We start from the raw sequence: 115343 nt of genomic DNA, 5'->3' as shown, positions 1-115343 counted from the left end.
TCCCGCCGAACGGCGCCCATCGCCGCGCGCGTGCGGAAGCGCGCTCCTCTCCCGCGAGCGGCGCCGCGACAGCGTGGCGCGCGGCGGCGCACGGGACGCGCCTCTTCCCTTGCCCTCCCCGACGGCCTGTGGTGAAACGCGGCCCGCATGATCCCGGGGCTAGGCAAACAAAGCATCACGATCGGCAGCGCCCCCACCTGCGATGTGGTGCTCGTCGCTCCCGGCGTCCTGCCCGAGCACGCGCGCATCGTCAACCAGGGGGGTGGCAAGCTGCTCTTCTCCTGCGGGCAAGGGCCGGCGTCGGCGAACGGGCGGCCCCTCTCGCCGGGAGAGCAGGTCCCGTTCGACTTCCGCACCCAGTTCGTTGTCGCGCAGACGCCGGTCCCGCTGAACCATCCGGCCATCACGCTGATGCTGGCGTCGCCCGGGAGCCTCGCGCCCGCGCCCGGCCAGGTCGTGATCGGACGAGACCCCGGGCGCGCCTCCCTGGTGCTCCAGCACCCGAGCGTCTCGAGCCAGCACGCGACCGTCACGCTCGATCGCATGATGGTCATCGACCACAACTCGACGAGCGGCACGTACGTGGGCGCGCAGCGCATCGCCGCTGGCTCGCCGACGCCCATCGATCCGCAAGGCGCCATCGCGTTCGGGCCCGTCCCCGTCCAGATCAGCCTGCTCGTCCAGCTCGCGCAGGCCGCCCGGCAGTCCGCGCTGCCGGCCGCCTCCGGCGCCCCGCCCGCGGCGAGCGTCCTGCCGCCGCAGCCTGCCGCTTCCGGCTACGCGCCGCAGCCTGCCGCTTCCGGCTACGCGCCGCAGCAGCAGCCCGGCGCCGGCGGTTACGCGCCGCCAGGCGTCGCCGGCGGTTACGCGCCGCCGCAGCAGCCCGCGCACGCGGCGTCCTCGGTGCCCGCCGCCGGCGCGCCCGGGAGGAAGAACAAGACGGTCCTCGGCCAGCTCGACTTCTCCGGCGGGGGATCGAACGTCAAGAAGATCGGCCGCACGCCCGACAACGACATCGTGCTCGCCCACCCCCAGGTGTCGAGCCACCACGCGCTCCTGCACTCGATCAACGGGCAGCTCTACGTCGAGGATCGCGGCAGCGCGAACGGGACCTACGTCCGCGGCAACCGCATCGCGCCCGGCCAGAAGATCGCCGTGCAGAGCGGCGAGAAGATCTACATCGGGCCCATGCCCCTCCAGATCGAGATGGGGGGCGCGGGCGCCGTCGAGGTCGTCCAGGAGGAGTACTCCGCCGATCGGTGGGCAGGGCGGCCGCTCTACGAGATCGAGGCGTGGAGCCTCGCCCTCCAGGTCCCCGACCGGGACAACCCGAACGAGCAGAAGACCCTGCTCGACAACGTGTCGTTCAAGGCGCTGCCGGGCGACATGATCGCGCTCATGGGGCCGTCGGGCGCCGGCAAGACGACGCTCCTGCTCACGCTGAACGGCTACCTGCCGCCGACGAGCGGCGTCGTCCGCATCAACGGCGAGGACCTCTACAACATCTACGACACGCTCCGCGGCTCCATCGGCTACGTGCCGCAGGACGATCTCGTCCACCCGGAGCTCACCGTCTTCGAGGCCGTCCGCTACAGCGCGAAGTTCCGCCTCCCGCCCGACTACACCGAGGCCGAGATCGACGCCCGCGTCGAGCAGACGATCAAGGATCTCGGCCTCGAGGGCGTCAAGAACCTCCAGATCGGCAAGCCCGAGAACAAGATCCTCTCGGGCGGGCAGCGCAAGCGCGTCAACATCGCGCTCGAGCTCGTCACCGATCCGGTCATCCTCTTCCTCGACGAGCCGACCTCGGGCCTCGCCGCCGACGACACGACCGCGCTGATCAGCCTGCTGCATGACCTCACGAAGGCCACCGGCAAGACGATCATCATGACGATCCACCAGCCGGCGAAGGACGAGTTCGAGAAGTTCAGCCACGCGCTCATCCTGGGCTACGGCGGCATCCCGATGTTCTTCGGGCCGACCCGGCCCGACGCGTACCGCTTCTTCGGCAGCTGGAAGGAGCGGCACGGCCAGCAGAACGACGTCGACAACCCGCGCGACATGTTCGAGATGCTCGCGCTCCGCGAGCGGCCCATCTTCGATCAGCTCCGCGCGCGGAACCCGAACGCGTCGCGCGGCGACGCCAGGAAGCTCGCCGCCATCGAGTGGCGCAAGGAGTTCTTCAGCGACGGCAACCCGACGTACCGCCGGATGTACTCCGGCCGGCGCGAGATCGGCACCGGCCAGGGGCAGCGCGGCATCCCGGCCGGGCGCGCCACGACCAAGGGGCAGCTCGGCCTGCTCCTGTCGCGCTACTTCAAGGTGAAGAAGCGCGACATCGGCGGCACCCTGATCATGCTCCTCCAGGCCCCGATCATCGGCATCCTGCTCGCGATCGTCTTCGGCGGGCAGGAGAAGGCGATCCCGGCGTGGTGCCTCGGCGCGCTCCAGGAGCTCGGCCGCCGCGCCGGCGGCGCGGACCAGAGCACCGACGTCATCAAGGGCATGGAGGTCACCACCGACCACACCGCGGCGATCTTCTTCCTCGTCGTCGCCGCGGTCTGGTTCGGGACCTCGAACGCGGCCCGCGAGATCGTCAGCGAGCGGGCCATCTACCTCCGCGAGCGCATGGTCAACCTGGGGCTCGTCAACTACGTGCTCTCCAAGTACCTGCTGCTCGCCGGCTTCTGCCTCGTCCAGTGCACCGTCCTGCTCGCGATCGTGTTCTTCGCCCTCGGCTTCCACGGCGGCATGCAGGCGTTCGGCATGCAGCTCGCCGCGCTGACCGCCACCTCGCTCAGCGCCGTCGCGATGGGGCTCCTCCTCTCCACGGTGGTCGCCTCGTCCGAGGCGGCCATGGCGCTCACGCCGATCGCGCTCATCCCCCAGGTCGTGCTCGGGGGGCTCATGGTGCCGATGACGACCGTGCCGCACCTCCGGCCGCTCATGTACATCATCCCGGCGCGCTGGGGCTTCGAGGGCGCGATCGCGCCGGAGCGGCTCGCGACCGCGGAGGATCCAGCGTGGGTCATCGATCTGCACCGCACCGACACGAGCGCCGCGGACTTCATCGAGGGCGGCAAGTTCAAGTGCGCCATCGCGCAGATGGCGGCCGACAACTACGCGGGCGCGTGGGGCTTCACCACGTACGATCAGACCTGGATGCCCTATGCGGTGCTCGCCGGGATGACGTTCATCATCCTCGTCACGCTCTGCGCGGTGCTGAAGCGGCGCGACCCGGTGTGACGTCGTGACAACGCAGGAGCCCGCCGCTTCCCTCCGCATCGATGACCGGCGCGCGCGCCGGCGCCCGCGCGCGCGAAGCCACCGCAGGCCGGCCGCCGCGGCGCTCCTCTCGCTGCTCGCCGCCCTCTCCCCCGGCCTGGCGCAGGCGCAGCAGCAAGGCCAGGAGGGGCAGGCGGCGCCGCAGGCGCCCGAGGGCGGGGCGGCCGTGCCCCGAGGCGCGGGCGGCGCGATCGTCACGCCGCCTGCCTCCACGGCCGCGCCGGCGGGGAAGGCGACGCCGCCGCGGGCGCTCAACTACACGCCCCCGGAGTACCCGCCGGAGGCCGAGAAGCAGGGGCGCGAAGCGTCGGTCACCCTGCAGCTCGACATCGACCGCGACGGGCGCGTGAAGCACGCCGTCGTCGTCGAGAGCGCGGGGCACGGGTTCGATGAGTCGGCGCTGGCCGCGGCCCAGAAGCTCGAGTTCGAGCCCGCCCGCCGCGCGGACGGGACCCCCGCCCCGGCCCGCATCCTGTACCGCTACTCGTTCACCCTGAAGACGGCCTCGCCGCCGCCGGCCGCCGGCGAGCCCGCGAGGCCCGCCGAGAGCCTCCGCGGCGCCGTGCTCGCCAGCGGGGGCGACGTCCCGCTCGCCGGCGCCACCGTCTCGGTCGCGCGCGTCGCGGGCGCGGGCGCAGCGACGCCCGCCGCGCCGCCGGAGCTCACGACCGACGAGGGCGGCGCCTTCGCCTTCGCCGCGCTGCCGCCGGGGCGCTACCAGGTCACCATCGCGGCGCCCGGCTTCGAGCCGCTCTCCGTCGAGGAGGCGCTCGCCCCCGGGGAGCAGCTCGAGGTGAAGTACCGGCTCCTGCCGCAAGGAGACGGCCTCGAGGTCACGGTCCGCGGCAAGCGGCCGCCGCGCGAGGTGACGAAGCGCACGATCGAGCAGCGCGAGATCAACCGCATCCCCGGCACGAACGGCGACGCCCTGCGCTCTCTGCAGAACCTGCCGGGCGTCGCCCGCCCGCCCAGCATCGCGGGGCTGCTCATCGTCCGCGGCTCCGGCCCGCAGGACACGCAGACCTTCGTCGACGGCACGCAGGTGCCGCTCATCTACCACTTCGGCGGCCTCTCCTCGGTCGTGCCGACCGAGATGCTGGATCGGATCGACTTCTACCCCGGCAACTTCAGCGCCAAGTACGGCCGGGTGCAGGGCGGCATCGTCGACGTCGCCCTCCGCTCGCCCAAGGAGGACGGCAAGCTCCACGGCCTCGCGCAGATGGACCTCATCGACGCGCGCGTCCTGCTCGAGGGCCCCGTGCCGTTCCTCGAGAACACCCGCTTCATGGTGGCAGGACGGCGGAGCTACATCGGCGAGTCGTTCGGCCCCGTGCTCGAGGCCGCGGGCGCAGGCGTCACGCAGGCGCCGGTCTATTACGACTACCAGGTCCTCCTCGAGACCGAGCCCACGCCCTCCGCGCGGCTCCGCCTCACGTTCTTCGGCTCCGACGACGCCCTCGAGCTGCTGCTCAGCGACCCGGCGCCCAACGAGCCGGCCCTCTCCGGCAACGTCGGGCTGCACACGGCGTTTCAGCGGCTCCAGCTGCGCTACGATCACGAGCTCACCGACAAGGACCGGCTCGACGGCGTGCTCGCGATCGCGCGCGACGACGCCGATTTCGGGATCGGGCCGATCTACTTCCAGCTCGATCTCAAGACGATCTCCGGCCGCCTCGAGTACGCGCGGCGCATCTCGAAGGGCACGGTCTTCAACGCGGGGCTCGACGTCTTCGCCGGCCTCTACGCCGTGAACCTCCGCGCCCCCGGGCCGAACCGCCCCGGCGAGCCGCCGAACCAGCCGTTCTCGACGCGCACCCTCCAGGAGGTCTCGCGCGACGGCGAGTTCTTCTACCCCGCGGCGTACGCCGAGCTCGAGCTCGCCCCGACCCCCCGGGCGAAGATCGTCCCGGGCCTGCGCCTCGACTACCAGGACCTGAACAAGCAGGCCACCGTGAGCCCGCGCGTGAACGGGCGCTTCGACGTCGTCCCCGGGTTCCCGCGGACCACGGTGAAGGGCGGCCTCGGGGTGTTCCATCAGCCGCCGCAGTTCCAGGAGGTGATCCCGCCGCTCGGCAACCCCGGCCTGAAGTCGACCCGAGCGCTGCACTACGCGGCCGGCGTCGAGCAGGAGCTGACCCGGCACATCGAGGCGTCGGCGGAGGGGTTCTACAAGCAGCTCGACGAGCTCGTCGTCGGCGTGAACCGGCCCGGGTCGATCCAGCTCGACTACCAGAACGTCGGCTCGGGCAGGGTCATCGGCGGCGAGTTCCTGCTCAAGTACAAGCCCGACGATCGCTTCTTCGGCTGGGCCGCGTACACGCTGTCCCGCAGCACGCGGGTGCCGGAGCCCGGCGAGCCGGAGCGGCTCGTCCCGTTCGATCAGACCCACATCCTGACGGTGCTCGGCAGCTACCGCCTGGGCGACGGCTGGGAGTTCGGCGCCCGGTTCCGCCTCGTCTCCGGCAACCTTGTCACGCCCAACGTGTGCAACGTCAACGAGCAGAGCTGCGACCCGTACCGCACCAACGCGCTCTTCTACGCGCCCACCGGGACGTATACGCCCATCCCGTTCTCCGGCCCGAGCAGCGAGCGGCTCCCGCCGTTCCACCAGCTCGATCTGCGCCTGGACAAGACCTGGAAGTTCAAGACCTGGCGGCTCTCGGCCTACCTCGACGTGCAGAACGTCTACAACAACGCGAACAGCGAAGCGATTCAGTACAATTACAACTACACAGCCCGACAGTACGTCACCGGGCTGCCCATCCTGCCGAGCTTCGGGATGCGAGGAGAGTTCTGAGATGCGCGGGGCGCAGGCGATGAACGGCGCGGCGAAGCGCGAGCGTCCCGAGCGCCGCGGGCGCCGGTGGCGGCGCGCGGTGCTGGGGACGCTCGCGCTCGCGGCGATCGCGTCGCCGGCGATCGCGTCGGGGTGCGTCGCGGGCTTCGATCCGCCGAGCCTCGTGAGCGGGCTCCGCGTCTTCGCGGTGGTCGCCGACAAACCGTACGCCAACCCCGGCGACCAGGTCACCTTCCGGATCCACTACCAGGACGGGCTGGGCGGCCCCGAGGACGGGTCGCGCCCCGTCTCGGTCTACTGGTTCGGCGGGTGCGAGAACCCCGTCGGGGACGACTACTACGGCTGCTACGCGCAGCTCGAGGGCATCGCCTCCGAGATCGAGGCGTGGGTGGAGCGAGGCGATCCGACGGTCCCGCTGCCCGACCTCAACGGCGTGCGCCCCGGCTTCGGGGACACGTACACGATCACGATCAGCGACGACATCCTCACCGGCCGCAAGCCACCCGCCACCGGGGGTCCGGCCTCCGGGAGCGCGTTCGTCTTCTTCGTCGCCTGCACCGGGGAGCTCGGTCTCGTGGAGGACCAGGGCACCGGCCGCGCCGGGACGTTCCCCGCCGCCTGCTTCAGCGGCGGGCGCCGGCTCGGCCCGGACAGCTTCGTGCCCGGCTACACGCAGATCTACGCCTTCGAGGGGGGTCGCGAGAACGCGAACCCGGAGCTGCAGGGGCTCACGCTCGACGGCGAGCCCCTGCCGGAGGACTTCGCCGGCATCCCCACCGTCCAGCGCTGCCGCGTGAGCGCGGAGGCGCGGCGCGAGGCCGGCTGCAGCGCGGAGGATCCGTTCGTCGAGTGCGACGCCTACGAGCTCGACGCGATCGTCGACCCCGCCACGGTGGCGGAGGGCGATCCCAGCGCGCAGCACCAGGCGCTGAAGGAGATCGTCTGGGTCGACTACTTCGCCGATCTGGGCGATCTCGACGGGAGCATCAAGCTCGTGAGCGACGCGAACGAGGGGTACGTCGGCGATCACGCCGTGAGGTGGATCCCGCCCGCCGAGCCGGGCGTCGCCACGATCACCGCGGTCCTGCGCGACGCGCGCGGCGGCTCGTCCGTGGTGCAGCGCCTCATCCGCGTCACCGAGTGAGGGATCGACCGGATCCTCTTCTTCCGGCGCGCCGCCGCCGGTCGAGACGCCGCTCGACGCCTCGGCGGGCTTCTTCCGGGCGCTCCGGCTCAAGAGCCGCCGCGTCGCGATGGGCGCGAGCCGGGGCGTGTCGGTCTTTCGTCTTCCGTATCCTGTCTGCGTCTCCCTGCCGGGCACGCTCAGCGTGCGTCACATGCCCACAGGTTCCAGGAGTACTCGGGCGACACCACCTGGTGCTCGCTGCGCCTCACGAACGCAGGATGCTCTTCCAGCAGGCGCTCTTCGGTCGGGCAGCAGAGGACCACCAGGACCTGCCGACCCGTCTTGACGCGGAACTGGTGCAGCTTGTCCAGGACGCCGCGAAAAAGGGAACCGCTGAACGGACGGAACATATAGATCAGCAAATTGCTGTCAGGAAACTCGAAATCAAGCGCGTTGGCGTGGCTCACCCGGATGGACCTGCACTTTGTCGCCCTGTCCCCCGCGCGACTCTCCAGATACTGGCCGATATTTCTGTTCGCGATCTCGCAATGGGCCGGGGACACTTCGACCCCGATGATCTCCTTGAAGGGGAACCACGACGCGATAAGGACCGCACGTCCCCAGCCACAACCCAGGTCGACGAACGAGAACTCGCCGGGGTTCAGCTCCTTCGTGACGGTTCGAAGGATGTGCCGCATCACTGGCTCTGGTATGGGCACGTACCTGATCGCGTTCGTCAGGACGTTCTCATCGGTGATGCCCGCGTCCCTCGCCTCCACCGAGCCAGATGTCGTAACTCCATATCTCCGGTCGAAGTCGTCCGTCGCGCCATTTGCCAGGAGATATGCCGTTACGTCTTTGATCGTCTTCCACGCACCGAACATCTTGTAGTTGTTGACGGCGATCTGGAGCTTCGCTCTGGTGTCCGGATTGAAGTTCATGGGATATCCTAAATACCTCTGTGGCGCCGGTCGGAGGTGCGCACCGGTCGAATTGGCCCAGAATGATTCACGGGGAGATGCCTTCGGGGGTTCCTCCCCAGTCACGGCTCAGCCCCACGCACGAAGGCGCTCTTCAATGAGGGGAGGCGGAACACTTGAAATTGAGAATCATTTTCATGAAGGGATGCTGCCACACCGCCGAGGAAATGGGAAGCCCGTCATCCGCAGGCGCTCCCCGCTCAACCCCTGCCCGCGTCTCCGCGTTCCGCTTCAGCGTCCGCACGGCCCTTCGATGAGCGACATCTTCAGCCGCAGCCCGCTTCGATCTGCGCGAGCTGGTCGATGAGCTGCGCGGGGTCGCGCGCGGCACACAGCGCATCGGCGGCCCCGAGCCTGGCGAGCCTGGCCGCCTGGGCGAGCAGCTCGAGGTGCGCGCGGCCCCCCTCGGCGCAGACGAGGACAACGAACAACCGGAGCGGCGCCCCGCCCGGCGTCGGCACCGCGAGCGGCTCGGCCAGCGTCGCGAGCGCGGCCGAAAGGCTCGCGCCGGGGACGATCGCGTGCGGGACCGCGACGCCGTTGCCGAGCGCCGTGGACGACTCGCGCTCGCGCCGCAGGATCTCCTGGGCGAGCGCGCTCGCCGAGATCGGGCCGCCGGGGGGCGCGAGCCGGGACGCCGCGACGTCGATGACGTCCTCGATGTCCGCGCACGAGAGGTGCAGCACGACGCGCTCGGGCGTGAGCAGCTCGCAGAGCCGCCGCGGGGGCCGCCCCCCGAAGGCCGCGCTCGCCGGGAACTCGGCGTCGATGAACGCCTTGATGCGCGCGAGCTGCGGGCCGCTGAGGTTGCGCCGCGCGAGCTCCACGCAGAGCGCCTTCGCCGACGGGACGCGGTCGAGGTAGCGGGAGACGAGCGGCTCGACCTGGTGGCCGAGCTCGAGGAGCACCGCCGGCGGGAGCTCGAGCGCGCCCGCGATCGCCGTGAGCCGGTCGGGCGTGGGGATGGCGTCGTGCCCATGCTCGACGCGGCTCAGGTAGGCGCTGGAGACGCCGATGCGTTGCGCGAGCGTGCGGAGGCTCAGGCCGGCCTCGACGCGGAGGAGCCGCAGCGCGGCACCGAACTCGGCGAGCGAACGCGCGCGCGCGGCGCTCTCGGCGTCGGAGGTAGCCGGCATGGGATCAGGAACGATCGGGCTCGACCGCGAGGGCGGCCGGGAGGACCTTCGGGACGGGCGCCGTGGCCGGGGCGGACACGGCGGCGGGCTCGTGGTGGCGCACGACGAGCAGCGAGGTCGGGCACCCCTGGATGATGTGCTCGGCGCGGATGCCGAACCGACGCTGCGCGAGGCCCCACTCGGGACCGACGCCGACGAGGACGAGATCGTAGCCGCGCTTCGCCTCCTCGAGGGCCGCGTCCGCCGGGGAGTCGTGCTCCACCACCTTGAGAAGCACCTTGGACTTCTGCAGCGCGCCGCCCTCCTCGCCCTCGAACACCTCGTCGACCGTCCGCTGCGCGCCGAGCGTGTCGTCGGACCTGCGCTCCGGCTTGACCACGTGGAGGATGGTGACGTCGGCGCCGACCTGCTGCGCGAGCCGGCGGGCGAGCGAGAGCGCCGCCCTGTCGTGCAACGTGCCGTGGAAGGGCACGAGCAGCTTGCGGACCGCGGCGAGCCCGCGATCGATGAGCACGCCGACGTCGGTGTGGGCGCCGCGCATGACCTCGTAGACGGTGCCGCCGAGCACGGTCTGGCTGAGGAGCGGCTTGTGCCAGCCGACCAGCACGAGGTCGGCCTGCTTCACGTCGGCGACGTTGCAGATGTCGTGGCTCGGCTTGGGCGAGACGAAGGAGAGCGGCCGGACCTCGGCGCCCAGCTCCTTGGCCCGCGACAGGAGCGGCGCGAGCGCGGCCGCCCCGTGCCGCTCGGGCCCCTGGTCGAGGTAGAACGAGCCGCGATCGGTCGGCGGGATGAGGCGCAGCGCGTAGAGGCGCCTCGCGTCGGGGCCCGTGCCGGCGAGGGCGCTCGCGAGCGTCACCATGCCGGGGCCGGAGCGCTCGTAGGAGACGCACATGAGCACGGTGAACACCTCGGCTGCCGTGGGCAGAGGCGTCCGCTCCGGCACGTCGGCGAGCTCCTTGGCGAGCTCCTCCGGCGGGTAGATCCAGCGCAGGAGCGGCGTGGTCATGAAGGTGGTGACCAGCGCCATGAGCACCATCATCGTGAACAGCTTGGGCGAGATGATGCCCAGATCGAGCCCGAGGTTCAGGACGATGAGCTCCATCAGGCCGCGGGTGTTCATGAGGATGCCGAGCGCGCTGGCCTCCCGCCAGCTCTGGCCGGTGAAGCGGGCGGCCACGGCGCTGCCGCCGAACTTGCCGAGGCAGGCGACAAGGATGATGAGGCCGCACATCATCCAGCCGTCGGCCGAGTTGAGCAGCCCGATGTGGGTGCGCAGGCCGCTGTAGGCGAAGAACAGCGGGAGCAGGAAGACCACCGCGAAGTCCTCGAGCTTCTCGGCGAGGCTCTGCGCGAAGCCGGTGCCCTTCGGCATGATCGCGCCGAGCATGAAGGCCCCGAACAGCGGGTGGATGCCGATCATCTCGGTCATCCAGCTCGACACGATGAGCAGGAGGAGCGTGACGGCGACGAGGTCCTGCGAGAGCCCTTCCTTGCTGGAGCCGCGCTCGCCGAGCCGGACGAGGAAGGGCCGGACCACGAGCAGCATGCCGGCGATGTAGGCGACGGCGAAGACGGTGGTCCAGACGGCGCCCACGAGCCCCGTGGCGCGCGCGATCGAGACGACGAACGCGAGGATGCACCAGGCGGTCACGTCGTCGACGGCGGCGCACGTGATGGTGAGGGCGCCGACCTTCGTGCGCAGCAGGCGCCGCTCCGTGAGGATGCGCGCGAGCACCGGGAACGCCGTGATGCTCATGGCCACGCCCATGAACAGCGTGAACGACGAGAACGGGACGGAGCTGTCGGAGAGCCGGGGGTACAGGTAGAGCGCGAGGAGCCCGCCCAGCGCGAACGGCACGACGATGCTCGTGTGGCTGATGATGACCGAGGCGTGGCCGCGCCCGCGCAACAGCTTCGGGTCGAGCTCCAGCCCGATGAGGAACATGAAGACGATGAGGCCGACCTCGCTCACCAGCTTCAGGAGCGGCAGCGACTCGTTTGCGAACAGGAGCGCCGACGTATCGGGGAAGAGCCAGCCGAACAGCGACGGGCCGAGCAGGATGCCCGCCGTCACCTCGGCGATGACCATCGGCTGCTCCATCCGACGGGCCACCAGGCCCACGAGCCGCGCGCAGGCGATGATCAAGAACGCCTGGATGAGGAAGCGGCTCAGCGGGTTGTGGATCAGGATCTCCATGCGGAGCGCTCCCTCCTGGTGGTAAGTGTTAAGTTATCGCTTACCAACGGGCTGTCTCGACTGTCAAGAAAAGGATGCGCAGCGTCAAACGGCCGAGCTCGCCCGTTGATCGCGGCGCATCCGGTGTGCGCCTGCGCGGCATCCTGTGCGTATTCCTGGGTGTTCTGGCCACCCGTTGTGACTCCGGCCGAGCTGCCCCTCGGCGCGGACGTTGAGATCACACGGAAGCGCCCAGGAGCTCGAGGATCCAGAGCACCAGCATGTGCCCTGGATAGAAAATCTGCAGGGCATGCCTGTGCAAAAGACGATGGTCGTTCTTGAGGCGCCGCCCCGCCTGCAGGAGAACCCAAGGCAGGAAAGTGGCAGCGAGGAAATACAGAACGGTGGCTTGCACCGCCCCGCCAGCGCCGTCTTCTCGGATCCTCGCCTCGAGAGGGTAAAGGTTGATCGAGGCCAGCAGGACGAAAAGGAGCGGCCAGGCGCCGCGCTCGCCCTTCAACGCCAGCACGAGGACGGCGGGCAGGCAGACGCCTGCGAGGCCGAATTCAAGCGTCGTGGGCATCCACACCGTGAGGGGAACAAGGGCGACGATCACGTTGCGCCAGACGGGCGCGAGGCGCGGCAGAAAGGTGGCGACGGCGCACCCGGCGGCCAGCGTGAAGACGACATTCACCATGTCATTCTGGTGCCGCGCGACCTGCGAGATCGGCTCCGTGAACGCGGCGAGGAGGAGCAGGCTCCCCGCCTGGCGAAGCCCGTCGCCGCCCGCGCGGATGACCGCGACGGCGGAGGCATAACAGAACAGCGGGAAGGAAGCGCGGCCGATCAGGAACATGACCGTGCTTCCATAATCGAGCAGCAACGTGTTCACATGGTCGACGACCATGCAGAGCGCCGCACAGATCTTGACGAAGTCCAGCGCACGACCGTCGAGGCGCGGCAGACACAACGAAGAGGGCGGTCGCGCTGTCTTCATGTCGCTTCTCCCTGCGCCGGCGACCGCTCCTCGGGCGCCGTCCTCATGCCTGAGCGCGCAGCAGGGACGCCTGTGAGACGACATCCCCGACCGCCACCAGGATCTGGCGGTCTCCCTCGAACGGGCTCCTGGCGTGAGCCACGGCCAGGTTGTCCAGGAGCGCGATATCCCCGAGCCGCCATGTGAAGCGGACCGCGGTCTTCACGGTCACCTTCAGGACCTCGGCGATCATCTCGTCCGGAATAGGGCTGCCGTCGCCGAAGCAGACGTTCCGAGGCAGGTCCCCTGGCGCGAGGACCGCTCGAAGCGCCGAGGCGGTCCTTGCATCGAGGCAGGACACGTGGTGCAGGAGCACCTGATTGCAGAAGCTCCGCTCTCCGGTCGATGGGTGACGTATCGCCGCAGGCGCGCGCGTCGCGATGCCCAGCGTCCCGTCCTTCTTCCACTTCCACTCGACCCCTTGCTCCCTGCATTGCTGTTCGACAGCGGCGCGATCCTCGGTGCGGAAGAAATCCTGCCAGCGCACATCGACGCCCCGGATGAAATTGCGCACGTACAGAAGGCCCTTCCGCTCGAAGAGACGCACGAGGTCGGGATCGAGGGCGCGGTAGACCTTCCGGCTGTCGACGATGGGGGTCTCCCCTCCGGTGAAATCGGCGCGCCCACAGAAGAAGAGCTGCCGCGAGGGCAGCCTCGGGGTGTGCGCGCCCTCGTGATGAAACAGGATCGCTCGGTCCTTCGGGTACACGGTCGCATCGTAGACGAACTCGGCGCTACGGCGCTTCACGAGATCGCCGTAGCGGGGCTCGAGGGCCCCGCAGAGCGCGCCCGCCGCACGCTGGAAGGCCGCCTCGTCGGGTACGCGGAAGCCCCTCAGCAGGACGGCCCCATGCTCCACGAGCGCGCTGTCGACGCTCGCCCGGTGGAGCGCGAGCCAATCGACGAGATCCCCCCCGTCGCGCTCCGGCTGCACGAGGTAGGGAAGCGAAACCCCTGGGCCCGGCGCCACGTGGTTTACCGGGCTCAACGTCCATTCAGGCAATGATGAAACATTCATCGACGCTCATTCTCCCGTAGATTGACTCCGCCCTAGCCGCTCACCGAGCGGCGGACCCCGTCGCGCAGGCGGTCATCGAGGATGATGCTCGCGTGATCCCCCTCGAGCACCACCGACGAAGCCAGACGCAGCTTCGACTCGAGATCGCGCACGTTCACCCCGCTCCCGCGCCGCTCGAGCGACGCGCTCGCCCACCAGACGTGCACATCGGAGGAGATCGGCCTCAGGTGATATCCATCCATCAGCAGCTGAGTACTGGCGGAGTCGAACAGCTCGCGCTCCTCGATGAGATCGAGCTTCTTCTCCGCCAGACCACGCTCGATGAAAGAGCGGAGTATACGCCCGCGGGTCCCCTGGCCCGCGACCTCCCAGAGACGCTCCCACTTCGCCCGCAGGAGCGATCGCTCGATCCAGCCGGACAGGATCTGCTGATGCTCGGAGCCCACGAGGTCCTCCGGAGCGCCGCTCGTCCGGTCGTCCTCATCCAGAAGACCCGTGGGGTCGACCAGGCCGACGAACCCAACGTCGAGGCCTCTCCGCTCGCACACCCGCGCCACCTCGATCGCGATCACCCCACCGAGCGAGTACCCGAGCAGGTTGACGGCGCCGCCGCGCCGGCTCCTCTCGATCTCATCGACGTAGTGCTCCGCCATCGAGCCGATGGAGTCGTCGACCCACCCCTCGAGATAGAACGATCTCGACTGGACTCCGTAGATGGGCCGCTCGCCTTGCAGCTGCAGCGCCAGGGGCCTGTAGTGGAGCACGTGCCCGCCGCCGGCGTGCAAGCAGTACAGCGGGCTCCGGCTCCCGCCACCTCCCATGGCGACCAGCGTGTTCAGCGTGTCTGACCGTTGCTGCCCGGCGAGCGCCTCCGCCAGCTCGGCGACGGTCTGGGACTGGAACGCCAGCGCAAGAGGCACATGACGCTTCAGCGCGCGACCTAGCGCCTGGGTCATGCGCACGGCCGACAGGGAGTGGCCCCCCAGCTCGAAGAAGTTATCATGGATACCCACGCGCGGGACGCCCAGCACGTCGGACCAGATCTCCGCCACCTTCTGCTCGATGTCGTTCCTCGGTCCGACATAGCTCCTCTGAAGCTGCCCCCCCTCGGGCGCCGGCAGCGCCCTGCGATCCACCTTGCCGTTCGCCGACAATGGAAGCGAGCCGAGCAGCATCAACATCGAAGGCACCATGTAGTCCGGAAGCACCGACTTCAGGCCCGCGCGGAGCTCGTCACGGAAGCTCCCCTGCTCCTCGACCCCCGCGGCGTCCAGCCCTTCCCGCGCCGGAACCACGTACGCTACGAGCCGCCTGTCTCCCGGCGCGTCCTCCCGCGCGACCACCACCGCCGCGCTCACCCCCGGCTGCGCCAGCAGCCGCGCCTCGATCTCGCCGAGCTCGATCCGGTAGCCACGAACCTTGACCTGGTGGTCGAGGCGGCCGACGTACTCGATGACTCCATCAGGGCGATATCTCGCCAGATCGCCGGTTCGGTACAGCCGCTCTCCAGGCGCGTCCGCGAACGGGCTCGGGACGTACGCCTCGGCCGTCTTCGCCGGGTCACGGACGTATCCGCGCCCCACGCCGACGCCGCCGACGCAGAGCTCTCCCGTCACGCCCGTCGCCACGAGGTCGAGGTTCTGATCGACGATATAGAGCTGGGTGTTGTCCACGGGCAGGCCGATGGGGACGTAGCCACCCCGCGCGGCGGGCAACTGACGCACGTCGCGCACGGTGTACAGGGAGACATCGTCCGAGCACTCGGCGGGACCGTAGGCGTTGATCAAAGGGACCTGCGGATAGTGCGCCAGCCACCGCTGCGCGACGTCCGCGGGCAGCGCCTCGCCCGTCGGCAGCAGCCAGCGCAGCCGCAGCCGGTCCGCCGGCGGCAGCCTCCCGCTCGCCAGCGCGCTCGACACCAGGCTGGGGACGCTCTCGAGGACCGTGATCCCCCGCTCTGCGGCGTGGTCGAACAGCGCGATCGGATCATGCGCGATCTCGTCGGTAACGATGTCGACCACGGCACCGCAGAGAGGCGCGGTCAGGAGCTGCCACACCGAGATGTCAAAACATTGAGAGGCCGTCTGCGCGATGACGTCGCCCTCCGTCAGCCCCAGGTAGGGCACCTTGCTCAGCTGGTTGTTCAGCATGCCTCGCTGCTCGACCATCACGCCCTTCGGCGTTCCGGTCGACCCCGATGTGTAGATGACGTACGAGAGGTTCCTCGGACCGCCATGGATCCCCGGATTCGTCTCCGGGACCTCGCGCCGCGAGAGCGACTCCACGAGGAGGAGCTCCGCCCGCTCGCCCTCCGGAACCAGCTGCAAGACCCCCTGGAGGAACGGCCGGAGCGACTCCCGGCTGATGATCACGCGCGGCCGGCTCAGCTTCACGATCTCCGCGACGCGCTGCGCTGGGTGCCGCGGGTCCAGCGGGAGATACCCCGCTCCGGCCTTGAACGTCCCGAGCACCATGCCGAGGAGCTCCAGCCCACGCTCGTCCAGGACCGCGACAACGTCATCCAGCCCGACCCCCAGCTCGATCAACGCGTGCCCGACGCGGTTGCTGCGCGCGTTCAGCTCGGCATAGCTCCACGACCGCTGGCCGCACGTCGCCACGATCCGCTCAGGAAACGACCTCACCTGGCGCTCGAAGAGCTCGACGTAGCTCGTCGTCGCCGATCGGTCGGCCCGCGTGCGGTTGATGTTCTCCAGCATCTCCCGCTCCTGCTCGTCGAGGATCGAGATGCTCCCCAGCCGCTTGTCTTCTCCGTGGATCAGCTCCTCGAGCGCCACGCGGAAGTGCCGCAGCAGCATCTCGGCCTCGTCCCTGCCGAAGATCTGGCTGTTGTACGAGAGGTGGAGGCCGAGGCGTTTCCCCGGATACAAGACCACCGTCATCGGGTAGTTGGTGTGCGTCCTGTTGCTGAGGTTCTCCGCTCCGAAGAGCGCCCCCTTCTCGACCACGGCCTCGTCGAACGGCGCGTTCTCGAACACGAACAGGCTGTGAAACAACGACTTTCCACGGACCTCGCTGCACTGACGGATCTCGGTCAACGCCAGGTGCTCGTACTGTCGAATCTGTACGTTCTTCTCGAATATCTCGCGGATCCAGGCGGACGCTCGCTTCGTCCTGTCCACACCGACGCGAAGCGGAATGCTCTGGATGAACAGGCCGAGGATGGACTCGGCGTCCTTGATCTCCACCGGGCGCCCGGCGACCGTCACCCCGAAGACGACGTCATCCAGGCCTGAATGGCGCGCGAGCACGAGCGCCCACGCTGCCTGGGTGATGGTGTTCGGCGTGAGCTCGAGGCGCTTCGCCAGCGCATCGAGCCGACCCGTCGCATCCTCCGACAAATACTCGTAGACGTCATCCACACGATGGTTCGCGAGACCACCGTCGTCCGAGATGGCCGCGGAGCCGATCGGCGTGGGAAACCGGAACCCCTCCAGATCCCTTCTCCAGAACGCGCGCGCCTCGTCGACGCTCTGCCGCGAAAGCCAGGCGACATAGGTCTTGAACGGCGGCACGCCCGGCAGCTCCGGCTCTCGACCGAGGACGAGCGCATGATAATAAGCGAAGAAGTCGCGCAGCACGAGCGAGCCGCACCATGCATCCATCAGGATGTGATGGTAACTGCTCATGAAATAGCTCTCCTCGGCGCTGCATCGGATCAGGCGGGTCGTGAACGACCTGGGCTTCGACAGATCAAAACCTCGTCTCAGCTCTTCCTTCTGCAGGGCGTCGAGCGCCGCCCGCTGCGCCTCCTCCCCGATATCCGTCCAGTCCATGCACTCACAGACGGATCCCGGGTCCTCGTGGACGACCTGGATCGGACCCACGTCGTCGTGGAACAGGAACGCCGTGCGCAAGATCGGGTGCCTCTGGACGACGCGCCTCCACGCCTCCTGAAAGGCCGCTGTGTCGACAGGCTGCTTCACCCGGTACACGTTCTGCATGTGGTAGATGCCGGACCCGGCGCTCAGGATCGAGTGCATCCAGAGCCCCTGCTGCATCGGGGTCATCGGGTAGATGTCCTCTACGTCGCGGTAATCCAGCGCCAGCGAGTCGATGACCTCTTGTGACATCCGCAACAGCGGGAAGTCCGAGGGTGTGGCGCTCCCGACGTCGCCCCTCGAGCAATGCGCTATCACAGCACGCAGGTGGCGCAGGTACGCGTCCAGGAGCGCTCTCGCCTGCGTCTCGTCATGGATCTCCGCGCTGTAGCCGAGGTCGACCTTGAGGCGCCCACCATGGATCAGCGCGTCGACGTCCAGCCACGCGCGCCGGGCGCCGTCGGGCCCGCGCGATGCGCCCGGCGACTCGCTCGCGACCTTGAACAGCCCGCCGTCCGTGAACAGCTGATCGAATTGCCCGAGGTAGTTGAAGGTGATCTGGGGACGGGCGCCCTCCAGCAACGCCTTCCCCTGATCGTTCAGGTAACGGCACACACCGTAGCCCAACCCCTTGTTCGGGATGGCCCTGAGCTGTTCCTTGACCGACTTGATCGACGCGCCAAGATCTCGCCTGTCCGGGGTCAATCTCACCGGGTACAGCGTCGTGAACCAACCGACTGTGCGCGTGACGTCCACGCCCTCGAAGAGGTCCTCCCTGCCGTGCCCTTCCAGCTCGACGAGCGCGCTCTCCCCCTCGGACCATTCGCACAGGGCATGCGCCAGCGCAGTCAGCAGCAGATCGTTGATGTGCGTGCGATAGGCCCTCGGAGCCCTGGACAGCAGCTGAGCTGTCTCGGATTCGGAGAGCTCGGCGCTCATCGACCTCGCCGATGCCACGGTGTTCTTTCCGTGCGGGTTCGCCGCTGGTAGGCTGCGCGCGGGGGCGCAGGCGACGCTCCTCCAGTAGTCGAGCTCTCGCCGGATGGTCTCGCTCTGGGCGTACTCCCGAAGCGCCTCTGACCACTGCTTGAACGAGCTGGTCTTCGAGGGCAAGACGAGCGGCGCGCCGCCCTTCACCTGACGGTACGCCACCAGGAGATCCTCGAGGAGGATGCGCCACGACACCCCGTCGACCACCAGGTGGTGAATCACCAGGAGAAGCCGCCCCGGCCGTTCGCCTCCGAGGTCCATGTAGACGGCCCGCAGGAGAGGACCTGACTCCAGGTTCAGGCTGCGCTGCGCGTCACCCGCGACGCGCGCAATCGCTCCGTGGATGTCCGTCTCCCGGCTCAGATCGACGCGTCGCGCCGCGCTGGGCGTCGCGCCTTCGTGGTATCGCTGCCTCCGTTGCTCTCCGTCCTCCTGGAAGCGGAGCCTCAACGCGTCATGATGCCGCACGACGGCCTGAAGCGCCTTCTCGAGCGCAACCATGTCCAGCCGCTCGGTCAGCTCGAACAGAGCGCACTGGTTCCAGTGGTTCGCGTCCGGAAACCGCTGCTCGAAGAACCACCGCTGGACGGGCGTGAGCGGCACATCCCCCTTCACGAGCTCGGCCGCGGGCTCCCGAGCTGTCACGATGCGCGCCGCGACGCTCGCCATCTCCGCGATCGTCGGGTGGGCGAACATCTGCTTCGGCGTGAGCTTGATGCCGACCTTCCTCGCGCGCGCGACCACCTGCAGCGTGAGGATCGAGTCTCCACCCAGCTTGAAGAAGCTGTCGTGAATTCCGACGCGCTCGACGTTCAACACGTCACGCCAGATCTGGACGAGCTTCTCCTCCACCTCTGTCCGCGGCAGGGCGCCCTCTGCCTTCACCGTCCTCCCCGGCTCCGGAAGCGCCCTGCGGTCGAGCTTGCCGTTCGCCGTCAGCGGGAAGGTCTCGAGCCAGACGAAGTCGGTCGGGACCATGTATTCCGGGAGGCGCCGCCGAAGCCCCGCCTGGATCGCGTCCCCGTCGCGGTATCCATTCTTGCCGATCACGTACGCCACGAGCCGCGCGTTGCCGGCTTGACCCTCGTGCACGAGGACGTGGGCGTCGGCGACGTCGTTCATGCCCATGAGCTCCGCGCGCACCTCGCCCAGCTCGATGCGATAACCACGCACCTTCACCTGCTCGTCGATGCGGCCCAGGAACTCGATGCTCCCGTCTTCCAGATACCGTGCCCGGTCTCCGGTCCGATACAACCTCTCTCCATCGCCGCCATACGGGTCCGGGACGAACCGCTCCGCCGTCAGCTCCGGGCGGTTCAGGTACCCTCGCGCGAGCCCCGCCCCGCCGATGTAGATCTCTCCGATGACCCCGGCAGGCACCAGCGCGAGCTCTCTGTCGAGCACATAGACCCGGCTGTTCGCCAGCGGTCGGCCCAGCGGCAGCGTCGCGCTCTGCGCCGCGCCCTCCGGCCTGTGCTCATGCGTCAGCACCCCGACCGTCGTCTCGGTTGGACCATAGTGGTTGATGAGCCGGCAGCTCCCGTGATGTTGGACCTTCGCCACGAGCTCCCACGAGGTCGCCTCTCCACCCAGGATCAACGCCTGCCTTGGCAATACACGCTCCGGCTGCGCCGCCTGCATCAGCCCCTTCAGATGGCTCGGCACGATCTTCAGCACATCCACTTTGTGCTCGTGCATGTACTCCGCCATCGCGTCCGGATCGAAGATCCGCTCTTCCGAGAGCAGGTGCAGCGCGCGGCCGGAGCACAGCGCCCCGAACAGCACCGTGTTGCCCAGATCCGCGGCGACGGTCGAGACCATCGCCATGGCGGCCTCCTCCGCGAGCCCCAGCCGTTCGAGCAACGCCTGCACGTAGCTCGCCACGCCTCGGTGCGTCACGACGACGCCCTTCGGACGCCCCGTCGAGCCCGACGTGTAGATCACGTAGGCCGCGCCGTCCGGGGACACCGGGGGGCTCTGCGTCGCCTCCGGCGCCCCAGCGACGTCCGGCGCGTCCGGCGCGACGACCTCCACATCCAGCCCTGCGAGCGCCTCTCGACCGGCCGCGTCCGCGAGGACGACCCGCGCTCCGCTGTCCTCGATCATGTCGCGGAGGCGCGCCTGCGGGAGCTTCAGGTCCATCGGCACATACGCCGCGCCGCTCTTCAGCACCCCGACCAGGCCGACCACCAGCGCCGCGCTCCGCGGCAGCAAGACGCCGACACGCGACTCGGGCCCGATACCCCTGGCTCGCAGCCAGCGCGACAACCTGCTGGCTCGCCGATCCAGCTCGCCGTAGGTCAGCGATTCCCGCTCGAACTGGACAGCCAGCGCCAGAGGTCGCCGCTCCGCCTCCCGCGCGATCCGCTCATGGACGCGGGACCATTCGAGCGCGGCGATCGGCGCGCTTCGCACGCTGGCATCAGCGCCGTCCGCGCTCCGCGCTCGTCCGATGGTGACCAGCGGAGCGTCGGCCCGGCTCATCAGCTCTGTCGTCAGACGCTCGAAGAGCCGCAGCATCGACCGCGCGGCCTCGTGCGTCACGCGGTCGCAGTGGTACGAAACCGCGACCTCGATCCGCTCCCCGGGCAGCACCACCAAGGACAGCGGATAGTTGTTCCTGCCTCGGAATGTGATGACATCTCCGTCCAACGACTCTTCCGGGCGACAGACCGACACGCGCACGTCCACGCCTTGCAGGCCGCCGACGACGTTGTCCACCGGGTAGTTCTCGAACACCACGATCGACTCGAACAGCGGATTGTCGCGGCCGAACGCGCCGAGCGCGTTGATCCTGGGCAGGGTCGAGTGCTCGAACTGCCGGAGCTCGCCGCTCTGCGCCTGGAGCCGGCGCACCCAGGCAGCGGCCTGCTCCCTCGGATCGATCCGCACCCTGACGGGCAAGGTGTTGATGAACATCCCGACCATGCCGTCCACACCGACGATCTCCGGGGGTCGCCCTGACACGGCCGCGCCAAAAACGACGTCGTTGCTCCCCGTGTACGCCTTGATGACGAGCGCCCAGACCGCTTGAAAGTACGTGCTCAGCGTCACTTTCCACTCGCGGCTCACGCTCCGCAGCCGTTCAGACACGGCGCGATCGAGGAGCGCTCGCTGTTCGGCGTAGCGAGGCTCGACGTCGTGCCGCGGGCTCCGGCGCCCGGGGAACTCCACGGGACTGTCGTATCCGGCGAGGACGGCGCGCCAGTACCTGACCGCCGCCTCTTGATCTCGCTCCTTCAGCCAGTGAACGTACCTTCGGTACGGAGGTACGTTCGGAAGCGACGCGACCGTCCCCGCAGCTTCCGCCCGGTACTGGGCGAGCACCTCGGCGAGGACGTTGGCCACGCTCCATCCATCCATCGTGATGTGGTGGTGCTCCCATACGAAATAGAAGTCCTCCGGACCGACATCGATCAACGTCAGCCGCAGGTCCGCGGCGCGCGCAACGTCGAACCCTCGCGCGCGTTCTTCGCGCAGAAACGAGGTCAGCCTGCCCTGGATTTCATCCGCGCCGACGCGCCACGAGAGGGTGCGGAGCGTCGGCTGCGACTCCCGGTAGACGATCTGGATCGGCTCCTTCGTCTTCTGCCACTCGATGTCGCTCCTCAGCGCTTCGTGCCGCCGCACCACCTTGGCCCAGGCGCGCACGAACGCGTCCTTGTCCAGGCGCCCCTGCAGCCGAACACAAAGCTGAATCAGATAGGGATCCCCGCCGGCGGGCGCCTCCAATGAATGAAAGAGGAGCCCCTGCTGCAAGGCAGTGAGCGGATAGATCGCTTCTACGTTCTTCTTGTTACGCATGGACCAACCTGCACGTAAGTAATTAGGGCGATGCCGCGATGCCGCGATGCCACCGATGCCGCGGGGCTCAGTCGTCAAAGAGCGAGTTCAGCTCGTCCTGAGCGAGGGCGACCTCCGGGAAGTCCGAGGGAGTGACGCCTCCGGCGTCCTCACTCACGCAATGCCGGATCAGCTCTTGCAGCCAGTGAATGTATCGCTCCGCCAGGAGCTCGATCTGCCTCGTGTCGTGGATGGCCGCGCTGAAGGTCCATTCCAGCAAGAGGCGCCCGCCCGCCACCATGCCGTTGACCTCCAGCCATCGGTCACGGGCATTTCCTCCGCCCCTCGACGTCCCCGTGGACTCCGAGGCCGGTCGAAACATCCCGCCCGCTCCGAGCACCTGATCGAACTGTCCGAGGTAGTTGAAGCTGACCCGCGGCTCGGGACCGGTGGCCAGATCGCTCCCTTTCTCGCTCAGGTAACGCAGCACCCCATACCCGATGCCCTTGTTCGGCACCTGCCGCAGCTGTTCCTTGATGCTCTTGATCGAGGCGTCCAGGCCGCCTCGATCCGGCGTCAGCCGGACCGGATATACCGAGGTGAACCACCCCACGGTCCGCGTGACGTCCAGGCCCTCGAACAGATCCTCCCTCCCGTGCCCTTCGAGCTCGATGAGCACGCTCTCCTCGGCGGACCACTCGCACAGCGTGTACGCCAGCGCGGTCAGCAAGAGGTCGTTCACCTGCGTCCGGTACGCGTGAGGGGCCTGGGTCAAGAGCCGCGCCGTCTCGGCGGCGTCGAGCTCCACGGTCGTCGTGCGAGCCAGGGCCACCAGGTTCTCCCCTCTCGGGTTCATCGCCGGCAGCTCGGCCGGCGCCTGTCCCACCACGCCTCGCCAGTACTCCAGCTCCCGATCGAAGCCGCCGCGCTCCGCGTGCTCCTCCAGCACCCGGGACCAGCGCCGGAACGAGCTGCTCTTGACCGGCAGACGAGCGGGCACGCCGGACAGGAGCCCCTCGTACACCACCTGGAGGTCCTCCAGCAGGATTCTCCATGAAACGCCGTCGACGATCATGTGGTGAATCACCAGGAGCAGGCGTCCCGGGCGCGCAGCTCCGAGATCCATGTACACGGCCCGCAACAGCGGCCCTTCCTCCAGATGGAGGCTGCGCTGCGCTTCATTCGCCGTGCGCGTGATCGCCGCGGCGACGTCCGGCTCGCCGCTCAGGTCCACGCGCCAGCACGTCTCCGGCTGGTTCGATTCGCTGTACCACTGCTTCCAGCGGCCTCCTTCCAGTCGATACCGAAGCCGCAGCGCGTCGTGGTGCTCGACGATCTGGTCGAGCGCTCTTTTCAGCAGGTCGACGTCGAAGCGCCCGTGGATCTCCAGCAGCACCGACTGGTTCCAGTGGTGCATCTCGGCCAGCTGCTGCTCGAAGAACCAGCCTTGGATGGGCGTGAGGCCGACCTCTCCCGACGCGTGATCCTGCTCGACGCTCGCCGGCGCCATCGCCCCCGCTACCGCGGCCAGCGCCTCGAGCGTCTGGTGCTGGAACAGATCCTTCGGCGTGATGCGGATACCGATGTTCCGCGCCTTGCCCACCACCATGAGGGCCACGATCGAGTCGCCGCCGAGCTCGAAGAAGTTGTCGTGGAGGCCAACCCTCTCGATGTGGAGAGCCTCTCGCCAGATCGCCGCGAGCGCCGCCTCGATCTCGCCACGAGCTTCGATATAAGGCTTCTGCACATGGGTCAGATCGGGCGCCGGCAGCGCCTTGCGATCGACCTTGCCGTTCGGTGTCCGCGGGAGCCTCTCCAGCAGGACAAAGAAGCTCGGCACCATGTACTCCGGCACCGCCGCCTTCAGCTGCGCGCGGAGCGCCTCGCGGAGGCGCGCCTCGTCTTCCGTCCCCGGAGACGCGAGGCTCGGCTGCTTCGGGACGACGTACGCCACGAGCCGCTTCTCCGCGGGCGTGTCCTCCCGGAGGACGACCACCGCATCCTCGACCTCATCCGCCTGAAGCAGCCGGGCTTCGATCTCTCCGGGCTCGACGCGGTAGCCTCGGATCTTGACCTGATGATCCTTCCGGCCAACGTACTCGATCACGCCGTCTGGCCTGTAGCGCGCCAGATCCCCGGTTCGGTACATCCGCTGTCCGGGGGTGTCGCTGAAGGGGTTTGCGACGTACGACTCCGCGGTCCGCGCCGCGTCCTGCAGGTAGCCGCGTCCGACGCCGACGCCCGCCACGCAGAGCTCGCCCGTCACGCCCGCCGGCACCAGATCGAGGTGCTGATCGACGATGTACAGCTCGGTGCCGTCCACGGGGAAGCCGACGGCCACATACGGCGTCTTCTCCTCCGGAGCGCCACGCAGGGTATACAGCGCGACGTCATCCGAGCATTCCGCCGGACCGTAGGCGTTGACCAGCGGCACCCCTCGGTACTGGTCGAACCACATCTCGGCCACCTCGACCGGAAGGGCCTCTCCCGTCGGGAGCAGCCAGCGGAGCGGGAGCCGCGCCGCGCTCGGCAGAGATCCGCTGGACAGCGCGCTCCGGATCAGACCCGGGACGCTCTCCAGCACCGTGATTCCGCGCCGGGTCACGTAGTCGAACAACGCCACGCCGTCATGCGCAACGTCGTCAGGCACGATCTCGACGCGCGCGCCGCAGAGCGGCCCCGTGAGGAACTGCCATACAGAGATGTCGAAGCACTGTGACGCCGTCTGCGCGATCACGTCTCGCTCCCCCAGGTCGAGGTACGGGACCTTGCTCAGCTGGTTGTTCAACATGCCGCGCTGCTCCACCATGACGCCCTTGGGCCTCCCGGTGGACCCAGAGGTGTAGATGACATAGGCGAGGTTCGCCGGTCCGCTGTAGATTCCCGGGTCATGCTCGGGCAGCGCCATCCGGCGCATCGACTCCAGGAACATCACCTTGGGGAGGTCGTCCCCTGAGGCGGACGACAATGCTTCTTGCAAGAGGAGCCGGAAGGATTCGGTCGCCAGCACCACGCGCGGGCGGCCGGACTCCAGGATCTGGCGGACGCGCTGAGCTGGATGGCGTGGGTCCAGCGGAAGGTACCCGGCCCCTGCCTTGAGCGTCCCGAGGATCATGCTGAGCAGATCGACGCTCCGGTCGTCCAGGATCGCCACCACGTCGTCCAGGCCCACCCCCTCGCCGATCAGCGCGTGCGCGACGCGGTTGCTGGCGATGTTCAGCTCGGAGAACGTCAGCGCTCGCGCGCCGTCCGCAGCGGCCACCCGGTCAGGGTGCCGAGCGACCCGCTCCTCGAACAGGCTCGCGTAGGACGTCCACGCGCGACGCTCCTGGCGAGCAGCAGCGCCGTCGCGCGTCGCTCTCCCCTTCCGGATCAGCGCCGTACGCTCCGCGTCGCTCAGCAGCGGAAGCCGGCCGATCCTCTCCTCTGGAACGGAGGTGATCGACTCGAGCAGCACCCTCCAGTGCTCCGCCATCCGCTCGATCGTCCCGCGCTCGAACAGGTCCGTGCTGTATGTGAACGACGCGTACAGCCTGTCCCCCTCTTCCGCCGTGTCCAGGGACATGTCGAATTGCGTCGTGCCGCCCTTGAGCTCGAGCGCCTCCATCCTGAGCTCATCCAGCTCACCGAGGGCCTCGTACGATCGCCGCTCGTGATTGTGCATCACCTGGAACAGAGGTGTGCGGCTCAAGCTCCTCTCCGGGTTGAGCGCCTCGACGAGCTTCTCGAACGGCACGTCCTGATGCGCCTGCGCTCCGAGCACAGCGTCCTTCACCCTCTCCAGCGCGTCTTCAAAGCTCAGGCCTGCGTCGAGGTGGGTTCGAAGCACATGCGTATTGACGAAGACCCCGATCAGCGGCTCCACCTCCAGGTGGTTGCGGTTCGCGTTCGGCACGCCGACGCGGATCTCCTCCTCCGCTGAGTACCGATGGAGGAGCACCTTGAACGCCGCGAGGAGCACCATGAACAGCGTGGCGCCCCGCTCCTGCGCCAGCGCCCTCAGCCGTCCGGAGAGCTCGGTGGAGAGCTCGAAGCTGTGCTTCGCGCCGCGGTAGCTCTGCGCCGAGGGCCTCGGGTGATCCGCCGGCAGCGAGAGCACCGGGTGCTCGGTCCCGAGCCGCTCCTTCCAGTACGCGAGCTGCCCTGCGAGCTCCCCTGACTCGAACCGTCGACGCTGCCATGACGCGTAGTCGACATACTGTACCGGCAAGCTCGACAACGCCGGCGACCGGCCCTCGCTGTACGCACGATACAGCGTGACGAAATCCTTGACCAGGATGCTCATCGACCAGCCGTCGGACACGATATGGTGCATCGTCACGAGCAGCACATGCTCGCTGTCCGAGAGCTCCAGCAACGTCACCCGAAGCAGCTCGTCTCGCTCGAGGTCGAACGGCCGAGAGGCCTCCTCTTCGGCCAGCTCGCGCGCGCGCCGCTCGCGCTCTGCGCCCGGGAGCCCGCGGAGGTCCACCCTGGGGATGGCCAGCCGAGCGGCATCGCGGATCACCTGGTAGCCCTGTCCGTCCTCCTGCCCGAACGTCGTGCGCAGCGCCTCGTGACGCTCGACCAGCGCAGCGAAGGTGTCCGCCAGGGCCTCCGGGTTCACCCCTCCCACGAGCTTCACGGCGAACGGCACGTTGTACGCCGCGCTCTCCGGCTCCAGTTGCCACAGGAACCACAGTCGCTGCTGTGCATAAGAGAGCGGCTGGCGCTGCCCTCGGTCCACACGAACGAGGGTCGAGCGAGGGCCCTTCGCGCCGAGAGCGACAGCCTCCTCGACGCGCCCGGCGAACTCGACCAGAGTCCGTCCCTCGAACAGCGCCCGCAGCGGCAGCTCCACCTCGAGGGCGCTCCTGACCCGCGAGATCACCTGAGTCGCCAGCAGCGAATGCCCTCCCAGCTCGAAGAAGTCATCGTGGATGCCCGCGCTCTCCACGCCGAGCACCTCGGACCAGATCTCGGCCAGCTTCCGTTCGAGCTCGCTCCTCGGCGCGACGTAGCTCCTCTGCACCTGGTCCCCTTGAGGCAGGGGCAACGCCGCGCGATCCACCTTCCCGTTCGAGGTCAGCGGTAGCTCATCCAGGAGCACGTACACGGCCGGCACCATGTACTCCGGGAGCGCCGCGAGGAGCGCCGCGCGGAGCCTGTCACGGAAGCCCCGGGCCTCCTCGGCCGCCGCGGACGAGAGGCCAGCCTGCGCCGGGACCACGTACGCCACGAGCCGCTTCTCTCCCCCGTCGCCCTCACGCCCGAGGACAACGGCTCGCTTCACCCCGCTCTGCTCGGCGAGCCGCGCCTCGATCTCCCCGAGCTCGATCCTGTACCCGCGAATCTTGACCTGATGATCGATTCGCCCGATGTACTCGACGGCGCCATCCGCTCGGTACTTCGCCAGATCTCCTGTCCGGTACAGGCGCTCGCCGGGCGCCTCGCAGAACGGGTTCGGCACGAAGCGCTCCGCCGTGAGCTCCGGCCGGTTCAGGTATCCACGCGCCAACCCGGCTCCTCCGACATAGAGCTCACCCACGACGCCGGCCGGGACGGGCTTGAGCTCCGCGTCGAGCAGGTACCAGGTGAGGTCCCCGATCGGCCGGCCGATCGGGCTCACGGAGGCGCCCCGCGCGTCCTGCGCGGTCAAGGGTCGATAGGTCACATGGACCGTCGTCTCGGTGATGCCGTACATGTTGACGAGCTGCGGTGACCGGTCCCCGAAGCGCGCGAACCACGGGCCCAGGCTGCCCACCTCCAGCGCTTCACCGCCGAACACGACGTAGCGCAGCGGCGGTCTCGGCGCGGCGTCCCCCCGCAGCTCCGCCACGTGCATGAGCTGGCGGAACGCCGATGGCGTCTGGTTCAGCACGGTCACGCCTTCCCGACACAACAGCTGATAGAACTCGTCTGCCGAGCGACTCGTGTAATAGGGGACGACGACCAGCTTCCCGCCGTGGAGCAGCGCCCCGAAGATCTCCCACACCGAAAAGTCGAAGGCGTACGAATGAAACAGCGTCCACACGTCGGAGGCGTTGAAGCGGAACGACGCCTCCGTCACCTCGAACAACCGCAGCACGTTGTGGTGGGAGAGCAGCGCCCCCTTCGGCCTGCCGGTGGAGCCCGACGTGTAGATGCAATAGGCGAGGTTCTCCGGGTGGGTCGAGGTCTCCAGATCCTCTCCGCTGTAGCCCTCGATCTCGCGGACGTCGCGGTCCAGGCACCAGACCGCGCTGTCCCCCTCCGGGAGCCTCCCGAGGAGCGCGGCCTGCGTCAGGACCACCCGGGGTCGCGCGTCGCTCACCATGTACGCGAGCCGCTCAGGCGGATAATCCGGATCGAGCGGCAGGTACGCGCCGCCAGCCTTCAGGATCGCCAGCAGGCCGATGACCATCTCGATCGAGCGCTCCACGCAGATGCCCACGAGGACATCCGGCCCCACCCCGAGCTCTCGCAGCTTCCTCGCCAGCCGGTTTGCTCGCGCGTTCAGCTCGGCGTACGTCAGGGCGTCGCCGTCGCACGACACCGCCGTAGCTGCCGGAGTGCGCCCAGCCTGCTCCTCGATCAGCTGGTGCAGGCAGCGCTGGGCTGACATGGGCCGGAGCTCCGCGTCCGCGGCGCCCCTCGCCAGCATGGCTCGGGGCTCTGCCGGGACCTCGAGCGGCGCGCCGTTCCACATCTCGAGCACGTCCGAGCGCTCCGACGCGTCGAGCAGGGGCAGCCGACCGACGCGCGCGTCCGGGTTCGACACGATGGCCCCGAGCAGGTTCATCCAGTGCCGCGCCATCCGGTCGATCGTCGCGCCGTCGAACAGGTCGGTGCTGTACGTCAGCGACGCGTGCAGCCCAGACTCGTCCTCTTCTGTCGCGAGCGTCAGATCGAACTGGGTCGTCCCGCCGCCGAGATCCACGTCCTCGATCCGAAGGCCTGCCGGCGTGTCCAGCGGCGTCCGTCTCGCTCGCTGATGATTGAACATCACCTGGAACAGCGGGTTGTGGCTCATGCTCCGCTGCGGGTTCAGCGCCTCGACCAGGTGCTCGAACGGGAGATCCTGGTTCATCTGAGCCTCGAGCGCCGCCGCCCTCACGGCGTCCAGCATCTCCCCGAAGCTCATGCTCCACCGGACATCCGATCGCAGCACCTGCGTGTTGACGAAGAGGCCGACGACCCGCTCCACCTCCACCGCGGCACGGTTCGCGATGGGCACCCCCACCCGAATCTCGTTCTGTCCGGAGTAACGATACAAGAGCACCTTGAACGCAGCCAGCAGCACCACGAACAAGGTCGCTTGCTTCGCGTGCGCGAGGTCCCTCAAGCGGCGCAGCAAGACCGGATCGACCTCGAACCGACAAGTCGCACCTCGATGGCTCTGGAAGGCCGGTCGCGGGCGATCCGACGGCAGCTCCAGCATCGGATGCTGCGTTCCGAGCTGTGCTTCCCAGTACGCGAGCTGACGCCGGAGCTCTCCCGATTCCAACCACGCTCGCTGCCACACGGCGTAGTCTGCGACCTGGATCGGAAGGCTCGGCAGCTCCGGCTCGACCCCCTCGCTCACGGACCTGTACAGGCGCGCAAACTCCTCCACGAGCACGTTCATCGACCACGCGTCCGACACGATGTGGTGCATCGTCACCACGAGCACGTGCTCCTGATCCGCGAGCCTCAGCACCTTGACGCGCAGGAGGGAGCCGGCGGGGAGATCGAACGGGCGACCGATCTCCTCCTTCGCCTGCTCGCGAGCTCGGTTTTCTCGGTCGCTCTCCGCGACGCCGCGAAGATCGACGACCACCACCTCGACGTCGCCGGCGTCGACGACCTCCTGGTAGCCCTGCCCCGCCTCTTGCTCGAACCTCGTACGGAGCGCCTCGTGCCGCGCGACCAGGGTAGAGAACGTCCTTGTCAGCGCGTCCAGCTTCCAGTCTCCCCGGAGCCGCACGACCCTCGCGATGTTGTACGCCGCGCTCTCCGGCGAAAGCTGCCAGAGGAACCACAGCCGCTGCTGCGCGTAGGAGAGCGGCAACCGTCGATCACGGCCCACGGGGCGGAGCGGCGGCCTCCGGCTCTTCACGCCCTCTCGCTGCGCCTGCTCGACCCGAGCGGCGAGCTCGACGACCGTCCTCGCCTCGAACAGGGCCCGCAGCGGCAACTCCACGTCGAGCTGCTTTCGCACGCGCGACACCACCTGGGCGACCAGGAGCGAGTGGCCCCCGAGCTCGAAGAAGCTGTCGCGGACGCCGATGCGCTCGACGCCGAGCACCTCGGACCAGATCTCGAGGAGGCGCTTTTCCAGCTCGCTCCTCGGCGCAACGTAGTCCTTCTGCACCTGGCTCTCCCTGGGCAGAGGCAGCGCGTTGCGGTTCACCTTGCCGTTCGCCGTCAGCGGGAGCTCCGCCAGCAGCACATAAACGGACGGCACCATGTACTCGGGCAGCGCCGCCTTCAGCGCCTGGTGGAGCTCCTCGCGGAAGCGCCGCGGCGCTTCGCCGGTCTCCGCCTCCAGGCCGGCCAGCGCCGGCACCACATACGCGACAAGCCGCTTCGTTCCGGGTGCGTCCTCGCGCGCGACCGCCACGGCCGCGCGCACCCCGTCCTGCTCCAGGAGCCGTGCCTCGATCTCTCCGAGCTCGATGCGGTGCCCTCGGATCTTGACCTGATGGTCGCACCTGCCGATGTACTCGATGCACCCGTCCGGGCGATACCTCACGAGGTCCCCTGTCCGGTACAACCTCTCGCCGGCCACCCCGCCGAACGGGTTCGGAACGAAGCGCACGGCCGTCAGCTCAGGGTGATGGAGATAGCCTCGAGCCAGCCCATCTCCGCCGATGTAGAGCTCTCCCACCACGCCCACGGGCGCCGGACTCATCCTCTCGTCCAGCACGAACATCGTCGTGTTCCCGATAGGACGCCCGAGGAGCGGCTCGGGGCGATCGCTGTCGAGCGCGTGGCGCGACGACCAGATCGTCGTCTCCGTGGGGCCGTACAGGTTCCAGACGCGGCCCGCGTGCTGGATCAACCTGCCCGCCAGATCCGCCGGCAGAGCCTCTCCTCCGCACAGCACCTTGCATCTCGGCATCGCGCCGAACCCCGGCGATTGGCTCAACATCCGCCACGTCGCGGGCGTCGCCTGCATGACCGTGATGCCCTCCCTCCCCACGTGCTCCAGGAGCGCCTCGGCGTCCGATGCCACCTCTCGCCCGACCAGAACCACGCGCGCTCCCACGAGGAGCGGCAGGTACAGCTCCAGCCCCGCGATGTCGAACGACAGCGAGGTCAGACCCAGGACCCGATCGCTCGCATCGAGACCGGGGCTCTCCATCATCGTGCTCAGGAAGTTGACGACGGAGCGGTGGCAGACGACGACCCCCTTCGGCCTGCCGGTGGAGCCTGAAGTATAGATGCAGTACGCCAGATCTTCCGGGTGTGTCAGGCTCGGCAGGTCGCCCGTCCCGAGGCCATCCGCCTCGATCCAGTCACGGTCGAGGCACCACACCACGCCCTGCGTGCTGGGCGCCCTCTCCAGCAATCGCTCCTGCGTCAAGAGCACCGTCGGCTGCGCGTCGCGCACCATGTAGGCGAGGCGCTCCGCTGGATACTCTGGATCCAGCGGCACATAACCGCCCCCCGCCTTCAAGATCCCGAGAAGCCCGATCATCATCTCGAGGGACCGCTCAACGAACATGCCGACCAGCACGCCCGGCCCGACGCCGAGCGCGCGCAGCCTCCGCGCCACCTGATTGGCCCTCGCGTTCAGCGCCGCGTAGCTCAGGAGCTCGCCCTCGTACGACGCCGCGATGGCCTCTGGCGTGCGCCTCACCTGCTGCTCGATCAGCTCGTGCAGACAACGATCCGATGGATACTCCATTCGCGTCGCGTTGGTCCCCTCGAGGACCTTCCGCTCGACCTCGCTCGCGATCGAGATGTCTTCAACGCGCTTGTCGGAGCCGTCCGCCAGCTGCTCCAGCGCCCCCTGCAGGTGCCGGAGGAGCGCCTCCGCTTCCTCCCCGCCGAGGATCTCACGATGATACGAGAGCCGGATCCGGAAGCGACTGCCCGGGAACACCTCGATCGTCACCGGGTAATTGGTGTGGGTTCGGCTTCTGACGCTCTCCAGCGCGAAGGCGGCCGCCCCCTCGGCGGCCTCCGCGTCGATCGGCGCGTTCTCGAAGACGAGGAGACTGTGAAACAGAGATGTCCCACGCACAGCGCTGCACAACCGGATATCCGTGAGCGGCAGGTACTCGAACGGACGGATCTGCGCGTTCTTCTGAAAGACGTCACGAATCCAGGATGAAATGTCCTTCCTCCGGTCCACCCGGACACGGAGAGGGATACTGTGAATGAATAGCCCGACGATGGCTTCCACCCCGTCCAGATCCGCCGGGCGTCCGGCGACCGTCACGCCGAACACGACGTCATCCAGACCGGAGTGGCGGGAGAGCACAAGCGCCCAGGCGGCCTGAACGAGGGTGTTCGGCGTCAGCCCCCAGCGCTTCGACGACGCCAGGATCCGCGCCGTCGACTCTTCAGTCAAGTGGACGTGACAGTCGCCGACCTGCCGATTCGACAGCTCGCCTTCGTCCGACACGGTGGTGAAGGGGAGCGGCGTGGGGTACTGCAGACCCTCCAGCTCCTGTCTCCAGAACGCGCGCGCTTCGTCGGCGTCCCTTCGCATCAGCCATTCCACGTACGCCCTGAAGCGCGGCACGGACGGCAGCTTCGGCTCTCGTCCCTCGACGATGGCCTGATAACAGGCGGCGAAATCACGCAGCACGAGCGAGCTGCACCACGCATCCACCAGGATGTGATGATAGCTGCTCGTGATGTACATCTCGCTCTCGCTCACGTGGATGAGCCGCATCCTGAACAGCTGTGGCTTCGACAGGTCGAAGCCCAGCCTCAGCTCGTCCTCGAGGATCCTGTCGAGCGCCTCGGCCCGCTCGTCGTCCCCGAGCGTCCTCCAGTCCAAGCACTCGGACCACGCGCTCACGTCTCCGTACACGACCTGAACCGATCCGATGCCTTCATGAAGAACGAACGCCGTGCGCAGGATCGGATGCCGCTGCACGACGCGGCTCCAGGCCTCGACGAACGCGCTCGGGTCGAGCGGCCTCTTGACCCGATAGACGTTCTGCATGTGGTAGACGCCGGACCCGGCGCTCAGCAGGGAGTGCATCATCAGGCCCTGCTGCATGGGCGTCATCGGGTAGATGTCCTCCACGTTCCGGAGATCGATCCCGATGGAATCGATGGCGGCCTGAGGCGCGCGCAGCAGCGGGAAGTCCGATGACGTCGCTCCTCCGAGCTGGACCGTGGCGCAGTGCTCCAGGATCGTCTGCAAGTGATGAAGCCAGAGATCCGCGAGGGACTTCACATGCGCGTCCTCATGAATCGCCGAGCTATAGACGAAGTCGATCCTGAGCTGCCCATCATGGATCAAGGCCTCGACGGCCAGCCACGTGCGCCGCGCGCTCTCGGGGTCCCGGGGCTGGGCGGCGGGCTCCTTCGCTATACGGAACAGCGCGTCGCCTTCAAAGAGGTGTTCGAACCGTCCGAGGTAGTTGAACGTGACCTGCGGGTTGGCTCCCTCCGCGAGCGTCCTTCCGCTGGCGCTCAGGAAGCGCAGCACCCCGTAGCCGAATCCCTTGTTCGGAACGCTCCTCAGCTGCTCCTTGATGCCCTTGATGGACCGGCCGAGATCGCCGCGCTCTGGCGTCAGCCGGACGGGATACAGGGTCGTGAACCAGCCGACGGTGCGGGTGACGTCGATCCCCTCGAAGAGATCCTCTCTGCCGTGGCCCTCCAGCTCGATGAGCACGCTGTCTCGTCGACCCCACTCGCAGAGCGCGTGCGACAGCGCAGTGAGCAGCAGGTCATTGACCTGGGTGCGATAGGCGCGTGTGGCCTCCGAGAGCAGCCGATGCGTGTCGGATTCATCCAGCTCGACGCTGACCATCCTCGCCGAGCCCACGCTGTTAATCCCCCGGGGGTTCGCGGCTGGCAGGCTCGGCTCCGGCCCTTGGACCACGCGCTGCCAGTACGCCAGCTCCTCTCCGATCGTCTCACGCCGGGCGTGCCTGGCCAGCGCCTGCGACCACTGCTTGAACGAGCTGGTCTTCTCGGGCAGCACCACCTCATCGCCGGCCTTCAGCTGCTGGTACGCCGTTCGCAGATCTTCCAGGAGGACTCGCCAGGACACGCCGTCGACCACCAGGTGATGGATGGTCAGCAGCAGTCGGCCCGGCTGCCCTCCGAGATCCATGTACACGGCTCGCAGCAGCGGCCCCTTCGCCAGATCGAGGCTGCGCTGCGCGGCCTCCACCGCGCTTCCGATCGCCGCCGCGACATCGGTTTCGGCGCTCAGATCGACACGACGAGCGAAGACCGGCTGTGCCCCCGTGCCATAGCGCTGCTTCCACTGGCCTCCCTCCCTGCGGTAGCGCAGCCTGAGCGCGTCGTGGTGAACGGCGAGCCGCTGGAGCGCGCTCTCCAGGAGCGCGACATCCAGATCACCCCGCACTTCCAGCAGCAGCGACTGGTTCCAGTGATGCGGCGCCGGGATCTCCTGCTCGAAGAACCACCTCTGGATAGGCGTCAGCTCCACGTCCCCTGCCGCGCTCTCGCCCGAGCCCTCGCGCGCGGCGCGCGCGGTGACGAGAGGCGTCGCGACCCTCGCCGCCTCGGCGACTGTCTGGTGTTCAAACAGCTGCTTCGGCGTGAGCTTGATCCCGACCTTCCTCGCGCGCGAGACGGCCTGCAGCGCCAGGATGGAGTCCCCCCCGAGCTTGAAGAAGCTGTCGTGGATGCCGACGCGCTCGACCTTCAGGAGCTCACGCCAGATCTGGACGAGCTTCTCCTCCAGCTCGTTCCGCGGCAGCACGACCTGCGTCTCCACGTGCCCCGGGGCGGGCAGCGCCCGCTGGTCCAGCTTGCCGTTCGCCGTCAGCGGGAAGCTCTCCAGCCAGACGTACTCGGCAGGCACCATGTGCTCCGGCAGCCGCGCTTCAAGCGCCGCCCGAAGCGCGTCGCTGTCCCGATAGCCATCCTTCCCGATGACGTACGCCACGAGCCGCGCGTTCCCCGCCTGACCTTCGCGCACGAGCACATGCGCGTCCGCCACCGCGGACGACGCCGAGAGCAGCGCGGCGCGCACCTCCCCGAGCTCGACGCGGTAGCCGCGCACCTTCACCTGATTGTCGGCGCGCCCCAGGAACTCGATGCTCCCATCCTCGAGGGTGCGCGCTCGGTCCCCCGTCCGGTACAACCTCTCTCCACGGCTGCCGTACGGGTTCGGCACGAAGCGCTCCGCCGTCAGCTCCGCGCGGTTCAGGTACCCGCGCGCCAGGCCGGCGCCCCCGATGTAGATCTCTCCTATCACGCCCACCGGCACCGGCTGCATGTCGCCGCTGAGCACGTAGACCTGGCTGTTCGCCAGCGGGCGGCCCAGCGGCAGCGTCACGCTCTCCGCCGCTCGCTCCGCCCGGTGCTCGTGCGTCAGCACCCCCACCGTCGTCTCCGTCGGACCGTAGTGATTGACGATACGGCAGCCGCCGCTCTGCTGGATCTTCTCCACCAGCTCCCACGGCGTCGCTTCTCCTCCCAGCACCAGCGTGTGCCGCGGCAGCACGCGCTCCGGCCGCGCCGCGTGCATCAACCCCTTCAGATGGCTCGGCACGATCTTGAGCACATCCACCTCGTGCTCATGCATGTACGCCGCCATCGCGTCCGGATCGAACACCCGCTCTTCCGACAGCAGGTGAAGCGGGCGGCCCGAGCACAGCGCGCCGAACAGCACCGTATTGCCCAGATCTGCCCCCACCGTCGACACCATCGCCATGCTGGCCTCTTCGGGCAGCGACAGCCGCTCCAGCAGCGCCTGCACGTAGCTCGCGACCCCCCGGTGCGTCACCACGACGCCCTTCGGCCGCCCCGTCGACCCCGACGTGTAGATCACGTACGCCGCCTCATCCGGCGACACCTCCGCGCTGAGCGCCTCCTCCGGCCCCAGGGCGACCTCCGCCGCGTCCGGCGACACGACCTCCACGTCCCGCCCCGCGAGCGCCCGCCGGACGCTCTCCTCGCCCAGCACCACGCGCGCTCCGCTGTCCTCCACCATCTCGCGCAGCCGTGCCTCGGGCAGCGTCGGCTCCATCGGCACGTACGCCGCTCCGCTCTTCAGCACCCCGTACAGCCCCACGATCAGCGACGCGCCGCGCGGCAGACACACCCCGACACGCGCCTCGCGCCCTATCCCCCGGGCGCGCAGCCAGTTGCCAAGCCGGTTCGCGCTCCGCTCCAGCTCCCCGTAGCTCAGCGCCCGCCCCTCGACCCGCAGCGCCACCGCTCCCGGGCGCAGCGCCGCCGCGCGACCGATCAGCGCATGAACGCTCTTTTCTTCCCCGGCAAACGGCCCCGGGTTCCAGCGCCCGATCGCCTGCTCCTGCTCCGCGGCGTCCATCCAGCGCAGCACGCCGGTCGGGCGAGTCGGCTTCGCCACGGCGTCGGCGAGCAGCACCCCCAGCGTCTCGCCCATCCGCGCGATCGTCTGCGCCCGGAACAGGTCCGTCCGGTAAACGAAGCGGCACGAAAGCCCCCGCGGCGTCTCCGTCACGTGCAACGTCAGGCCAAACCTTGCGACGTGCTGCTCAGGCCGCTCCCAGCTCACCTCGAGCCCGCGGATCGCGCGGCTGAGCTCGTCGGCCTCTCGATGCCACGAGAACAGGACGTCGAACAGCGGTGAGTTGTCGTTCCGTCGCTCTGGCTGCAGCGCCTCGACGAGCCGCTCGAACGGCAAGTCCTGGTTGGACTGAGCGCCGGCGACCGTCTGACGGACCCGCTCGATGTGCTCGGAGAAGCTCCTCGAGCTGTCAACGAGGGTCCGCAGCACCTGCGCGTTGACGAAGAAGCCGACGACCCCTTCTATCTCCGCCCGATGACGGTTCGCCACCGGCACGCCGACGCGAACGTCCTTCTGCCCGGCGTAACGGGACAAAAAGAGGCTGAACCCGGCCAGCACCGTCATGAACAACGTGGCGTTGTGCTGCTTCGCGAGCGCGGCGAGCGCCTCGGTCAGCTCGCCCCCGAGCTCGAACCAGTGATCCGCGCCTCGATGCCCCGCGATCACCGGCGGCTTCCCGTCGGCCGGCAGCGCGAGCGCGTACTCCTCTGCCCCGAGCTCCGTCCTCCAATAGCTCAGCTGCTTCTCCATCGTCGGCCCGGCCGACAAGCGCCGCTGCCATAGGGCGTAATCGGCATACTGGATCGGCAAGCTGGGCAGCGAGGGACGGCGGCCGCTCTGTATCGCGTCATAGAGCTCCATGAACTCCGCGATCAGAATATTGTTGGACCACTCGTCGGTGATGATGTGATGCATCGTCAGCAGCAGACGATGCTCTCGCCGGGACAGCCGCACGAGCTTCGCTCGCAGGAGCGGGCCCTGCTGCAGCACGAAGGGGAGGCGGGCCTCCTCGTTCGCCAGGTCGCGCGCCCGCGAGGCGCGCTCTGCCTCCGAGAGCTCCGACAGATCGACCTGAGCGAGCGCGACCGCCGCTGTCGGGGAGACCACCTGGACGGGATGCCCGTCCTCCTCCGCGAAGGTCGTGCGCAGCGCCTCGTGCCTCTCGACCAGCTTGCCGATCGCGCCCTCGAGGGCCGCGACGTCGAGCTCACCGCGCAGGGTGAGCACGCTCGGCATGTTGTACAGCGGGGTGCCTGGCTGCAGCTGATCGATGATCCAGAGACGCTGCTGCGCGAACGAGAGGGGCACGCGGGCGGGCCGCTTGTTCACCACGATGGGGAGCCGCGCCGCGTCTATCCCTTGATCGGTCAGCCACTCGACGAACAGCCGCTGCTTGTCCTCCGGCAGCGACGACAGGCGTTCAGCGACCTTCCTCAGCTGCGTCGACTCGGCATTATCGATGTGGCTCATTCTGAAGTCCCCAGCTCGTCCAGCTTCTTGAACATCGCAGCGACGTCGATGTCTGTGACGGATCGGCTCGCATCTCGGCTCACGACACGAGCGAGCTCCTCCACCGACCCAGCCTCGAACAAAGTACGAAGTGACAGGTCCACGGCCAGGTCGCCCCTGATCCGTGAGGCCATCCGGGTCAGCAACAACGAGTGCCCGCCGAGATCGAAGAACCTGTCGTGAACCCCCACGCGCTCGACCCCGAGCACGTCGGACCAGATCTCCGCCAGCTTTCGCTCGATCTCGTTCCTGGGTGCGACATAGCCCGTCTGTACATGGCTCCTCTCGGGCACCGGGAGCGCCTTGCGGTTCACCTTCCCGTTCGCGGTCAGCGGCAAGCCGTCGAGCAGCACGTACACGGCGGGCACCATGTACTCGGGCAGCACCGCCTTCAGGCCGGCGCGGAGCTCGTCGCGGAACCGCCCTGTCTCCTCGCTCCCCGCCGATGTGAGCCCAGCCTGCGCCGGAACGACGTACGCGACGAGCCGCCGTTCCCCGGGCACGTCCTCCCGTGCGACGACCACCGCCTCCCTGACCCTCTGCTCGCGGAGCAGGCTCGCCTCGATCTCGCCGAGCTCGATCCGGTGCCCACGGACCTTCACCTGATGGTCGCTTCGGCCGAGGTACTCGATGTCACCTCCTGCGCGGTACCTCGCCAGATCCCCTGTCCGGTACAGCCTCTCCCCGGACGCGCCGCCGAACGGGCTCGGCACGAAGCGCTCCGCCGTCAGCTCGGGGCGACGATGGTATCCACGTGCCAGCCCATCACCGCCGATGTAGAGATCCCCGGCGACCCCTATCGGGACAGGGTTCAGCGCCTCGTCGAGGACGTAGATCGCCGTGTTGCCGATCGGGCGCCCGAGCAGCGGCTCCGCGCTGTTCGCGCCGAGCGCGTGGCGGGACGACCACACCGTGGTCTCCGTCGGACCGTAGAGGTTCCAGACCTCTTCGAAGCGCTGGAGGAGCTCTCGCGCAAGATCCTCCGGCAACGCCTCCCCACCGCAGAGCACCTTGCACCTGGGCATGGCGCCGAAGGCCCGCGACCGGGTCAGCATTCGCCACGTCGCCGGCGTCGCCTGCACGATCGTGATCCCTTCGCTCGCCACCCTCTCGATCAGCGCCTCTGCGTCCGACGCCGCCGCGCGCTCCACCAGCACCACGCGAGCCCCCACGACCAGCGGCAGGTAGAGCTCCAGCCCTGCGATGTCGAACGACAGCGACGTCAAGCCCAGGACCCGGTCCTCCGGCCCCACCCCGGGGCGCTCCTTCATCGTGCTCAGGAAGTTGACGAGGCTGCGGTGGCAGATCGTCACCCCCTTCGGCTTACCCGTCGATCCTGAGGTGTAGATGCAGTACACGAGGTTCTGCGGCGCCGTGATGCTCGGCAGGTTCTGGGTGTCATAACCCTCCACCTCACCCCAGTCCCGATCCAGGCACCACACCGCGGCTCTCGCGCTCGGCGCCCTCGCCAGCAGCCGCTCCTGCGTCAGCAGCACCTTTGGCTCCGCGTCCTCCACCATGGTGGAGAGCCGCTCCGCCGGGTACTCCGGATCCAGCGGGACGTACCCCCCACCCGCCTTCAGGATCCCGAGGAGCCCGACCATCATCTCCAGAGATCGCTCCACATGGATGCCGACCAGGGAGTCCGCTCCGACCCCGAGCTCGCGCAGCTTCCTCGCCAGCTGGTTGGCTCGCGCATTCAACGCTGCGTAGCTCAAGGCCCGTCCTCCGTACGACACCGCGACCGCCTCCGGCGTCCGGGCGACCTGCTCCTCGATCAGCTCGTGAAGGCAGCGCTCTCTCGGATACGAATGCTGCGTCCGGTTCCACGTCACGAGCGCCTCCGAGCGCTCCGACTCGCCAAGCAGGGTGAGCTCTCCGATCCGCGCGCCGGGGTTCGACAAGACCGCGTCGAGCAGGTTCCTCCAGTGCGACACGAGCCGCTCGATCCCCCCCCGCTCGAAGAGGTCCTTGCTGTAGGTCACGCTCGCGCGCAACGAACGCTCCTGCTCCTCCGTCTCGATCGAGAGATCGAACTGCGTCGCCTCGGGCTCCTGCTCGAGCTTCTTGACCGTGAGCTCAGGCATCTGCTCCAGCGCCTGATGCTCCCGCTTGATGTGGTTGTAGAGCACCTGGAACAAAGGGTTGTGGCTGAGGCTGCGCGGCGGGTTGAGCGCCTCGACGAGCTGCTCGAAAGGCAAGCTCTGGTTCGCCTGCGCTCCACGCACAGCGTCCCTCACCTGAAACAGCAAGTCCTCGAACGTCGTCCTGCCGTTCACCCTCGTGCACAGGACGTGCGTGTTGACGAAGAACCCGATGAGCGGCTCCACCTGCGGATGACTGCGGTTCGCGTGCGGGACCCCGACGCGAATCAGCTCTTGCCCCGAGTACCTGTGCAGCAGCACCTTGAAGGCCGCCAGCAGGACCATGAACAAGGTCGCGCTCTTCTCTCGCGCGAGCGCTCTCAGGCGATCGAGCAGCTCGGCGCCCAGCTCGACGTGGAGCGTCGCCCCTCGGTAGCTCTGCACCGCCGGGCGCGGATGCGCTGCGGCAAGCTCGAGCACCGTATGCTCCGGCCCCAGATGATCCTTCCAGTACTGGAGCTGCCGCTCGAACTCGGCAGATTCGAGCCACCGCTGCTGCCAGACGGCGTAGTCCGCGTACTGTATCGGGAGGCTCGGCAGCTCGACCGCCTTCGCCTCGCGATGCGCGCCGTAGAGCTTCACGAGCTCTTCCACGAGGATGTTCATCGACCATCCGTCCGACACGATATGGTGCATCGTCACGAGCAGAACGTGCTCCTCGGCCGAGAGCTTCAGCAACGCCACCCGCACCGGCCAGCCCCGCTGCAGATCGAACGGGCGGCGCGCCTCCTCTTCCGCCAGAGCCCGCGCTCGCGTCTCGCGCTCGACGCCGGAGAGTCCGCTCAGATCGAGAAGGGGGATCTCGACCGCATGGGCGTCGAGGACGACCTGATACACCTGCCCTTCTTCTTGCTCGAACCTGGTTCGCAGCGTCTCATGCCGGGACACGAGCGCCGTGAACGCGCTCTGAAGCGCCTCGATCTCGAGGTCGCCCAGCAGCTTGACGGCGATCGGCACATTGTAGGCCGCGCTCTCCGGCGACAGCTGCCACAAGAACCAGAGACGCCGCTGCCCGAACGAGGTGGGCAGCCGCCCGCCTCGCGCGACGGCCTCGATGTCGCCTCCTCCACGCCCGCCGTCGCCGGCTTCGTCCGTGTCGAGCGACGCCGATAGCTCGGCGATGCTGTGACGGTCGAACAGGTCCTGTATATCGAGCATGACGCCCGATTTCCTGGCCAGCGCGATCATCTGAAACCCGAGCAGCGAGTCTCCGCCGAGCTTGAAGAAGCTGTCGTGGATGCCGACGCGCTCGACCTTCAGGAGCTCACGCCAGATCTGGACGAGCTTCTCCTCCAGCTCGTTCCGCGGCAGCACGACCTGCGTCTCCACGTGCCCCGGGGCGGGCAGCGCCCGCTGGTCCAGCTTGCCGTTCGCCGTCAGCGGGAAGCTCTCCAGCCAGACGTACTCGGCAGGCACCATGTGCTCCGGCAGCCGCGCTTCAAGCGCCGCCCGAAGCGCGTCGCTGTCCCGATAGCCATCCTTCCCGATGACGTACGCCACGAGCCGCGCGTTCCCCGCCTGACCTTCGCGCACGAGCACATGCGCGTCCGCCACCGCGGACGACGCCGAGAGCAGCGCGGCGCGCACCTCCCCGAGCTCGACGCGGTAGCCGCGCACCTTCACCTGATTGTCGGCGCGCCCCAGGAACTCGATGCTCCCATCCTCGAGGGTGCGCGCTCGGTCCCCCGTCCGGTACAACCTCTCTCCACGGCTGCCGTACGGGTTCGGCACGAAGCGCTCCGCCGTCAGCTCCGCGCGGTTCAGGTACCCGCGCGCCAGGCCGGCGCCCCCGATGTAGATCTCTCCTATCACGCCCACCGGCACCGGCTGCATGTCGCCGCTGAGCACGTAGACCTGGCTGTTCGCCAGCGGGCGGCCCAGCGGCAGCGTCACGCTCTCCGCCGCTCGCTCCGCCCGGTGCTCGTGCGTCAGCACCCCCACCGTCGTCTCCGTCGGACCGTAGTGATTGACGATACGGCAGCCGCCGCTCTGCTGGATCTTCTCCACCAGCTCCCACGGCGTCGCTTCTCCTCCCAGCACCAGCGTGTGCCGCGGCAGCACGCGCTCCGGCCGCGCCGCGTGCATCAACCCCTTCAGATGGCTCGGCACGATCTTGAGCACATCCACCCCGTGCTCATGCATGTACGCCGCCATCGCGTCCGGATCGAACACCCGCTCTTCCGACAGCAGGTGAAGCGGGCGGCCCGAGCACAGCGCGCCGAACAGCACCGTATTGCCCAGATCTGCCCCCACCGTCGACACCATCGCCATGCTGGCCTCTTCGGGCAGCGACAGCCGCTCCAGCAGCGCCTGCACGTAGCTCGCGACCCCCCGGTGCGTCACCACGACGCCCTTCGGCCGCCCCGTCGACCCCGACGTGTAGATCACGTACGCCGCCTCATCCGGCGACACCTCCGCGCTGAGCGCCTCCTCCGGCCCCAGGGCGACCTCCGCCGCGTCCGGCGACACGACCTCCACGTCCCGCCCCGCGAGCGCCCGCCGGACGCTCTCCTCGCCCAGCACCACGCGCGCTCCGCTGTCCTCCACCATCTCGCGCAGCCGTGCCTCGGGCAGCGTCGGCTCCATCGGCACGTACGCCGCTCCGCTCTTCAGCACCCCGTACAGCCCCACGATCAGCGACGCGCCGCGCGGCAGACACACCCCGACACGCGCCTCGCGCCCTATCCCCCGGGCGCGCAGCCAGTTGCCAAGCCGGTTCGCGCTCCGCTCCAGCTCCCCATAGCTCAGCGCCCGCCCCTCGACCCGCAGCGCCACCGCTCCAGGGCGCAGCGCCGCCGCGCGACCGATCAGCTCATGAACGCCCTTCTCTTCCCCTGCAAACGGCCCGGCGCTCCAGCGCCCGACCGCCTGCTCCTGCTCCGCGGCGTCCATCCAGCGCAGCACGCCGATCGGGCGAGTCGGCTTCTCCACGACGTCGGCGAGCAGCACCTTGAGCCGCTGGATCATCCGCTGGATCGTCTGCTCCTTGAAGAGATCCGTCCGGTAGATGAACTGGCCGACGAGCCCGCGAGGCGTCTCCGTCATGTGCAACGTCAGATCGAACTTCGCGAGGCTCTCGACCGACGGCTCATGCATCAGCTCCAGATTGTGGTCGATCTGAAGATGCCCAGCGACCTCCCGATGCCAAGACAGCATGACCTGGAAGAGCGGGTCGTGAGAGAGCCGGCGTTGCGGCTGCAAGGCTTCGACCAGCTGCTCGAAAGGCACGTCCTGGTTGCTCTGGGCCTCGGCGACCATGCTGCGGATCGAGGCCAGATAGTCATCGAAGCACGATGAGCCGACCACCGTGCTTCGAAGCACCTGCGTGTTGACGAAGAACCCGACGAGCCCCTCGGTCTCCGACCGATTGCGGTTCGCGGTGGGTACGCCCACCCGGATGTCGCTCTGCCCCGAGGTTCGATGCAGGAGCACGTGAAACGCAGCGAGCACCGTCATGAAGACGGTCGCGCCGCGCTGCTTGCTGAAGCTGAACAGTCGTCCGGTGAGCGCGCTCCCAACGTCGAACGTGATGTTTGCGCCCCGGTGGCTCGGTATCGCTGGACGGGGAAAGTCCGTCGGCAGGAGCAAGGCGTACTCGTCGGTGCCGAGCTGCTTCTTCCAGTAGTCGAGCTGCTTGCCCAGCACGGCGCCCTCCAGCCAGCGCCGTTGCCACAACGCGTAGTCGGCGTACTGAATCGAGAGCTCCGGCAGCTCGGCGTCCTTCCCGCGCACGAAGGCCCGATATGCATGGGCGAGCTCGGACGCCAGCACCCCGTTCGACCATTCGTCGGACACGATATGATGCATCGTGACGACCAGCCAGTGCTCGCCAGGCGACAAGCAGAGGAGCTTCGTCCTGAACAGCGGGCCCCGCTGCAGGTCGAACGGGACCGCCGCCGCCTCGTCCGCCAGCGCGCGCGCTCGCGAGAGCCGCTCCTCCGCCGGCAATCCGGACAGGTCGATCCGGGGCACGTCGATCGAAGCGCCCGCCGCGATGACCTGCGCCGGCTCCCCGTCCACCTCGTCGAAGGTCGTCCTCAACACGTCGTGACGCTCGACGACGGCGCCGATGGCTCGGGTCAGCGTCGCCACGTCGAGCTCGCCACGCAGCACGAGCACGGAGGAGAGATTGTAGAGCGCGGTGCCTGGTCTCCACCGATCGATCAGCCACAGGCGCCGCTGGGCGTACGAGAGCGGAAGGATCGCAGGCCTGCCCGCGGCGACGATCGGCAGCTTGGTGATCTCGATGCCCCTCTCCTCGAGGCGCATCAGAAACAGATCCTGCTTATCGGGCGCGAGAGACGAAAGGCGCAGGGCGATCTCTCTCATCTGTCGGGTCTTGCTGCTCGCGACTTCGGTCATTGGGCCTGCTCCAGCTCCTCCAAGAGCTCCGACATCACAGCCATCTCCGCGGCTGCGTCGGAGTCGTCATATTCCCGCTCCATGATCTCGGCGAACGACGCGATCGATGTCGCCTTGAACAGCGTGCTCAAGGGGAGCTCGATGGCGAGGCGCTGGCGGACACGCGACGCGATCTGGACGGCCAGGAGCGAGTGGCCTCCCAGCTCGAAGAAGTCGTCGTGGACACCGACGCGCTCGACCCCGAGCACCTCGGACCAGATCTCCGAGAGCCTCCGCTCCAGATCGTTCCTCGGCGCCACGTAGCGCTTCTGCGTGTCCTGCGTGTCAGGCGCGGGCAGCGCCTTGCGGTTCACCTTCCCATTCGCGTTCAGCGGAAGCTGATCCAGGAGCACGTACACCGGCGGAACCATGTACTCCGGCAACACGCCTTTCAGCCATGTGCGCAGCTGCTCCCGGAACGCGTGCGCCTCCGGCTCCGCGGTCTCCGCGCGGACGAGATACCCCACGAGCCGCTTCTCCCCGGGCGCGTCCTCGCGCACCAGCACAGCGGCTTGTCGGACTCCGTCGTGCTCGACGAGCCGCGCCTCGATCTCGCCGAGCTCGATCCGATGACCGCGGATCTTCACCTGCTGATCGACGCGGCCCACGTACTCGAGGAGGCCGTCTGGGCGATAGCGCGCGAGATCGCCGGTCCGGTACAGCCGCTCTCCTGCGTCCTCCGCGTACGGATCGGGCACGAAGACCTCGGCGGTCTGCGCGGGATCTCCGAGATAGCCACGACCGACCCCGACGCCGGCGACGCACAGCTCCCCCGTCACGCCGACAGGGACCGGTCGCAGCGCGGCGTCCACCACGTAAAGGCGGGTGTTGTCCGTCGGGCGACCGATCGGCAAGCGGAGCGTGTCGGCCGGCGGAGGTCCGTCGATTCGATGCAGCGCGACGTCATCGGCGCACTCCGCGGGGCCGTAGGCGTTCACCAGGGGGATATCCGGGTACCGCTCGAACCAGAGGCGAGCCAGCTCCGGGGGCATCGCCTCACCGGTCGGAAGCATCCAGCGCAGCCGGGGCAAGGCCACGGGCGGCTGAAGGAGCATGCCCTCGATCAGCGACGGCACGCTCTCGAGCACGGTGATCCCCGTCTTCTGCACATGCTCCAGGAGCGCGACGGGATCGCGCGCGATGTCGTCCGGCACGATCTCCACGCGTCCCCCGAACAAGAGCGCCGCCAGGAACTGCCAGACCGAGATGTCGAAGCTCTGCGAGGCGGTCTGCGCGATGACGTCGTCCTCGGACAGATCGAGGAACGGGATCTTGCTCAGCTGGTTGTTGAGCATGCCCTGGCTCGTCACCATCGCGCCCTTCGGAGCTCCCGTGGAACCGGAGGTGAAGATCACGTAGGCGAGCTGATCTCGAGGGACAGCGCCCGCCGCCGCCGCTCGCTCGGGGAGGTCCGCCGACGAGGCGGACTCCAGGCGGAGGATCGACGGTCGTGGCGGCGACAGACGCGCTACCGTCGCCTCGATCGCCGTGGCGTGCGGCGCGTCGCTGAGGACCACCGAGGCTCCGGCGAGCCTCAGGATCTGTGCTGTCCGTTCGGCAGGATGCTTGTCGTCCAGCGCCAGATACGCTGCGCCTGCCTTGAAGACCCCGAGGATCATGCAGAGCATCTCGAGCCCGCGCCCGGCGAGCACCGCGACGAGCTCGCCGGGCTTGACCCCGGCTCGCCTGAGCGCATGCCCGATGCGGCTGGCGCGCCTGTCGAGCTCGCCGTAGCTCAGCGCCTCGCCCTCGCAGGCCGCCGCTGTCCGGTCCGGAGACCGCGCGACCTGCTCCTCGAAGAGACCGATGAAGCCGCGCTCGAGGCGGTGGTCACGCCGCGTGTCGTTCCACGCCTTCAGGAGGCGCGCCTCCTCGGGCGCGGCGGTCGGCAGCTTGCCCAGCTCCGCGTCCGGGTTGCGCGCCATGGTCATCAGCAAGCGCTGAAAGTGCGCCAGCATGCGGGCGACGTCATCCGCGTCGAACATCCTCTGGTCGTACGAGATCTGCAGGCGCAGCCGTCGACCCGGGACGACGACGACGGTGATCGGGTAGTTCGTGTGCGTCCGGTTGCCGCTGAAGTCGGTCCTCCGCTCGATCAGGGAATGGTCCAGCGGCGCGTTCTCGAAGACGAACAGGCTCTGAAAGAGCGCATGCCCGTAGGGCACGACGCTGCACGCCTGGATATCCAGGAGCGGCAGATGCTCGTACTGTCGCATCGCGACGTTCTGGTCCTGCAAGCGCCGCAGCCAATCCGCCACCGGGACCTTGTCGGAGAGCGGCGGCACCCGGACCCTGAGCGGGATCGTGTTGATGAACAGCCCGATCGTGTCCTGGATGTTGGCTATCTCGGCCGGGCGTCCTGCGACCGTCACGCCGAACAAGACGTCGCGGAGACCGCTATACTGGGACAGCAGCATCGCCCAGGCGCCTTGCGCGAACGAGTTCACCGTCAGCTGACGCTTGCGCGAGAGCGCGCGGAGAAGCGCGGTCTCCTCCTCGGTGAGGTCCACGAAGCGATCGGCGATCTGTGAGAAGCCCTGTCCGTCCCGGACCGGCCTGTCGATCGCGAGCGGCGTCGCCGCTTCGAAGCCCTCCAGCGCCTCGCGCCAGTACCGCCGCGCCGCGTCGACGTCCTGGCGCTGCAGCCAGCCGATGAAATCCCGGAACCGCGGGGGTCGGGGCAGGGCCGCGCGGCGCCCCTCCAGCGACGCCTGATACAGCGTGAAGAAGTTCATGAACAGGAGCGAGCGACACCAATCGTCGATCAGGATATGGTGGTAGCTGTTCACGAAATTGTAGGTCGTCTCCCCGGTGCGAATCAGCCGGATGCAGAGGAGCGGCGCCCTGCTCAGGTCGAACCCTCGCCGGCGCTCCTCCTGCAAGAGCTCGTGCAAGCGTCGCTCCTGCTCCTCGCCGCTCAGCTCGCGCCAGTCCAGATACAGGACGGGAGAAGTGACAGCGCGATGGATGATCTGCAGCATCTTGCCTTCGAACTGCCAGACAAAGGAGGCGCGCAGCGCCGGATGGCGCTCGATCACACGCTCCCAGGCGGCGATGAACGCCTCGGGGTCGATGCCGCTGCTCAGCCGGTAATGATCCTGCATCAGGTAGATGCCGGATCCAGGCTCGAGCAACGTGTGCAGCAGGAGCCCCTGCTGCATGGGGCTCAACGGGAAGATATCCTCGACATCCCGGGCCGGCACCGGCAGGGCGTCGATCTCTTGCTGCGTCAGCCCCGCGAGCGGAAAATCAGACGGCGTGAGCCGGTCCGCGACGCTCCGCTCGCCGTCCGAGCTCGGGTCACCACCTGCGGTGTCAGGCAGAGCCGTCGAGGGCTCGCCGACGCGCGCCGCCGAGGCCAGCGACTCCAGCGTCTGGTGCTGAAAAACATCCTGCGGAGTAAGCTGGATACCGGCGCTCCTCGCCTTCCCCACCACCTGGAGGGCGATGATCGAGTCGCCTCCCAGCTCGAAGAAATTGTCATGAACGCCGATCCGCTCGACGCGCAGCACCTGCCCCCAGATCTCCGAGAGGCTTCGCTCCAGCGCGCTCCTCGGCGCGACGTAGTCCCGCTGCGCCTGGCTCGCGTCCGGCGCGGGCAGCCGCTTCCGGTCGAGCTTGCCGTTCGCCGTCAGCGGCAGCGCCTCGAGCAGCACGATCACCGGCGGGACCATGTACTCCGGCAACACCGCCCTCAGCGCGGCGCGGAGCTGCTCGCGAAACCGGTCCTGCTCCGCGCTCCCCGCCGACTCGAACCCGGGCTCCGCCGCGACCACGTAGGCCACGAGCCGCTTCTGACCAGGCACGTCCTCACGCGCCACGACCCCCGCCGCCGCGACCCCCGCCTGGTCCAGGAGCCGCGCCTCGATCTCTCCGAGCTCGATCCGGTACCCGCGGATCTTCACCTGGTGATCGCTCCTGCCGACGTACTCGATCACGCCGTCCGCCCGGTACCGCGCCAGGTCTCCTGTACGATACAACCTGTCGCCGGGTCCCCTGCCAAACGGGCTCGGCACGAAGCGATCCGCCGTCAGCTCCGGGCGATTCAGGTACCCACGCGCCAGCCCGTCCCCTCCGATGTACAGGTCCCCGATCACGCCGACGGGCGCTGGATTCATCACCTCATCCAGGACGAACATCTCTGTATTGCCGATCGGCCGGCCCAGCAGCGGCTCCGGACGCTCCAGGTCGAGCATGTGGCGCGACGACCAGATGGTCGTCTCCGTCGGACCGTACACATTCCAGACACGCCCCGCCTTTCGCACGAGCGTATCGGCGAGATCCGCCGGCAGCGCCTCTCCGCCGCACAGCACCTTGCACGGGGGCAATGCGCCGAACCTCGGCGCCTGGCTCAGCATCCGCCATGTCGCCGGCGTCGCCTGCACGACCGTGACCGCGTCGCGCTCCATCCGCTCGAGGAGCGCTTCCGCGTCCGACGCCACCGCTCTATCCACGAGCACGACCCTCGCGCCCACGATGAGCGGCAGGTACAGCTCCAGCCCGGCGATATCGAACGACAGCGAGGTCAAGCCGAGGCACCGGTCGTCCGGCTGCATGCCAGGGCTCTCCTTCATCGTGCTCAGGAAGTTGACCAACGCACGATGGCAGATCGTCACTCCCTTCGGCTTGCCCGTCGAGCCTGACGTGTAGATGCAGTACGCCAGGTGCCCCGGATCCGCGAGGTTCGTCAGGTCGCCGGCGTCGTACGCGTCCACCTCGCCCCAGTCCCGATCCAGGCACCAGACCCGAGCCTCGGTGCGCGGCCCTCTCCCGGCCAATCGGTCCTGCGTCAGCAGGACCTTCGGCCGCGCGTCCTCGACCATGTACGAAATCCGGTCCGCCGGGTACTCAGGGTCGAGCGGCACGTACGCCCCGCCTGCCTTCAAGATCCCGAGCAGGCCCACCACCATCTCCAGCGAGCGCTCGACGTGGACGCCCACCATCACGTCGGGCCCGACCCCGAGCTCTCTCAGCCTTCTCGCCAGCCGATTGGCTCGCGCGTTCAGCTCCGCGTAGGTCAACGCTCTGTCCTCGTGCGACACAGCGATCGCGTGCGGCGTGCGCCCCACCTGCGCCTCGATGAGCTCATGGAGGCAACGCTCTCCAGGGTACGCGCGCTGCGTCTCGTTCCACGTCACGAGCGCGTTCGAGCGCTCCACCGCATCGAGCAGCGGGAGCTGCCCCACAGGCACGCTGGGGCCCGAGACGATCCCCTGAAGGAGGTTTCGGAAGTGGCGCGCCATCCGCTCGATGGTCGACCCATCGAACAGATCCGTGCTGTACGTCAGCGCGACGTTCAGGCCGCGTCCTTCCTCCGTTGTGTCGAGCGACAGATCGAACTGCGTCGAGGAGCTGGGGCGCGCCAGCTTCTCGACCCGAAGCCCGGAGATGCTCTCGAATCCCCCGTGCTCGTGCTTCTGGTGGTTGTACAGGACCTGAAACAGCGGGTTGTGGCTCAGGCTGCGCTCCGGGTTCAGTACGTCCACCAGCCGCTCGAACGGGACGTCCTGGTTCGCCTGCGCGCCGAGCGTCGCCTCCTTCCCCCGCTCGAGCAGCTCCTCGAAGCTCGCCGCTCGGTCAACCCGCATCTGAAATACATGGGTGTTGACGAAGAGCCCGATCAACGGCTCGACCTCGACGCGATTCCGGTTGGCGCTGGGAACACCGACGCGGACCTCCTTCTGCCCGGAGTAGCGGCACAGCAGCACGCTGAAGGCGGAGAGCAGCACCATGAACAGCGTTGCCCCCCGCTCCTGCGCGAGGTCTCTGAGCCGAGCGCACAGCGCCTCGTCGATCTCGCAACGGAACGTGGCGCCTCGGTAGCTCTGTATCGCGGGTCGCGGGCGGTCCGTCGGCAGCGCGAGCAGCGGGTGCTCCTCCCCGAGCTGTCCCTTCCAGTACACGAGCTGCCGCTCGAGCTCCCCCGACTCCAGCCACCGCCGTTGCCAGATCGCGTAATCCACATACTGGATCGGAAGGCTCGGCAGGTCCGGCTCGACGTTCCTGCTGTACGCGCCGTACAGGCGCGAGAACTCCGCCAGCAGCACGTTCATCGACCAGCCGTCTGAAGCGATGTGGTGTACCGTGACGGCGAGCACGTGCTGCCGCTCCGCGAGCCGGAGCACCTTGACTCGCAACAGGGAGTCACACGTCAAATCGAACGGCTTCTCGCCGTCCTCTTCCACGAGCCGTCGCGCTCGCTCCTCACGCTCGCCCTCCGGGAGAGCGCTCAGGTCGACCACGGGGATCTGGACGGAGGACGCCTCGCCGATCACCTGGTAGCCCTGTCCCTCCTCCTCCTCGAACCTGGTGCGCAGCGCCTCGTGCCGCGCCACAAGCGCCGTGAACGTACTCTCCAGCGCCTCGAGGTTCAGCGCGCCCGTCAGCCTGACGGCCGCCGAGATGTTGTACGCGCCGCTCTGCGGCGACAGCCGCCACAGGAACCACAGGCGCTGCTGCGCGTACGACATCGGCAGACGCTGCCCGCGATCCACGAGCGCCAGCGGCGGTTGCCTGCTCGTCGCTCCTCCCGAGGCCGCCTGCTCGAACCGCGCGACGAAGGCAGCGAGCGTCCTCGCCTCGAACAAGGCGCGCACCGGCAGCTCGACGTCGAAGCGCTTCTTGACCCTCGAGGTCACCTGCGTGGCGAGCAAGGAATGACCTCCCAGCTCGAAGAAGTCGTCGGACATGCCGACTCGCTCGACACCGAGCATCTCCGCCCAGAGCTCCGCCAGAGCGCGCTCGATCTCGCGCTCCGGCGCGATGAAGCTCCTCTGTCCCACGCTCGCGGTCGGGGCCGGAAGCGCCTTCCGATCGAGCTTGCCGTTCGCGGTCAGCGGCAGCTTGTCCAGGATGACGTACTGATGAGGAACCATGTACTCCGGCAGCTCGGCCTGGAGCCGATCACGGAGCTGCGCCTCCAGCGGCCCCCGGCCCTCGGTCGAGTCGACAAGCCCAGGACCGGGCACGACGTACGCCACGAGCCGCTTGACCCCCGGTGCGTCCTCCCGCGCGAGCACCGCCGCCTCCTCGACGGCCTCATGCGCGGCCAGCCGCGCCTCGATTTCGCCGAGCTCGATGCGGTAGCCGCGGATCTTCACCTGATGGTCGCACCTGCCGACGTACTCGATGACACCGTCCTCTCGGTACCGCGCCAGATCGCCGGTTCGATAAAGCCGCTCTCCCGCCGCGCTGCCGAGCGGATTCGGCACGAAGCGCTCCGCCGTGAGGTCCGGGCGGTTCAGATAGCCGCGGGCGAGCCCGTCTCCTCCGATGTAGAGCTCTCCGACCACGCCGACCGGCACCGGGCCCATCATCTCGTTCAGCAAGAAGATCGTCGTGTTTCCGACGGGCCGTCCGACGAGCGGCTCTGCGTCCTCCCCGTCGAGCTCGTGACGCGACGACCAGATCGTCGTCTCCGTCGGACCGTACAGGTTCCAGATGCGATCCGCCTTTCGCGTGAGCTCCTTCGCCAGATCCGGTGGCAAGGCTTCCCCTCCGCACAGCACCTTGCACCTCGGCATCGCCGCGAATCCAGGTGACTGGCTCAGCATCCGCCACGTCGCCGGCGTCGCCTGCATGACCGTGACGGCCTGCCGCTGCACGCGATCGAGCAGCGCTTCGGCGTCCGACGCGACAGCGCGCCCCACCAGCGCGATCCGCGCGCCCACGAGGAGCGGCAGGTAAAGCTCCAGCCCCGCGATGTCGAACGACAGCGAGGTCAGCCCGAGGACGCAGTCGCTCGAGCCGATACCGGGGCTCTCCTTCATCGTGCTCAGGAAGTTGACGACCCCGCGGTGACATACGGCCACGCCCTTCGGCTTGCCCGTCGAGCCCGACGTGTAGATGCAATAGGCCAGGTTCTCCGGGTGCGTGACGCTCGCGAGGTTCTCCGCGCCGTAGCCCGCCACCTCGCGAAAGTCCCGGTCGACGCACCACGCGAGCGCTCCAGAGGTCGGCACCTCTCCGAGGAGTCGCTCCTGCGTCAGAACCACCTTCGGTCGCGCCTCCTTCACCATGTACGCGAGCCGGTCCGCCGGGTACTCGGGGTCCAGCGGCACATACGCTCCGCCCGCCTTCAAGATCCCGAGCAGGCCGACCACGAGGTCGAGCGACCGCTCCATGTGGATGCCCACCAGCGAGTCCGGGCCCACGCCGAGCTCGCGCAGCTTCCTCGCCAGCTGATTCGCTCGCGCGTTCAGCTCCGTATAGCTCAAGACGTCGTCTTCGTACGACACCGCCACCGCCCTCGGACTGCGCCCGGCCTGCTCCTCGATGAGCTCGTGAAGGCAGCGGTCCCTCGGGTATTCCAGCCGTGTCGCGTTCCACTTCACGAGGACGTCCGAGCGCTCCGATTCGCCCAGCATCGAGAGCTGCCCGACGCGCGCGGCAGGGTCCTCCCCGATCGCCTGGAGCAGGTGCATCCAGCGTTGCACCATCCGCGCGACCTCGTCGTGGTGGAATAGATCCGTGCTGTACGTCACGGTTCCCTTCAGTCGATCGCCCTCTTCCAACGTGTCGAGCGACAGGTCGAACTGCGTCGCCGTATCGGGGCGCTCCAGCCTCTCGATGCGAAGCCCGGCGAGCTCCCCCAGCGCGGCGTCGTCGAGCCTCTGGTGATTGAACATCACCTGGAACAGGGGGTTATGGCTCAGGCTGCGCTCCGGATTCAACGCTTCCACGAGCTTCTCGAAGGGCACGTCCTGATGCGCCTCCGCGCCCAGCCAGGCCTCCTTCACCTGCTCCAAGAGGAGGTCGAAGCGCACGCCGCCATGCACATGGGTCCGGAGCACGTGGGTGTTGACGAAGAACCCGATGAGCCGCTCCGTCTCCAGGCGGCTCCGGTTGGCGCTCGGGACCCCGACGCGAACCTCGGTCTGCCCGGAGTGCCGCGCGAGCAGCACCTTGAACGCCGAGAGCAACACCATGAAGAGCGTCGCGTTCCGCGCGAGCGCGAGCTCCCTGAGGCGAGCGGCCACCCTCGCGTCGATCTCGAAGCGGATCGTCGCGCCCCGATGGCTCAGCGCCGGAGGCCGGGGGCGAGGCGAGAGCTCCAGCACCGGATGCTCGTCGCCGAGCCGCCTCTTCCAGTAGGCGAGCTGGCGTTCGAGCTCTCCGGACTCCAGCCATGTTCGCTGCCAGACGGCATAATCGGCGTACTGGACCGACAGGCTCGGCAGCTCCGGCTCACGGCGGCTCTGGTACGCGCCGTACAGGTCCACGAACTCCCGTGCCAGCACGTTCATCGACCATCCGTCGGACACGATGTGGTGAACGACCGTGAGGAGCACGTGCTCGCGCTCCGTCAGCCGCAGCAGCTTCACCCGCACGAGCGGCCCCCGCTCCAGATCGAAGCCGTCCTCGAGCTCTCGCGTCAGGAGCGCGCGCGCGAGCGCCGCCCGCTCGCCCGCCGGCTCGTGCTGGAGATCCACCACGGGGACGTCGAGCTCCGCGGCGTCGCCGATCACGCGGTAGGCTCGCCCTTCGTCTTGCCGGAACGTCGTCCTCAACGTCTCATGGCGGGCGACGATGGTTTGAAACGCCCGCTTGACGAAGTGGACGTCGAGCTCCCCGGAGAGCCTCAGCGCCCCGGCGACGGTGTATGCGGTGCTCTTGGGATCGAGCTGCCATAAAAACCAGAGGCGCCGCTCCCCGTGGGACAGCGGCATCCGGCCGTCGCGCTCCACGCGCGGGATCGGCTCGGGTCCGCTCTGCCGTCCCTCTGCCCGATATCGCTCGATGACCCGCGCGAGCGCCTTGAGCGACGGCGCCTCGAACAACGCCCGCAGCGCCACCTGGACGCCGAACGCCTCGTTGATGCGCGCGAGCATCTGCGCGGCAGACAGGGAGTTGCCTCCCAGCGAGAAGAGCGTGTCGTCGCTCCGGACGACCGGCGCCTTGAGGACGTCGCGCCAGATGTCCGACAGGCGCCGCTCCGTCTCGGACTGCACGTCGGCTGTCCCGGCGACGACCTCGCCCGCGCCGCCGGTCATTCCCCGCACGCTCCCGCGCTCGTACACCGCGAACGCGTCCAGCGAGCTCTTCTCCCACCCTGCGCGGCACGCCGCTCGCCGGAGCTTGCCGCTCGACGTGATCGGCAAGCTCCCTGGGTTCAACAGCAGGACGACGCTGACCGCCTCGCCGTGCTCCTGCGCCACCGCCTCGTTGATGGCGCGGCACACCGCCTCCGGCTGGATCAGCTTCTGAGCACGGCGGCTCACCTCGGCTGCGATGCCGATTCCCTCTTGCCCGTCGACCTCGACGGAGAACGCGGCGACCCGCCCTGCGCGCACCACCTCCACCTGATCCTCGACGGTCCTCTCGAGGTCCTGGGGGTAGAGGTTGTGTCCGCGCACGATGATGAGGTCCTTCAACCGACCCGTGATGAAGAGGCTGCCCTCGTGCTGGAAGCCGAGATCTCCGGTGCGCAGGTAGACGCGGCCCTCCCTGCTCGTGAAGGTCCGCTGCGTGGCGTCGGCGTTCTGCCAGTAGCCGTGCGCCACGCTCGGGCCGGATACCTGGATCTCGCCGATGCGCCCGGGCTCGAGGGCGCGGCCTGTGTCAGGCTCGACGATGACGATCTCGTGCAGCGACTGCGCCTTGCCGCAGGCGACGATTTCGCGCTCGCCGTCCGCCGGGATCGCGACGTCCTTCGCGAGCCCACGCGCGTCGAACGACGTCGACGTCACGCCGTCGCCGCGCCGTACCCCCGCGACGATGAGCGTCGCCTCCGCCAGTCCGTAACACGGGTACAGCGCCCGCGCGTCGAACCCCACGCCCGCGAACCTCTCGGAGAACGCCCGCAGCGTGCTGGCTCGCACCGGCTCGGCCCCCGAGAACGCGAGCCGCCATGACCGCAAATCCAGCCCATCGAGCATGCCGGGCTTTATCCGCTCGACGCACAGCCGGTACGCGAAGTCCGGCCCGCCGCTGACGCTGCCGCCGTACGTCGAGATCGCCTGCAACCAGCGGATGGGCCGCTCGATGAAGCGTTGCGGCGCCATCAGCACCATCGACAGCCCGCTGAACAGCGGTTGCAGCAGCGTGCCGATCAGGCCCATGTCGTGGAACAGCGGCAGCCAGCTCACGACGACGTCGCTGTCGTCCATCATGAACGCCTCGCGGATCGAGCGCTCGTTGGCGATCAGGTTGTCGTGCCCCACCATGACGCCCTTCGGCGCGGAGGTGGATCCGGACGTGTACTGCAGGAAGGCGATGCTCCCCTCGCGCAAGGACGGCATGCGCCACGCCGTTGCGTCGGACGTCGGGATGTCATCCGTCGAGACGAGCTCGATCGACGACGCGCGGGGCACGTGCTGACCCAGCGACCGCAGGGGCTCCAGCAGGCCACGCTCGGTCAGGATGAAGCGCGGCGCGGCGTCGCGGATGACCGCCATCAGCCGGGCGAGCTGCTGCTGCTGCATCGACTCCGGCGGGTACGCCGGCACCGCGATCATCCCCGCATAGAGGCAGCCGAGGAACGCCGTGACGTAGTCCGCGCTGCTCGGATACAGGAGCAGCGCGCGTTCCCCGGCCGGCGCCAGCGACTGAAGACGAGCCGCGATGGCGCAGGCCCGCTCGTGGAGCTCCTTGTAGGTGAGCACCTCGCTCGCGCTCTCCCCGTCGGTGAGGAAGCGCAGCGCGACCCGCTCCGGGTGGACGCTCGCCCGCTCGGCGAGCAGCTCGACGAAATTTTCAGCACGCGTACAAGCATCCATAGACATTTTCCCCGGCGCCACGTCTTCTCTCAACCCCGGTCTTCCGAGTACCCCTGGGCCATCGCTGCGATCACCCTGCGCGCCCCCTTGAACGGGTTGCGCGCGTGCGCGGCGAGCATGTTGTCGAGCATCATGATATCCCCCGTCTCCCACGGGAAGGCGACCTGCAGCTCACCCAGCACACCGCGGACCTCGTCCAGAATGGAGTCTTCGATCGGCTCTCCATCTCCGTAATACACGTTGCGTGGGAGCTCGTCCTCGCCGACGGCGTCGAGGAGCGCCTCACGCACCTCGGGCTCCAGACCGGAGATATGAAACAGGTGGGCTTGATTGAACCACACCATGTCTCCGGTCCCAGGATGGCGAGCGACGGCCTGGCATATCTGTCGTGTCCGAAGCTCGCCGTCGTCCTTCCACTCACAGGCGATCCCATGACGGCGGCAGAACTCGTCCACCGCATCGCGGCTGTCCGTGTTGAACACCTGCGGCCAGGGCACATCGAGGCCGTTGCCGAAGTTCCGCACGTACATGAGCCCATGCTCCACGAAGCGCTCGCGAATGCGTCGATCCACGCGCCGGTACACCTCGCGGCTGTCCGCGATGGGCGTCTCTCCGCCTTCACCGGGCGCCACGGCACAATAGAACCAGATCTTCAGCGGCCACTCACGGCTATACGACTGCTCATTGTGCAGTGGGATGTGCTGGTGTGCAGGGTACTCCGTCGACGAGTAGACGCCCTCCGTGATCTTCGTGCGCGGCGTCGATCCGAACTCATAGCCAAGCAGCGGATGCCCGAAGGCCGCGCAGAACTCGCGGAAGCCAGCGACGTCATCGACCTGGAAGCCTCGGAAGAGGATACCCCCGTGCTCGGGCAAGCTCCGCTCGACCTGCTCCCGAAGCGCCGGGAAGACCTTCATGATGCCCTCACCGCCGCGAGCCGGCGACACCACGAGCGGCAGTCGACCATACGGTGTCGACGACCGTATCCTGAGCGACTCGCCGGTGAGATCTTCCGCCTGAACCGTGTTCATCACAAGCTCCTCGCGCGACCGCCGCGCATCAAGAACACTCCGCGCAGCCCCGCGAGCAACGCGCTCCAGCGCCTGCGCACACCACGACCACCGCGCGACGAGCACGAGCGCGCGCGATCCATCGAGATACCTAACAGACGCGGAGATTCGGTCTCGTCTCCGCGCCGTTCAAGAGCCTCGTTCAAGCCGATCTGGGCCGCGGGTCCGACGCGTGCAGCCGGCGGACCCACGAGCCGCTCGCCGCACTACTGCTGCGCTCGATCCATGTGCTTGCGCAGGCTGAGAGGTCGCATGTCCGTCCAGTGCTCCTTGACGTACTCCAGGCACTCCTGCTTCTTCCCGGTCTTGCCCACCTCCGTCCAACCCTTCGGAACGTCGAGGTAATCTGGCCAGATCGAGTACTGCTCCTCGTGATTGACGACCACCTTGAAAATCGTATCTTCGCTATCCCAGCTCATCGCCATCCCTCTTCTTAGGTGTCGCGTCAGGCGCTCATGAAGGCTCGCGCCCGTTCGCCGGCGTGCAGCGTGTCTCCGTCGGCGCGCGGGACGAGCCTGCCGAACTCCAGCTTGATGCAGCGGTCAGCCAGGTGAAAGTAGCGATCGTCGTGGGTGATCGCGATCACGGTCTTTCCCCTGGCTTTCAGCTCGGGCAAAAGTCGTTTGTAGAATACCTCCTTGTAGGCCGGGTCCTGATCGGCCGCCCATTCGTCGAACACATAGAAGGGACGGTCCTCCAGGTAGGAGATCAGGAGCGCCAGACGCTTCCGTTGGCCCTGCGACAGCTTCGTCGTGGAGACGACGCCATCGACGACCTTCACCTTGTGGTCGAGCTCCAGCTCGACGAGGAGCGCTCGGGCGCGCTCGTCGAGCTGAGCCCGCTCCAGGCCGATCAGGCTCTCGAACAGGTAGAAGTCCGAGAAGACCGCGGAGAAGTGCTGCCGGTACGCGTCGCGCGTCTCCTCGGTGACCGGCTCACCGTTCAACAGGATCTCCCCGCCCTCCGGGGCATAGAGGCCGACGAGGAGCTTCGCGAGCGTCGTCTTGCCGCTCCCGTTGCCGCCGATGAGGAAGACAATCTCCCCGGGGCGGAGCTCGATGTCGATCGGCCCCAGCAAGAACGACCGGTCCTCCCTCTCCACGTAGTAGCTGTGCGTGACCCGGCGCAGGCACAATCTCTCGACCGGACGCGGCGGAGGGGCGTGCGCCGGCGTCTTCCCGTCAGGCAGGCTTCCGGTGAGCTGATGAACGCGCTCGAGCGCGATGTGAGCCCTGCTGAGGTTCGGGATCGCCTGGAGCACGGCCTCCATGGGCAGCATCATGTACAGGAACACGAGGGCATAGCCGGACATCACGTGGGCATCGACCGCGAAGAGGCGGCCAAGGATGAATAGAACCGCGCCGATGAAGACGAAGAACAGAGAGCTGCCCCAGCTCTCCGCGGCGACGTAGATCGTCATCCCTCTGGCGCGCTGCGCGCGCACCCGCTCGATGCTGTCGTTCAGCAGCTCGGAGAGGAAGGCCTGCTTTCGCGGCCTGTGGAGCTTGAGCTCCTTGGCCCCGTCGAACAGGGCCCGGAAGTGATGAAAGAGCTCGTCCTCGTGCTTGCGTGAGGCGCGCAGATGGCCGATGGCCCTCGTGTGCGCGAGGTGGTACCCGAGCGAGCCCAGGAACACCATGGTCGCCGCGAAGAGGAACACCTGCCATGAGAGGACGCACAGGTAGACCAGAGAGCCGAGCACGACGGCGCCATGCATGACCAGGTTGGGGATGGTCACGAAGAACTGAGAGAGGGTGCCGATGTCCTCCGTGAGGATCGCCAGGATGCGCGCTGCCCCCTGGACCTCGAGATCCCGGAAGGGGGCGTCGGCGACCTGGCGGCTGACGTACGCGCGCATCCGGGCGAGCGTCCCCTGGCTCAGGTGCACGAACAGGGATTGAGAGAGCCAGCGCAAGATCAGCACGAGCAGGCTGAGCCAGGCGAACCTCGACCCCAGCGCAGGCATCGCGCCGGCGTTTGCGGCCAGCGCTTCATTGATGACGGCGACCACCGCTGCGCCGCAGAAGCCGCTGGCCAGGCTGGTGATCAAGGCCGCCAGGATCAGCCAGCGCGACGACTGAAACAGGAAGGCAAACAGCGCCGCGCCTCGCCACATGTCCCGTCGTCTCGGCGTTGTTCCGCCGGGCTTCGCCTGTGCTTCCAACGCCATCTCCATGCGCTCGCTGCGCCGGGTCGTGACCACGCCTACACGAACCGGCATTCCCTTCGACCACGGCGAGGTGTCGCCTCGGACGCGGCGCAGCATGTGCGCCGGCATGCTCTATTACACAAGCCGAATGAACTTGAATATTACTTTCAACTTCAACTCAGCGGCGTGTATCACATTCTCTGGACGCTTGTCAAGTTTTTGGTGACGCGCTGCATGTCTCGTGGGTGTACCGCGGTGGTCTGGCCCACGCGCTGCCCGGCCTGGCGCCGTGCTGGCCGCGCTTGACGGCGGCCGCGAGGGTTCGTCGGTCGCCGGGCCAACGAGGGTGGGTGCGTCGCGGCGCGGGCCACGAGGGTGGGCGCGTCGCGGCGCGGGCTACGGGGGTGGGTGCGGCGCGGCGCGGGCCGGTCCTGCGGCGCGCCTGTCGGGTAACCGCTGCGCGAACGACGTCTCGCGCCGAGGCCACCGCGTGCGCGCGGCAGCGGCGTAGGTCGCGCCGGCGGCCGCGCCACGGCCGCCCCCCCGCCCGCGCGCGCGGTAGCGGCTACCAGTCGGTCGGCGTGTAGTCTTTGAAGAACTGCCCGTACGCGTGCTGGCCGCTGAGCAGCCCGGAGAAGATGGGGTCGCAGATGCGGGCGGCGCCGTCGACGATGTCGAGCGGCGGGTGGAAGCCGTGCTCTTCCAGCTTGCGGGCGGCGAGCGCCGCGGGGTCCTCGTCGGTGACCCACCCGGTATCGACGCTGTTCATGAAGATGCCGTCCTTCGCGTAGTCGGGCGCGGACGTGCGCGTCATCATGTTGAGCGCGGCTTTCGCCATGTTGGTGTGAGGGTGCCTGTCCGTCTTGTAACGGCGGTAGAACTGCCCCTCCATCGCCGAGACGTTGACGATGTGCCTGTCGAACGTGGGCCGTCGCATCATGAGCGGCTTCAGCCGGGAGTTCAGGACGAAGGGGGCGACCGCGTTGACGAGCTGCACCTCGAGCATCTCGACGGTCGGGACCTCGGCGAGGGTGAGCCGCCAGCTGTTCAGCGTCCGGAGATCGACCTGCTGGAGATCGGCGTCGTAACGCCCCTGGGGGAAGAGCAGCTCGTCGATGCGCTCATCGCCCGGAGCCGGGATCTGGGAGAGCAACGCGGGCTCGCGCAGGCCCGCGGTGGGGTCGGCGCCGGCGACGAGGGGGAGCGTGCCGCACGCGCGGAGCGCGTCGTACTCGCGGAGCGGGGGTTGAGCGCCCTGCGGGAGGGAGCGGACGGGCGCGGTCTCGCCCTCGATGAGGTGGCCGTAGAAGCCCGGCGGTCGCCGCACGGTCTGGCAGGCGTTGTTGATGATGAAATCGAGCCGGTCGAGCGTGTGGAGGAGGTGGCGCGTGAAGAGCTCGACGCTCGGCGTGTGCCGGAGATCGAGGCCGTAGATCGCGACCCGTGATCCCCAGGCGTCGAAGTCGCGCTCTGCCGAGAAGCGGCGCGCGGCGTCGTGCGGGAAGCGGGTCGTGACGATGACCCGCGCGCCGGCGCGGAGGAGCATGATGGCCGCCTGATAACCGATCTTGACGCGCGCGCCCGTGACGAGCGCGACGCGGCCGTCGAGCGGCGCGGTCTGGCTGCGTTTGCGGTAGTTGAAGTCGCCGCACGCGGCGCACATCGCGTCGTAGAAGAAGTGGACTTTGCGGAACTCGGCCTTGCAGACGTAACACTTGCGCGGCCGCGCGAGCTCCGGAGCGCCCGGCTCGGCCGGCGGCCCGGGCTCCTCGGCGGCCTCGGGCGGCGACGCGGGCTCCTCGGCGGGGTCGGCCCACGACAGCGGGGGCGCGGCCGGGGCGAGCGCGTCCGGCGTGCGGAACACCGGCTCTCGACGGGCGACGCGGATGCCGACCGCATCGAGCAGGGCGGCGTCGGCGGACTTCTGCGCGTGCCGGTCGCGCTTGCGGAACGCCCGGGCGAGCTCTCGCTGCTCGGCGCGCTCGGGACGCGAGACGCGGCCGGCGGCCAGGAGGAGCCGGCGGCGGTCCTCGGCGCTGATGGAGGCGAGCTGCGCGCGATCGAGGGCCAAGGCCTCCAGCACCTTGAGGCAAGCGTCGAGATCGGCGGCAGTGAACGGCCGGCCTGCGCCGGCGGCTTCGCGGTCGGGACTCATCGAAGCGTGCGTGCATAGCACGCGGAAGACCGCGCGCGAACCGCGGCGGCGCCTCGGGTCCTGCCGGCACGCTTCGAACCGCGCCGCATCGCGCCGCTCCGCATCGCGCCGCTCCGCATCGCGCCGCATCGCGCCGCTCCGCTCTGCTCTGCTCTGCTCCGCGCCCAGAGCCCCGCGGACGAGCCGCGCAAGCCGCGTCCTGTTCGCCGGCTGACGATTGTACACTACGCCCGCACATCCCCCTGAGCCCTCGGAAACTTCAGCAGAGGATCTTATGCTCGAGTCGCCACACAGTCTGTTCGCGACGGAATTCATGCCCCATGGCCATTGCTACTTCTGGCAGCCGGGCATGGTCTGGCTGCAGGTCGTCACCAACCTGGCGATCGGCTTCGCCTATCTCTCGATCTCCCTGACCCTCGCCCATCTGGTCCGGCGCATCCGGGACATCCCCTTCCAGTGGGTGTACCTCGCGTTCGGCACCTTCATCGTTGCCTGTGGGTTCACGCACTTCATGGATGTGTGGGTCATCTGGCAGCCGTTGTACTGGCTGGATGGGGCCCTCCGGGCCATCACGGCGATCGCCTCGGTCGGCACCGCGATCCTGCTCTTTCCGCTGCTCCCCAAGGTGGTCGCGCTGGCGGGCGCGGCGCGCGTCACGCGCGAGCACGAGCTCCGCACGGAGGAGCTGAACCGCCAGCTCTCGGCGCTCTACGAGAACACGCGGGAGACGCTCGCGGAGGCCATCCCGCAGCTCGTATGGACCGCGACGCCGGACGGGGAGTTCGACTACTTCAACCGGCGCTTCACGGAGTACGTCGGCGAGCGTCTGCCCAGCGGCGCGGCCTGGACGGCCGCCATCCACCCCGAGGACGCGGATCGGGTCGTGGCGCGCTGGAAGGAGAGCTTCGCCAGCGGAGACGCCTACGAGATCGAGTACCGGATCCGGCGCAGCGACGGGGTCTACCGCTGGTTCCTCGTGCGCGGGTTGCCCCTGCACGACACGACCCGGCGGATCGTGAAGTGGTTCGGCACCTGCACCGACATCCAGGAGCAGAAGATCGCGGCCGAGGAGCGCGAGGTGATGCTCCAGCAGGCGCGAGAGGCGGTGAGGGCGCGAGAGATCTTCCTCGCCGTCGCGGCCCATGAGCTCAAGACGCCGATCACGCCGCTGCGCGCCGAGGTGGAGAGCGTGCTGCGCGCGGCGCGCGCCGCGCGCGCAGACCGCCTCACGCCCGAGCGCCTTGTCATCAAGCTATCGGTCGTGGAGCGGCAGATCGATCGCCTGGAACGGCTCGTCTCCGACCTGCTCGACGTCTCGCGCATCGCCGCTGGACGGATCGAGCTTCAGATACAGGAGGTCGACCTCGCGGAGGTCGTGTGCGAGGTGGTCGATCAGCACAAATACGACCTCGCCAGGAACTCGATGTCGCTCCAGCTCGCCGCCGACGCCACGGGAGGCTGGGATCGCAGGCGCCTCGACCAGGTGGTGAACAACCTCCTCACCAATGCGCTCAAGTACGGCCGCGGGCGTCCGATCACGATCACCGTGTGGTCAAGCGATGTCCGCGCGTGGCTCACGATCACGGACCAGGGCATCGGCATCGCGCCCGAGCAGCAGGCCATGATCTTCAACCAGTTCGAGCGCGCGGTCTCGGAGCGGCACTACGGCGGGCTCGGGCTCGGGCTGTGGATCGTGCGGCAGGTCGTCGGGGCCATGGGTGGGACGGTGTCCGTCGCGAGTGAACCTGACGTCGGGTCGACCTTTACCGTGGAGTTGCCTCGACAACGTGGGAACCTCGATGACACCGAGACCAAATCTCCTTAAGCTGACACGATGAAGCACATCCTGTTGGTGGAGGACAACGAGGATATTCAGATCTCGCTCCGCGATGCGCTGGAGGAAGACGGTGCTTACAGCGTCATGACGGCTGGAAACGGCGCGGAGGCGCTCGCGCTGCTCGAGCGCGGCGAGCGGCCGAATATGATGCTCGTCGACCTGTTGATGCCCGTCATGGACGGTGTGGAGTTGATCGACCGGATGCGGCGCGACGCGCGGTTCGCGGGCATCCCGGTCGTGGTCCTGTCGGCCGCGTCGATCACGTCCCCGCCGCCCGGAACACCGTTGCTCAGGAAGCCGATCCGCTACGAGGCGCTCCTTGGAGCGGTCCAGAAGGCGTGCGGGTGTTGAGAGCGGTGCGCTCGCGCACAGAGGACGCTACTTGCCGGCGGGCGCGTAGGGGCAGGGAGCGCCGCCTTCTCCGGTCTCGGTGAGGGCGCCCGTCGCAGGATCGAGGGTGAGCGTGGTCGGGAACGGGTGAGCGCCCGGACCCTGCGACCCTTCGGAGACCGAGAGCAGGAGCGTCCTGTCGGCGCGCTTGAACGCCCCCTTGCGATGGACGATGCCCGACCAGACACACGCCACGTTCGGCGGGCAGGGAGAGACGCGATCCTCGGCGACGAAGCTGCCGTCTTTCGCGAGGGAGAGCCGGCGCTCGTACTTGCGCGGACCGCACGCTGCGGAGCTCCACGTGCCGAACAGCGCTTCCTCGCCGGGCGCGGTGGTCGCGCTCCGCGCCGTCGTGGCCGGCGCCTGGGGCGTCGCGGTGACCGTGGCAGAAGCCTGCGGCGCGGGCGCGCCCGGCGCCGCGGTGGACAGCGGCTCCTGAGGCTCCACGGGTGATGACGGCTCGGGCGCCGGCTCGCGCGGGCCGTTGACGGTGCACGCAGCGAGCGGCGCCAGCAGCGCGGCGAGGGGGAGGATGAACGTTCGCATCACACCCGCTCATCCCATGGCGGCTCAACCCGCGCAACGCGTGCACCGCCGGAGGCCGCGGCGATGCGCCCGCCCCGCGAGCGACGACACGACGGGGAGCGCCGCGCGGAAGGCCGCGATCGGCGTGCGCTACCCCAGCAGCGCGAGCAGATCCTCCCGCGTCAGCGAGGCCGCCCTGTCCGCCTCGCCCAGCGCGGCGCCCGCGATCGCGCGCTTCCGCTCCTGCAGCGCGAGGATCCCCTCCTCCACCGTGTCCTTGGCGACGAGCCGGTGGACCATCACAGGCCGGTGCTGTCCGATGCGGTGGGCCCGATCGGCCGCCTGATCTTCGACCGCCGGGTTCCACCAGGGATCGAGCAGGAAGACGTGATCCGCCGCGGTCAGGTTCAGGCCGGTGCCGCCCGCCTTGAGCGAGATGAGCATCACCGGCGGGCCGCCCGGCGACTGGAACTCGTTGACCACCCCGGCGCGATCGCGCGTCCCGCCGTCGAGGCGGCTCCACGGGATCCCCGCCGCGTTGAGGTGCGGCTCGACGAGGTCGAGCAGCGAGGTCCACTGCGAGAACACGAGCGCCTTGTGGCCGTCCGCGACGCACTCCTCGAGCGCCTCGATCAGCCGCGTCACCTTGGAGGAGGGCGCGCTCCGCGCCGCCGGCGCCGCGCCGCCGGCGCTCGATCCAGGGATCAGCGCCGGATGGCAGGCCGCCTGGCGCAGGCGGAGCAGCGCCTCCAGCGCCGCCATGACGCTCGCCCCCTCCGCGAGCTTCTCCACCACGTCCTTGCGGGTGGCCGCGCGCACCGCGTCGTAGAGCTCGCGCTCTGCCTCCTCGAGCTCGCAGTAGAGCACCATCTCCGATCGCGGCGGCAGCTCCGGCGCGACCTCGCCCTTCAGCCGCCGCAGCACGAAGGGGCGGATCTTCTGCCGCAGCTCGGCCGCGGCGCCCTGCACGCCCTCGGCGATCGGCCGGCCGTAGCGCTCCTGGAAGGCGCTCCGCCCGCCGAGGAGGCCGCGGTTCGTGAAGTGGAGCAGGCTCCAGAGCTCCTCGAGCCGGTTCTCGACCGGCGTGCCGCTCAGCGCCACGCGCAGCTCGGCGCGGAGCGCGAACGCCGCCCGCGCCGCCTGGCTGTCCGGGTTCTTGATCGCCTGCGCCTCGTCGAGCACCACGGCCTCCCAGGCCTGCGCCGCGAGCAGCTCGGCGTCGTTGCGGAGCACGGCGTAGGTCGTCAGCGTGACGTCGGCCGCAGGATCGAGGGCGCGCCGCGTGCCGTGGTAGATTGCGAACCGGAGGCCCGGGCGGAAGCGCCGGATCTCGTCGGCCCAGTTGTGGACGACGCTGCGCGGGCACACGACGAGCGTCCGCCCGCGCAGCGAGCAGAGCGTCTGCAGCGTCTTGCCGAGCCCCATGTCGTCGGCGAGCACCGCGCCGAGGCCGGCGTCGCGCAGGAACGACAGCCAGTCGACGCCGCGCCGCTGGTAGGGGCGCAGCGTCGCGGTCAGGTCGGAGGGCAGCGGCGCCTCCGGGAGCGACGCGAAGCCGTCGAGCAGCGGCATGAGCTTGTCGAAGCCCGACGGGCGCGGGTACTCGATCTCGTCGCACAGCGCGGCCAGCGCCGGGAGCGCCGCGGGCGGCACCTCCTTGTCTTCGCGCCGCGCCGCGAGCAGATCGGCGACGCGCGCGCCGTACTTGTCGAGCCACTCCGAGGGCAGCGGCGCCCACCCGCCGCCGAGGAGCGGCACGAGCGGCAGGCCGTCCTGCCACGCGCGGATCACGGCCGTCGCGTCCGCGCGCTTCGGGGGCGCGCCGGCGCCGTCGCCTTCGTCGCCCGCGCCGTCGTCGCGCCCCGCCGAGAGCTCGAACTCGACGTCGAAGGCCCGATCCTGGATGACGAAGCGCGGCACGAGCGCGGCCTTGCCGAAGATCTCGCCGCGCGCGTCGGCGAAGGCGCGGGCGTCCCACGACTCGAGGCGCGAGGCGAAGCGGATCGCCTCGACGCCGTCGAAGTCGACCCGGCGGCCCGGGATGAGGTGGAGCTCGTCGCGCAGCCGGATCAGCAACATGCGCTCCGCGGGCTCATCGCGGACGGGCACGGCGCCGGACAGGTGCACGAGCCGGCCGTTCTCGATGCGCGCCTCCGGCGGATCGCCGTACACGAGGCTGGGCACGACGGAGAGCGTGTGCTCCTTCTGGCTGAGCTCCAGGAGGATCCGCGGCCGGGACGCGCCGCCCGCGCGCGGCAAGCGCTGGCTCTGGATCGTGACCGGGACGCGCTTGGTCAGCTCCGGCAGGACGTCGGTCACCAGCTTGCCGAGGTCCCCCCGCGGGAACACCCGACGGAGCGGCAGCCGCTCGAGCTTCGGCCCCGTGAGGTCCATCTCCCGGAGCAGGTGCAGCGTGCCGCCGCACCGCACGACGCCCGACGCGATCACCTCGTCGACGCGCGGGTCCCGCTCCACGACGAGCGCCGCGCCATCGTCGTGATCGCGCACCGCCGCGCGAGGGCCGATGGCCTCGCTGGAGACGCGCACGGGCGCGCCGTCGAGCTCCACGTCGGCGACGCCCGAAAGCGCCGCGAAGAGCTCGGGCTGGCGATCCGAGGGGAAGTAGCCGTGCTGCTTCGTGCCCACGAGGCGGTCGATCGCCAGGTCCTCGTGCGTCGGGTAGAGCTCGGGCAGCCTCGGCCCCGGCCGCTCCGGGCTCGCTGGGGCCCGCACGGCGCGGCCAGCGAGGCTGGCGAGCGAGATCCGGAGCGGCTCCTCGGCGCCGCTCGCGTGCACGATCATCCGCTCGAGCGCGAGCACGAGCCCCTTGCGCCGGAGCCGGTACCGCAGCCGCGCCGGCGGCGTAGCCGCGGCGGTCGCGCCGCCTTGCGCGGCCGGCTGCCCTTGCGCCGCCGGCTGGCCCTGCGCCGCCGGCTGGCCCTGCGCGGCCGGCTGGCCCTGCGCGACCGGTTGCGAGAGCGACAGCGTCGCCGCGACAGCGTGCGCGCAGGGGTCGATTTTTCCACCGCAGTCGCACGTCCACTCGGCGTCCGCTGGGTAGAGGGTGACGGTTGGTGCAACGGGCTGCCCGGCCGCCTTGACGCGGACCACGATGGCATCGCCGCGATCCTCCCGTCCGAAGGCAGCGCCCTCACGGGCGAGCTTGACGCCCTGGGACCAGAGGCCTGGAAGACAGGCTTTCCTGATGGCTTCGAGAAGACCCTGCACTGAGACTCCAGACACCGACGGCTGGCCGCGGGAGCTCGCGCGCTCTCCCGGGACCAGCGCGACTTCTTGGGATGTTCACAGAAAGACGAAGATGACGGAAAGGGGTTCAGCCGTCTTCTTCGTCTTCTTCCGCTTCTTCTGCTGCCTCGCCTTCCAGGTTCCGGGAGCTTGCCCGGCATGAGCGGGGCGCTGCTGTAGCAGGTATCCGCGCGGCATCACGTCGCGAGCTTCACCGACGCGTCAGGTGCTCACGGTAGCGCGTCGTGAGCTCCATCCAGCGCAACGTGAGGATCGGCTCGCGCTCGAGCCGATCCTGCCAGCTGCGATCGACGGCCTTCCACAGGTCGCGGTCGGCGATGCCGTGGCGCAGGAGCGCCTGGTCGAACGACGAGGCCGCCCCGATCGACGACTCGGCGCAGAGGACCGCGTACTGCTGAAGGCTGAGCGAGGGCAGCGCGCTCCGCGCGCCCGGAAGGTCGCTCCGCGCGGCGGGCGCAGGGGCCGCACCGCTCGGCGTCGCCAGCGCCGGCACGGCAGGCGCGGCGCCGCTCGCGTCGAGATCGCCGGGAGATCGCCGGAGGGTGACCCCCGACCGCGCGTTGCCGCCATCGAGCTCCAGCGGCTCGGCCTCCGGCGGGAGCTTGATCGAGGGCAGCGGCAGGGCCCGCGGCACCTCGACGGTCTCGTCGGCCTCGCCCTCCGAGGGGGGGCGTTTTCCGCTCGACGTGGGGACGATCACGGACTGCGGCGGCGAGGCCGCGCGCCGCGGCGGCGCGGAGGAGGCGCTCCCCCGGCCGCCTCGCCGTGAGCCGGCGCGCTCGCCGTCGGGCGCCGCGAACGACAGCACCGGACCGGCGTCGGTGATGTCCATCTGCAGGATGATCTCACCCGTCCTTCCGCGGACGACGAGCCGATCGCCCGCCGGCGTCACCTCCATCTCGTAGCGCCGCCCGGAGGAGAGCGAGACGGTCGCCGAGGGGACCGGCTCGCCGCTCGCCGCCCCCCGCGAGCCCATCTCATCCTGAGGACGGAGCCCGGCCTGATGCAGCCCGCGCTCGCTATCGGGTGGATCCCCACTCATCAGGATCGAAGCCTAACGCAGCAAGCGCACGCCCCGCGAGCGCTTTCGACGCGTGCGTCGCAGGCGTCGCCTGTGACGCGTGCGACGCGTGCGACGCGTGCGACGCGTGCGACGCGTGATTCAAGCGTCTGAGCCCGGTCCCAGCACGCCGCCTGGGGCCACGCGGCTCGCTTTCCTGCGATCGGGCGCGGCGCATCCGAGCCCGACCGACCCCCTCCGACGCGGTGCGCCCGGTCGCCTTGGCTCGCGCCTGAGCGCCGCGGCCTGCGCTCGGTCGCGCAGGGTTGCGCAGGAGCGCGCTCGGTCACCCAGGAGTTGGGTCGAGGGTGCACCCCGACACCGAGCGCTTACGTGGCCCAGCGTGTCTTCATTTCACGAGGTGCCTCGCTGCTATCAAGCCCGGGCTCCGCCGACAAAAATCGCCGCCGTTGGCGTTTTCTTGGAATTTCTCGGCGCTGATCGCAATGCGTCGAGAGAGGGTCATTCCTGGCGCAACCCCGCCCATCTTCGCTTGAAACGGGCGCGTCTGTAGTAAAGCGGGCTGCGAACTCTTCCCGACAGGAGGTCTATGAAGACTACCTCTCTCGCCCTTGCGCTGCTGTTCACCGCGTGCACCCCAATCTACACCGAAATAACTTACGAGACATGCGACACCGAGTGTGAGAACGTGCTCAACCAGGACGCATGTCTAGCGGAATGCGGGACGTGCGTGGATCAATGTGAAAGAGAGCCCTACGGGCCCGAACGCTGGGATTGCATAGCGGAATGTCGAATGTGCGCGAAAGTGTGTAGAAACCAGCCTGACCGCGACGCGTGCACCTTGGCATGCGACGACACGTGCAGCGGCGACCAGTGTGGCGAGCCGGCTCCGGAGGGCTTCTATGGCCCGGCGCTGCTCTGGGTCGGCAGAACCGTGGACGAGCCGAACTGCCCCGGCAGCGCCCCGACCAAGGTGTACAGGGGGTACGAGACCGCTGACTTCCCCTTCGGGTGCAGCCCATGTCGGTGCGGCGAGCCAGCCTGCGCCTTGCCCGCCGATCTCAGGACGGCCGCCTCGCTGAAGTGCGATGGCTCGCCGGTCTCGGTGCATGAGCCCCGGGACATGCTGAACGGCACCTGCGTCGTGCCCAGCGGCGCCCTGGCGAACGATCATCAATCGATCGTCCTCGGCGCGACCCGGGTGACGCCTTGCGAGGCCAGCGTCGAGCCCCCCCCGGTGCCACAGTTCAACTTGCGGTGGTATCGCTCCGGCGTGGCGTGCGGAGGCACCCCCAAGGAACCCACGTGCGCGCCTCCGTCGACGACGTGCGAGTCGCCCGATCAGGAAGACGCCTTCGCTCGGTGCATCATGTACCTCGGCGAGGGCGAGGTGACCTGCCCGGAAGATTATCCGGAGGACGTCGTCCTCTACGACGGCATGAGGGACGAACGCCACTGCACGCCGTGCGAGTGCGGTCCTCCGACAGGCAGCGAGTGTTCCCTGGCGCTCCTTTCCTTCCGGGACGGCGCGTGCGGCGAGCTGATCACCGCCGGTACCTCTTCGAGCGATGCCCCGGGCTGCGTCGCCGCCAAGCCCGGGAAAACGCCCAAGAGCATGATGGCTGTCTGGCAGGTCAACCAGCCCGGAAGCTGCGAGCCGAGCGGCGGAGAGCTGCGAGGCGAGATCGCCCTCACCGGTCCGAGCACGTTTTGCTGCCAAACACGTCCAGGCGAGAACGGGTGACGGCCACGCGCCGCGATGGGCGGCGCAGCGCCGCCCGAGCCACACGATTCGGGCTTCTCCTGAACCACGGTCGGGCTTGACCAGAACCTGTGATGTCGGGCAAAGGCGCCAAGTAGATGGATCCGTGGGCATGACGGAAAAATCTCTCGGTAGGGAGAAATCGACGAGCCAAAATGCAATGCGACCCGCGCGCTCGAGAGCGCACACAAAAGCCTTTACGTGCGCTCCAAAGTCAGTATCTACAGGATCACGACGTGGGAGCGGCGACGTCGAGCCGGCCTCCGTCACGCGGCAGAGGTGCACTGTCCTACGGGCGCCGGAGACGTTGAAGAGGGGGGCCACATGGCGGGGTGTTGCGGCCGGACGGGAGACAGCGGCGTGCATCGGGTCGAGGTGTCCACTCCGCTCCGTACCGCACCGATCCCGCCCTAGCCGGGACGCCGATGCGACGCGCCGGTTGTGCCGCCGTGCTCGTTGTCTTGATGGCGACGACCCCGGTGCACGCGGATACGCCTCGGTCTGAATCGGGACGGGAGACTCAGGAGGACGACCACATGTTCCGCGGCGAGATCTCCGCGTCACCGCTGCTCGCGGTGGGCCTCCTGCCCGCGCTCGGCGGAGGGGCGTCTTTCGCCACGGCGTTCCGCTGGCCCAGCCTGTCGATCGGCGTCGAGGCGCGGATGTTCACCTCCCTGGCGGACACCTTCGCGGACGGCGTCCTTGTCCATGCGAGCCTCGCGATGCCGACGCTCGACATCTGCGGTCATCGCGGGGTGCTGTCGGTGTGCGCCGTCTTCGACGCCGGCGAGCTGCGGATCACGAGCGACCCCGGCGTCAGCATTCGAGCGCGCCAGCCGTGGGTCAGCTCGGTCGGCCTGCGGGTCGCGGGCGACTGGCGCTTCTCCGAGCAGCTGTTCCTGCGCGGGTTCGCCGAGCTGCACACGAACCACAGCCGTCCGTCCCTCTGGGTGAACAACAGAGAGGTATGGCGGGTCCCTCCGCTCTCCGGCGTGGTCGGCGTGGGGCTCGTGCTCCCCGTGGATGCCTTCTGAGCGGTCACCCTGGCCGCTCCCTGGACGGGAACGCGGCCGATGACACCTGGCCTGAACAAGCGGTCACCACGCCGCGATGAGCACCATGTCAGCAGCATCAGCAAGAGACACCGGGGCTGACGCGGCAACGCAGGACCGACCCGGCTCCGCGCGCCGGCGATCCCTGGTCGGACTTCGGGCGGGCGGAACCAGCGTCCGAGCGCCGTTGTGGCTCGTCGCCGCGGCCGCGGCCCTGCTGTCGCCCTGGCGCGCCGGCGCCGCGCCGCCCCGCGCCGCGGTGCAGCTCGAGTACCGGCGCGCGCCGGGGGCCGAGCGCTGCCCGGGCGAGGGGCTCCTGCGCGAGGAGATGGCCAGGCAGCTCGGCTATGACCCGGTGGAGCCCGAGGCGGCCGCGCAGGCCAAAGCCCTTGTCTTCCGCGGTCCAGGGAGGGAGATACACGCCACCATGGATCTCTACGACGCGGATGGATCCATCGCATGGTCTCGGCACCTGGTCGTCTATCACGACGACTGCAAAGAGCTTGTCATGAACATGGCGCTCTCGCTCCGCGTCGCGCTCGATCCGAGCCTCCACGTGCCGCCCGCCCCGCCCGCCCCTCCCCCCCCGCCGCCCTCCCCTGCCCCGCCCCCGCCCGACGCCCTTGCCGCCGCGCCCGCGCGGCGGGCGTGGCCCGACGTCAGGGTCGGCCTTGCGGGGTCCGCTGTGTTCGGAACCCTGCAGGAGACGACCGCCGGGACGGCGCTCCACGTCGCGCTCCGTTATCCATCCTTCACCCTCGGCGTGGAAGGCCACGTTCAATTGCCGGTCACGGTTCAGCTCGACGAGGCGACGAGCATCTCGACCTGGCTCGCGGCGGCGAACGTGATGCCGTGTTCGCAGCGCCGTCACCTCTTCGCTTGTGCCGTCGCGTCGGTCGGGATCGTGACCACCTCCAGCACCGGCGCCAGGATCATCGACACCTCGTCGCTCTGGCTCGCCACAGGGCCGCGCGCGGGCGTCGAGATCCCGATCACCGATCGGATCGCCATCCAGTTCTATGGCGACATCGTGCTGCGCCTCTCGGAGTTCCGCGTCGAGAGCCAGGAAGGTGTGCTCTGGACCCCGCCGGCCTACGGCGGGCTCGTGGGCTTCCGTCTGGACGTGCATCTCGATCCGCGGAGCGAGGCGCCCGCGCGTCGCGCTGCCCTCCCTCGGGGTGCCGAGGCAGCGCATTGACAAGCTTCGCGACGACGCCGTCGCCACGCTCGAGGGGGGAACAGAGATGGGGTCACCGTCACGCAAAAACACATCCGCAGAGCCTTCCCACGCCCGCATGGCGGAGATCGCCGACGAGCACTTCTCGTTCATCGCCCGCTACCTCGCCCGCCTCGGGGTCCGCGCGCAGGACATCGAGGACGTCGCCCAGGAGGTCCTCGCCGGCGCCTACCGTGCGCTGCCGCGGTTCGATCCCAGCCGGGGCACCGTGCGATCGTGGCTCATGGGCATCGCGACCCACCAGGCGTCGAACCATTTCCGACGGGCCCACCGCCGCCACGAGCGCCTCCGGCCGTTCGACGATCTCGCGGCGCTGCCTGACGTCACCCCCGACTCCGAGCAGCACGCCATCGCGAGGGACCGGCGCTGCGTGCTCGACAAGCTGCTCCAGGAGATGCCCATGGAGCGCCGCTGCGTGTTCATCGCCCATGAGCTCGAGGAGATCGACATGGCCGAGATCGCCCAGCAGCTGTCGATCCCCCTGAGCACCGCGTGGAGCCGGCACCGGCTCGCCTGGGTCGACATCGAGGCGGCGATGCGTCGTTGGCAGGCGCGGCAGCGCGGCCGCGGGCTCGCGCTCATCCCCTTCAGCGCCGGCGCGCTCGTCCAGGAGGCGCGCACGGGAGGCGAGGGCGCGCCGACGTGGCTCACGCGGCTGTACCGCAGCGTCCGCGGGGCGTTCTCTCCGGGGCCATGGAAGCTCCCGATCGAGGGCGGCGCGCCGACGCGGGCAGGCTCGCTCCATCTCGCCGCGAGCATCGCAGTCCCGCTGGCGAGCGCCGCCGCCGTCATCGCGCTCACGCTCGGCGCGCTGCGCGCCGCCTCGACGCCGGCCGCCGCCGGAACGCGCGCCGCGACCGGGCTCGCCATGGCGGCCATGCGGACGCCGCCGCCCCCGCCCGCGCCGCCGCCGCCGTCCCCCGCCGCGCCACCGCTGCCTTCCCCGGCCGCGCTGCCGCGGTCCCCGGCCGTGCTGCCGCCGCCGCCCGGCGCAGCTGCAGCGGCGGACGATCCGCAGGGCGGCCGGATCGCGGCCGCCGGGAACCCGCGAGCGACCGGCGCGGCGCCGCCCGCGCAGAAGGCCGCGCCCCGTCCGTCGGGCGGAGCGACCTTGCCCTCCGCGGGACCGTCTGGGGCGTCGAACGATCAGGAGATCGCCGCCGAGCGCACCCTCATCGACGGCGCGATCACGGCGCTGTCGCGCGGTCGTTATGCGGAGGCGAAGCGCCGGCTGATCGAGCACCGGATGAGGTTCCCGGCTGGCCGCCTCACCGCCGAGAGGAACGCGGCGCTGCGCGCGCTCCGCGCGAGGACGGCAGCCGCCGGGCCCCGCCCGCTGCTCTAGAGCACTGCTCGGATGACAAGGCGTTGAACCGCCGAGGACACCAAGAGAGTGGAGCGCTGGCTCCTATCGACCTCTCGTCCGCCTCTCCTCTCCGAGCCGCCGCAGCACGCGCAGCCGAGAGCTCGGTCGAGGGCGATTCCCCCGTTCAGTTCCCGACGACTTCAGTGCTGCTCTCCTGCACAGGATACCTTCACCAGCCCAGCCGCCGCAGAGCCCTGCTCTTCCCGTCCTTGGCGCTTGGGGGCGAGACGCGGGGGATCGCGCGCGCACAGAAGATCATTTTTCAGAGCTGATGGCTTTTTTTTGAGATGGGAGATCAGCTCCTCCTAATTAAGCGAGCATGGGACAACCGCATCGCACTCTCGCACCGTCGATGCCGCTGGATAGACAGCGGGCCTTCGTCCGGCTCTTTCGGGGGAAGACCTACGACTCCGTATGGAATTGGCTTAGGCGGCTCGGGGTCCCACGCCGTGATCGGCGAGACATCCTCCAGGATGTGTTCCTCGCCGGATACCAGAGCTTCCCGTCCTACGACCCGCTCCGCGCCCGACCGGAGCGGTGGCTCAACAGGATCACGGTCCACGTGGCCGCCCACTACCGCGACCGCGCGCACCACCGGCGCGAAGAGCTGTCCTCCGGCCACGCCCCGCGCCGCGTCGCCGACGAGCGCCCGAACGCCGAGGAGCAGATCGACGCAGAGCAGACGCGCTCCCTCATCCTCTCGCGGCTCAGGTCGCTGCAGGCCGAGGAGCAGCAGATCCTCATCGCGCACGACCTCGAGGGCGTGCCGATGGCGACGGTCGCCGAACAACACGGGATCCCGCTGTCGACGGCGTACAAGTGGCGCACGCGCGCGCTCGCGTCCCTGCGCGCGCTGCTCGAGGAGCCCCGCGCAGAGCGAAGGCAGCAACGACCGCCGCGACCGACGACCGCGAGCGACGTCACCGAGGCGGCGCGCTCGGCGAGCGCCGCACGCTCGGCGAACACCCCACGCCGGACGGCGCTGGCAGAGCGACCCGCCCGCTCGCCCACGGCGGGCACGAAGCGGCCGGCGGCGCCCTGCCGCACGCAGCCGAAGGGCGCCCCGTTCCTGCGGCGACCGGGCGGGGAGCGGGCGCACTCGCCAGCGCGCATATGACCGGCGGAGACCGCCGGCGCGGTCGGGCCAGCGCTCGCGCGAGCGCCAGCGTGAAGCCCGGATCCGGCGCCCCCCCATGGCCCGATAGCCCGCCCGCGCCAGCGAGACAAATCTTCAGGCCGATCGCAAGACGTACGGGATACGGGATACGGGATACGGGAGTACAGGGCGCCGTGCGACGACCAGAAAGCGCCTCCGGCCCACGCGCGGGTAGTCGGGGCGTATGTCGTCGCGCTATGCTGGAGCCTCAACGATGTACTACTCGACCGACGACCTTCGTATTGCAGGGCTCAGGCCCTTGATCCCCCCCGCGATCCTTATCGAAGAGATCCCCGTCAGCCCCGCGGCCTCCGAGACCGTGGCCTTCACGCGCAAGGCCGCCGAGCGCGTGATCTCGGGCGACGACGACCGGATCATCGTGGTGGTGGGCCCCTGCTCCATCCACGACCCCAAGGCCGCCCTGGAGTACGCCGCGCAGCTCCGGGAGGCGCGCGACCGGCTGAGCGACGATCTGCTCGTGATCATGCGCGTGTACTTCGAGAAGCCGCGCACCACGGTCGGCTGGAAGGGGCTGATCAACGATCCCGACCTCGACGGGAGCTTCTCGATCAACAAGGGGCTCCGCGTCGCCCGCGGGCTGCTCCGCGACATCGCCGAGCTCGGCCTCGCGAGCGCGAGCGAGTTCCTGGACACGATCTCGCCGCAGTTCATCGCCGATTTCATCTCCTGGGGCGCGATCGGCGCGCGCACGACCGAGAGCCAGATCCACCGCGAGCTCGCCTCCGGGCTCTCGTGCCCCGTGGGCTTCAAGAACAGCACCGAGGGCGACGTCCAGATCGCCGTCGACGCCGTGCGGGCCGCGCGCGAGGCGCACCATTTCCTCTCCGTGACGAAGCAGGGGATCTCGGCGATCGTGGCGACGCGCGGCAACGCGTCGTGTCACGTGATCCTGCGCGGCTCGCAGCGCGGGCCCAACTACGCGGCCGAGCACGTCCGCGAGGCGGCCGACCGCCTGACCAAGGCGGGCCTGCCGCGCCGGCTGATGGTCGACTGCAGCCACGGCAACAGCCAGAAGGATCCTGCGCGCCAGAGGATCGTGGCCGAGAGCCTGGCCGACCAGCTGCGCTCGGGCTCGCGGGACATCCTCGGCGTGATGATCGAGAGCCACCTCGTGGGAGGCCGACAGGATCTCGCGCCGGGCAAGCCCCCCACCTACGGCCAGAGCATCACCGACGCCTGCCTCGGCTGGAGCGACACCGTTCCGGTGCTCGAGCTGCTCGCGCAGGCGGTGCGGGACCGGCGCGCCAGCAAGGCGGCGTGAGCCCTCCGCGCAGCGCCCGCGGCCGTGCGTGACGCCTGCCGCCGTGCGTGACGGCGCGGCTGGCGGCGCGACCCACCGCTGCGCGCGGCCGTTCCCTTCAGAAAATTTCACCATGAGCACAATCCGCGGCCCGCGGCACGCTGCAGCCACGGCCGCCTGGGTTTCATGCGCCGCGGGTCCGGCGCCGCTGCCGTCCGGGCGAGCGACACGCTATGCCTGCACCCGGGAACGCCGCGGAGGGAGCCGCCATTCTCTCGGAAATCCTCATCATCCTGGCCCTCGTACTCGTGAATGGCGTCTTCTCGGGCGCCGAGATCGCGATCGTCACGGTCCGCAAGACGCGGCTCGACCAGCTCGTCCAGTCGGGGAGCCGCCGGGCGTGGGCGGTGAAGCGCTTGCGGGGCAACCCGGAGCGCTTCCTCGCCACCGTGCAGATCGGCATCACCGTCGTCGGCGCGACCGCGAGCGCCTTCGGCGGGTCGACCCTCGCGAAGGACCTCGCGCCGGTCCTCCGCGCTGTGCCGTGGGTCGGGGACGCGGCGGACGAGCTCGCGTTCGCCGCGGTGGTCGCGCTCGTCTCCTTCCTGTCGCTCGTCCTCGGCGAGCTCGTCCCGAAGTCGCTCGCGCTCCGCGCCTCCGAGCGGTACGCGATGCTCGTCGGCCCGCCGCTCCGCGAGCTCTCGTCGCTCGCCCGCCCGCTCGTCTGGCTGCTCACCGAGAGCTCCAACCTGGTGCTGAGGCTCTTCGGCGACCGCACGAACTTCGTCGAGGCGCGCCTCTCCCCCGAGGAGATCCAGCAGATCGTCGACGAGGCCGCCGAGGCGGGCTCGGTCGACAGGCGCGCCGGCGAGATCGCGTCCCGCGCCATCGATTTCGCCTGGCTCACCGCGCTCCAGGTGATGCTCCCCCGCGGCCGCGTCGTGGCGCTCCCGCGCGACGCGGCCGCCCCGGAGGTGCAGCGCGCCGTGCTGGAGCACGGCCACACGCGGATGCCGGTCTACGAGGGGTCGAACGACAACGTGATCGGCTACGTCACGATGCCCGAGGTGCTCGCGCTCCTGTGGGGCGACGGGCAGTTCTCGCTGGAGAGCATCCTGCGGCCGGCGTACTTCGTCGTCGGGTCGATGCCGGCCGTCGATCTCCTCGCCGAGCTGAAGCGGCGCCGGCTCCAGCTCGCCGTCGTCGTGGACGAGCAGGGCGGCATGATCGGCATCATCACGATGGAGGACCTCGTCGAGGAGCTCGTCGGCGAGATCTTCGCCGAGAACGAGGCGCACCCGCCCCACGCAGAGACGATCCGGCGCGAGCCGGACGGGTCGGCGCTCGTGCCCGGCGACATGCCGGTCCACGAGGTCAGCCGGCAGCTCGCGATCACGCTGCCGGACGACGTCCGCTGGTCGACGGTCGCGGGGCTCTGCCTGGGGCTCGCCCGGCGCATCCCCGCGCCCGGCGACGTCGTGACGACCCCGGACGGGGCGGAGCTCCACATCGTCGACGCGAGCCCGCGGCAGATCCGCACGGTGCGGGTCCGCATCCCGCCCGCGCATGCGAGCGAGCCCGAGGACGAGGAGCGGCGCGGCGAGGGCTGAACCGGCGCGACGCGTCAGGACGCCGGGACGGACGCGCCCGGGGGCCTCCGCTGGAAGCGGTCGACCACCACGCAGCGCCGGGCGAGGAGGACGAAGACGACGGCCGCGATCAGGAGGAGCGCCGCGAAGAGAAGAGGTATTGAAGCGCGCCCGTGAGCACGTTGAGCGCGGCGACGCCGGCGGTGATCGGGTTGCCCGTGATCGCCGTGCCGGCCGAGCGCCGCGCGGTGCACGCCGCGCACGGGTGGTAATTGGCCTTCGCCGCGTGCTCGTGGATCAACATGGTGTTGATCATGAAGAACGTTGAGATGTTCTTCATCCCACCCTGTGGTCAAGGTGTGCGACGGTGGCAAAACGGCGCGCGCGCCGGCGCAGGCGACGATCGACGATCTGCGCGCGGGATTCAGGCTGCAAGGATTGACATCCTGGAAGGCCATCGTCGTATCCTCCCGGTAGCTCCGCGTTACGACCCCCGTCGTCGGCGACTCTGCCGAGGGAAGGTTCATGGAAAAGCTCAAATCGCGCTTCAGGCTCGCGCCGACGTATACCCTGCTCTGGCTCGCTGCGGCGGCGCTCGCCGCCGTGGCATCGTGTTCGGACGGCGGCCCCAGCACGAGCGCGTGCGTCGCGCCGGAGACGGAGTGCGACGGCATCTGTATCAACACGGGCACGAGCACGAGCCACTGCGGCGCGTGCGGCGTGGCGTGCGGCAGCGACCAGACCTGCCGCGACGGCGCGTGCGTGGACGTGGCCGCGTGCGACGACGGCCTCGCGTCGTGCGGCGACAGCTGCGTCGACACCCAGAGCGACGAGGCGAACTGCGGCCGCTGTAACAACGCCTGCGAGGAGGGGCAGACCTGCGAGGCCGGCGAGTGCCAGGACGAGGGCGGCTGCCCCGGCGGGCGCACCGACTGCGGCGGCACGTGCGTCGACGTCGCGTCCGACCCGAGCAACTGCGGCGAGTGCGGCGCCGCGTGCGTGGACGGCCAGACCTGCGAGTCCGGCGAGTGCCAGGACGGCGAGTGCTCGGAGGGGCTCACCGACTGCGACGGCGCCTGCGTCAACCTCCAGAACGACGCCGGGCATTGCGGCGCGTGCGGCACCGCGTGCACGGACGACCAGACGTGCGTCGCCGGCGAATGCGAGGACGGCTGCGGCTCCGGGCTCACGGCCTGCAACGGCGTCGAGGTCTGCGTCGACCTCCAGACCAACGCCGATCACTGCGGCGAGTGCGGCGCCGCGTGCAACGACTCGCAGGTCTGCCAGTCCGGGGCGTGCGCGTGCACGGTGAGCCCGGGCAACGATCTCGGCAGCGCCGTGCCGCAGATCGTCAACGGCACGACCGCGGGCCAGGCGAACACGTATTCCCCGACGTGCTCCGCCACGAGCGCGGGCGAGCGCATCTACTCGTTCACCGCCGCGACCGCGGGCGTCTACTCGTTCGACAGCACGAACTCCGGCTACAGCGTCGTCCTCGCCCTCCTCGACGCGACGGGGTGCTCCGAGATCGCGTGCAGCGCCGACCCGAGCGCGGTCATCACGGCCGACCTGGCCACGGGCCAGACCGTCTACATCGTGGTCGACGGCGCGGAGGGCGAGGCGGGCACCTTCGAGCTGAGCGTGACGCGGGCGAGCGCGCCGAGCTGCCCTGCGGGCACCCTCGCCTCGTCGGTGCCGCAGACGATCACCGGCAGCACGATCGGCCGACCCAACAGCGTGCGGCCGACCGTGACGACGGCCTGCCGCGACTCGAGCAGCCCCGACGCGGGATACGCGTTCACGGCGCCGGTCGCCGGCGACTACACCTTCGATACGTTCGGATCGGCGTTCGACACGATGCTCCACGTGCACGACGCGACCTGCAGGGGGGCTCAGCTCGCGTGCAACGACGACACGACCGTCGAGCAGTCGGAGGTCACGGTGACGCTCGCGGCGGGTCAGACCGTCGTGGTCGTGGTGGACGGCTCGACCGACACCAGCGACGGCGCGTTCACGCTCAACGTGAAGCGGGCCGTCCCGCCGCCGGTATGCGACGGCTCGGGCACCTGCGGCGACGGCAGCTCGGGGTGCATCCAGTGCGCGTTCGACACCAGCTGCGAGGACGAGCTCTCGGCGTGCACGGAGAGCACCGCGTGCATGGAGTACGTGAGCTGCTTCCGCACGTGCGACACGGACGCCTGCAAGGCGGCCTGCAGGACGGCAGACCCGGCCAGCGCGGCCCTCTACGACGCGATGCTCCAGTGCGCCCTCTGCGACGTGTGCCGGAACGATTGCAGCGGCTCGTCGGAGGTCGTGTGTCGCTGAGCGAGCGGGTGAAATAGAAACGCTGCGTCACCCGTGTTACGAACGGGATGATGCAGCGCATCCTCCACGGCCACTTCTGGACGGTCGCTCCCTGGCTCAAGCATCAGATTCACGCCCCGCGGCTCGCTCCGTCTTCCCCCTTCTCGGTCCACGTCGATGAGACTCCTGCCGGGCCCGTCCGGCTGCTCGGCAGGATCCGCCACCGAGAAGACGCGGGCTCGCTCCTCGTCGTCGTCCACGGGCTCGGCGGTACGAGCGAGAGTTATTATGTGGTCGAGGCCGCCCAGAGGGCCGAGCGCGCGGGGCTCGCCTGCCTGCGCATCAACCTGCGCGGCGCCGGGGGCGACGGAGACGACATCTACCACGCTGGCCTGTTCTCCGATCTCCACGCCGCCATCACCTCCCCCGAGCTCGACCGGTACGAGCGCGTGCTCGTCCTCGGCTACTCGCTGGGCGGGCATATCGCCCTCCGTTACGCGGCGTCGGGCGCGCTCGACGGGCGCGTCCACGCCGTGGCGGCCGTCTGCCCGCCGCTCGACCTGGAGCGGGCCGTCGCCGCCATCGATCAGCCCGAGCGGTGGGTTTACCGCAGGCACGTGATGTCCGGGCTGAAGGAGATGTACACCGCCGTCGCCTCGCGCCGCGCCGTGCCCGTGCCCCTCCAGGAGGCGCTCGCCATTCGCACGATCCGCGAGTGGGACCGGCGCATCATGACGCGACGCTTCGGCTACCAGAGCGCGGAGGCCTACTACGCGAGCGAGAGCGCCGCGCCGCGCCTCCGCGACATCGCCGTCCCGTCGCTGATCGTCGCGGCGGAGGCCGACCCGATGGTGCCGCTCGACACGGTGCGGCCGGCGATCGAGGCCCACCCGCGCTCGCCGCTGCTCGACGTGCAGTGGCTCCGGCACGGCGGGCACGTGGGCTTCCCGCGGACGCTGAGCCTCGGGTTCGGGGCGGCGCCGGGCCTCGAGTCCCAGGTCATCCACTGGCTCACGAGGCATTGACCCGCGGGCGCAGGCCCGCCCGTGCCCGCGGCGCTCTGGCCCGGGCTCCCCGGGGCGCAGGAGCGCGATCGGATCACCGCGCGGCCGCGGCGCGGCGGCGTCACCCGCGCGGCGCGGCGGGCGTCAGCGCATAGACGTCGACGTCCACGCCCGGGCTATAGAGCACGTGCGGCGCCCCCGCCGGGGCGGGCAGGCCGGCCGCGGCGACGACGCTCTCCTCGACGTGGGTCACCTCGGCCCGGTGGAGCGGATAGGGCGCGTGGTGCACCTGCCCGATCCTGAGCGCGCCGCCGCTCGCGGCGAACAGCAGGTAACGCTCGGCCAGGAAGTGCTCGAAGGTCCCCGGCGCCGCGGCGCCGCCGTCGATCGCCGCGCCGACGCGATAGCGCGCCTCGAAGCGCGCAGGCACGGGGCCCGGCCAGCGCCGCTCGCTGCGGTAACGGACCTCCCCGTCCCTCGACTCGAGATCCATCGAGGCGTGGTGATAGGGCAGGTGCCAGCCGACCCGGGCCGCGACGACCGCGATCGCCTTGGCCGCGTCCAGGCTGAAGAACCAGACGCCCGGCGCGCGCCCCTCGTGGTGGACGTAGGTGCGGACGTTGAGCTCGTGGAAGTTCGAGATCCCGGGCACGCTCGGCGACCACCAGGGGCTGACGTCGCGCATGGTGAAGGCGACGACGCCGACGTACGCCCTGCCCTCGAAGGTGTCGAGTTCGAGCGCGGGCGGCACGACGGCGCGCAGCGCGGCGATCGGCGTCTCCCAGTGCAGGAAGAGCAGCTCTCTCCAGCGCTGGAAGCCCGCCGGGCGGCCAGGGGGGCGGAGCGTGGGGGCGATTCGATCCACGGCGACCTCAGCATAGGACGGCGCGTTCAAAAGATCTCCTCTCGCGGCGGGCAATGGCATGGGGATATCCTGCGCGCGGGCCGAACGGGCACGGAGCGGAGGCAGGATGAAGAAGCTCATCAATGCGCCGGACGATCTCGTCGATGAGGCGCTCGAGGGGATGGCGCTCGCGCACGCCGAGCTCCTCCGGGTGAACGCCGCGCCGCGCTTCGTCACGCGCGCGGAGGCGAAGGGCAAGGGCAAGGTCGCGCTGCTCTCCGGCGGCGGCAGCGGGCACGAGCCGCTGCACGCCGGGTTCGTCGGGCGCGGCATGCTCGACGCCGCCTGCCCCGGCGCCGTGTTCACGAGCCCGACGCCCGACCAGATCTTCGAAGCCACGCGGGCAGTCGACGGCGACGCCGGCGTGCTCCACATCATCAAGAACTACACCGGTGACGTGATGAACTTCGAGATGGCCGCCGAGCTCGCGCGCGAGGCGGGAATCCCGGTGGAGGGCGTGCTCGTGAACGACGACGTGGCGGTCGAGGACAGCCTGTACACGGCCGGACGGCGCGGCGTGGGGACGACCGTCCTCGTCGAGAAGATCTGCGGCGGCGCCGCCGAGGCGGGCCGCCCGCTCGAGGAGGTGGCGGCGCTCGGCCGGCGGGTCAACGCGCATGGCCGCAGCATGGGGGTCGCGCTCTCCGCCTGCACGGTGCCGCACGCCGGCAAGCCGTCGTTCGAGCTCGGCCTGGGCGAGATGGAGGTCGGCATCGGCATCCACGGCGAGCCCGGCCGGCGGCGGGCCAAGCTGGAGCCGGCCGACCGGGTGGCCGAGATCCTGATGCAGCCGATCCTCGACGACCTGCCGTTCGAGCCGGGCGACGACGTGCTGCTGTTCGTCAACGGCATGGGCGGGACGCCGCTCCTCGAGCTCTACGTCGTGTACCGCAAGGCGCGCGCGATCGCGCAGGGGCGCGGCCTCAAGGTCGCGCGCAGCCTCGTGGGGTCGTACATCACGTCGCTCGAGATGGCCGGCGCGTCGGCGACCCTGCTCAAGCTCGACGACGAGATGCTCCGCTGGTGGGACGCGCCGGTGCACACGCCGGCGCTGCGCTGGGGGACCTGAGCCATGGACGCCTTGAACGGCGCGCACATCGCGGCGTGGATCGAGCGCGCGGCCGACGTCATGGAGCGCGAGAAGGCGCTCCTGACCGAGCTCGACGCGGCGATCGGCGACAGCGACCACGGCGTCAACATGGCGCGCGGCTTCACGGCGGCGCGCGCCCGGCTCGGCGACCTCGATCACGGCGACGTCGGCGCGCTGCTGAAGGGCGTCGGGATGATCTTGCTGTCGACCGTCGGCGGGGCGAGCGGCCCGCTCTACGGCACGCTGTTCCGCGACGCGGGCCAGCGGGCGGCCGGCGCCGCGGCGCTCGATCTCGCGGCCCTGGCCGGGTGCCTCGAGGCGGGCCTCGACGGCGTGAAGCGGCGAGGCAAGGCGTCGCCCGGCGACAAGACGATGGTCGACGCGCTCTCCCCCGCGGTCGACGCGCTCAAGGCCGCGCTGAGCGCGCCGGCGCCCACGGGCGACCCGGCGCGCTCCCCGCTCATGGACGGGCTCGCCCGCGCCGCCGAGGCGGCGCAGGCCGGCGCGCTCGCGACCGTGCCGCTCATCGCTCGCAAGGGCCGGGCGAGCTACCTCGGTGAGCGCAGCGCTGGGCACCAGGACCCCGGCGCCACGTCGTGTTCGCTCTTGCTGCGGAGCCTGGCCGCGACGGCAGGCGTATGAGCGGAGCGGCGGGCCGCGTCGGGCTCGTCCTGGTCTCGCACAGCCGGCAGCTGGCCGAGGCCACCGAGGCGCTGGCCCGCCAGATGACCGGCGAGGCGGTCGCCATCGCATGCGCGGCGGGCGCGGGCGACGGCGGCGCGGAGCTCGGCACCGACGCGACCGCGATCGCCGCGGCGATCGAGCGCGTCTGCGGGCCGGCCGGCGCAGTCGTGCTGATGGACATCGGCGGCGCGATCCTGAGCGCCGAGACGGCGCTCGAGCTCATCGATCCGGCCATCGCCGCGCGCACGCGCCTCACCGGCGGGCCGATCGTGGAAGGGGCGATCGCGGCCGCCGTGCGGGCTGCGGCGGGTGGCACGCTCGATCAGGTCGCCGCGGAGGCGCGGCAGGCGCTCGTTCCGAAGGCCGAGCAGCTCGGCGAGGCGGAGCGCCCCGCGTCGGCGGCGGTGGCCGCGACCGACGCGGGCGCGCCGGCCGCGACGGTCGAGCTCGCGATCGCCGATCCGGGCGGCCTGCACGCCCGCCCCGCCGCGCGGCTCATCACGCGCGCGGTGGCCTTCGACGCGGCGATCACCCTGGAGAACGTGACGGCCGCGCGCGGTCCGGTGCCGGCCTCGAGCCTGATCGCGCTCGCGTCCCTCGGGGCGCGCCGGGGCGACGTGCTGCGCTTGCGCGCGACCGGGCGGCAGGCGGCCGAGGCGGTCGAGGCGCTCGCCGCGCTCCTGCAGCGCGACGCGCCACCGGCCGCGCCCACGGCGCCCCTCGCGTCGTGCCACGCCATCCCCGTCGCGCCCGGCGTCGCCCTCGGCCCCATGGTCCGGCTCGTGCGGTCGACGCCGGAGGTCCCCGAGACCACGGTCGACGATCCTGCGGCCGAGTCCGAGCGGCTGCGGCGGGCGCTCGATCTGGCAGCGCAGGACCTCGGCAGCGCGCTGCGCGGCACCGACATCCTCGACGCCCACCAGGCGCTGCTCTGCGACCCGGCGCTCGTCGACGAGGCGATCTCGCGCATCGAGCGGGAGCGCTGCAACGCCGCCTGGGCCTTCCGCCAGGCGATCGACGCCGCGGCCGCGATTTACCGGCAGCTCGACGACCCGTACCTGCGGGCGCGCGAGGCCGACGTTCACGACGTGGGCGACGCCGTGGTGCGCGCCCTGCTCGGCGGCGCCGCGGCGGTGCTGCCCGACGGGCCGCCGGCCGTCGTCGTGGCCGAGGACCTCGCGCCGTCGGAGGCCGCGCGGCTCGATGCGGGGCGGGTGCTCGGCGTCATCGACCGGCGCGGCGGTCCCACCTCGCACGCGGCCATCCTGCTGCGGAGCGCCGGCATCCCCGCGGTCGCCGGGGCCGCGGCGCTGGTGCCTGACGCTGGAGGCGCGCGCGCCGGCCTCGACGGCGCGACAGGCGAGGTGTGGCTCGACCCGGATCCCGAGACAACGATCGAGCTCCAGCGGCGGCAGGCGGCCCTCCGCGCGTCACGGCGGCCGCCAGGCGCCCGGGACGGCCGGTTGCGCCTCGCCTGCGGCCGCGAGGTCGAGCTCTGGGCGAACGTGGCTGGCCCCGCGGACGCGCGCGCCGCGCGCGAGGCGGGCGCCCTCGGGATCGGGCTCCTGCGCACCGAGATGCTGTTCCTGGACCGCGTGGACGAGCCTGGCGAGGACGAGCAGGCGGAGCTGCTCGCGGAGATCTTCGCGGCGTTCGCCGGCGCTCCGATCGTGGTCCGCACGCTCGACGCCGGCGGGGACAAGGCGCTGCCGTACCTCGAGCTCGACGCCGAGGCGAACCCCAGCCTGGGCGTCCGCGGCGTCCGCCTCTCCCTCGCGCGGCCGGCGCTGCTCGAGGCGCAGCTCCGCGCGATCCTGGTCGCGGGGCGCGGCCATGACATCCGGGTGCTGGTCCCGATGGTCTCGATCGCCGCGGAGGTGAGCGCCGTGCGCGCCGCGCTGGAGCGCGCGCACGAGGCGCTCGCGGCGACGGGCGCGGCGCACCGCTGGCCCGTGGCCACGGGCATCATGGTCGAGGTGCCGTCGGCGGCGCTCATGGCGGAGCGCCTCGCGCGCCAGGCGGACTTCTTCAGCATCGGGACCAACGATCTGACGCAGCACACGCTGGCGGCCGAGCGTGGTCACCCGCGGCTGCACGCGCTCGCGGATCCGGCGCACCCGGCCGTGCTGCGGCTCGTGCGCGGGGTGGTGGAGGCGGGGCACGCCGCGAAGCGGCCGGTCTCGGTGTGCGGCGAGGCCGCCGGCGATCCCGGCGTCGCGCCGCTCCTCGTCGGGCTCGGGATCACGCGCCTCAGCATGGGCGCCTCCGCGTTCGACGCGGTGGAGGACGCGCTCGCCGGCGCCTCGTTCGCCGATCTCGCCGCCATCGCCGAGGCGGCGCTCGCGGTCGACGACGCGGCGGCGGCCCGCGCAGCCCGCGCGGCGGCGCGGCGTCCGGGCTGACGTCGGTGCCGTGACGGAGCGGCCGGACGCCTGGCCAGGGACCGCCAGACGTCTGGCCAGTCCGGCGCCCGACCTCCCGAGCGATCCGGCCCGCGACCGCCGATCGCCGCTCGCTACAGCGCCCCCGCCGGCGCGGCGCCCTCGTGCGCGGAGCGCGCGGTGGTGTCGCCCGAGGGCTGATTTGCCCGCGCCGGGCGTCCCAGCAGGCACGCGCCCTCGCCGGGCAGCTCCGTCGCGGCGTCGCACGCCGCGAGCTCCCAGCCGGTCGCCTGTTCGGCGTCGGTCCCGGTGAGGTCGGCACCTCGGAGGTTGGCGGCGGTCAGATCGGCGGCCGCGAAGGTCGACTCCATCAGCGCGGCGCCCGAGAGGTCCGCCCCGGCGAGGCGCGTGTTCCGGAAGCTGCTCTGGCCGAGATCGGCTCGGGAGAGATCGAGCCCCGACAGATCCAGCCCCTCGAAGCTGCGGTGACCGCTCCGCGCGAGGAGGCGTACCGCGGTGGACCGTTGCGCGGCGTCGCCCGAGGCGAGCGTGGCGCGCAGCCGGAAGACCGCGAGGCGCGACGGATCGAGGCCGTAGACGAGCGTCGCGGCGAACGCGGCGAGCACGAGGCGGGCGCCCAGGGAGCGCGCGGCGTTGCGTTCGGCGCCGACGAGAGGCAGCGCGAAGGTCAAGAGCGCCGCGCCCAGCGCGCTGCCGGCGTGCGCTGCCAGGAGGAGGCCGCGCGGAGGGATCTTCGTCAGGGCGACGGCGGCCGCGAGGACGAGGAGCAATGCGCCGCCGGCGAGCGCGAGGCGCAGCTCGGTCGACCGCGCGAGCTCGGGCGCGCCCGGCGCCCTCCGAGGGCCACCGGGCACGGCGGCGCGGCGGACCGCCGGAGGCTCGCGCTCACCGGCAGCGCGGCGCGGGGCGCTGATCGCCATGCCCTGGCGAGGAACGTCGGTCGCGGGGGGCATCCGCTGCGACTCGGGTACCCGCTGCGACTCGGGCGGCGCCGAGATCCGCTGCGATGACCACGCCGCCTCCATCCGCCGCGAGTCCGGCGCCGCCTCCATCCTCCGCGAGTCTGGCGCCGCCTCCATCCTCCGCGAGTCTGGCGCCGCCTCCATCCTCCGCGAGTCCGGCGCCGCGGGGCGACGGCTCCGCGCTGCGCTCTCGGGGACCGCGTCGGCGCTCGCGAGGGCGTCGCGCAGCGGCGAAGGGAACGACGCGATGTCGTCGAACGACGCGCCCGCGCTCGCCAGCGCCAGGATGGCCTCCTCGTCGAAGCCAGAGCGCGCGCACGCCGACGGATCGACGCGCGCGCCCACGAGCGAGCCCGCCGAGGAGAACGAGCGCGGGAGCTTGGCCCCGCGCAGATCCGCGGCCGCGAGCAGCGCCCCGCCGAGCAGCGCCCCCGAGAGATCGGCCCAGCGCAGGTCGGCCCCGGTGAGGTCGGCGTTGACGAGCGACGCGGCGTCGAGCCGCGCCCCCCCGAGGTTCGCGCCGGTGAGCTTGGCGCCGTCGAGGCGCGCGCCCGCGAGGTTCGCGCCCTGGAGGTCGGCGCAGCGCAGGTGCGCGGCCGCGAGGTCCGCGCCCGGGAGCTCGATGGCGGTGCTCTCGCCGCCGCGGCGCGACGAGAGGGCACCGAAGAGCGTGTGGAGAGCTGCGGTGTCCATGGCGGCGCCGCCTACTCGTCCGGGTCGATGGTGCCGATCGTGCTCGCGAACACCACCTGCCCGTCCTTCATGTAGCCGTCCAGCGCGAACCACGCGTGCGTATTGTCCCCGTCGAGGTCGCCTCGCGCATAGGCGGCCCACCTGCGATCCACCGGCACGTCCTCCGGGAAATGGTTGACGGAGACAGGCATGGGAGAGCCACCGAGTCGATATCGATACTGGTACGACTGAGGGTGGCTGACCGAGAACGCAAGGCACTTCCAGCCAACGGTCGGACTCCCGGTGTTGTAGTCCACCCCCGGGCTGGGATCGGGCTGATATTTCTGCCCCTGGACACGATAGAACGCGTTGGGCACGGTGACCGCATCGCTGCACAGCGGCTGGACCGGCGCGGTGCCCGACATCGCCTGGAGGCGCTCGGCCGAACCGACGACGGCCCTGGCGATGCCGCCGACCGTCTGCTTGGCCTCGGCCGATTTGGCGAGCACGAGGTACCTGGACACCCCCTGGGTCCCCAGGGCGGCCAGGATCGCCACGACCCCGCCCGCGACCATCACCTCGACGAGCGAGAAACCTCGTTGACCTCGCCCTCGCGCCGCCCACTCCACGCCAGGTCGAAAATTTCTTGCCACGATACAACTATATACCGGGGCTGTTCATCGATAAACAAGCACAACCCAGGGCGCTCCGGGCCATGGAGCGCTGTTTGGTCGGGGGTTGTGGGGAGTGTGGTCGAGCGGCCGGCGCGACGCCCACGTAGGCCACGGAAGAAGCGATGGGGCGGCGCGGTGAGCGAGGGTGGGCGGTGAGCTCAGGCGCGGGGGCCAGCGGTCTTGGGCGGCGGATCCCCCGCGAGGAACGCTTCGAGCGCGTCGGCGATGCGCTCGCCGGTCTTGCCGTCCCATCCCTCGGGCACGGAGCCTCGCTTGGCGCGGCCGTCGAGGATGGCGTCGACCTCGCGCGCGATGAGCGCGGCGTCGAGCCCGACGACGATGTTCGTGCCCTGCGTCACGGTGATGGGCCGCTCGGTGCCCTGACGCATCGTGAGGCACGGGATCCCGAGCGCGGTCGTCTCTTCCTGGATGCCGCCGGAGTCGGTCGCGACGAGCAGCGCATTGCCCATCACGGTCACGAAATCGTCGTATCCGAGCGGCTCCATGATCCGGAGCCCCTTCGTCTCGCGGAGGCGCGCCGACAGCCCGAAGGACTCGGCGCGGGCGACGGTGCGCGGGTGGACGGGGAACACGGTCGGCAGGCGCTGCGCGATCGCCTCGAGCGCGTCGAGCGTCTCGGCGAGCCGCTCGGCGCTGTCGACGTTGGCCGGGCGGTGAAGCGTCGCGATCGCGTACTTCTTCGGCTCGAGCCCGAAGCGCGAGAGCGCGTCCGTCTGGCGCTTGAGGGCGTAGTGGACCGAGTCGATCATCACGTTGCCGACGAACCGGATTCGCTCGGGCGGGATGCCCTCCGCGAGCAGGTTGGGGTGGGCGTCGTGAGAGGGGGTGAGCAGGAGATCGGAGAGCTGGTCGGTGAGGACGCGGTTGATCTCCTCGGGCATCGTCCAGTCGCGCGAGCGCAGCCCGGACTCCACGTGGACGACGGGAATTCCGAGCTTGGACGCCGCGAGCGCGCCTGCGAGCGTGCTGGTGACGTCCCCGACGACGACAACGACCTTGGGCCGGTGCTCGATCATGTCGGCCTCGGCGCCGACGAGGACCGCCGCCGTTTGCTGGGCGTGCGAGCCGCCGCCTGCCTTGAGCGTGTGATCCGGCGTCGGCAGGCCGAGATCCCGGAAGAACACATCGCTCATCGTCGTGTCGAAGTGCTGCCCCGTGTGGAGCAGCCGCATCGGCAGGCGGCGCGCCTTGAGGGCGCGGCAGATGGGGGCGAGCTTCATGAAGTTCGGGCGCGTCGCGGCGACGAGGTAGATCATCTCGACCGAGGATGATGCCGTGGTACCCGGCGCAGCACCAGCGTTTTGACGGAGCCGCGGGCGCGGCCGGCGCGCGATATCGTCGCTGCCGTCGCTGTTACCGCTGTCACCGCTGTCACCGCTGTCACCCACGATTCCACGACACCTACGCGCCGCGGTTCGCCATCGCGCTCGCGACGCCGCCCACGTCGGACGGGTCGGACCTGCGCTCGCGCTCCGCCGAGCGCCGCGCCCGGCGTGTGCGCCACCACCGCTCGGCGGTCATCACGGGCAAGATCGACATCGCCACCAGCGTCGACTTCACCCACGCGTCGAGCGAGAGCGGCGCCGAGCCGAACAGCGTGTGCATGAACGGCGCATAGACGAAGCAGAGCTGCAGCGCGAGCAGCGCGCCGATCCCGACGTAGACCCAGGGATTCGAGAAGAGCCCGATCTTCAGCATCGAATCGCGCAGCGACCGGCAGTTGAGCACGTAGAAGATCTGGAACAGCACGACCGTCGTGACCGCCGCGGTCTGGGCCTCGCGGTAGGCGAGCTCCGAGACGACGCCGCCGCGCACCTCCGTGATGTACTCGTAAAAGAACAGCCCGATCGCCCCGGCCGTCATGAGGACCGCGACGATCGCCGTACGCACGAGCACGAACCGGCTCAGGATCGGCTCGCCCGGATCCCGGGGCGGGCGGCTCATCACGTCCTTCTCCATCGCCTCGAACGCGAGCGGCAGGGAGAGCGCCACCGTGGCGACCAGGTTGACCCAGAGGATCTGGACGGCCGTGATCGGCATGAGCGGCGCGCCCCCGACGATCGGGAAGGTCATCACCGCCACGAGCAGGATCAGCGCCTCGCCCAGGTTCGTCGGCAGCACGAACGCGAGCGCCTTGACCAGGTTGTCATAGACGCGGCGCCCTTCCTCGACCGCCGCCCGGATGCTCGCGAAGTTGTCGTCCGTCAGCACGACGTCGGCGGACTCCTTCGACACCGCGGTCCCCGTGATCCCCATGGCCACGCCGATGTCCGCCTGCTTGAGCGCCGGCGCGTCGTTCACGCCGTCGCCGGTCATCGCGACGACCTTCCCCTCGGCCTGCAGCGCCTTCACCAGGCGGAGCTTGTGCTCCGGCGCGACGCGCGCGAACACGTGCGTGGACGTCGCCGCCGCGCGCAGCTCGGCCTCCGAGAGCCGCGAGAGCTCCGTGCCGTTCATCGCGCGCGCACCGTCGGGCACGAGCCCGAGCTGCCCGCCGATCGCCCGCGCGGTCGCCAGGTGGTCGCCCGTGATCATCTTCACGGTGATCCCGGCCGCGTGGCACGCCTTGATCGCGTCGATCGCCTCGGGCCGCGGCGGGTCGATCATCCCCTCCAGGCCGAGGAGCTCGAACCCCTCCGGGAGGTGCTCCTCGTCGAGCGAGGCCACGTCGCGGCCCGCCGGCCGCGAGGCCACGGCGAGCACGCGCATGCCCTGCGCCGCCATCTGCTCGACCTGCGCCATCACCTGGGCCCGCCCCGCCTCGCCGATCGCGGCGCGGCCGAGCACCGCCTCGGGCGCCCCCTTCATGAAGATCACCCGGTCTCCGCCGGGGGCCTCGTGGAGCGTCGCCATGAGCTGCCGCTCCGACGAGAACGGGACGACATCGACGCGCCGGTGCTCCCGCCGCGTCCCCTCGACGTCCACGCCGAGCTTCTGAGCCGCGACGACGAGCGCCCCCTCGGTCGGGTCGCCCTCGATGCCGCAGGCGTCCCCCTCGCGCTTCATGCGGGCGTCGTTGCAGAGCAGGCCCGCGCGGAGCAGCGCGCGCACCGCCTCGGGCACCTCGCCGACAGGCGCGCCGTCGCGGCGGAGCTCGCCTTCGGGCGCGTAGCCGACGCCGGTCACCTCGAGCGCGGCGCCGGCCTGCTCGAGCGCCGCCTCCCCTTGCGCGCCGGCGGCGGGCGTCCACAGGGCCCGGACCGTCATCTCGTTCCGCGTCAGCGTCCCGGTCTTGTCCGAGCAGATGACGCCCGTGCTGCCCAGCGTCTCGACCGCGGGCAGCTTCCGGATCACCGCGCGGCGCCGCGCCATCCGCTGCACGCCGATGGCGAGCGAGATGGTGATGATCGCGGGCAGCCCCTCCGGGATCGCGGCGACCGCGAGCGAGATGCCCGCGAGCATCGCGTCGACCGGCGGGTAGCCCCGGAGGAGCGCGACCCCGACGATGAGCAGCGCGACCCCGACGATCGCGATGGTCAGCACGCGGCCGACCTTGGCCATCGAGCGCGTGAGCGGCGTCTCGATCTCGGTCGCCTCGTGGAGCATCGAGGAGATGCGGCCGAGCTCTGTCGCGGCGCCCGTGGCGACGACCACCGCGGTGGCCGTGCCGCTGGTCACGAGCGTCCCGCCGAAGGCGAGGTTCTTGCGATCGCCGACGCCGGCGTCCTCGGGGACCGCCGCGACGTGTTTGTCCGACGGCACCGACTCCCCGGTGAGCGCCGACTCGTCCACGTGAAGGTTCTTCACCGAGAGCAGCCGGGCGTCAGCCGGGACCTTGTCGCCGGCGTCGAGCACCACCACGTCGCCGGGGACCACGTCGGCGGCGGGGATCACGCTCCGCTGGCCGCCGCGCACGACCGTGGCCGTCTGGGGCACCATGTCGACGAGCGCCTCGATCGCCTTGCCCGCGCGGAGCTCCTGGACGAAGCCGATCGCCGTGTTGAGCACCACGACCGCCAGCACGACCGCGCCGTCGATCGCCTCGCCCATGGCCATCGCGAGGGCCGCCGACGCGAGCAGCACGTAGATGAGCGGGTCGTTGATCTGACGGAAGAGCAGCTTGAGCGGGCCGTCTCCCTTCGCGCGCTGGATCACGTTGGGCCCGACGTCCTTGAGCCGCCGGGCGGCCTCGTCGTCCGCGAGGCCGGCCTCGGCACTCTCGATCCTGGAGAGCACATCGGGGGCAGACAGGCTGTGCCAGGCGATCGCGGCCGATGGGGGGAGGACGCGTTGGGACATGGAGTCATCTCCTGCGGCGGCAGCCGCGCCGTGCGCGCTGAACCGACCGGCTGTCGCTGCTCATCACGTGGTCTTCACGTGCTGGCGCGTGGTTTCCCCCGTCGTTCGGCACGTCTCATGCCAGACCGCGCCACAGCGGAACCGGGCTGTTCAGCACCCTGGGCGGCTCGCGCACAGGTGTTCGGCGGGACCTTTTCACCCCGGCGGGGAATTTTGCCCCGCGACGCTCGCCCCGCCCGTCCGGCGACACGTCAGAGAGGGGTGCGGGCTCGCGGCGCTCGGGGCCCAGCCTAGCCGCGCGCGTACGCGAAGGTGCCGTCGATGTTGAACAGCCGCGTCGCCTGGACGAGCTCGGCCACGGTCACGCCGAAGCGCCGCACGAGCCGGTCGGCGACGTCGCGCCGGAGGATGTCCCTGCGAAAGACGTGCAGCGTGCGGGGGGCGAAATACCCCTCGAGCTCCGCGAACGTGAGGCGCTGGTAGTCGGCGGTGCCGGGGACGGGCCGCCGCGACACGACATCGTAAAAGAAGAAGATGCCGCCCGGCCGGAGCAGACGGAGCGCCTTGTCCATGAGGCCTCGCTTGAGCTCGGCGTTGGTCACCGACGACAGGACCGCGAACATCATCACCACATCGAACGGGCCCCCGACGTCGGCCGTCAGGAAGTCGCCCGCGACGAAGCGGACGCCGGCGAAGCGCGAGCGCGCGAGCTCGGTGCGCTGCGCGACGAGATCGATGCCTGTGAGGCGCGCCGGATCCGCGCCGAGCTCGACCAGCCAGGCCAGGTTGGACCCCGACCCGCAGCCCACGTCGAGCACCGACATCTCGCGCAGCGCCTCGGGCGTGCGCACGCCGCACGCGACGAGCGCCTCGCGCACGCGGCGCTGCCGCTGCCGCGCGACGAGGTACGGGTGGGCGTTGAGCAGGCTCGCCCAGGGGTTCCCGGGCAGGAAGCGCTCGGTGTAGTGCCGCTTGATCGCCTCGAGATCCCGCTCGAAGCCGCCCTCTTCAGCCATCGGTCCGCCTCCCTCCCCCGCGCGCCCCGCCGGCCCGCTCCATCAAGGCTGCCCCACGGCCCACGCCGGCAGGCGCTGGACCCCCCAGCGCACTGCCTTGAGCAGCCCGAGCGCCACCGTTTGCTCCACCGTGAGCCGGCGATGCGGCTTCCGCCGCGCGAGGTACGCGTCGAGGTAGCGCAGGAACTCGGGGTCCGGCTCCATGCCGCCCACCTCGCGCCGGATGCGCCGGTACTTGCGCGTCTTCCAGATGAAGTTCTCCCAGCTGTCGAAGTAGTCGTGCCGCATCAGGAGGTCGGGCACGTAGACGACCCGCAGATCAGGGAAGTCCTTCGCGATCCGGTAGACGAGGTAGACCCCCTCGGCGCCGTAGAACTGATCGGGAAAGCCCCCGGTCGAGAGGTAGACGCCGCGCCGGATCGCCATGTGCCCCTCGGTCGCGAGGACGTCGTCGACGACGTCGTCGCCGCGGTCGTAGTGCCCCGCGAGCGTGCAGAAATAGGGGTGGTCCTTGGGGATGATCCGGCCGCGCATGGCCGCGATGCGGGGGTCCTGGAAGACGCGGCAGACGACCTCGACGAACGTCGGCGCGATCAGCCCGTCGTCGTCGATGAAGGCGACGTACTCGCCCCGCGCCCAGGCGATGGCGGCGTTGCGCGCGGCGTTCAGCGGGATGCCGTCGGTGAGGCGCAGCTCGACGTCGACGAGCGGGGCCGAGCGCGGCCGCAGGTGCTCGATGCCGCCGCTGTCCGCGAGCAGGATCTCGAACGGCACGTCGAGCGCAGCCGTCTGGCCGCGCGCGTGCTGGAGGCACTCGATCAGGTAGTCCTTCGCCTTGTAGGAGATGACGATCAGCGTGAGCTTCGGCGACGGGACCTCGCGCCGCACGATGAGGTCCTTCACCTCGGGCGCGTATTTCGCGCGCCACGCCGCCTGAAGGGCGCGCTCGGCCTCGGGGAGCCCCGCTCGATCCTGGAGAAGATGGTCAGGCATGGCGGGCTCGCATGCCACGGGGGCCGCCGCGCAGGCAAGGATGTCGAGCGGGCGCCGCCGCGCAGGCAAGGATGTCGAGCGGGCGCCGCCCGGAGAGCGGCGCCGGCGCGCGCGCTCGGCGCGGAGAGCGCCGCGTCAGGCGCGCGCGCTCGGCGCGGAGAGCGCGGCGTCAGCCCCTCGGGCCCGCCGCGACGTCCTCGAAGAGGCGGGCCAGCGCCCCGGCGCTGGCGCGCGCGCTCAGCGCGGAGAGCGCCGCGTGATCGGGCTCGACGAGCGGCCGACCGGCCGCGCGCGCGTCGAGCGCGTCCTCGATGCGGCGCTCGATCGCGGCGGCGTCGCCGGCCGCGTGCGTCCAGCCGAGGCGGGTCGCCTCGAGGATGCGCTCGACCTCGGGGGACGCGAAGGCCGCGAGCACGGGCGCGCGCGCGAGGAGGTAGTCGTAGAGCTTGCCAGGCAGGAAGTACGGCTCCTCGCCGCAGCCGGCGAGCAGCGCGAGATCGGCGCCCGCGACGAGGCCGAGCCCCTCGGCGTACGGCAGCACCGTGCGGTACTCGAAGAGCCGCGACACGCCGAGCTCCTCGGCGAGGCGGAGGTCGCTCCCCGCGACCCGCCCCAGGTTGAGCAGCCGGATCGCGCCCGGGCCGAGCGATCTCCGGCGCGCGACGGCCGCGAGCGCGCGGACGAACGGCGCGAGCGTGCGCTCGCTGTAGCAGTTGCCGAAGTGCACGAGCGTCACCGCCTCGCCGCGCTGCGGGGCGGCCGCCGCGTCCGGATCGAAGCCCGTCCGGATGCACGCGACGCGGCGCGCGATACCCCGCTCGACGTAGGCGTCGCGGGTCATCTCGGACGTCACCGTGAAGGCCGCGGCGGCGCCCACAACGGCCCGCTCGACGAGCGCCGCTGCCGCGCGGCTCCACGCGGGCCGCGTCGCCATCACCGGGCCGAACGACCACGGATCGCGGAAGTCGACGACGACCGGCCTGCCGATGGCCCTGCCGGCCAGCACGCCCGCGAGCACGGCCTCCCACGGCGGCCCGCTCGCGAAGATCACCTCGGCGCCGACCTCGCGAGCGAGGCGCGCGATGCGGGCCGCGAGGGTCGGGACGCGGCCTGCATCCGGGCCGATCACCGGGACGTAGCGGATCTCGGCGGCGACGCGCGCGAAGCCCTTGCGCCGCGCGACCGGCACCGGCGCCTCGGTCGGCGCCTCCAGGGTGCCGTCGGAGCCGAGCGCGCGGCGCGGCATGCGCGCGAGCTCGGCGTCCGTGAGGTAGTCGCGGCGCACATCGCACGCGGGCAGGTCGGCGTCGGTGAACGATGGATCCACCCGCTCGCCGGGAGGCGGCTTGGCCGCGAGCACCGTCGTCTCCCAGCCGTGCTCCGGCAGAAATTTCGCGAAGCGGTACGCGCGCTTACCGCCGATGCTGAACCGCGGGGGGAAGTAGTAGCTCACGAGGAGCGCGCGCTTCATCGCGGGACCTATATCACGGGCTAGCCGGGCGCCGCGCGCGCGCGCCTCGGGAGGCCGCTCCCGCCCGCGCATGTGCTACCGAGCCGCCATGCAGGACGAGCAGCCCGCCCCGGTCGAGCCGAGCGCGCCCTCGCGGGCCCCGGAGGTCGCGCGGGCTGCCAAGGCGGCGCCGGGCCCCGGCGAGGCGCAGGGCACGTCGCTGGCCGACCGGATCGGGATGATCGTCGGCGGGCAGGTCGTCAACACGCTGATCGTCCTCGTGCAGGGCATCGTCGTGGTGCGGCTGCTCGGCAAGGCCGAGTACGGCGTGCTCGCGTTCGCGACGATGCTGTTCGTGACGGGGCGCGATTTCGCGCTGCTCTACCTCCCGGAGTCGTTCCTCTATTTCGCGCCCAAGGTGACCCGCGCCGAGCTCCGCGGGCTGGTGCGGCAGAGCATGCTGCTCCTGGTCGGCCTCGGGGCGCTGTCCGCGCTGGCCTTCTCGGTGTTCGCGCTGGTCCCCAGCGTCTTCCTCGACGGCCGCGAGGGCGTCACGCAGCTCCTCCTGCTCATCGGCCTCATGAGCGTGATCGCCTACCCGGCGAGCGTGTTCAGCCCGCTCTTCATCGCCACGAACAACCACCGCAAGTCGGCGGGGCTCGCGCTGGTCGTCACGCTCTCGAACGCCGCAAGCGCGATCGTCCCCGCGGCGCTCGGGTGCTCGATCGCCTGGATCGTGGCCGCGCAGTGCGCCGCGCAGGCCCTCCGGCTCTGGCTCTCGTACCGGCTCTACGCGCGGCTGTTCCACGACATCGCCCCGGCCCCGTTCCCTGGCGGCGTCCGGGCGCAGCTCGCCTACGCGCTCCCGCTCTCGGTCACGCGCTTCGCCGGCCTCTTCAACCAGAAGCTCGACAAGTTCGTCATCGGCCTCTTCTTCAGCGCGGGCCTGTACGCCGAGTTCTCCGTCGGCTCGCAGGAGCTCCCGCTCGTCGGCGTCCTCGCCTACTCCGTCGCCTCGACGATGCTCCCCGACCTCGTCGCCCGCGTCGAGGGCGGCCGGACGCCGGCGGAGGGCGCGAGGGCGGCGATCGACCTGTGGCACTCGGGCGTCCGCAAGACGACGCTGATCATGCTCCCGATCGCGGTGTTCCTCCTCCTCTTCGCCGAGCCGCTCATGCGCGCCATCTACGGCGACGCCTACGCCGGCGCCGCCGTCCCGTTTCGCATCTACTCCGCGCTCCTGCCGCTGCGCGTGACGGCGTACGCGATCCCGCTGATGGCGTTCGGGAAGACGCCGATGATCCTGCGGATCCAGGTGCTCTCGATGGTGTTCAACGCCGCGGCGAACCTGGTCCTCCTGCCGACGGTCGGCATGGTCGGCGCGCCGCTCTCGGCGGTGCTGACCCAGGTGCTCGTGATCGCCTTGACGGTGGCCTGCATCGCGCGCTTCTCCGGCGTCGGCCTCCGCGGCGTCTTCCCGTGGGGCCATTACGGGCGCGTCGCGGCCACCGCGATCGTGGCCGCGGCGCCGCTCGCCGCGCTCCTGCTCACGGGCGCGACCGACAGGCGCCCCGCGCTCTGCCTCGCGCTCTGCGCCCCGCTCTACGCGGGACTCTACCTCGCGGCCGCGCGGGTCACCGGCGCGCTCGCCCCCGAGGACCGGGCGTTCGTGGCGCGCTGGCTGCGCCTCGAACCGCTGCGGAGTCGCCACGGCTGACGCATCCGCGCGCGTCGCACCGTCGCTGTCTCGGGCGGCGAACGAGGGCTGCCGGCGTGAAATCCGCGCAGGCTGCTTCAACGCGCCCTCGCCTGGAAGGCGGAAAAGATTGACAGTCGTCCGGTCGTCTCTCACGCGTCCCGCGCGGCGCCCGCCTTCGGGTGGATTTCCCGCCGATCGGTGTTCTAGGCTTACTTGCCGGCCTCATCGGCGCCTTGTGCGATGGAGACGACCATGAGCGAAGACCAGGAAGCAGGGCTCGTCCTCCGGGTCATCTCGGGCCCCCTGGCCGGGCAGACGGCGCGTATCCCTGGCGACCGTCCGCTGCTCGTCGGCCGCGCGCCTGAGTCGGATCTCTCGATCACGAGCGACGGTGAGCTCTCTGCCCTGCATTTCTCGGTGGAGCAGATCGACGGCAGCTACCTCCTCCGCGACCTGGGGAGCCGCAACGGGACGCAGGTCAACCGGGAGCGGGCGCGCGAGGTGTCGCTCCGGGACGGCGACGAGATCCGCGCGGGGGGGACCGTCTTCGCGGTGGTGCGCCGCGAGGTGAACCGCCGCTACGCGCCGACCGAGCCCGCGCCGCCCTCGCGCCGCGCGCGCAGGCCCGCGGCGCTCGCGACCGGGGCGCCGTTCGCCGCGTCGGCGCGGGCGCGGCTCCGGCAGGAGCGCTCGCCCCTCTTCGCGGTGGTCGACGCCGCCCGCGACCCGCGCATCCGGCTGCTGCTCGGCGAGGCGGGCGAGCAGACCGCCTCGCTCTACACCGGCTTTCAGGGCGAGATCCTCGCGGACGTCGGCCCCACGCTCGTGCACCTCCCGCACGGATCCAGGCTGCTCGACGCGCTGGTCGACGGAGGCTGGGGCGACTGCTGGGGCGTCTTCCTGACGAGCGACCGCCCGTTCGGCGACGTGCGGAAGCACCTCCGCCGATTCCTCCTCGTCGAGAACGGGACGGGCAAGCAGCAGTATTTCCGGTTCTACGACCCGCGCGTGCTCCGCGGCTTCCTGCCCACGTGCGGTCCTCGAAAGCTCGAGGCGCTGTTCGAGGAGGTCGAGGCCTTCGCCATGGAGGCCGAGGATCCGGGGAAGCTGCTCCGCTTCACCGCCCGGGGCGGCAAGGCGCTGCGCGAGGAGTCGGCGCTGGAACGCGAAGGCTGAAGGCGCGCGCCGGCCCCGCGGGCCGGCGTGGGCCGGCGTGGATCAGCGCGGCGGCGCGCCCGCGGCGCTGCCTGGGTCCTGGGCGGGCAGGTCCCAGGCGACGAGGCGCAGGAGCTCTGCCACGCTGAAGGCCTGCGCGAAGCTGCCACCAGGGTGGTGCGGCGGCTCGCCGGAGGCGACCTCGGGCACCTGGCCGAGCGCGATCTCGTTCGCGGCCGCGGAGGCCGCGAGCCGGTGCAGCAGCGGGATCACGTGTTCGCCGAGCGTGGAGAAGCGCCGGGCGGCGCGCGCGTAGAACCCGAGCAGGAACGGCCAGGCCGTACCCTGGTGGTAGGCGCTGTCGCGCGCCTCGGGGCCTCCCTGGTACCGGGGCGCGTAGGCCGGATCGGACGGTGAGAGCGTGCGCACGCCGGCGGGGGTCACGAGCTCCAGGCGGACCCGCTCGAGCAGCGACGCGGCCCGCTCCGGCGTGAAGCAGGCGGGATCGACGGCGACGGCGATCAGCGCGTTGGGGCGGATCGACGCGTCGCGGAACGCGCCCTCCCCGTCCGCGCGCTCCGAGATGACGTCGTACGGGTAGCCGGTCTCCTCGCACCAGAAGCGGGCGGCGAAGCCCCGGCGCGCCGCGCTCGCGGCCGCCTCCGCCCGCCCCGCGAGGCGGGCGTCGCCGGCGGCCCGCGCGAGGCGCGCGAGCGTCTCCGACCCCCTCGCCCACAGCGCCGTGAGCTCGACCGGGCAACCGGCGCGCGGGGTCACCGCGCGGCCCGCCACGCGCGCGTCCATCCACGTGAGCCCGTCGACGGCGCCCTCGCCGAGGCGCCCGGCGGCGAAGAGGCCGTCGGCGGTGACGTGGATCCCGTTCCGGGTCCCGCGCACGGCGGCCTCGAAGGCGTCGCGGAGCGCGCCGAGCAGCTCGCCCGCCACGAACGGGTGCGTGTCGCCGACCGCGTCCGCGAGCAGGCGAGCCGCCTCGAACAGCCAGAGGGTCGCGTCGGCCGCGTGGAAGTCCGCCGGCTCGCCCGCGTCGGGGAGCCGGTTCGGCACGAGGCCGTCCTGCATCGCGTCGATCATCGCGCGGAGGACGCGGATCGCCGCCTCGGTCTTGCGCGGCACGAGGTAGAGGCCGGGCAGGGAGATGAGCGCGTCGCGGCCCCACACCTCGAACCAGGGGTAGCCCGCGATGACGCTGGGCCGCGCCGCCGCGTCGGCGCGGAACGCCTCGGCCGCGATGGAGAGCTTCCGCTCCAGGAGCGGGCGCCGGGGCCCCGGGTCCTCGGCGCGGATCGCCGCGCTCGCCGCCGCGAGGAGGTTCTCCGGCTCGTCGTCGGGCAGCGCGCCCACCGCCACGAGCAGGTGCACGGGCTCGGCGCCGATCACCGTCTCGAAATGGCCCGGCGTCCAGAGATCCTCGAGGAAGTCGAGGCCCCGATCCTGCTCGCCGAGGTACTCGAAGCGTCGCCACCAGTCCTGCGAGCCGACGAACGTGCCCTGGTAGCGGAAGCAGATCCGCGGCAGCGCGCGGTTCGGCTGCACCCGGACCTCGCCCATCACGGGGCGGTCGCGCCCCGAGCCGGGCTCGCCGCGCGCCGCCCCTGCGCGCAGCTCGACCTTCTGCGAGATCCCGCCGTTCTCGCGGAGCAGCTGGTGGATATGGCGGGCGGCGAGGAGCGGGCGCAGCGTCAGCATCACCGGATCCGCCCCGCTCCAGGCATAACGGAGGACGGCGGCGTTCTCGCCGCGCACGAGGCCGAGCGTCACCTCGAGCTCGCCTCCCGGGACGGCGTACGCCCAGCGCGGGAGCGGATCCTGATCGAAGCGCTCGAGGTAGAACGAGCTGCTCTCCGGATCGATGCCCGGGAACTGGTGCTTGGCGAGGTCCCACCGCGGCCACGAGGCGCGGCGCTCGGACGGCGCGCCCTGCTGCCGGACCGGGCGGACGCAGACGTCGACGTGCGAGAGCATGACGTGCCGGCGCCGCGGAGGGTCCAGGGCCGCGACGAGCAGGCCGTGGTAACGGCGGGTGTGCATGCCGGCGATCGTCGAGCTCGCGTAGGCCCCCGCGCCGTTCGTGTGCAGCCACTCCTTCCGCGCGATCGAGAACTGGCCCCGCACCTCGACGTGCGGCCACGGCGAGGCGTGCTCGAGCGCGGCGCCCTGGCCGCGGTGCGCCGCGGGCGTGGACGACAGCGCGTCGTGGGTCGGAAAATTCCGCCGGGATCCGTCCGAGCTCATCGACCGCCGGTTGCCTTCCTGAGCGAGTCCTCGGCTGCGGCGCGCATCACCTCGACCGGCGCCGGGAGGCCGGTCCAGAGCGTGAAGGACTGCGCCGCCTGGCCGACCAGCATCCCGAGCCCGCCTTCGGCGCGGAGCCCTCGCTCGCGCGCCGTCCGGAGGAAGGGCGTCACCGGGGGGTTGTAGACGAGATCGTAGAGGCACACGCCCGGCGAGAGCGCGTCCCACGGGATGATGCCCGTGACCTCCTCCCCGGGCGGCCCCCCGAGCATGCCGGCGCTCGTGGCCTGGATGATCAGGTCGGCGGCGACGGTGAACTCGCTCCAGTTGAGCCGCAGCGCCACGGAGGACTTGCTGCTGATCGACCTGTCGGTCGGGATCGGCCAGGGCGCGGTGAGCGCGCCGAGCTCGGACGCGCGCTGCCCCGCGGGCGACTCGAGCATCGCCTCGGTGCTGGTCCACGAGCGGGTGGTCACGCTGATGAGGTGATAGCCGAGCAGCTTGCACGCGGCGATCGCCGCGAACGCCGCGCCGCCCGCGCCGATGATCACCGCGCGCTGGCGAGGGCTCGAGCGCGCGCCGTACGGCCCCTCCGGATCGTCCCCGCGGGGCGGGGCGGATCCCAGGAGCAGCGCGAGCTCGTCGCGGAGCGCGACCACGTCGGTGTTGTACGCGGTCACGCGCCGCGCCTCCGACGCGCAGAGGACGTTCGCGGCGCCGACGTCGGCCGCGCTCGCGTCCACGTCGTCGACCATCGACATGATCGCGCGCTTGTGCGGGATCGTGACGTTCGCGCCGGAGATAAGGCCGCTCCGGATGTCGCTGACGAAGCGCGCGAGCTCCGCGCCGGTGGGCACGTCGAACGCGCTGTAGATGTGCGGCAGGTGGTGCGCCCGAAACGCGGCCGAGTGCATCGCCGGCGAGACCGAGTGGCCCACCGGGTGCCCCACGAGACCGAACATTCGCCGCTCAGCGTTCGACATGGTGCCTCTCCTCAGGGCCGGCCTCCGCGCCGCCCTGCCCCACCGAGACCTGGCCGGCGGCGCCCGCGCGACCGAGGGTCGGGGCGTGCTCCTCGGCCGCGAAGCCGAGCCCGAGCTGCTCGCACGCGGGCGCGCCGGGCTGCGTCCTCTTGCGCCTCGGCGCGCGGCCGGACGCGGCGCGCGGGCCGCCGCCCTGGCGCGCAGGCGGCGCGGGCGCCGCCGCGGCCGCCGCGGCCGACGCTGCCGGCGCGGGCGCGTGGCCCTCGACGAGCGGCTCGTCCGGACCTGCGGTGACGACGACCCGCGCGAGCAGCGCGCCGTGGTGCACGCGCACCGCGATCGGATCGCCCGGCGCGACCTCGCGGTGATCGCGCACCGCGCGCCCCGACGCGTCCGTCGCGATGGCGTAGCCGCGCGCGAGCACGCGGAGCGGCGACATCGCCTCGAGCCGGGCCACGTCGCCCGCGAAGCCCTCCCGCAGGAGGGCGACGTGGCGGTGCGCGGCGGCGGCGAGGCGCACCGACAGCGGCCTGAGCGCCCCGCGGGCGCCCGCGAGCACCGCGCGCGGGTGGCGCGCGGCGAGCCTCCGATCGAGGCGCTGGAGCGCGGCGCCGTCCTCGACGAGGATGCGTTCCATGCGGCGCCGGAGCCTCGCCATGGCGTCGTCGATGCGCTGCTGGGGCTCCGCCAGGATCTGCGCGGGCGAGCCGAGCCGGGCGCGCTGCCGGTCGAGATCGGCCCGAGCGCCCCGGAGCCGGTGGGCGATCGCGCGGCGCATGCGGGCCTCGAGGTGCTCCAGCGCCGCGCGCCGCGCGGCCGCGTCCGCGACGAGCATCTCTGCTGCCTGCGAGGGCGTGGCGGCGCGCGCGTCGGCGGCGAGGTCGGTCAGCGCGACGTCGATCTCGTGCCCCACGGCGCTCACGATCGGCACGCGCGCGGCCGCGACCTTCCGGACGACGATCTCCTCGTTGAACGCGCTGAGGTCGTCGGCCGAGCCGCCCCCGCGCCCCACGATGATCACCTCGATGCCCGGGAACTCCTCGAGCAGCGCGATCGCGCGCACGATCCGCTGCCCTGCGCCGGCGCCCTGCACCGGCGTGCGCGCCAGGATCAGCCGCGCGCCGCCGCGGCGGAACGCGACGGTCACGATGTCGTGGATCGCCGCGCCGTCGCCGCTCGTGACGACGCCGATGATCCGTGGATCGACGGGCAGCTTGCGCTTGCGCTCCGGCGCGAAGAGCCCCTCGGCGGCGAGCTTCTCCTTGAGGCGGAAGAGCGCCTCCAGGAGCGCGCCGCGGCCGGCGAGGCGCGCGTCGTCCGCGGAGAACTGGAGCCGGCCCCGAGGCACGTAGACCGTGGCGCGGCCGGTGAGCACGACGCGCGCGCCGTCGGCGAGCAGCTTCCGCGCGCGCGGCGCCGCGGTCCTGTACATCACGCAGTCGATGGCCGCCTCTTCGCTCTCGTCCTTGAGCGTGAAGTAGGCGTGGCCGCTGCCCACGACGCGCAGGCCCGAGATCTCGCCCTCGACGCGTACGTCCGCGGTCGACCCCTCGAGGATCCGCTTCAGCCGGCGATCCAGCTCCGCGACCGAGACCACCTCCGGCTCGGCGCCCCGCTGGCGGCGCGAGGGCGGCGGGCCCGTGAGCTCGCGAGGCTCGGCGACGGGAAGGGCCGCGAACGAGAGCTCGGGCGGGATATCGCGGCGCTGCACAGGGCAGACGTACCCTTTTGCTCGGCCTGTGGAAAGACTCTCGCGGGCCTGATCCCGCGTCAGGCGAGCCCGCCGTCGGGCGCGCGGCGAGGCTCGGCGCGGAGCGGCGGAGCGACGGGCCGCTCGCGGAGGCGATTTCGTGTGAGAGGGCCGGCTCGTGATCCGCAAGGTCCTCCTCCCCGACCGCGGTGAGATCGCCGCGCGAGTCCTCCGATCGCTGCATGAGGCCGGCCTCCAGGGCATCGTTGTCTGCAGCGACGCAGGCGGCGATCACCGCCATGTCCGCCTCGCGAGCGCGTCGTACGCCATCGGCCCCGCGCCTGCGGTCGAGAGCTACCTCCGCTTCGACCGGATCTGCCGCGTCACCAGGCGTTCCGGGGCAGGCGCCATCCATCTCGGGCACGGAAAACCGCGAGTTCGAGGAAGCATGCGAGCGGACCTCGTCGCCGAAGGGGGATCGCAACGCCGCGTGACACGTCGCAGCGCACGCCATCCGCGACCCGCCAGGGACGTCCTCGCAGGTCGTAACCGGTCGTAACCGGTCGTAACCGGTCGTAACCGAGCGGGTCATCGACAACGCGCAGCACCCTACGCAGCGCGTTGTCCCAAAGTCCCCTCGCTCCGGCCTCGGTCAATGCTATTCTACCGCCAACTTTCGGCCGGGGTGGAGGTGCGATGGGACGCGAGGCGAAGGGCCAGAAGGACCCGCTTGGGTCCGTCGCGATGCTCCCGTCGATCGAGGTCCGAGCCCACGAGCCTCCCTCTGCGACAGGCAGGCCGGCGACGCAGCGCGCGGGCGAGCGGGCGAGCGACGCCGCCGTGACGCCTTTCCCCCGGGCCCGGTGGTTCGACGCGACCGCTCCCGACGTGAGGCCGACGGGGGGCACGGACACCCGGCGGCGCTGGGCGATCCCGCTCTTCCTGGCCGCGCTCGTGCTGGTCGTGACCGCGCGCGGCCTGATATTCCGTGCGCTGTTGCCGGTCGCCCTCGTGACGGCGGCGGTCGCGCTGCTCGCGCGGGGACGGCGGCAGCTCGTGCCCCCTCCGCAGGTGAGCCGGCGCGGGCTGAGCCTCGAGGGCGATCAGCTGCTCCTTCGAAGCCAGAGCAGCGCCGCGCAGCACGTGCTGCTCACCACCCGCGAGCGGTTCGGCGTCACGCTCCTCGCGACGCCGCGCCGGGATCGCATCGTCGCCCTGCTCAGCTCCAGCGCCGGGATGTCCTCCATCGGGGCCGGCTTCGACGGCCCCTCGCGGCGCACCTTCGCCGCGCTGCTCGACCACGCGTCCGTCGTGGGCTCCGACGAGGTCGGGCTCGAGGCGATCGGCCCGGACGGCGAGCCGATCTCGCTCAGCCCCGCGGCGCTCGCCGCGCTCCTCGAGGAGCTCACGCTGCGCTCTCCTGGGTGCCTCGAGCGCTTCCTCCTGACCGACGCGCGCGGCGCCGCCCTCGGCCTCGACAGCCGCGAGCTCCGCGCCGGCGGCCGCGTCTTCGATCTGACGGCGCCGCTCGAGTGGCGCGCGTTCGTGTTCCAGGAGGCGCTCGGGCAGGCGATCGCGGTGTACCAGGGAACGTGGGTGCGCCAGGGTACCAGCGAGATCTCCCTCGTCTGTCTGCTGCCCGCGATGACGCCGCCGCTCGACGGGCTGGGGACATCGCTCGGCCCGCTCGATCGCGGCGCGCTCCGTGACCTCCGGCTGATGCAAGGCATACCGGAGAGCCCGCCGCCCGCCGATCAGCGCGTCGCCATCGATCGCCTGCTGATGGTCCCGATCCGATCCGCGCTGGACAAGGCGCCCCGGCCCGCCGCGCAGGCGCCGCGCGCGCGCGCATGACGCATCCACCGTGAAGAACCCAGCGCCAGGGTTGTCCTGATGGGCCGACGAGACGGCGCGCCAGGGCTGCCCTGACGGAGCGAAGAGACAGCGCGCGGGCGTCGTGCTTCGCTTGACTCCCGCGCGCGGGCACGGGTAAACCGCGCTCGGTATCCAGGCGATTTCGAGTCACCACGTCCCACACGACATCCGGAGGCGATCCATGGCCGTCGATATCCAGAAACTGTTCAACGAGGAGCTGCCCGCTGCGCTTGTGAAGCATTCGGACGCGGCCAAGCAGATCGGCGGGAAGTACCAGATCAACGTGACGGGCGAGGGCGGCGGCGAGTGGCTGATCGACCTGTCCGACAGCGGGCCCAAGCTCTCCTCGGGCAACCCTGGCAACGCGGATGTCACGATCTCGCTCAGCAGCGAGGATTTCCAGAAGCTGCACGAGAACCCGCAGGCGAACTCGATGCAGCTCTTCTTCGCGGGCAAGCTGAAGGTCACGGGCAACCAGATGCTCGCGATGAAGCTCCCGAAGCTGTTCCAGCTCAACGCGGGCTGATCCGGGCGCCGGCCGAGATAGGGCGAGCCCACCTGCGCCGCCGTGCGCCCTCTCATCGACACGCGCGTCCTCGATCTTTCGAGGCTGTTGCCAGGCCCCTTCGCGACCCTCGTGCTCGCGGATCTCGGCGCGACGGTGGACAAGGTCGAGGACGTCGCCGGCGGGGACTTCCTGCGCCAGCTCCCCCCGCAGATCGCCGGAGAATCCGCGGCGTTCCAGCTCTTGAACCGCGGCAAGCGCAGCGCCCTGCTCGACCTGAAGACGCCCGAGGGGCGCGACGCCTTCCGCCGGCTCGTCGCCGGCTACGACGTGCTCTTCGACCAGTTCCGCCCGGGGGTGCTCGATCGGCTCGGGCTCGGTCACGCGGCGCTGCGCGCGGACAACCCGCGGCTCATCGTCTGCGCGCTGACCGGCTACGGCCAGACGGGCGCCCTGGCGGCGCGCGCGGGGCACGATCTGAACTACATCGCGCGCGCGGGGGTCCTCGGCGCGCAGGGGCCCGCCGAGGGGCCGCCGCAGGTGCCGGGCTTCCAGGTCGCCGACATGAGCGGCGGGATGTGGTGCGTGATCGCCATCCTCGCCGCGCTGCGCGAGCGCGAGCGGACCGGGCAGGGCGCGGTGCTCGACATCGCCATGACCGACGGCGTGCTCGGCTTCGCCCTTCCCACGCTCGCCGCCGCGCTCGCGAGCGGGGGAGAAGCGGTCGGGGAGACGGCGCGCGCGGGCGCCGCGCCGCTCACCGGCGGGCTCGCGCCGTACAACACCTACCTCTCGAACGACGGGCACGCGATGGCCCTCGCCGCGCTGGAGCCGAAGTTCTGGGCCTCGTTCTGCGAGGGCGCCGGGCTCGATCCCGACCCGAGCGCGCTCGTCCCCGGGCCGCACCAGGCCGAGCTCAAGCGCAAGCTGGCCGCCGTCGTTCGGGAGAGGACGCGCGCCGAGTGGGAGACCGTCGCCGCCGAGCGCGACTGCTGCCTCGAGCCGGTCCTCGATCCGCGGAGCGCCGCGGCGGATCCCCACCTCGCCTCGCGCGATCTCCTGTTCGAGATCGCCTCGCCGCGCGGACGGATCCCCCAGCTGAGGACGCCGGTCACGCCGGCGGGCGCCGCGTTCGCGCCGGCGCCTCGAGCCGGCGAGCACACGCGCGCCGTGCTCCGCGACGCGGGCTTCTCGGAAGAGGACATCGACGCGCTGATCCGCGCTGGCGCGGCGCGGGAGGCGCGCTGACGGCCGTCGCTCGCGAGCGCGCCGCGCGCCGAGCGCCACGCCGAAGACGCGCGCGGCGCGCCGGCAGCGGCGACCGAGCCCGTGCTTCGCGTCAGATCTTCTTCAGCTCGTCGACGAACTCCCAGTCGGCGATGAGGTGCTTCTTGAGCATCAGCGACAGGAGCGCGGCGAACATCGCCTCCCAGCGCACGTTGTTGCCGAGGATCTCGCTCGCGTCGGCGCCGTGCGACACCGCGCGCAGCGCGGAGACCAGATCGCGCGCGGTGAGGCCCGAGTCGTCCGCCGTAGGAGGAGGCGGCGGCTCGGACTGCGCGGTGGCGCGGGGGGACGGGGCTTCTTTTCGCTGCTGCTGCGGCTGCTGCTGGGATTTGGACCCGCGCGCGGGGAGCGTGATCGTCGTCCCGTCGAGCAGGGTGAGCGAGACCATCCGCCGGCGACCGCGGCCTTGCGGCGCGGGGATGTTGCGCACCTCGCGCTCGCTCGGGGGCTCGTCGCCGTAGTCGGGCACGCTCTCCGGGACGGGGCGCGCCGCAGCGCTGGCGCGTCCGAGCACCGCGCCGAGGAGGACCGCGGCTGGCGTGCTCGACGTCGGCGCCCCGTCCAGGCTCGGCGCCCCGTCGCCGGCGGAGGCCGAGACGGGCCCCGGCGCGGAGCTCGGGCGCATCGTCTTCCGGCGCTCCGGCTGCGCTGCCTGCGCCTGCGCCTGCGTGGACTGCGCCTGGGCCGCCTGCGTGAACTGCGCCTGCGCTGGCTGCGCAGACTGCGCGGATCGTGCCGCCTGCGCCGCCGCGAGCAGCTCGGGCGTCGGCGCGACCTTCAACGTCGGCCGCGAGCGCTCGTCCGGCCGGCCGCGGATCTGCCGCTCCTCCGGGGAGCTGCGGACTTCCCTGGCCGCGGGGCGAGGCGCTTCCCACGCCAGCTCGTCCTCCATGACGCCCACGTCGGAGGGGTCGACGTCGGAGGTCTCGATCGCCGGCCCCGCGTCCTCCATCAGCCGCGCCCCGGATCGCGAGACGGGCCTGGTGAGCAGCAAGGGCTCCGGCGTCGATGGCGTCAGCGGCGTGTCCTCCGCGTGGCGCGCGGTCTCGGGCGCTCCGGAGAGCTCGGACGAAGGCGGCGGGTCGGCGGGGCGCGCCCGCGACTGCGGCTCGCTCGCCTGGGCCTGCTTCGCGGGCGCGGGCGGCGGCGCCGAGCGGGCGCGCGCTCCGTAATAGACGCGGATGGCGTTCCGGATGTCGCTCGGCGGAGCGATCATCGCGCGCACGGGCAGGCCGGAGAACGCCATGCACTCCTTCATGCCGTCCTCGTTCGTCGGATCGTCCATCGCGACGTACAGCGTCTCGCCCTGGTTGCGGACGTGGCGAACGTAGATCGGGACGAGGCAGTAGCGCTCGGCCACGTCGTGCGGGACGAGGTTGAGCAGCTGCCGCGAGAACTCGATGTGCAGGAGCGACACCCAGGGGACGGCGAGCTGGTGCGACAGGATCTGCGTCAGCTGGGTTTCGTTGATGAGCCCTTGCTCGACAAGGAGCGTCCCCAGCCGCCGGCCATCCGTGCGCTGCTGCTCCAGGGTCCTCTCGAGGGCGTCCTGGGTGATCATCCGCGCGTCGACCAGGAGCTGACCGAGACGTAGGCGAGGCGTAACCATCGCGCCCGAGGTTACCCCAAGAAGGATCCAGGACCTAACAGACGGCTGGACGAGCCTCCCCGCCCCCTCCAGACGGCGCCCCCGCGGGCCGAGGGAGACCTCGACTCCAATCGTTATCCCGAACGTGGTAAGGTCCCGCGCGTGTCCACAGTGGTCTGCCCGCAATGCGCGAATCCGTGCGAGCAGGCGCACAAATTCTGCCCGGTGTGCGGCTTCCCGATCTCGGAGTTCAACCGGACGTCCGACGATCCGCTGATCGGGACGACGCTCCCTGGCAACTACGTGATCCTGGAGCTCGTCGGGGTGGGCGGCATGGGCCGCGTGTACAGGGCCGAGCAGAAGGCCCTGGGGCGCACCGTGGCCGTCAAGATCATCCATCCCCACCTGCTCGGCGACGAGAGCGCGTCGGTCCGGTTCATCACCGAGGCGCGCGCCGCGAGCCGCCTCAACCACCCGAACTCGGTCGGGGTCATCGACTTCGGTAAGAACGGCGGGCAGCTCTACCTCGTCATGGAGTTCCTGCGCGGGCGCGACCTCGCCCGCGTCGTCTACGAGGACGGCCCGCTCCCGTTCCGCCGCATCGTCGACATCCTCTGTCAGGTGCTCGCGGCGCTCGCCGAGGCGCACCACCTCGGCATCATCCACCGCGATCTCAAGCCCGAGAACATCGTGCTCGAGCCGATGCGCTCGGGCGGCGACTTCGTGAAGGTCGTCGACTTCGGCCTCGCGAAGCTGAAGGGGGAGGTCGCGACGACGAACATCACGAGCCCCGGCATCGTCTGCGGGACCCCGGACTACATGGCCCCGGAGCAGGGGCGCGGCGATCCGATCGACGCGCGGAGCGACCTCTACGCGTGCGGCGTCATCCTGTTCCAGCTGCTGACCGGCCGGCTCCCGTTCGAGGCGGAATCGCCGACGCAGGTGGTGCTGATGCACCTCTCGTTGCCGCCGCCCGATCCCGCCCTGCTCGCGCCGGAGCGCGAGATCCCCGAGCCGCTCGTCGAGGTCACGCTGCGGGCGCTCGAGAAGGACGCCGCGCGGCGCTACCAGTCGGCGGACGAGTTCGCGGCGGCGCTGCGCGCGGCGCTCGGGACGTTCGACACCCCCTCGGGGCGCTTCTCGTTCTCCGACGCGACGGTCATCTGCGGCTCGTGCCGGGCCATCGTGCCGCGCGGCCAGAAGTTCTGCGGCGAGTGCGGCGCCAGGATCGCGCAGGCCCACTCGCCCGCCCCTGCGCCGCGCGCGGCGCCCCAGGCCGCCCGGCGCGATCGCGCCCCCTCGGCCCCCACGCTCCCGCTCCCGTTCGCGGCGCGCGAGGACGACCTCGCGTGGCTCGACACCTGCCTCGCCGACGTCGAGGGCTCGGTCGTCGCCGCGCGCATCGTCGGCGAGCACGGCGTCGGCAAGACCCGGCTCCTCCGCGAGTTCCTCGACGTCGCCGCGAGCCGGGGCGACATCGTCATCCAGTCCGGCCCGGACCCATGGGGCGCGGAGGTCGGTTACTACGCGCTCCGCTGGGCGATCGCCGGGCTCGCCGAGCTCCCGCCCGACGGCGGCAACGCGTCGAACTGGAGCGGCGCGACGCCAGAGGCGCGGCGCGGGCTGCTCGAGATCTTCGGCAAGGGCGATCGCGGGACCGACGTGCGCAGGCACGCCTGGAACAAGCCGACGGCGGGGGGCCTCTCGCCCGACGATCGCCGCTTCATCGCCGCGGAGGCCCTGCGCTGGGCGCTCTCTCGCGCGCAGCAGACCGCCTTCCCGCACCGGGTCCTGCTCGCGATCGACGACCTGCACGCCGTCGACGGCGCGAGCCGGAACGCGTTCGCCGACGTGATCGCGGAGCCGCCGCTCGCGGCGCTGCTCATCGTCGCCAGCCACACGCCGGGCTTCGAGCCCGAGTGGGGCGGCGCCGTGCGCGCGCTCGGCGGCCTCCCGAAGGACATCGCGCTCTCGCTCCTCCGCAGCAGCGTGGGCCTGGACCACCGCGCCGCCCGCAAGACGCCGCCGAGCATGGGCGGCCTGCGGCTGTCGCCGCGGCGCGACCCGCCGGACGGCGCCGCCGATCAAACCCCGCTGGCCCTGCCGCCGAGCGCGGCGAGCCCGGCCGTCCTCGGCGGCGAGGCCGCGACGGTGCCGCCGCTCTACATCGACCAGCTGGTCCGCTACACGCTCGAGGGGGGCAGCGATCCTCCCGCGCGGATGGCCGACCTCGTCGCCGCGCGGATCGAGCGGCTGCCGCAGGACGCGCGCCGCACGCTGCAGGCGCTCGCCGTCATCGGCGACGCGGCGGACCGGGCCACGCTGCAGCGCCTGCTCCCGGACATCCGCGCCTTCGACGACCTGCTCGGCAAGCTCGCGTCGGCGGGCATGATCGAGGAGCACTCGAGCGGCATCCGCACGGCGCACCCGCTGCTCCGCGACGTGACGCTCGCGACGATCCCGGCCGGCGTCCGGCGCGATCTGCACGCCAAGGCGACGTTCGACAGCGCGGGCGACCCGCTCGCGCTGCCGCTCGAGGTGCAGGCGATCCACGCCTACCACGCGCAGAACGCGTTCGTCGCGCTGATGCTCCTCGAGCAGGCGGCGGACCGCTCCGCCGCGCGCGGGGACAGCGCCGGCAGCGTGCTCGCGCTGCGCCGCGGCCTCGATCTGGCGCGGCGGGAGATCTTCCGGGGCGAGCTCGACGATCCGGTGCGCGCCGTCCTCATCTTCAGCCGGAAGCTCGGCGAGGCGCTCGCGCGCGCCGGTGATCTGACCGACGCCGACGGCGTGCTGCGCGAGGCGCTCGACCTCGCCGGCCCAGGCGGGCCTGATCGCGCGCTCGTCCTGGGCGCGCTGGCGCACGTGGCGCACCAGCGCGAGCGCACGGGCGAGGCGTCGATGTACCTCCGCGAGGCGATGGACCTCGCCCGGCAGGGCGCCGACAGCGACGTGGTGCAGTCGCTCGACAAGATGCGGCGCGAGTGGATGTCGCGCTGAGCGAGAGACGGTGAACGACGAGGAACGATCGCGAGGGCCCGGATCGCCGGCGAACGCAGCGGCATCGCCGCCGCGCGCGCCGTTCATCGCGCGGTGGGACCTCGACAAGACCTACCTCCGGACCGACTTCGACACGCTGCGCGACCTCGTGCGGACCGCGATCGAGCGGCCGGATCAGAAGCGCACCGTGCCGGGCGCGGGGTCGCTCCTGCGCGAGCTCGGCCGCGCGGGCGTCGAGACCCACATCCTCTCGGGCAGCCCGGAGCAGCTCCGCTCCCGCATCGAGCAGAAGCTGCGGCTCGACGGCGCGCGCTGGGCGTCGCTCACGCTGAAGCCCAACCTGCAGAACATCCTCCGGCTGCGCTTCCGCGCGCTGCGCGGGCAGCTCGGCTACAAGCTGCCCGCGCTGCTCCAGCGGCGCTGCGAGCTCGCGGATCAGCGCGACCCGAGCGGCGCGCTCATCCGCGAGGTGCTGCTCGGTGACGACGCGGAGGCCGACGCGTTCGTCTACTCGCTGTACGCGGACGTCTGCGAGGGCCGGGTCACCCCGCTGGAGCTCGGCGAGGTGATGCGGCTCGGGCACGCGTACGACGACACCATCGTCGATGCGATCCGGTTCGCGAGCTACGTCGAGAAGGGCCCCGTCGTCGAGCGCATCCTGATCCACCTCGACCGCCAGTCCTCGCCCTCGGATTTCCGGATCTTCGGCGACCGGGTCGTCCCCTTCTACAACTACCTGCAGGCGGCGTTCGTCCTCCACGAGGACGGCCGGATCGCGGCGCACGCCGTGCTCCGCGTCGCGCAGTCGCTGGTCGTCGCCCACAACTTCGACAGCGTCGCGCTCGCGCGGAGCTACGTCGATCTGTCGCGCCGCGGGCACGTCTCCGGCAAGGGCATCGCGTCCCTCGCGGCCGCTTACGGCGAGCTCGCGCAGCGCAGGGCCGCGGGCGCGAGCGATCTCGGCGCGATGGTCGCGGAGCTCACGCGGCTCTGCAGCGATCTGCGCCCCGCCGTGAGCCGGCCGCACGCGGACATCGACTACCGCGCGCTCGCCGCCGGCCACAACCGCCGCTCGAAGCGCGGCCGCTGACAGCGGGCGTGCGAGGCGGCTGCGCCGGCGCGGCGCCGCCGCGGCGACGCCCTCGCGCTCACAGCCAGGCGTTGTTGAGGATCTCGCCGACGCCGCCGGCGCCCGGGACGATGTACTGGATGCTGTTCAGGCCGCGCTCCTCGTCCCAGTGCGTGCCCGGCTCGGTCTTGAGCACGCGCGCCGGCGAGAGGCCGCGATCGAGCCGGAGCGCGTAGATGATGGCGTCCGGGTGCGCCTCGGTGACGCGGCGGATGTACTCGGGCGTCACGATGAGGTGCATGGCGATGCACTTGGCCGGCCGCCCCTCGAGCGCGGTCTTGTAGTACGTCATGGCGCTGACCATGGACGAGCCGGTGGCGCCCATCGGGTCGGGGAAGAGCACGTGGCGCCCCTCGACGTCGCGGCCGATCTTGGCGTCGTGCCAGGTCGCGCCGACGACCTCGCCCTGCTCGTTCGTCTGCCGGCTCATGAACAGGTGATCCTGCCGGACCAGCGCGGGATCGAGGACCTCGTTCAAGAGCTCGTAGACGACCTGGGAGGGCATCGTCCCGGCGCGCGCGATGCCCACGGTGACGGCCTTGGTCGCGCGCGACAGCGCGGCGCCGCGATACACGGCCTCCGGGTGGGAGGAGATCATCCGGGTCGGGATGTCGACGCGCGCACGCCCCAGCTCGGCGGCGAGGACGGCGCGCGCCAGGTTCTGGTAGAGAACCCCGACGAGACGCCCGACGTCGGGCTGGACCGTCTCCGGGGAGCAGGCTCGAGCCAGCAGAGTCCATGCGAGCGGGTCATCGAGCAGGTGCACGCACGGACCGTACCGGTGGGCGATTTCGGGGGGCCGGAATCGACTCTCAGCGTACGCAACGTCGACCATCGTTTTTCTGTTACACTACCTGGCCCGGCGCGGGGTATTCCTCCGGGTGCGCGCCGGTGCTCTCCCCGGGAGCGGAGTGGTTTCGAAGCGATGAGGGCGCCCGCCCAGCGGGCTGTCCCGGTGGACTTGCAAAGGAAGGGATGTTCGGTGGATAGCGACCTTGCCGAGTCGGTTACGGCGCTCAAGGATGCCTTTGTCCGAAGAGGCATCCCTGCGAGGTTCGGAAAGGCGGCTCCAGCGGCGGTGGAAGAGCTGCGCAAGACGCTGCGGGTGCCCGCGAGGTACCGCGCTTTCCTGCAGGAGGCCGACCCGCTCGACGTCGAGACGGTGACCCCGGTCGAGCGTGTACGCCTCATCCCCTCCGAGAAGCTCGCGGCCGAGCAGCAGGCGAACGGCGGCGACAGCTCCCTCGCAGGCTGGCGCAAGAGCTGGATCCTCATCGCTCGCAGCGCCCTGCTGGGAGATCCCTATTTCCTCGACATCTCGAAGCTCGACGCCGAGGGGGACTGCCCCGTGTTCACCTGCATGACGGGGACCGAGTCGCTCAAGCCGGAGCTCTGCGCGTCGAGCTTCCAGCAGTTCCTGCGCATCCTCGCTACCTCGATGGAGGTCGCGTCCGGCTTCGGAGAGAGCGGCCTCGACGACGACGACGAGGCCATCTTCCGCGAGGCGCTCGCGCCGAAGATCAAGACCATCGACTCCGCGGCGC

The 115343-nt window shown here is 70.5% G+C and carries 55 protein-coding genes and 1 pseudogene (1 of these 56 running past the window's edge); 26 read left to right on the top strand and 30 right to left on the bottom strand.

The genetic code is table 11. The features are described from left to right. Positions 1–147: 147 nt before the first annotated feature. From WMF22_RS13825 to WMF22_RS13815, 3 genes are read left to right on the top strand one after another with little or no spacing between them, the layout of a single operon-like run. Positions 148–3246 (top strand): FHA domain-containing protein, encoded by a 3099-nt coding sequence (locus tag WMF22_RS13825; RefSeq protein ID WP_438036038.1) that lies wholly within the window; start codon positions 148–150, stop codon positions 3244–3246. Positions 3247–3250: 4 nt separating this feature from the next. Further along, a complete protein-coding gene (locus WMF22_RS13820) occupies positions 3251–6082 on the top strand; it encodes a TonB-dependent receptor domain-containing protein (RefSeq protein WP_437299554.1) in 2832 nt (943 codons plus the stop codon). Position 6083: 1 nt separating this feature from the next. Further along, the gene (locus WMF22_RS13815; protein ID WP_438036037.1) at positions 6084–7226 is read left to right on the top strand and encodes a hypothetical protein; all 1143 of its coding nucleotides are present in this window, start codon (positions 6084–6086) and stop codon (positions 7224–7226) included. Between the two features lie 179 nt (positions 7227–7405). On the opposite strand, the gene WMF22_RS13810 is transcribed toward WMF22_RS13815, so the two are convergent. The 13 genes and pseudogenes from WMF22_RS13810 to WMF22_RS13750 form a co-directional block, all read right to left on the bottom strand. Continuing rightward, positions 7406–8149, bottom strand: a complete 744-nt coding sequence (locus tag WMF22_RS13810) for an SAM-dependent methyltransferase (protein ID WP_438036036.1) — start codon at positions 8147–8149, stop codon at positions 7406–7408. 305 nt (positions 8150–8454) lie between these two features. Beyond that, positions 8455–9324 (bottom strand): PTS sugar transporter subunit IIA, encoded by an 870-nt coding sequence (locus tag WMF22_RS13805; protein WP_437299551.1) that lies wholly within the window; start codon positions 9322–9324, stop codon positions 8455–8457. Positions 9325–9328: 4 nt separating this feature from the next. Next, entirely contained in the window at positions 9329–11524 is a 2196-nt protein-coding gene (locus WMF22_RS13800) for a cation:proton antiporter domain-containing protein (protein ID WP_438036035.1), read from the bottom strand. A 217-nt stretch (positions 11525–11741) separates the two neighbouring features. Continuing rightward, entirely contained in the window at positions 11742–12500 is a 759-nt protein-coding gene (locus tag WMF22_RS13795; RefSeq protein WP_438036034.1) for a TraX family protein, read from the bottom strand. 43 nt (positions 12501–12543) lie between these two features. Further along, complete coding sequence (locus WMF22_RS13790) at positions 12544–13527, bottom strand: TauD/TfdA family dioxygenase (RefSeq protein ID WP_438036033.1); 984 nt, start codon at positions 13525–13527, stop codon at positions 12544–12546. Positions 13528–13589: 62 nt separating this feature from the next. Further along, positions 13590–22190, bottom strand: coding sequence for an amino acid adenylation domain-containing protein (locus tag WMF22_RS13785; protein ID WP_438036032.1), 8601 nt, complete (start codon positions 22188–22190; stop codon positions 13590–13592). 67 nt (positions 22191–22257) lie between these two features. After that, positions 22258–38082, bottom strand: a complete 15825-nt coding sequence (locus WMF22_RS13780; protein ID WP_438036031.1) for a non-ribosomal peptide synthase/polyketide synthase — start codon at positions 38080–38082, stop codon at positions 22258–22260. Next, positions 38079–44534: an amino acid adenylation domain-containing protein gene (locus WMF22_RS13775; protein ID WP_438036030.1), complete on the bottom strand. Its 6456-nt coding sequence runs from the start codon at positions 44532–44534 to the stop codon at positions 38079–38081. The genes WMF22_RS13780 and WMF22_RS13775 overlap by 4 nt, the downstream gene beginning before the upstream one ends. An 89-nt stretch (positions 44535–44623) precedes the next feature. Continuing rightward, positions 44624–56371 (bottom strand): annotated as a pseudogene (locus WMF22_RS13770) (non-ribosomal peptide synthase/polyketide synthase); the annotation flags it as partial. Between the two features lie 41 nt (positions 56372–56412). After that, positions 56413–57519 carry a TauD/TfdA family dioxygenase gene (locus tag WMF22_RS13765; RefSeq protein ID WP_438036029.1) on the bottom strand — a complete coding sequence of 369 codons (1107 nt, stop codon included), beginning with the start codon at positions 57517–57519 and terminating at the stop codon, positions 56413–56415. 140 nt (positions 57520–57659) lie between these two features. Next, positions 57660–57872: an MbtH family protein gene (locus WMF22_RS13760; RefSeq protein ID WP_437299543.1), complete on the bottom strand. Its 213-nt coding sequence runs from the start codon at positions 57870–57872 to the stop codon at positions 57660–57662. Between the two features lie 26 nt (positions 57873–57898). Beyond that, positions 57899–59569, bottom strand: a complete 1671-nt coding sequence (locus WMF22_RS13755) for a cyclic peptide export ABC transporter (protein ID WP_437299542.1) — start codon at positions 59567–59569, stop codon at positions 57899–57901. A gap of 598 nt (positions 59570–60167) precedes the next feature. Further along, a complete protein-coding gene (locus WMF22_RS13750) occupies positions 60168–61757 on the bottom strand; it encodes an SDR family NAD(P)-dependent oxidoreductase (protein ID WP_437299541.1) in 1590 nt (529 codons plus the stop codon). Positions 61758–62070: 313 nt separating this feature from the next. On the opposite strand from WMF22_RS13750, the gene WMF22_RS13745 reads away from it, so the two are divergent. Together WMF22_RS13745 and WMF22_RS13740 are read left to right on the top strand one after the other, a co-directional pair. Beyond that, the gene (locus WMF22_RS13745) at positions 62071–63582 is read left to right on the top strand and encodes a PAS domain-containing sensor histidine kinase (RefSeq protein ID WP_438036028.1); all 1512 of its coding nucleotides are present in this window, start codon (positions 62071–62073) and stop codon (positions 63580–63582) included. Positions 63583–63591: 9 nt separating this feature from the next. Further along, the gene (locus tag WMF22_RS13740) at positions 63592–63945 is read left to right on the top strand and encodes a response regulator (RefSeq protein WP_012235137.1); all 354 of its coding nucleotides are present in this window, start codon (positions 63592–63594) and stop codon (positions 63943–63945) included. Positions 63946–63972: 27 nt separating this feature from the next. Here the strand turns inward: WMF22_RS13740 and WMF22_RS13735 are convergent, their stop codons facing one another. The 3 genes from WMF22_RS13735 to WMF22_RS13725 all read right to left on the bottom strand — a co-directional run bounded on the left by WMF22_RS13735 (position 63973) and on the right by WMF22_RS13725 (position 68752). Next, positions 63973–64530 (bottom strand): hypothetical protein, encoded by a 558-nt coding sequence (locus WMF22_RS13735; protein WP_438036027.1) that lies wholly within the window; start codon positions 64528–64530, stop codon positions 63973–63975. Between the two features lie 129 nt (positions 64531–64659). Beyond that, positions 64660–67737, bottom strand: coding sequence for a DEAD/DEAH box helicase (locus tag WMF22_RS13730; protein ID WP_437299538.1), 3078 nt, complete (start codon positions 67735–67737; stop codon positions 64660–64662). Positions 67738–67966: 229 nt separating this feature from the next. Then, entirely contained in the window at positions 67967–68752 is a 786-nt protein-coding gene (locus WMF22_RS13725) for a hypothetical protein (protein ID WP_438036026.1), read from the bottom strand. 886 nt (positions 68753–69638) lie between these two features. On the opposite strand from WMF22_RS13725, the gene WMF22_RS13720 reads away from it, so the two are divergent. From WMF22_RS13720 to WMF22_RS13690, 7 genes are all read left to right on the top strand, one after another. Continuing rightward, positions 69639–70541 carry a hypothetical protein gene (locus WMF22_RS13720; protein WP_438036025.1) on the top strand — a complete coding sequence of 301 codons (903 nt, stop codon included), beginning with the start codon at positions 69639–69641 and terminating at the stop codon, positions 70539–70541. A 554-nt stretch (positions 70542–71095) separates the two neighbouring features. Next, positions 71096–71593: a hypothetical protein gene (locus tag WMF22_RS13715; protein ID WP_438036024.1), complete on the top strand. Its 498-nt coding sequence runs from the start codon at positions 71096–71098 to the stop codon at positions 71591–71593. 205 nt (positions 71594–71798) lie between these two features. Next, the gene (locus WMF22_RS13710; RefSeq protein WP_438036023.1) at positions 71799–72809 is read left to right on the top strand and encodes a hypothetical protein; all 1011 of its coding nucleotides are present in this window, start codon (positions 71799–71801) and stop codon (positions 72807–72809) included. 97 nt (positions 72810–72906) lie between these two features. After that, the gene (locus tag WMF22_RS13705; RefSeq protein ID WP_438036022.1) at positions 72907–74193 is read left to right on the top strand and encodes an RNA polymerase sigma factor; all 1287 of its coding nucleotides are present in this window, start codon (positions 72907–72909) and stop codon (positions 74191–74193) included. A 340-nt stretch (positions 74194–74533) separates the two neighbouring features. Then, on the top strand, positions 74534–75331 hold the full coding sequence (locus WMF22_RS13700) for an RNA polymerase sigma factor (protein WP_437299532.1): 798 nt from the start codon (positions 74534–74536) through the stop codon (positions 75329–75331). Positions 75332–75584: 253 nt separating this feature from the next. Further along, entirely contained in the window at positions 75585–76652 is a 1068-nt protein-coding gene (locus WMF22_RS13695) for a 3-deoxy-7-phosphoheptulonate synthase (protein ID WP_437299531.1), read from the top strand. Positions 76653–76864: 212 nt separating this feature from the next. Beyond that, on the top strand, positions 76865–78241 hold the full coding sequence (locus WMF22_RS13690) for a hemolysin family protein (protein WP_438036021.1): 1377 nt from the start codon (positions 76865–76867) through the stop codon (positions 78239–78241). A 109-nt stretch (positions 78242–78350) separates the two neighbouring features. Here the strand turns inward: WMF22_RS13690 and WMF22_RS13685 are convergent, their stop codons facing one another. Then, positions 78351–78560, bottom strand: coding sequence for a hypothetical protein (locus tag WMF22_RS13685; RefSeq protein WP_438036020.1), 210 nt, complete (start codon positions 78558–78560; stop codon positions 78351–78353). Between the two features lie 185 nt (positions 78561–78745). On the opposite strand from WMF22_RS13685, the gene WMF22_RS13680 reads away from it, so the two are divergent. After that, on the top strand, positions 78746–80545 hold the full coding sequence (locus WMF22_RS13680) for an MXAN_6577-like cysteine-rich protein (protein WP_438036019.1): 1800 nt from the start codon (positions 78746–78748) through the stop codon (positions 80543–80545). 47 nt (positions 80546–80592) lie between these two features. Then, complete coding sequence (locus WMF22_RS13675; RefSeq protein ID WP_437299527.1) at positions 80593–81549, top strand: YheT family hydrolase; 957 nt, start codon at positions 80593–80595, stop codon at positions 81547–81549. 100 nt (positions 81550–81649) lie between these two features. On the opposite strand, the gene WMF22_RS13670 is transcribed toward WMF22_RS13675, so the two are convergent. After that, positions 81650–82393: a YqjF family protein gene (locus WMF22_RS13670; RefSeq protein ID WP_437299526.1), complete on the bottom strand. Its 744-nt coding sequence runs from the start codon at positions 82391–82393 to the stop codon at positions 81650–81652. Positions 82394–82499: 106 nt separating this feature from the next. Between WMF22_RS13670 and dhaK the strand changes: the two genes are divergently transcribed. From dhaK to ptsP, 3 genes are read left to right on the top strand one after another with little or no spacing between them, the layout of a single operon-like run. Then, positions 82500–83501 carry a dihydroxyacetone kinase subunit DhaK gene (gene dhaK, locus WMF22_RS13665; RefSeq protein WP_438036018.1) on the top strand — a complete coding sequence of 334 codons (1002 nt, stop codon included), beginning with the start codon at positions 82500–82502 and terminating at the stop codon, positions 83499–83501. A 3-nt stretch (positions 83502–83504) separates the two neighbouring features. Continuing rightward, on the top strand, positions 83505–84164 hold the full coding sequence (gene dhaL / locus WMF22_RS13660) for a dihydroxyacetone kinase subunit DhaL (protein WP_437299524.1): 660 nt from the start codon (positions 83505–83507) through the stop codon (positions 84162–84164). Continuing rightward, the gene (gene ptsP, locus WMF22_RS13655; protein WP_438036017.1) at positions 84161–86608 is read left to right on the top strand and encodes a phosphoenolpyruvate--protein phosphotransferase; all 2448 of its coding nucleotides are present in this window, start codon (positions 84161–84163) and stop codon (positions 86606–86608) included. The genes dhaL and ptsP overlap by 4 nt, the downstream gene beginning before the upstream one ends. A 113-nt stretch (positions 86609–86721) precedes the next feature. Here ptsP and WMF22_RS13650 read toward each other — a convergent pair whose 3' ends face one another. From WMF22_RS13650 to WMF22_RS13620, 7 genes are all read right to left on the bottom strand, one after another. After that, positions 86722–88263, bottom strand: coding sequence for a pentapeptide repeat-containing protein (locus WMF22_RS13650; protein ID WP_438036016.1), 1542 nt, complete (start codon positions 88261–88263; stop codon positions 86722–86724). Positions 88264–88274: 11 nt separating this feature from the next. Then, complete coding sequence (locus tag WMF22_RS13645) at positions 88275–88895, bottom strand: pilin (protein ID WP_438036015.1); 621 nt, start codon at positions 88893–88895, stop codon at positions 88275–88277. A gap of 179 nt (positions 88896–89074) precedes the next feature. Continuing rightward, positions 89075–90193, bottom strand: a complete 1119-nt coding sequence (wecB, locus tag WMF22_RS13640) for a non-hydrolyzing UDP-N-acetylglucosamine 2-epimerase (RefSeq protein WP_012235118.1) — start codon at positions 90191–90193, stop codon at positions 89075–89077. Between the two features lie 145 nt (positions 90194–90338). Beyond that, a complete protein-coding gene (locus WMF22_RS13635; protein ID WP_438036014.1) occupies positions 90339–93176 on the bottom strand; it encodes a cation-translocating P-type ATPase in 2838 nt (945 codons plus the stop codon). A 290-nt stretch (positions 93177–93466) separates the two neighbouring features. Next, positions 93467–94192 carry a class I SAM-dependent methyltransferase gene (locus tag WMF22_RS13630; protein ID WP_437299519.1) on the bottom strand — a complete coding sequence of 242 codons (726 nt, stop codon included), beginning with the start codon at positions 94190–94192 and terminating at the stop codon, positions 93467–93469. Between the two features lie 42 nt (positions 94193–94234). Further along, positions 94235–95185 carry a glycosyltransferase family 2 protein gene (locus WMF22_RS13625; protein WP_437299518.1) on the bottom strand — a complete coding sequence of 317 codons (951 nt, stop codon included), beginning with the start codon at positions 95183–95185 and terminating at the stop codon, positions 94235–94237. Between the two features lie 169 nt (positions 95186–95354). Beyond that, complete coding sequence (locus tag WMF22_RS13620) at positions 95355–96656, bottom strand: glycosyltransferase (protein ID WP_437299517.1); 1302 nt, start codon at positions 96654–96656, stop codon at positions 95355–95357. 88 nt (positions 96657–96744) lie between these two features. Here WMF22_RS13620 and WMF22_RS13615 point away from each other — a divergent pair, with 88 nt between their 5' ends. Together WMF22_RS13615 and WMF22_RS13610 are read left to right on the top strand one after the other, a co-directional pair. Beyond that, positions 96745–98352: an oligosaccharide flippase family protein gene (locus WMF22_RS13615; protein WP_438036013.1), complete on the top strand. Its 1608-nt coding sequence runs from the start codon at positions 96745–96747 to the stop codon at positions 98350–98352. 234 nt (positions 98353–98586) lie between these two features. Further along, positions 98587–99510 carry a DUF4123 domain-containing protein gene (locus WMF22_RS13610; RefSeq protein ID WP_437299515.1) on the top strand — a complete coding sequence of 308 codons (924 nt, stop codon included), beginning with the start codon at positions 98587–98589 and terminating at the stop codon, positions 99508–99510. Positions 99511–99552: 42 nt separating this feature from the next. Here WMF22_RS13610 and WMF22_RS13605 read toward each other — a convergent pair whose 3' ends face one another. From WMF22_RS13605 to xseA, 3 genes are read right to left on the bottom strand one after another with little or no spacing between them, the layout of a single operon-like run. Then, positions 99553–101742 carry an amylo-alpha-1,6-glucosidase gene (locus WMF22_RS13605; RefSeq protein ID WP_437299514.1) on the bottom strand — a complete coding sequence of 730 codons (2190 nt, stop codon included), beginning with the start codon at positions 101740–101742 and terminating at the stop codon, positions 99553–99555. Next, complete coding sequence (locus WMF22_RS13600) at positions 101739–102725, bottom strand: shikimate dehydrogenase family protein (protein WP_438036012.1); 987 nt, start codon at positions 102723–102725, stop codon at positions 101739–101741. The genes WMF22_RS13605 and WMF22_RS13600 overlap by 4 nt, the downstream gene beginning before the upstream one ends. Further along, a complete protein-coding gene (xseA, locus tag WMF22_RS13595) occupies positions 102712–104436 on the bottom strand; it encodes an exodeoxyribonuclease VII large subunit (protein ID WP_437299512.1) in 1725 nt (574 codons plus the stop codon). Before xseA ends, WMF22_RS13600 begins: the two co-directional genes overlap by 14 nt. A 157-nt stretch (positions 104437–104593) precedes the next feature. Here xseA and WMF22_RS13590 point away from each other — a divergent pair, with 157 nt between their 5' ends. From WMF22_RS13590 to WMF22_RS13575, 4 genes are all read left to right on the top strand, one after another. Then, on the top strand, positions 104594–104974 hold the full coding sequence (locus tag WMF22_RS13590) for a biotin carboxylase N-terminal domain-containing protein (RefSeq protein WP_438036011.1): 381 nt from the start codon (positions 104594–104596) through the stop codon (positions 104972–104974). A gap of 137 nt (positions 104975–105111) precedes the next feature. Continuing rightward, positions 105112–106269 (top strand): IMP dehydrogenase, encoded by a 1158-nt coding sequence (locus WMF22_RS13585; RefSeq protein WP_438036010.1) that lies wholly within the window; start codon positions 105112–105114, stop codon positions 106267–106269. Positions 106270–106471: 202 nt separating this feature from the next. Next, positions 106472–106816, top strand: a complete 345-nt coding sequence (locus tag WMF22_RS13580) for an SCP2 sterol-binding domain-containing protein (RefSeq protein WP_012235105.1) — start codon at positions 106472–106474, stop codon at positions 106814–106816. A gap of 42 nt (positions 106817–106858) precedes the next feature. Beyond that, positions 106859–108043: a CaiB/BaiF CoA transferase family protein gene (locus WMF22_RS13575; RefSeq protein WP_438036009.1), complete on the top strand. Its 1185-nt coding sequence runs from the start codon at positions 106859–106861 to the stop codon at positions 108041–108043. A gap of 91 nt (positions 108044–108134) precedes the next feature. Here WMF22_RS13575 and WMF22_RS13570 read toward each other — a convergent pair whose 3' ends face one another. After that, positions 108135–109691, bottom strand: coding sequence for a hypothetical protein (locus WMF22_RS13570; protein ID WP_438036008.1), 1557 nt, complete (start codon positions 109689–109691; stop codon positions 108135–108137). Positions 109692–109832: 141 nt separating this feature from the next. Between WMF22_RS13570 and WMF22_RS13565 the strand changes: the two genes are divergently transcribed. Further along, positions 109833–112670 carry a protein kinase domain-containing protein gene (locus WMF22_RS13565; RefSeq protein ID WP_438036007.1) on the top strand — a complete coding sequence of 946 codons (2838 nt, stop codon included), beginning with the start codon at positions 109833–109835 and terminating at the stop codon, positions 112668–112670. 10 nt (positions 112671–112680) lie between these two features. After that, positions 112681–113760, top strand: a complete 1080-nt coding sequence (locus WMF22_RS13560; protein WP_437299506.1) for a hypothetical protein — start codon at positions 112681–112683, stop codon at positions 113758–113760. Positions 113761–113818: 58 nt separating this feature from the next. On the opposite strand, the gene WMF22_RS13555 is transcribed toward WMF22_RS13560, so the two are convergent. Continuing rightward, positions 113819–114634, bottom strand: coding sequence for a uracil phosphoribosyltransferase (locus WMF22_RS13555; protein WP_012235100.1), 816 nt, complete (start codon positions 114632–114634; stop codon positions 113819–113821). A 243-nt stretch (positions 114635–114877) separates the two neighbouring features. Between WMF22_RS13555 and WMF22_RS13550 the strand changes: the two genes are divergently transcribed. Then, positions 114878–115343, top strand: partial view of an SMI1/KNR4 family protein gene (locus tag WMF22_RS13550; RefSeq protein ID WP_012235099.1) — the 5' portion only. Its footprint extends 23 nt past the window's final position; the window shows 466 of its 489 coding nt (coding positions 1–466); the start codon lies at positions 114878–114880; its stop codon lies beyond the right edge, outside the window.

The organism is Sorangium sp. So ce204 (genome assembly GCF_051526795.1).
Lineage (GTDB): Bacteria > Myxococcota_A > Polyangia > Polyangiales > Polyangiaceae > Sorangium > Sorangium cellulosum_B.
The sequence above is the reverse complement of the archived record's forward strand: the minus strand, read 5'-3'. Positions and strand labels throughout refer to the sequence as shown.

Bases quoted from the DNA above. Each gene is read 5' to 3' on its own strand.
- WMF22_RS13685 (WP_438036020.1), bottom strand. From the start codon at position 78,560: ATGAAGAACATCTCAACGTTCTTCATGATCAACACCATGTTGATCCAC.
- WMF22_RS13775 (WP_438036030.1), bottom strand. From the start codon at position 44,534: ATGCGCCTCGAGGAGAGGGGCATCGAGATCACCAAGCTGCCGATCGTC.
- WMF22_RS13630 (WP_437299519.1), bottom strand. From the start codon at position 94,192: ATGGCTGAAGAGGGCGGCTTCGAGCGGGATCTCGAGGCGATCAAGCGG.
- WMF22_RS13810 (WP_438036036.1), bottom strand. From the start codon at position 8,149: ATGAACTTCAATCCGGACACCAGAGCGAAGCTCCAGATCGCCGTCAAC.
- WMF22_RS13625 (WP_437299518.1), bottom strand. From the start codon at position 95,185: ATGCCTGACCATCTTCTCCAGGATCGAGCGGGGCTCCCCGAGGCCGAG.
- WMF22_RS13615 (WP_438036013.1), top strand. From the start codon at position 96,745: ATGCAGGACGAGCAGCCCGCCCCGGTCGAGCCGAGCGCGCCCTCGCGG.
- WMF22_RS13760 (WP_437299543.1), bottom strand. From the start codon at position 57,872: ATGAGCTGGGATAGCGAAGATACGATTTTCAAGGTGGTCGTCAATCAC.
- WMF22_RS13785 (WP_438036032.1), bottom strand. From the start codon at position 22,190: ATGCGTAACAAGAAGAACGTAGAAGCGATCTATCCGCTCACTGCCTTG.
- WMF22_RS13795 (WP_438036034.1), bottom strand. From the start codon at position 12,500: ATGAAGACAGCGCGACCGCCCTCTTCGTTGTGTCTGCCGCGCCTCGAC.
- WMF22_RS13755 (WP_437299542.1), bottom strand. From the start codon at position 59,569: ATGTGGCGAGGCGCGGCGCTGTTTGCCTTCCTGTTTCAGTCGTCGCGC.
- WMF22_RS13745 (WP_438036028.1), top strand. From the start codon at position 62,071: ATGCCCCATGGCCATTGCTACTTCTGGCAGCCGGGCATGGTCTGGCTG.
- WMF22_RS13715 (WP_438036024.1), top strand. From the start codon at position 71,096: ATGTTCCGCGGCGAGATCTCCGCGTCACCGCTGCTCGCGGTGGGCCTC.
- wecB (WP_012235118.1), bottom strand. From the start codon at position 90,193: ATGATCTACCTCGTCGCCGCGACGCGCCCGAACTTCATGAAGCTCGCC.
- WMF22_RS13750 (WP_437299541.1), bottom strand. From the start codon at position 61,757: ATGAGTCCCGACCGCGAAGCCGCCGGCGCAGGCCGGCCGTTCACTGCC.
- WMF22_RS13740 (WP_012235137.1), top strand. From the start codon at position 63,592: ATGAAGCACATCCTGTTGGTGGAGGACAACGAGGATATTCAGATCTCG.
- WMF22_RS13725 (WP_438036026.1), bottom strand. From the start codon at position 68,752: ATGGGCTCGCGGGGGGCGGCGAGCGGCGAGCCGGTCCCCTCGGCGACC.
- WMF22_RS13735 (WP_438036027.1), bottom strand. From the start codon at position 64,530: ATGCGAACGTTCATCCTCCCCCTCGCCGCGCTGCTGGCGCCGCTCGCT.
- WMF22_RS13690 (WP_438036021.1), top strand. From the start codon at position 76,865: ATGCCTGCACCCGGGAACGCCGCGGAGGGAGCCGCCATTCTCTCGGAA.
- WMF22_RS13705 (WP_438036022.1), top strand. From the start codon at position 72,907: ATGGCGGAGATCGCCGACGAGCACTTCTCGTTCATCGCCCGCTACCTC.
- WMF22_RS13700 (WP_437299532.1), top strand. From the start codon at position 74,534: ATGGGACAACCGCATCGCACTCTCGCACCGTCGATGCCGCTGGATAGA.
- WMF22_RS13610 (WP_437299515.1), top strand. From the start codon at position 98,587: ATGAGCGAAGACCAGGAAGCAGGGCTCGTCCTCCGGGTCATCTCGGGC.
- WMF22_RS13620 (WP_437299517.1), bottom strand. From the start codon at position 96,656: ATGAAGCGCGCGCTCCTCGTGAGCTACTACTTCCCCCCGCGGTTCAGC.
- dhaL (WP_437299524.1), top strand. From the start codon at position 83,505: ATGGACGCCTTGAACGGCGCGCACATCGCGGCGTGGATCGAGCGCGCG.
- WMF22_RS13600 (WP_438036012.1), bottom strand. From the start codon at position 102,725: ATGTCGAACGCTGAGCGGCGAATGTTCGGTCTCGTGGGGCACCCGGTG.
- dhaK (WP_438036018.1), top strand. From the start codon at position 82,500: ATGAAGAAGCTCATCAATGCGCCGGACGATCTCGTCGATGAGGCGCTC.
- WMF22_RS13675 (WP_437299527.1), top strand. From the start codon at position 80,593: ATGATGCAGCGCATCCTCCACGGCCACTTCTGGACGGTCGCTCCCTGG.
- WMF22_RS13800 (WP_438036035.1), bottom strand. From the start codon at position 11,524: ATGGAGATCCTGATCCACAACCCGCTGAGCCGCTTCCTCATCCAGGCG.
- ptsP (WP_438036017.1), top strand. From the start codon at position 84,161: ATGAGCGGAGCGGCGGGCCGCGTCGGGCTCGTCCTGGTCTCGCACAGC.
- WMF22_RS13695 (WP_437299531.1), top strand. From the start codon at position 75,585: ATGTACTACTCGACCGACGACCTTCGTATTGCAGGGCTCAGGCCCTTG.
- WMF22_RS13815 (WP_438036037.1), top strand. From the start codon at position 6,084: ATGCGCGGGGCGCAGGCGATGAACGGCGCGGCGAAGCGCGAGCGTCCC.
- WMF22_RS13570 (WP_438036008.1), bottom strand. From the start codon at position 109,691: ATGGTTACGCCTCGCCTACGTCTCGGTCAGCTCCTGGTCGACGCGCGG.
- WMF22_RS13680 (WP_438036019.1), top strand. From the start codon at position 78,746: ATGGAAAAGCTCAAATCGCGCTTCAGGCTCGCGCCGACGTATACCCTG.
- WMF22_RS13585 (WP_438036010.1), top strand. From the start codon at position 105,112: ATGGGACGCGAGGCGAAGGGCCAGAAGGACCCGCTTGGGTCCGTCGCG.
- WMF22_RS13825 (WP_438036038.1), top strand. From the start codon at position 148: ATGATCCCGGGGCTAGGCAAACAAAGCATCACGATCGGCAGCGCCCCC.
- WMF22_RS13580 (WP_012235105.1), top strand. From the start codon at position 106,472: ATGGCCGTCGATATCCAGAAACTGTTCAACGAGGAGCTGCCCGCTGCG.
- WMF22_RS13780 (WP_438036031.1), bottom strand. From the start codon at position 38,082: ATGAGCCACATCGATAATGCCGAGTCGACGCAGCTGAGGAAGGTCGCT.
- WMF22_RS13635 (WP_438036014.1), bottom strand. From the start codon at position 93,176: ATGTCCCAACGCGTCCTCCCCCCATCGGCCGCGATCGCCTGGCACAGC.
- WMF22_RS13650 (WP_438036016.1), bottom strand. From the start codon at position 88,263: ATGGACACCGCAGCTCTCCACACGCTCTTCGGTGCCCTCTCGTCGCGC.
- WMF22_RS13605 (WP_437299514.1), bottom strand. From the start codon at position 101,742: ATGAGCTCGGACGGATCCCGGCGGAATTTTCCGACCCACGACGCGCTG.
- WMF22_RS13805 (WP_437299551.1), bottom strand. From the start codon at position 9,324: ATGCCGGCTACCTCCGACGCCGAGAGCGCCGCGCGCGCGCGTTCGCTC.
- WMF22_RS13555 (WP_012235100.1), bottom strand. From the start codon at position 114,634: ATGGTCGACGTTGCGTACGCTGAGAGTCGATTCCGGCCCCCCGAAATC.